The sequence below is a fragment of the Minwuia thermotolerans genome (assembly GCF_002924445.1).
In the GTDB taxonomy this organism is placed as follows: Bacteria; Pseudomonadota; Alphaproteobacteria; order Minwuiales; family Minwuiaceae; genus Minwuia; species Minwuia thermotolerans.
Window position 1 is genome coordinate 1 of sequence record NZ_PIGG01000034.1, and the last position, 111,264, is coordinate 111,264.

Genomic DNA, 111,264 nt, shown 5'->3' on the forward strand with positions numbered 1-111,264 from the left:
TTCGACATCGAGAACCCCGCATCCATCCCCGCGCGGCTGAACCGCTGCTGATCTCCGCCGACCCGGCGGTCCGCCCGCAGACCCAGGCGGCGATGCTGGAACAGCTTCGCGCCCACGGCCTCGCCCACATGGCCGAGACCCGGCGCACCGATGCGCTCTACGGCTTCGAGGCCGAAGACGCGCTCGACGGCGGCGACGCCCAGGACACGCCCCTCGATGAGGACGAGCCGGAAACGGCCGAACCGGCCGCCGAAGTCGAAGACGCCGCCCGGCCCGAGGCGGCAGCGCACGGCGACGCGGCGAGCCCGGCACAGGGCGGCGAGGCATCCGACGAGGTCGAGGCCGCTGCGGTTCCCCGGGTCACGGGTGATCCGGACCTCGACCGTGTCCATCGCATGCTCCGAAGCACGCCCTTTGCGCGCGCCGCGGAAGACCCGGACCGCCTGAGCGAGATCACCGCTCAGGAAGAGCGGATCGTCGGATCCTTCACCACCGTGCAGATCGAGGACCGTCTGCGGCGTCTGACGCTCCACACGCGCCGTTGGAACAGAAAATTCGTTTGGGACTCGAAAGAAAGGGATATTCCAGCGAAATTATCGACGCCGTTGTGGAAGGGATAGGCACAATTCACGAATTGGATCGGAATACAGCCGTCATTGTCACTCTTGAGGCGGCGGTGGAGGCGGCCCTTATTGCTGCGGAAGGCCTTTCACTTTGATTGCTTGGTACCCAGCCATTGCCCCCAGCTTTCATCCCGTTCCGCCCGTTCGAGTTCGCCAAAATCAATGCCGGGGTCTTTGAGGCCATAGCCGAGGATTTCCGAATGACGCAGTATCTTTCTGGCAGTTTGTCGAGGCCCGAAAACGGTCTGAACAGTTTCCTTCTCAATTCCTTCCCGGAGAGCATCCTCCTGGACGGGTTCCTTCAATCCTGATTCACCAGCCAGCCGCGTTCGATGGTTTCTGACTCGCTCATGCTCGGTGCTAAACTCGAGAGTAGCGCGTTCGAACAGCTTATTGCTGAGATATTCAATCATTTCCGCATCATCCGCGATCTTCGCAAGAATGAAGCTCTCCGATCTCGGAAATCTGGTGCGGTGAAGTGATTTTCTGAGTACCCGGCAGTAGTAGGACAAATAGTCAGCGCCAGGTGCCAGATCCATGCAGGCGTAGCGAAGCCATGAATCCACCAGTGCACGCGCCAAGTCGTGAAGATCGGCGTTGGCGCTCAACCATGCGCCACTTCCCGCATCGACCGTGACACGTGGCTCATAGAACGGCAGTGGTTGCAGAAACTCAAAAGTGAAGTTGGGCCGACCCTTGCGGCTTTCCGGGTAGATTCTGACATAGCGGCTGCGTTCGGCGTCGACGTAACACTGGTAGATGCAATCCTCAAAATGGATGAGGGCCGTCCCATAGGGTATTCGGTGGCTTCGCTGCCATTCTCCCACCCGTCGGCACATATCGTCGAATTCGGGAATATAGACTCCCTGGAAATCCCGGAACGATCCCGGCTCGATGGCGAAGCCGCGGTAGAGCTTGACGTGATGCACGATGCCGTCGCCGTCGAGGCGCCAGTGCGTCTTGCCGACCCGCTTGAACCCCTTCGAATCCACCGCGTCGGCGAAACCGAGTTCCGCGATCCGCTCCCAGACCGGTTTTTCCTTTTCCGCGCCCATGGCCGCAGCATGCCAGCCGCCGTCCGTTCCGGCAATGTTCGGCGCCGTCAGATCTTGTCGAGCCGCCGGGTGATGGCCTCGACATCATGGAAGTCCGCCAGGATCGCCGGGTGTTCCTCGGCCATGCGGGCGAAGTAGCGCCCGAGCGGATCGGCGGCCTTGCGCATCAGGCCGCGCAGGTCGTCGCGCTCGAACAGCAGGTTGCAGGCCGCCACCATCGCCCGGTCCGGATCGACGTCGCCGGCGACCGCGGGCTGCAGCCAGCGCGCCATGATGCCGGGCACGTCGACGTCCGCCTTGCCCAGCGCCTCCAGCCCCACGGCGGCGCGGTCCGCGCCCTCGCCGACCGTCCGCAGGCGAAGCGCCTCGACCGCCACGGCCCGGTCCACCGCCATGCCGGTGCCGCGCCGGACCAGCAGGCCGAGCTCGCCCATCCAGGCCTCGTGCTCGGGATAGACCGCCGGGCATTTGGTCACGAGATCCTGAAGGAAGCTGTGCCAGTAGACGCCGCGCCGGAGATCCTCGTCCAGCAGGGCCCAGTGACGGCTGTCGACGCCGGTCACGCCGGTCAGCGCGCCGCTCGCCTCCAGCCGGGGCTGGTCGTAGCCGGCCGGCGGCAGGGGCTCGCCGAGCATCGGCCCGCAGGCCGCCAGCCACGCCATCGCCGCCGCAGCGAGCGCCGCCCGTCCCGCGCCGCTCAAGCCCCGGACTCCGCGCCGCGCGTCTTCAGTATGTGGAGGCATTCCAGGGTCATGATGGTCTCGTCGGCCTGGTTCAGCGTGTCGTGGCGCATGCGGACCGTACCCCTGTCGGGCCGGGAACGCGAGGGGATGAGCTCGATCACCTCGCAGGCGACCCGGATGGTGTCGCCCGGCTTCAGCGGCTTCAGCCAGCGCAGGCCGTCGATCCCGGCGCCGCCCAGCGCCACGGGCTGGACGAGCTGCAGCCGGAAGAACAGCGCGAAGCTGAGGTTCAGCGTCTGGAAGCCGCTGCCGATTACCCCGCCGAAGGGGCCGTCCCCGGCCTCGTCGACATTGATATGGAAGGTCTGCGTGTCGAAGGCGCGGGCGAACTGCAGGATCTGTCCCTCCGTCACGGTCACGCTGTCGGTCACGAAGCGGTCGCCCACCCGGTAGTCGTCGAAATATCTGATCTGTCGGGTCAAGATTCCGCCTGCCGCTGCCCCCGTCGCGGGGCCATGCTATAGATTCTTCGACGCCGGATCACAGGGGAAAGGACGCGACACCATGGCCGACAGCACGCCGTTCGAACTGCAGCACTGCCTGCTCGACGAATCCGAGATCCTGCCCATGCTGGAGGGCCGGCGGCGGAAGGCCGGCGGCCGTGTCATGGACCCGAAGGCGCAGGTGGTCGCCGATTTCTCGAATTCGGTGCGCGTGCCGCCGGAGGCCGTGCCGCTGCCGGATCTGCGCAAGCAGTTGCTGACCCTTGTCGGCCTGCTGGACGTGCCGGCGCCGGAACTCCACCAGATCCGCGATATCCGCGCGCCGGGCGGCGACGGCGAGATCGCCGCGCGGGTCTACCGCCCCTCCGCCGGCGCGGAGAAGCTGCCGGTGCTGGCCTTCTTCCACGGCGGCGGCTGGGTCCAGGGCGACCTGGACAGTCACCACGGTCTCTGCGCGCGCCTCGCGCTCTGGTCCGGCGCAATGGTCGTTTCCTTCGACTACCGACTGGCGCCGGAGCACCCGTTCCCCGCTGGCGTCGAGGACTGCCTGGCCGCCTATCGCTGGCTGCGCGGCAACGCCGGGGACCTGGGCGGCGATCCGGCGCGGGTCGCCGTGGGCGGCGATTCGGCCGGCGGCAACCTGTCGATCGTGGTCAGCCAGCAGGCCGCGAAGTCGGGCGAGACGCCGCCGGACTTCCAGCTTCTGATCTACCCGGCGACCGACTTCGCCATGGACACGGCCTCCCACGCCGAGTTCGAGCAGGGCGCGATCATCCCGCGCGACCGCATCCTCTGGTACATGAAGCAGTATCTTGCCGACGAACGGGCGAAGGCCGACACCCGCGCCTCGCCGATCCGCATGGCCGACCTGCAAGGGCAGCCACCGGCGCTGGTCCAGACCGCCGGGTTCGATCCGCTCCGCGACGAGGCGAAGGCCTATGCCGACCGGCTGGCGGCGGCGGGGGTCGACGTCACCTACCACGAATATCCCGGCCAGATTCACGGCTTCATGATGCTGGCGAAGGCTATTCCGCAGGGCCTCGCGGCCACGCGCGAGGCGGCGGACTACATGCGCCGCCAGTGGTCGCTGTGAATTGCTGAAACCGGCGCGCGCCCGGTTCAGCGGCGGCTTTCGAGATAGCGCCGCGCCGGTCCGAACAGCGCCATTCGCGCCGCTTCCTCGGGGCTTGCCCACAGTGCTTCGGCGATCTCGACCGGATCGATGACCAGCGCCGGCCGGGCCTCCAGCTCGATCTCGTGTACCTCGACGACGTCGCGGCGGAACCCGTAGCGCAGCACCTCGCGCCCGGCCATCCGCAGACGCTCTTCCGCGACGGTCACGCCGGTCTCCTCGGCCAGTTCCCGCGCCGCGGCCCGGACATAGGTCTCGCCGGCCTGGCGGCGGCCGCCTGGCAGCGTGTGGTAGCGGTTGTAGGAATTGCGGACCAGCAGGATGTGGCCATCGCACCAGACCGCCGCCATGGCGCCGTCCAGCGGCGGGAAGGGCAGGAGACGCAGCCCCGCCCGGGCGGCCCAGGCGAAGCGGTAGGCGGTGCGCAACGCGCGTATCCTGACCCTGTCCGTACCGGCCGCATCCTGACGGTCCATCGGGCTACGCCGGTCCGGCCGGCAGCGGCAGGCGCGCCGTGGCCATCAGTCCGCCGCGGGCGCGGTTGGCGATGGTCAGGTCGCCGCCCAGCCGCCGGAAGACGTCGCGCGCCAGGGCCAGGCCCAGGCCCGTGCCGCCGGTGTCGCGGCTGCGCGAGGTCTCCACGCGGTAGAAGGGCTGGAAGACCTTCTCCAGCTCCGCCTCCGGCAGGCCCGGTCCGTCGTCGGCCACGGTCAGCACGGCGTCGTGGTCGGTATGCCAGATGCGGATTTCGGCATTGCCGCCATAGCGGACTGCGTTGTCGATCAGGTTGCCGACGGCGCGCTTCAGGGCCACGGGTCGGCCGTTCACGGCCAGGCGCGCAGGTCCTTCGAAGCGGACGTCGTCATCGCGCCAGTCTTCGGCCATGTCGCGCACCAGAGAAACCAGATCCAGCCGCACGACCGGCTCGTTGGCCTGGTCGCCGCGCACGAAGCCCAGCGCCGCGTCGACCATCATCTGCATGTCGTCGATATCGCGTTCGGCCTTGCGCTGCTGTTCGGCATCGTCGATGAACTCGGCCCGCAGCCGAAGCCGCGTCAGCATGGTCTTCAGGTCGTGACTCAGCGCCGCCAGCATCAGCGTGCGGTCGTCGACCAGGCGCTTGATGCGCTGCTGCATGGTGTTGAAGGCGCGCGCGGTCTTCTTGAGTTCGCGCGAGCCGCGCTCGGGCAGCGGCGTCGCGTCGACGTCCAGGCCGAGGCGGTCGGCGGCGGCGGCCAGGCTGCGCAGGGGCCGCGTCGCGCGGTGCGCCGCCCAGACCGAAAAGAACCCGATGACAAGCATCATGCAGAGCACCCAGAAGGCGCTGCGCAGGGCCCAGCGGAGCGAGGTGAGATCGGTCGCCAGCGTGGCGTGCAGCCACTGGCCGTCGGCCAGCGTGGTGGCGACGATCAGCTTCCTGCGGCTTGGGAACAGATCGGGGTCGTCGGAACGCGGCCGGCGACCGAACAGCGGCCGGTCCCATTCGCCGACCCTGGACATCATCATCGGCCGGTCGCCGAGACCGCTGAGCAGGTCGCGCGCATGCCGCATGGCGTGGCGGTCTTCCATCAGTTCCTCGTCCGGCGGCGGCGGGCCGTCCTTCAGTTCGATGCGCATGGTCGGTCCCGACGCGGCGCGGATCAGCGCCGGCCGTTCCGCCGCCGGCAGCCGGTCGAGCAGCCGGACGACGTTGTCGATGCGCCGCGCCGCCGAATTGGCGAACAGGTGCGTCGCCGCGTCGGCGCGGTCCTTGACGTACCAGCCCACAGAGAGCCCCAGGGCCAGCAGCATCAGCAGCATCAGGATCATGGCCAGACGCGCGGCGATGCCGCCCTCGCGGAATGGCCTCAGCATGGGCTGACGTCCGCAGCGAAGTAGTAGCCGCCATGGCGCACGGTCTTGATCAGGCGCGGCGTCTTCGGATCCTCGCCCAGCTTGCGGCGCAGCCGGCTGAGCGCGACGTCGACCGAACGGTCCAGCGGTCCCAGCACCCGCCCGGAGGTCAGATCGGCGAGCTGGTCGCGGCTGAGAATCTGCTGCGGCCGTTCGACGAAGGCCTCCAGCAGGTCGAACTCGCCCGAGGTCAGGGTGACCAGCGTCCCCTCCTCGTCACGCAGCTCCCGGGTTCGGAGGTCGATCTGCCAGCTCTCGAAACGCAGCTTGCGCGCGCGCGTGCCGTCGTCCGTCCGGTCCGGCGCATCCCCGCCCCGGCGGAGCACGGCGCGTATGCGCGCCAGCAGTTCGCGCGGGTTGAACGGCTTCGGCAGGTAGTCGTCGGCGCCGATCTCCAGGCCCACGATGCGGTCCGCTTCCTCGCCCAGCGCGGTCAGCATCAGGATGGGAATGCCCGACTCCTGGCGCAGGCGGCGGCAGATGGCGAGGCCGTCCTCGCCGGGCATCATCAGGTCCAGCACCAGCAGGTCGAACCGGCCGCCGGCGAGATGGCGATCCATCTCCCGTCCGTCGGCGGCGGTGTCGACGCGGAAGTCGTGGCGGCTCAGAAACTTCGCCAGCAGATCACGGATCTCCCGGTCGTCGTCGACGATGAGGATATGTGGCTTGCGCTGCATGGCCCCGATTTATAACGCCCGAGCGGCGGCGGCGCGGCTTTTTCGTAACCGAAGGTAACGGCGGCGGCCCCGGTTACCGGCGGTTACACACCGTTGCTCCCGGCGGGTCGCGGACGGGGGCGCGGGACCGTAGATCGGGATTGTCGACCGTATCCGGGCAACGCCCGACAGAGGAGAGCACCGATGAAGACCCGCATGAAGATCCTGCTGATCAGCGCCGCTTCCGCGATTGGCGTCGCGGCCGGCGCCGCCGGCATCGCCGCCGCCACCTCGGACGGCGCCTTCAGCCATGCCGGCTGGGGCAAGCACCGCGGCGCCGAACTGGTCTGCAGCCAGGGCGAGGAGCGGCTGGAAGACGTGGTCGCCTTCGCCCGTTTCCGCCTCGACATCCGCGACGACCAGATGACCGAATGGACCGCCTTCGCCGAGGCGGTGCGCACCGGCGGGGACGAACTGCTGACGACCTGCGAGCGGCTCGATGCCCTGCATGAAGGCGATGCGCCGGCCCGGCTGGCCGAGGTGGAGATGCTGATGGAGAAGGCGCTGGGCGCGACGCGCCGCATCCGGGGCGCCTTCGATCCGCTCTACGCCGCTCTGGACGAGGAGCAGCGCGCCACCGTCGAGCGCCTGACCCGCCATCGTCACGGCCGCCACCACGGCTACGGCGGCGGCGAGACGGAAGAGAAGAAGGGCTGATCCGGCACCGGCGGACCGGTCCTTACCGGCTCTGCTTTCCGGTCTATAGTGCCCGCTCTGCGCGACCGGAAGGCGGGGTCTTTCTTTTGCTGGGCGTACTCTGCGGCATACATCGCGAAGGCAGGATCATCGAGGCCGCCGCCGCCGCGGCAGGCGCGCCGGCCATGGTGCGCTGTTCCGGCGCCCGTGCCGCCAACGCCGCACGCGGCGCGCGCGAACTGGTGGAAGCCGGGGCCACGCGCCTGTTGAGTTTCGGTGTCGCCGGCGGCCTGGCCGACGATGCGCGGCCCGGCGACCTGCTGACGCCGGAGCGGGTGCTGGACCTGCGCGACGGCGACTGGGCGGCGGACGCCGAATGGCTCGCCGCGGTGCGGGCCGCCTGGCCGGAAGGCCGCCGGGACGCGGTGCTCGGGATCGATATGGCCGCGACCACCGTCGGCCAGAAGGCCTTTCTGGGCGCAGCCTTTCCGGCCGCCGTGGCCGTGGACATGGAAAGCCATCACCTGGCGCGGGCGGCCGCGGAGGCCGGCCTGCCGTTCCTGTGCGTCCGCGCCGTCGCCGATGACCGCCGCTCGCCGCTGCCGCGTGCGGCCATGGCCGGCGTCGGGCCGGCGGGCGACGAACGCCCGCACCGGGTGCTGCTGTCGCTGCTCTACCGGCCGCACGAGGTCAGGGCGCTGATCCGGCTGGCGCGGGCCAGCGGGCGCGCCTTCAGCACCCTAGGCCGCGTCGGACGCGCCGGTCCGTGCCTTGGTGTCGGGGGCGCCTGACGTCGCCTTCTCGACCACGCGGTCGAAGACGAACTCGGCCGGGCGCTGGTTCTCCAGGCTGATCTCCGGCGCCATGGGACCGTCGGTACGGATGCCCTTCAGCGCCACAATCAGGCCCTTCAGCGGATTGCGCACCATGTCCTGCACGGCGGTGGCCTCATAGCCGCAATGGACCATGCAGTCGGCGCATTTCTCGTAGTTGCCGGTGCCGTAGGTCTCCCACTCGGTCTCCTCCATCAGTTCCCTGAAGGTGGCGACATAGCCCTCGTTCAGCAGGTAGCACGGCCTCTGCCAGCCGAAGACGTTGCGCGTCGGGTTGCCCCAGGGCGTGCAGCGGTATTCCTGATTGCCGGCCAGGAAGTCGAGGAACAAGGGCGACTGGCTGAAGGGGTACTTCACGCCCTTCGCCTTCGCCTTGGCGAAGATCTCGCGGAAGAAGGTCTTGGTCCGCTGGCGGGTGAAGAAGTGCTCCTGGTCCGGCGCGCGCTCATAGGCGTAGCCCGGCGAAACGGTGATGCCCTCGACGCCCAGTTCGCGGGCGAAGTCGAACAGCGCCACGGCGTCGTCGGCCTTGGCGTTGTCGAACAGCGTGGTGTTGATGTTGACGCGGAAGCCCTTCGACTTGACCAGCCGGATGGCTTCCACGGTCTTCTCGAACACGCCGTCCTTGTCGACCGCGCGGTCGTGATGCTCGCCCAGTCCGTCCAGGTGGACGGAGAAGGTCAGGTAGGGCGAGGGCTCGAACAGGTGGAGTTTCTTCTCCAGCAGCAGGGCGTTGGTGCAGAGATAGACAAACTTCTTCCGCTTCACGAGCTCGGCGACGACCTCGCCCATCTCCTTGTGGATCAGCGGCTCGCCGCCGGCGATGGAGACCATGGGCGCGCCGCATTCCTCGGCGGCGCCGACGCACTCGTCGACCGACAGGCGGCGGTTCAGGATGTGGTCCGGATAGTCGATCTTGCCGCAGCCGGGGCAGGCGAGGTTGCAGCGGAACAGCGGCTCCAGCATCAGCACGAGCGGGTAGCGCTCGGTGCCTGTCAGCCGCTGCTTCAGGATATAGGCTCCGACGCGGAGCTGCTGGCGCAAGGGAACACCCAAATCCGTCTCCCACTGAGGTTCGAATGGTTCGAATGTGCTGCCGCATCGATACACGACAGGTTGTGCAGCCGCAACATGACGCGGTGGCGCTGTCGAACAACCAACTGTTACTGTGACATTTCAGAGCGCCCGGTCACGCGGATGAGCGCCGGCAGGAAAATCAGCGTGGCGAACAGGATGGCGATGATGGCGATGGTCAGCAGCCGCCCCATGGAGGCCATGCCGAGATGCGGCGCCAGCGCCAGCCCGCCGAAACTGGCCAGCGTGGTCAGCGAGCTGAACAGCACCGCCCGGGGCGTCGACGATCGCATCAGCCTGTCGGGATCCTCCAGCCGCCGCCGGCGCAGCACCAGATGGATGGAGCTGGCGACGCCCAGCCCGAAGAGCAGCGGCAGGACGATGACGTTGGCGAAATTCAGCGCCTCGCCCAGCAGCACCGCCGCGCCCAGGGTCATGACCGCGGCCAGGAGCAGCGGCGCCAGGGTAAGGAGGATGTCGAGGGGTCTGCGCAGCACCATCCCGATCAGCAGGGTGACGAGAACGGCGGCCACAACGGTCGCCGTGCGGAAGCTGTCCAGCACCGCTTCGCCGGCGGCGGTGACGATCGCGGGCGTGCCGGTCGCCTGCGGCAGCACGGTCTGGGCGCTCTCCGCGAAGGCCCGCAGTTCGCTGTTCGAGTCGATCGGGTCGGCGGGAAAGATCTGCACCCGATAGCGGCCATCGTCGGTCACCCAGTACTGGCGGAAATCGGCCGGGACGTCGTCCGCCGTCACCGGTCCGGCGTCGAAAGCGGTGCGGATGTCGGCCAGCCAGTGCGGCAGAAGGCCCGTGACCCGGGTCTCGAACGCAGCCAGACCGGCGGCGTCCATGGCCTGCAGTGCCACCGCCAGCCGCCGCGCGGCATCGTTCAGCGCCTCGCTGTCAGGGGCTGCGGACACAGCCGCGTCGAAATCGTCGACTGCCTGCCGCCGCTCCGCGTCCGTTGGCGGCGGTGCGGGTGTCGCCGTGAGCACGGGGAACAGGAACAGGGCGGCGTTCTGCAGGGCCGCCAGCTTTTCCGGCTGGTTGTCGGGAATGACTCGGCCCAGGTGCAGCACGCGGCCGATGCCGGGCCGCTCGGCGAGCGCCTCGGCGGCGCGTGCGGCCGCCTCGGGTCCGGCTGTCAGGCCCTCGAGCGCGTAGCCGCCGCCATCGTCGTCCCGCGCCAGTTCGAAGAAGGTCGCGACGGATTCCGAATCCGGGTCCTTCAGCAGCAGGGGATTGAAGTCGAAGTCGGAGAACGGCGTCAGGATGGCGCCGCCCAGGCCGAGCACCGCGCCCAGCGCCACGACCGGCCGCGCCAGCCGCCCCGTGCGGCGGTCGGGCTTCGCTGGCGGGCGCGGTTCGGCTTCGCGGGGGCGGGCGCCCAGCGTCAGCAGGGCGGGCAGCAGCGTCAGGTTGAGCGCGACGGCGATGACCATGCTGCCGCCGGCGATGACGCCGAGCTCCGCCAGACCCCGATAGGGCGTCGGCAGGAAGCTGAGAAAGCCGATGGCGGCCGCCAGGGCGCTCAGCACCAGCGAGGCGCCGACGCTGCGCCCGGCGTCGCGCACCGCCGCCACGCCGCGCCCGGATTCCCGCGCCCTTAGTGTGAAGTGGATTGAGAAATCCACCGCCAGCCCGATGAACAGGACCGCGAAGGCGACCGACAGCAGATTGAGCTGGCCGACGGTGAGGGTGGCGAATCCCAGGCTGAGCGAGAGGCCGGCGGCGAGCACGGCGATGGCGGCCAGGACGTCGCGGACGCCGCGCAGACCGAGGAACAGCAGCACCAGAATTCCGCTGGCCGAGAGCGCCCCGGCCCAGGCGCCGCCCAGCTTGACGCTGTCCAGTTCCTCGGTGTCCAGCGCGGCGTCGCCGGTCAGACGGAATCCGATCGCATCCGGATAGCCGGCGAAATGCGCGCGCAGATCTTCGATCGCCGCCCGGGCCGGCGAGAGCGTGGCGAAATCCTGCACCGGCTTGGCGATGACGATCTGGCGGCCGTCCAGCCCCCCCTGGCCCTCGACGGCGAGTTGCCGCCGCCAGGAGAGCATCGCCGGCGCGTCCGGGTCGCCCTCGGCCATGGCGGCGATGGTGGCGACCAGATCGGTGAGCTGGACCGCCTGGACGCTTTCCGGGTCGGCCTGTTCCAGCGCCAGATCCAGCATGTCCAGCAGTCCGACGAGATCCGGCCGCTCGGCCAGCACCGCCAGCAGGCCCTGGGCCGCGGCGAGGCGGTCGAGAAAGTCCTGCAATTGCTCCGCTTCCATGTGGAGCAGGCCGTTGCGCCTCAGGAAGGGATCCATGGCCGGGGCGCGGACATGGCTGAACAGCCTCTCCTGTGCGCGCATGTGCGTCATGACGCCGGCGGCTGCGATCTCCGCCTGCTCCGGCGTCGGCGCGTCGATCACGACGACCAGCTGGTCGCCATGCCAGGGGAAGGCGTCGCGGTATTCGATGGCGGCCTGGCGAAACGGCGTCTCCGCCGAAATCATGTCGAAATTGTCTGTATTGATGCCCAGATGTCGGACCGAAACGACAAGGGACAGGGCCGACAGCAGGACGGCCGTCAGGATCACCAGCAGCGGCCGCCGGGCCGAGAATCGGGCGATCCCGGCGGCGAAAACCGCGATGTGGTCGTTCTGGCGTGCCATGCGCTCCTGTCCGTCCCGCCTGCCGCCGGCATCACTTGGCCGACGGCGCGTATGATGCTCTAACCGAGACGGTCGCGACCGTCGAGACGGGGAACCATGAACGCAATCGACAAGTCCATCCGGCTTCTGGCCGCACTGCTTCTCGCGGTCACCCTGACCGCGCCGTTCCAGGCCGCCCGCGCCGCCGGCGAGCGGGAGGCCATCGAGCGTCTGAACGACACCCTTCAGGCCGCCATGCGCGGTGGCGGCGAACTTGGTTTCCAGGGCCGCTTCGACCTGCTGGAGCCGGTGCTGGGGGAGGTCTTCGACTTCCGGCTGATGACGCGGATCGGGCTGCAGCGCTACTGGGACGGCATCGCCGAGGCCGACCGCGCGGCGATCATCGACGCCTTCCGGCGCATGTCCGTCGCCACCTACGCCAGCCGCTTCGACGGGTCCGGCGGCATCAGCTTCAGCATCGGCGAGACCCGCGAGGGTCCTCAGAACCTGGTGCTGGTGCCGACCGTGATCGAACGCGCCGCCGAGGACCCGGTCAGTCTCACCTATGTCATGCGCGACAGCGGCGCCGGTCCGGCGGTGATCGACGTGCTGGCACAGGACAAGTTCAGCGAACTGGCGCGCCAGCGTGCGGAGATGTCGTCGGTCTTCGGCCGTTCCGGCGCGGCCGGCCTGATCGAGACCCTGAACGCCAAGACCGCCGAACTGGCCGGCTGACGGTGGCCGACGGGGAGGGGGCATGCTGACGCTGCTGGCCTTCCTCGGCCGTTACGCCACCCTGGTCCTCGCCTTCGGCGTCTTCCTCGGTTTCGCCTTTCCGGGCCTCGCCGCGCTGGTGCGCCCCTGGCTGGCGCTATTCATCATCGGGCCGCTGGTCATCGCGCTGATGCGCATCGACTGGGGGGAGATGCTGGGCTACATGCGCCGCCTGCCGCTGGTGGCGGTGCTGTGCGTCTGGATGCTCATCGTCTCGCCGCTGGCCGTCTTCCTGATCCTCGACGGCACCGCCGTGGCGCCGGGGGTGCTGGCCGGCATCGTGCTGATGGCCGCGGCCCCGCCCATCGTCTCGGCGGCGGCGATCGCGATGTTTCTCGGCCTCGACGGAGCGATCATCGTCGTCGCCACGGTGGCCGCCATGTGGCTGACGCCGCTGGTGCTGCCGCCCATGGCGCTGAACCTGCTGGACCTGCATCTCGATATCTCGCTCGGACTTTTCATGCTGCGCCTGGCAGGCCTGGTCGCGCTGGCCTTCGTGGCCGCCTGGATCGGCCGCTGGCTGCTGGGGCCGGAGCGGCTGTCGCGCGCCAGCGTCCATCTGGACGGGGCGGCGGTGCTGTCGATGCTTCTGTTCGTCGTCGGCGTCTTCGACGGCGTCACCGAGATGGCGCTGGCCCAGCCGCGCCACGTCATCCTCGCCTGCCTGCTGGCCTATCTGTTCAACATCGGCCTGCAGGTCGCCGGCGCGGCGGCGTTCTGGCGCCTGGGCCGGCGCACGGCGCTGTCGATCGGGCTGATGAGCGGCAACTGCAACATGGGGCTGGTGCTGGTCACGCTCTCCGACAAGGCCGATCCCGACACGGCGATGTTTTTCGCCGTCGGTCAGCTTCCCATGTACACCCTGCCGGCGCTGCTGACGCCGCTCTACCGGCGACTGCTGAAGACCGAGACACGGGAGGCAAGGACATGAGCCGCACCATCCTCATCACCGGCGCGGGCCGGGGCATCGGCCGGGCGCTGGCGGAACACTATCTGGACAAGGGCGAGACGGTGCTGGCGACCGCGCGCGACACCGGCGATCTCGCCGACCTGGTCGAACGCGGCGCCGAGGCCTTCGAACTGGAGGTCACCGACCAGAACCAGATCGACCGGCTGGCGGCGGACCTCGGCGACCGGCCGATCGACGTGCTGATCAACAATGCCGGCGTGATCGGCGGCAAGGGGCCGCAGACGCTGAGCAACCTCAATCAGGACGACTGGGCCGAGACCATGCGGATCAACGTCTTCGCGCCGTTCCGCATCACCGAGGCGCTGGTCGGCAACATCACTGCGAGCGCGGGGAAGACCGTCGCCATCATCTCCAGCCGCATGGGCTCGATCGATCAGAACGCCTCGTCGGAGAAGATCGTCTACCGCACCTCGAAGGCGGCGGTGAATCAGGTCGCCAAGGCGCTGCACAACGGCCTGCACAGTCAGGGCGTCAAGGTCGTGCCGCTGCATCCGGGCTGGGTCGCCACCGACATGGGCGGGCCCGGCGCGGCGGTGACGCCCGAGGACAGCGCCCGCGGTCTCGCCGGCGTCATCGACAACCTGCGCCAGGACCAGTCCGGGCGCTTCTGGGACTACCAGGGTCAGGAACTGCCCTGGTAGTCCCGAAGGCTCAGGACTTGATGGTCGGGATGGTGAAGTCCGGACCGATCTTGACGCCGCCCGGCCAGCGCGAGGTCACCGTCTTGATCTTGGTGTAGAACCGGACGCCCTCCGGTCCATGCTGGTTGGTGTCGCCGAAGGCCGAGTTCTTCCAGCCGCCGAAGGTGTGGAAGCTGAGCGGCACCGGGATCGGCACGTTGACGCCGACCATGCCCACCTGGACCTTGCGTGCGAACTCGCGCGCCGCGTCGCCATTGTGGGTGAAGATGGAGACGCCGTTGCCGAACTCGTGGTCGGACGGCAGCTTGACCGCTTCCTCGAAGTCGTGGGCCCGGACCACCGACAGGACGGGACCGAAGATCTCCTCCTTGTAGATGCGCATGTCGGGTTTCACGCGGTCGAACAGGCAGCCGCCCATGAAGTAGCCGTTCTCGTAGCCCTGCATCCGGAAGTCGCGGCCGTCGACGACCAGTTCCGCGCCTTCCTCGACACCCAGGTCGACATAGGACTTCACCTTGGCCAGGTGCTCGGCGGTGACCAGCGGGCCGAAATGCGCGTCCGGATCGCTGGAGGGGCCGACCTTCAGGCTCTCCACCTTCGGCCTCAGGCTCTCGATCAGGCGGTCGGCGGTGTCCTCGCCCACCGGAACGGCCACCGAGATCGCCATGCAGCGTTCGCCGGCGGAGCCGTAGGCCGAGCCGATCAGCGCGTCGGAGGCCTGCTCCATGTCCGCGTCTGGCATGACGATCATGTGGTTCTTCGCCCCGCCCATGGCCTGGCAGCGCTTGCCGGCGGCGGCGGAGCGGGAATAGATGTACTGCGCGATCGGCGTCGAGCCGACGAAGCTCACCGCCTGGATGCGCGGGTCGTCGAGGATGGCGTCGACCGCCACCTTGTCGCCGTTGACCACGTTCATCACGCCGGCCGGCGCGCCCGCTTCCATCATCAGTTCCGCCAGCCGCATGGGACAGCTCGGATCCTTCTCCGAAGGCTTCAGGATGAAGGTGTTTCCGCAGGCGATGGCGATGGAATACATCCACATCGGCACCATGGCCGGGAAGTTGAACGGCGTGATGCCGGCGACCACGCCCAGCGGCTGGCGCATGGAATAGAGGTCGATGCCGGTGCCGACCGCGTCGGAATACTCGCCCTTCAGCAGATGCGGAATGCCGCAGGCGAACTCGACCACTTCCAGGCCGCGCTGCACCGAGCCCTTCGCGTCGGGCACGGTCTTGCCATGCTCCTGGGAGACGAGCTCGGCCAGCTCGTCCATGTTCTTCTCGATCAGCTCCTTGTAGCGGAACATCACCCGCGCGCGCTGCATCGGCGACGTGGCCGCCCATGCGGGGAAGGCGGCCTGGGCGGTGGCCACGGCCTTCTCCATCTCCGCGGTCGAGGCCAGTGCGACCTCCTTGGTCTGCTCGCCCAGGGTCGGATTGTAGACGGGATAGGTATTGCCCGACGCGCCGGCGACGTGTTCGCCGCCGATGAAATGACCGATCTGCTTCATGGTTTCTCTCCCCGCAAAAGCCATGTCTTCCGTTGCGGCGGACTGTAGGCCCAAAGGCGCGGGAGCGGCAAGCCGGAGCGGAGCCGCTTGAAGCCCGGCGGGGAGCACGCATCTATCGGGTACGGCGTGCGCCCGGCGTCAAGGGAAGGCAGGTTTCTCCATGCGTCCATCCAACCTCCTGGCGGCTGTGGCGGGACTTGTCCTGCTCATGGGCTGCGCCCGGGTGCTCGATACCCAGGTCACCTCGATCAGCGATCTGCCCGAAGGCCGCGCTGCCGGCGCGACCGTGGCCGTCATCGGCGCCAGCGAGGACATTGCCCGCTCCCTGATCTTCCGGCGCGCGAAGGATCGTATGGCCGCGGAGTTCCGCGAGCGGGGCTTTGTCGTCGTCCCCAACGCCGCCGAGCCGCGCTATGTCGCCGCGGTCGACTACCGGATGGGCGAGGGCGAGACCACGATCCGCGAGCTGTCCCAGCCGGTCTTCGGCATCGTCGGCTATACCCGCATCTCCTCCGGGGGCAAGGTCCGCCTTGCCCCGGTTCACGGCATCATCGGATACGAATGGGTGCCGATCAGCGTGACGACCTATGGCAGCGCGCTGATGGTATACATCCACGACACTGCGCGGGAGGAGGACGAGGCCCGCGTATATGAGGGCCGGGTCACGGCCCGCGGCTCCTGCGGGAGGCTCGATGTCGTCCTCGATGACATGATCACGGCCCTGTTCGAGAAGTTTCCCGACCGGTCCGGCCGCGTCCGCGTGAAGAGCGAGCTGGATTGCGACTGAGGCTGCGGGGCGTCCGGCGGAAGGTCGAAGCCGCCTTCTGGCCTGGCAGGATGCTTGATGGCATAGCCTTCCACTCAGGCTGTCACCCCCGCCCAGTGCGGGGGTCCGGAGCGGCTTCGCCGCCAGCCCCTGACCGGATGCCCGCACGGGGGCGGGCATGACGCAGAGGAGGACAGCGGCTGATCGGGCGGACCGGGCCCCATCGATCCGCCCGATAGCTCTCAAGCACTTCCGGGTCGGGCTCGAAGCCGATGCCGGGCCGGTCGGGGACGGCGATCATGCCCTGCTCGGGCAGCGGGATCGCCGGGTCGGGATAGGCTTCCGGCCTGATCCAGAAATGCTCGAACAGGCCGGCGCTCCGTTTCGCCGCCATCACCTGCGCGGTCGCCCAGTAGCCGGGCCCGAAATAGGGCGAGTGCGGCATGACCGTCCTGCCGAGCGCCGCTGCTGCGTCGCAGATGTCCGCCATCTCGGTGATGCCTCCGACCTTGATCACGCTCGGCTGCACGTAGTCGATCTTCGGCAGGGTGCGGCGGAACTCGACCAGGGTGCAGGCGTTTTCGCCGCTGGCAATGGAGACGCCGAAGGCCAACTGCAGCGCGCCCAGCGTCTCGGCGTCGTCGGGCGGGAAGACCGGCTCCTCGACCCAGTAGAGGCCGAGGCGGCGCATTTCCGGCATCAGCGCCCGCGCCTCCTCGAGCGTCCAGTTGCAGTTGACGTCGGTCGTCACCTTCACGCCTGGCCGGGCGGCGTCGACGCCGGCCTCGATGCAGGGCAGTGCGATCTCGTGCAGCTTCACCGTTTCGTAGCCGCGGCCGACGGTCTCCGCCGTGTATTCGCGCACCTGGCCCGGGTCGCCGTAGCGGACCAGGCTGGCATAGGCGGGGATCGTCTCGCGCACTCGTCCGCCGAGCAGCGTGGCCAGGGACACACCCTTCTCCTTCGCCGCAATGTCCCAGAGCGCGATGTCGACCGCGGAAATGGCGAAAATGGTGATGCCATAACGGCCGTGCAGGTGCAGACGCCGCTGCAGGGTGCGGTTGAAGGCCGGGATGTCGCCGATTTCCGCGCCGATGACCAGCGGCAGGACCATGTCGCGCAACGCCGCGATGGTCGCCCCGGCGCAATGATAGGCGAAGCCGTCGCCCCAGCCGACCACGCCGTCCTCGGTGGTCAGCTTCAGCAGCGCCACGTCCAGATGCGTCCACTGCTGCGGCATCAGGCCTGTGCCGGCGCTGCCGTCGGTGAAGGGGATCTTCAGCGGGATGATCTCGGCGTCGCGGATCTTCATGGCAGTCCTCCTTCGCCGCGGATGATCGCCGTGAAGCGTTCGATCTCCGCGTCCAGCGGTCCCTCGTTGGAGAATTCGATCACTCCCGAGCCGCCGGGGCCCGGCGCGGCGGCGCGGGCGAGGCGGCGTTCGATCTCTGCTTCCGTTTCGCGGCCGCGTTCCAGCAGGCGCTGGCGCAGCTTGTCGGCCGGCGCGGTGACGTGGATCGCGGTGACCGCGCCGAACTTCCGCCGCGCATCGCCGATCACGCCGCGGGAGACGTTGGCGATCACCGTCCGGCCCGCCATCAGCTCACCCGAGAAATCCGGCAGGCCGTAGCGCAGTCCGTGCGCGTCCCACCAGAGCGGGAAGTCGCCGGCGGCGCGGCGTTCCTCGAAGGCTGTCTCGGAGATCTCGTTGTGATCTTCGCCGCCGGCCTCGGCGGGGCGGGTGATGTAACGGCGCAGGAACAGATATCCGGAGTCGCCGGCCAGCGCCTCTTTCGCGCCGTCCAGCAGGCTGTCCTTGCCGACGCCCGACGGGCCGGCGACCAGCACCAGACGTCCGGTCATGGCTTCGTCTTCCGTTTCTCGCCCTCGTCGCGGATCAGCGCCAGCGTCCGGTAGAGACCGTGGACCATCTTGGTGTAGGGCAGGGCGAGGAACAGCGCCAGCACCGCGCCGAGATGCAGGATCAGCAGGGCCGGCATGGCCGGTGTCTGGCGGAGCGCGTAGAGCGCGAGGCCCGTGAGCCCGGTCAGGAAGAGCAGCACGGTGAAGGCGCTCTCGCCGCCTGCGCCCCGGCTGACGCCGAGTGCGGGGTCGGCGCGGCGCTTCAGCCAGAGCAGGCCGCCGGCTCCGATCACCAGCAGGATCCCGCCCGGCACGCCGAACAGCTTCGGCAGGCTGACCAGGTCATAGGGTGCGGGAGCGCCGAAACCGTAATGCAGCACCGTGCCGGCGGCGGTCGCGGCGAAGCAGAGCAGGAAACCCCAGAGCGTCGCCTGGTGGAAGTGGCGGCGCGCCTGGCTGAAACGGTCGCCGTCCTCGAAATTGCAGCCTTCCGCCGCGCCGCCCTTCAGGTTGGTGAGCGTCATGGCATGGTGCAGCCCGTGCGCCGGGGCCGCGCCGAGATCCCGGGTCGCGCGCCAGTAGCGGGCGCCGCCCACCGCCATGGCGAGCAGCGCGAACAGGAAGACCGGCGCGAAGACCGCGACCATGGCGCCGTGGGGGATGAGGGCGTAGAAGCCGCCGCCACTGCCCGACACCGCGCCGGCGAGCCAGAACATCGCCGCCACCGCCAGAACGAGGAGCACCGCGAGCCCCGCGCCGCGGTCGCGGAAGGCGCGCGCCAGGAAGCCCGGCCAGGCGTAGTCGGCCCAGCTCTGCTGGCGCACATCGGCCAGGGCGCGCGGCAGGTTCAGGGCGAATTCGTGCGGCGGCGCGTACTGGCAGGCATGGTAGCAGCCGCGGCAGTTGTGGCAGAGGTTCGCCAGGTGATCGAGGTCGCCGTCGGCGAAGGCGCGCCGCCGGGTCATGGCCGGGAAGACGGCGCAATAGCCCTCGCAGTAGCGGCAGGCGTTGCAGATCTCCAGCGCGCGCCGCGCCTCGGCCCGCGCCGCGTCGCTGCCCGGTATCGCGTCAGTTGCGGACATGCTTCGCCGCCTCCTCGCCCGCGATGCGCCCGAAGACGGTGCCGATGGTCATGCCGATGCCCGCCAGATAGCCCTCCCCCAGGATGTTGCCCGCCATCACCTCGCCGGCGGCCCAGACATTGGCCGCCGCGCCGCCGCCGGCCGTCTGCATGCGCGCGCGGTCGTCCACCTTCAGCCCCAGATAGGTGAAGGTGACGCCGGGCCGGAGCGGCCAGGCATGGAAGGGCGGCTCGGCGATGGGCCGGGCCCAATTGGTCTTGGGCGGCTCAAGCCCTTCGGTCGCCAGCCCGTCCAGCTCCGTCGGCATGAAGGCGCGGCCGCCGCGGCAGGCGGCGTTGAAGTCCGCCACCGTCGCTTCCAGCCGCGCTGCGTCGAGTTCCAGCTTGCCGGCCATTTCGGCGATGGATCCGGCCTCGATCGGCGGATAGACCGAGGGCATGAACAGCTCCCGGCTCTTCCGGTCGATGATGGCGTAGGCCACCTGGCCGGGCTGCGCCGCCACCAGCCGCCCCCAGATGGCGTAGCGTTTCGGCCAGACGTCCTCGCCCTCGTCGTGGAAGCGCTCGGCGTCGCGGTTCACGACGATGGAGAAGGGCACGCAGTCGAGGCGGGTGACAATGCCGCCGTCGAACTTCGGCGCCCGGCCGTCGATGGCGACGGCGTGACACTGGGTCGGGTCGCCCACGGGTTCCGCGCCCTGGTCCAGCAGATCGGCCAGCACCACGCCGCGGTTGTAGGGCGTGCCGCGGATCAGGAAGTTCTCCGCCGCCGGCCCCCAGGCGCGGGTCAGCCAGTCGATGTCGCCCTGGAAACCGCCCGAGGCGGCGATCAGCGTCTTCGACTTCACCCGATGCGTTTCGCCGCCGGCGCGGATCTCGGCCCCGGCGAAGAAGCCGTCCTCCAGATCCAGATGGACGGCCTCGGCGTCGTAGACCGCGGTCACGCCCAGCGCCTCCGCCGTGCGGTAATAGGCGTTGAGCAGCGCCTTGCCGCCGCCCAGGAAGAAGGCGTTGGTGCGGCTGAGCGACAGCGTGCCGGACAGCGAGGGCTGAAAGCGGACGCCGTGGTCCTGCATCCAGGTCAGGCAGGCTTCCGAGGCGCGGATGGTCATGCGCGCCAGGTCCTCGTCCGTGCGGCCCTTGGTGACCCTGAGCAGGTCGTCGAAATACTCGTCTTCGGAATAGGCGCCGGTGAGCGGCCCCAGCGGGCCTTCATGCATGCAGCGGAAATTGCGGGTGTGGCGGCTGTTGCCGCCGCGCCAGTCTCGCGGCGCGCTCTCCACGATCAGGACCTTCGCGCCGCGTTCCGCAGCGGTGATGGCGGCGCACAGCGCGGCATTGCCGCCGCCCGCCACCAGCACGTCCCAGTCCGTCTCCGCCCACCCCGCCTGCATGGCGGCGGAGTGTGCCCTCGCGCAACGGCATGCGACAAGGGCAAAGGTCGGCCGGCAGTTTGAAAAGCCCCCTCCCGGCCCGCTTGCGCGGGTCCACCCTCCCCCTTGGCCAAGGGGGAGGGCCGGGGCGGGGGATCGTTCCAACTTTCGATCGAGCAGACCGCCACGGGGAACAGAAGTCGTCCGGCGGCCCTTTTCGAACGCCCACCGCTGACGCATATTGGCCCCCATGGCGACCTCCCTCGGACAGATCGACAGTTCCTTCCAGCGCGCGCTGCAGGAGGCGGAGGCCCCCGTCTGGCTGCCGGAGCGGCCGGAACGGCCCGAGAAGAGCGAGGGCGGGCGGCGGCTGCAGATCGCCTCGGACTACGAGCCCGCTGGCGACCAGCCCCAGGCCATCGCCGAGCTCGTCGCCGGCGCCCGCAACGGCGACCGCGACCAGGTGCTGCTGGGCGTCACCGGTTCGGGCAAGACCTTCTCCGTCGCTCATGTCATCCAGGAGGTGCAGCGGCCGGCGCTGGTGCTCGCGCCCAACAAGACCCTGGCGGCGCAGCTCTACGGCGAGATGAAGTCGTTCTTCCCCGAGAACGCGGTGGAGTATTTCGTCAGCTATTACGACTACTACCAGCCGGAGGCCTATGTCCCGCGCACGGACACCTATATCGAGAAGGACGCCTCCATCAACGAGCAGATCGACCGCATGCGCCACGCCGCGACGCGGGCGCTGCTGGAGCGCGACGATGTCATCGTCGTGGCCTCGGTCTCCTGCATCTACGGCATCGGCTCGGTCGAGACCTATTCCGACATGACCATGACGCTGAAGCGGGGCCAGCGCATCGACCAGCGCGCCCTGCTGCAGCGGCTGGTCGAACTGCAGTACCGGCGCAACGACGCCGCTTTCCAGCGCGGCGCCTTCCGGGTGCGCGGCGACACGGTCGAGGTCCATCCCAGCCATCTGGAGGACCGGGCCTGGCGGTTCAGCCTGTTCGGCGACGAGATCGAGGAGATCGTCGAGTTCGATCCGCTGACGGGTTCGAAATCGCAGGCCCTCGACGACATCAAGCTCTACGCCAACAGCCACTACGTCACGCCCCGGCCGACGCTGCAGCAGGCGGCCAAACACATCCAGGCGGAGCTGAAGGTGCGGCTGGAGCAGCTCCACGGCGAAGGCAAGCTGCTGGAGGCGCAGCGCCTGGAGCAGCGCACCATGTTCGACCTGGAGATGATGCAGGCCACCGGCTCCTGTCCCGGCATCGAGAACTATTCGCGCTATCTCACCGGCCGCCCGCCCGGGGCGCCGCCGCCGACGCTGTTCGAGTACCTGCCGGAGAACGCGCTGCTGATCGTCGACGAGAGCCACGTCACCGTGCCGCAGATCGGCGGCATGTTCCGCGGCGACTTCCGCCGCAAGTGGACGCTGTCGGAATTCGGCTTCCGCCTGCCGTCCTGCGTCGACAACCGGCCGCTGAAGTTCGACGAGTGGAACGCCATGCGCCCGCAGACGCTCTATGTCTCGGCGACGCCCGGCGCGTGGGAGCTGGAGCGCACCGAGGGCGTCATCGTCGAGCAGGTCATCCGCCCGACCGGCCTGGTCGACCCGCCGACCTTCGTCCGTCCCGTCGCCGACCAGGTCGACGACCTGATGGCGGAGGCCCGCGAATGCGCGGCCAAGGGCCAGCGCGTCCTCGTCACCACCCTGACCAAGAAGATGGCCGAGGATCTGACCGAGTATCTGCACGAGAACGGCGTGAAGGTGCGCTATCTCCACTCCGACATCGACACGCTGGAGCGGATCGAGATCATCCGCGACCTCCGCCTCGGCGTCTTCGACGTGCTGGTCGGCATCAACCTGCTGCGGGAGGGACTGGACATCCCCGAATGCGGCCTCGTCGCCATCCTGGATGCGGACAAGGAGGGTTTCCTGCGCTCCGAGACCTCGCTGGTGCAGACCATCGGCCGCGCGGCGCGCAATGTCGACGGCCGCGTCATCCTCTACGCCGACAAGATGACCAACAGCCTGACCCGGGCGCTGGACGAGACCGAGCGCCGCCGCAACAAGCAGATCGCCTACAACGAGAAGCACGGCATCACGCCGCAGTCGATCCGCAAGAACATCTCCGACGTGATGCAGAGCGTCTACGCCCGCGATTCCCTGACCGTGGAGATCGACGACGACACGCCGATCCTGACGGGCAAGGACCTGAAGGCGGTGATCGCCGACCTGGAGAAGCGCATGCGCGAAGCCGCCGCCGACCTGGAGTTCGAGGAGGCGGCGAAGCTGCGCGACCAGATCAAGCACCTGGAGGCCGCAGAGCTGGAGATCGCCGCCGACCCGATGGCGCGGCCGAAGGGGCTGGCGGAGGCCATGGCCTCCTACGCTCCCGGCGCGACGAAGGGCAAGGGCGGGGCAAAGGACGGCAAGTCGGGCCGCTACAGCCGCGGCCGCACGAAATCCGGCCGCCCCGGCGCCAGGCCCTCGGTCAAGAGCCGGAAGCGGTAGGTGATCCACCGCATCGATTGCGTCACCGCGCTGGAGCCGGGGGACGCCATGTCCCGCATCCGCGACTGCATCTCCCGCGTCGAGGGCCGCATCGCCGACCAGCGCCGCGCCGGGGGCAAGGGCGCGGCCTTCAGCTTCCACCTGCCCGACGACCGCTTCGAGGACCTGCTGGACGGCCTGCCGGAACTGGCCGTCTATGTCGAGCGCGCCGCCGGCCCCGAGCGCGTCCGCTTCCGCGAGATCCGCTGCCGACTGGCGCTGGTGTTCTCGGAAGGGTGAAGCGAGTCGCTAAACGACAGCATACACCGCTGGTCATGCCCGCCTGCGTGCGGGCATCCGGTTGCTCTGGCCGAGGCAAGGCGCGAACGCATCAGAACGCGCTCACGGCCAGCCCGGATCCCCGCACAAGGCGGGGATGACAATGAGTAGGCGGGCCTTTCCGGACTTGTGCGGATTCTCAGGCCGACGCAGCATCCACTGATGGCTCGGGACCGCCTCGTCTACATCCTCACCGACCACCGGAACGGGACGTTCTATGTCGGGATGACGAACGACCTCGTGCGGCGCATGGAACAGCACCGCGCCGGCACGGCGGGCAGCTTCAGCGAACGCTATGGCCTCCGGCACCTCGTCTGGTACGAGCGCCACGACGATCCGAACATGGCAATACGGCGGGAAAAGCGTATCAAGAGGTGGCCGCGGGCGTGGAAACTGAAGACAATAGAAGCTTCGAATCCCGACTGGCGCGACCTGGCCTATTCGCTTGGCGGCGCCGCGATCCATGATTGCCCACGGATACCGGATCCCCGCACAAGGCGGGGATGACGCGGTGTTTCCGCGGCCTCTTTTTCAAGACCGGAGTCCATGCGCCCCGCGAGTTCGCCACCGCACCTGATCACGCTGATCCTGCTGACCGCCACGGCGGTCTCGTCGCTGAACCTGTTCCTGCCGGCGCTGGCGCACATGGCCGAGGCGTTCGCGACCGACTACGCCACCATGAGCCTCGCGGTGGGCGGCTATCTGGCGGTCACCACGATCGTGCAGCTCGTCGCCGGCCCGCTTTCCGACCGGATCGGACGGCGGCCCGTGGTGCTCGGCGCGCTGGGCATCTTCGCCGCCGCCTCGGTGGGCTGCGCCCTGTCGGACGACATCGAGACCTTCCTCGCCTTCCGCATGCTGCAGGGCGCGGTGATCGCCTGCCTCGCGCTCTCCATGGCCAGCGTGCGCGACACCACCACGGCGCAGGACGCCGCGACCCGCATCAGCTACGTCACCATGGCGATGGCGCTGTCGCCGATGCTGGGGCCGGTGCTGGGCGGCGTGCTCGACACGGCCTTCGGCTGGCGCGCGAACTTCTGGTTCTACGCCGCCGCCGGCCTGGCGATGGCGGCGCTGGCCTTTGCCGACATGGGGGAAACCCACGTCAAAGGGGGGGAGAGTGTCCGGCACGGCTACGCCACGCTGCTCAGGATCCCGCGTTTCTGGGGTTTCCTGGCCTGCATGACCACGTCGACGGCGGGCTTCTACATCTTCATCGCCGGGGCGCCGCTGGTGGCCGCCGAAAGCTTCGGCATCTCCTCGGCCATGCTGGGCGTCCTCATCGGCTCCATCACGGCCGGCTTCATACTGGGCAGTTTCCTGTCCACCCGGCTGACGCGGCGGGTGGGGATCGTGCAGATGATGCTGGCCGGCCGGATCGTCGCCTTCGCCGGTCTGGGGCTGGGCGCCGCCATCCTGCTGGGCGGGCATCTCAGCCTCTGGACCTATTTCGGCGCGATGATCTTCGTCGGCATCGGCAACGGGCTGACCATGCCCAGCGCCCATTCCGGCATCATGTCCATCCGCCCCGACTTGGCCGGCACGGCCGCCGGCATGACCGGCGCGCTGACCGTGGCCGTCGGCGCCGCGCTCACCCTCATGACCGGCGTGCTGCTGACCCGGGCGGACGCGCCGCTGACACTCATGCTGATCATGCTGGGCGCGACGGGCGTCGGCCTGGTAGCGGCGCTGCTGCTCAAGCGGGAGCGGCCGGCGCGGTAAGCGGAACGGGCCGCCCGGATGAACCGGGCGGCGACGGTCGATTGCGCGCCTCTACTTCACGTGCTTGCGGAAGTCGGGCTTGCGCTTCTCGTTCAGCGCCGTGACGCCCTCCTTGGACTCCTCGGTGCCGTAGTAGAGGCGCAGCGCCTGGAAGGCGAGGCCGCCGATGCCCTTGATGTTCTCGGAATCGGCGTTGAAGGAGGTCTTGGCCAGAGCGATCGCGGTCGGGCTCTTCTCGTTGATCTCGTCGCACCACCGGCGGACTTCCGCATCCAGCTCTGCGGCCGGCACGACCTTGTTGACCAGACCCATGTCGCAGGCCTCCTGCGCCGAGTAGCGGCGGCAGAGATACCAGATCTCGCGCGCCTTCTTCTCGCCCACGCACCGCGCCAGCAGGGCGGTGCCGTAGCCCGGATCGACCGAGCCCATCTTCGGACCGACCTGGCCGAAGATCGCCGTGTCGGCGGCGAGCGTCAGGTCGCAGAGCGTCGCCAGCACGTTACCGCCGCCGATGGCGTAGCCGCGCACCTTGGCGATCACCGGCTTGGGCATATCGCGGATGGCGGCGTGAAGCTGCTCGACCGGCATGCCGACCGTGCCGCGGTTGCCGCCCTGGTACTGGCCGTCATGGTTCTTCTGGTCGCCGCCGGTGCAGAAGGCCTTCTCGCCCGCGCCGGTCAGCACGATGGAGCCGATGTCCTTGTCGTAGCCGGCGTCGTAGAGGGCCTCGATCAGCTCCACCACCGTGCGGTAGCGGAAGGCGTTGTAGACCTCGGGGCGGTTGATGGTGATGGTCGCGGTGTGGTTCTCGACCTCGTAGATGATGTCCTGGAATTCCATGTGCGGAGTCCTTCCCTTGTTCGTGCCGCCAGTCGGGGGCGGGTGTCCCGGGGCTTGATCCCGGGACCCGGTCCTATGGATTCGCCGGGCCGCCGGAGCAAGACCGGGGCGGCGGCGAAAAATCTACCCGTTCATCGTCAGGCCGCCGGAGACGCTGATCACCTGGCCGGTGATGAAGGCGGCGTCGTCCGACAGCAGGAAGCAGACCATGCCCGGATAGTCCTCCGGCTGACCCAGGCGGCGCAGCGGGATCGAACGCTCCAGCGCCGTCTTGATCTTGCCCTCCGGGTCGAAGCCGGCGAACAGCGGCGTCTCGGTCGGGCCGGGGCAGACGGTGTTGCAGGTGATGCCCTGGCGCGCGTGCTCGCGGGCCAGCGTCTTCATGAAGGCGATGACCCCGCCCTTGCAGTAGGAATAGACGCCCTCGCCCGTCGAGCCGACCCGGCCGGCGTCCGAGGCCAGCGAGACGATACGGCCCCGGCCGCGCTCCGCCATCTTCGACAGCACCGCGTGGGTGACGTTGACGGGGCCGAACAGGTTGATGTCGACGATCTTCTTCCACAGTGCCGGGTCGGATTTCAGGAAGGGCACCATCCTGTCCCAGCCGGCGTTGTTCACCAGCCCGTCGACAGGCGCCATCTCCCGCTCGACCCGGTCGACGGCGGCGACGACCGCGTCGTGGTCAGCGATGTCGAGGGCGAAGCCCCTGGCGCCGTTGCCGATTTCCTTCGCCACCGCCTCGGCGCCGTCGCCGTTGAGGTCGAAGATGGCGACATGTGCGCCCTCCTCGGCCAGACGGGCGCTGATGGCGCGGCCGATGCCGCTGGCGCCCCCGGTGACGATGATGGTGTTGTCCTTCAGTCCGCGCACGGTGCAGTCCTCCCCAGTTCGCTTTGCGTTTGCCGGATTTTGTACGCTAGCTTATCAATTCGCGGAACCATGAACAGGGGAGGAGATCATGGCGGGATTGCTAGAGGGACGCGCGGTGCTGGTCACCGGCGCAGCCGGCGGCATCGGACAGGCGGCGGCGGTGCTGTTCGCCAATGAGGGCGCGCAGGTGCTGGCCGCCGACCTCAACGCCGACGGACTGAAGGAAACGGCCGAACTGTCGGGCGGCAAGGTCCGCACGACCACGGCCAACGTCGCCAGCGAGGAGGAAGCCGACGGCCTGATCCGGCAGACCATCGACGCCTTCGGCAAGATCGACGGCGCCTTCAACAACGCCGGCATCGAAGGCGACTGGGGGCGTACGGACGAAAGCACGCTGGACAACTTCAACCGCGTCGTCGGCGTCAACCAGACCGGCGTCTACCTGTGCATGCGCGCCGAGATCCGGGCCATGCTGAAGGCCGGGAAGCCGGGCGCCATCGTCAACACGGCCTCCATCGCCGGCATCGCCGGTTCGATGTACATGCCGGCCTATATCGCCTCCAAGCATGGCGTGGTGGGCCTGACCAAGGCCGCGGCCATGGAATATGCGCGCAAGGGCATCCGCGTGAACGCCGTCTGCCCGGGTCCGATCAAGACCCGCATGCTGGACACGCTGACCGGCCATCATCCGCGCGCGCTGGAGGCGATGAGCGATTCGACTTCGATGAAGCGGCTGGGCGAGCCGAAGGAGATCGCGGAAGCGGCGCTGTGGCTGCTGTCCGACCGTTCGTCCTATGTCACGGGCGTCGCCCTGCCTGTCGACGGCGGCATGGTCGCCGGCCCGTAACGCAACCTGGACGGCCCCGGACGGGTTCCGGGGCCGCTTCAGCTTTCGAAGCCTACCAGCAGGCCGTTGGTGTCGGCGGGCTCGGTCTGGATCGAGCCGCCGGGATCCAGCCGGTAGGGCATGCCGCGGTCGTCCAGAACCTTCGCCGTGGCCGCCGTGTCGGCGACGCGGAAGGTCGCCGCGGCCATGAACGGCGGCGGCGGGAATTCGTCGTCGGCGACGGCCGGGTACATCAGCGACAGGTGATCGGGCGTGACGAAGATGATCGCCGTGTCCCCGGTATGCACCGTCAGCGTGTCGTCGGTCAGCACCGTGCAGCCCGGTCCCAGCAGCTTCTGCCAGGTGGCCGCCAGGGCCGCCGGGTTCTCTGCCACGGCGACCAGCGAGGCGATCGAGAGGACGCCGTTGGGATGTTCAAGCCATTCGGGCCTGCGCACGATCTCCGGCGTGTCGTGGTGGCAGATGAAACCGTTGATCACCGGCGCCGCGCCGTCGGGCAGCAGGATCAGCCGGAAGCGGGGCTCGACCTCGCCCTCGGGCAGCTCCAGCGGGCGTCGCAGGTCGACCGGCCCCCTGATGTCATAGCCCGAGGCCTTCAGCGCGCCGGCGGTCTCGTCGGCGTCGCGCACCGCGAAGGCGACCCGGTCCAGCCCCTCGCCGTTGCGCGCCATGCGCTCGCGCAGGCCGCGGTCCGGCAGGTCGGGGTCGATGATGCCCATCAGTTCCACGTAGTCAGACGGAAACATGATGCAGTAATTGCCCGTAGCCATGTCGCGGTGCCGCCCGCGCGGCGTCAGGGTGAATCCGAGCCTGCCCCAGGTCTCACGCGCGCCCTCCAGATCCTCGACCGCGATGACCAGATGATCGATGCCGGTGATGCCGTGCAGCATGGCGTTTCTCCCTCGCGCGTCAGTCGCCTTCGAACTCGCAGAGCGTCATCACGCTCAGCCCCATCTCGTGCAGCTTCGCCTTGCCGCCCAGATCGGGCAGATCGACGATGAAGCAGCAGCCGACGACCGTGCCGCCGGCCTTGCGGACCAGATTCACCGCACCGGCGGCGGTGCCGCCGGTGGCCAGCAGATCGTCGACGATCAGGATGTTCTCGCCTTCGCGGATGGCGTCGGTGTGAATTTCGATCGTGTCGGTGCCGTATTCCAGCTCGTAGTGTTCGGCGATGGTGTCCCAGGGCAGCTTGCCCTTCTTGCACACCGGCACGAAGCCGACCGAGAGCTGATGCGCCACCGCGCCGCCCAGCACGAAGCCGCGGGCCTCGATGCCGGCGACCTTGTCGATGCGCACGCCCGCATAGGGCTGCACCAGGCGGTCGATGGCGGTGCGGAAGCCGCGCGCATTCGCCCACAGCGTGGTCACGTCGCGGAACATGATGCCCGGCTTCGGATAGTCGGGGATCGTCCGGATCAGGTCCCGGATATCGTCCAGCGCCATCAACGCAGCACCCGTCCGGCGACCGCGTCCAGGTTGGCGATCACATCGGGCTCCCGCGATTCCGGCGCGGTGATCATGGCCACTTCCAGCGCCCGGTCGCAGCCGGCGGCGCAGACTGCCCGGCGGCCCGCAAGCTTCGGCGCCGTCGCGGCCACGAGCTTCTGCGCCTTCTCGGCGTTGTCGTGCAGCACCTTCAGCACCGCCTCGACGTCGACATGGGCGTGGTCGTCGTGCCAGCAGTCGAAGTCGGTGACCATGGCGACGGTCGCGTAGCAGATCTCCGCTTCCCGGGCGAGCTTGGCTTCGGGCATGTTGGTCATGCCGATGACCGAGCAGCCCCAGTCGCGGTAAAGGAAACTTTCCGCCCTGGTGGAGAACTGCGGCCCCTCCATGGTGAGGTAGGTGCCGCCGCGCACATGGAAGATGTCGCTTTCCGTCGCCGCGGCCTCCAGCGCGTCCCCCAGGCGGGGGCAGACGGGATCGGCCATGGAGACGTGGGCGACCATGCCGTTGCCGAAGAAGCTCTTCTCGCGGGCGAAGGTGCGGTCGATGAACTGGTCGACGATGACGAAGCAGCCCGGCGGCAGTTCCTCGCGGAAGGAGCCGCAGGCCGATACCGAGATGATATCGGTGCAGCCGGCGCGCTTCAGCGCGTCGATGTTGGCGCGGTAGTTGATGCCGCTCGGACCCAGGCGGTGGCCGCGTCCGTGGCGCGGCAGAAAGACAAGCTGCGTCTCGCCCAGCCGCCCGAAGAGCAACTCGTCGGACGGCTGTCCGAAGGGACTTTCGATCCGCCGCCACTCGGTGTCGGTCAGCCCTGCCATCCCGTAGAGACCGCTGCCCCCGATCACCCCCACGATTGCCTCGTCCTGGCTCAAGTCACCCTCCAGCAAATGATCCGCGCGGATACTAGCGCATCATCCGCCGGGGTACACCGACCAGCCGCTCATAGGCCAGCGACAGGATGCCCACCGCGACGGTGTAGAGCAGGATGCGGGGCAGGATGGCGAGGATCAGGTCGAGAAACTTCTGGTCGCCCGCACGCTCCGTGGCCAGGACCGCCGCGGGCAGATCAAAGACGGCCGTCAGCGCTGCCGCGGGCAGGCTGGCCAGGATGAAGGCGCAGACCAGGCGCGCGCCGTTGCCGCGCGTGGCCGCCGCCGATTCGGCGAAGCTCATGGCGCCGCCGATGGCGAGCGCCGGCAGCACCAGAAAGAAGCGCGCCACCAGGAAGCCGAGGATGACGGCGATGCAGAGCCAGTTCACGGCCGGGGCCCCCCAGGCCGCCAGCAGACCCCACGGGTCGTAGCCGGCCTGGACCAGCCACAGGATCGGGCCGCCCAGCAGGGGCCCGTAGATCGCGGTGACCGCCAGGCCGGTGACATAGCCCAGCCCATAGAGCACCGCAGCCGCCTTGAGATAGGCCCACTCGGCGCGGCCCAGCCGGTAGACCACGCGCGCGGACGGGTTGTCGGCGCCCATCAGCACCATGCGGTGCCAGGCGGTGATGACGGGCACGACCGCGATCATGCTGACGATGGTGAACAACAGGCCGGCGAGGCCCGGACCCGCGTAGGGGCTCAGTTCGATGGCCCCATAGGCCGCCGCGACGGAAACCGCGAAGGGCCGCCACATCAGCATGATGAAGATGTCGGCGTGACGCAGCAGGATCGTCCAGGAGCGCCCGGCGAGTTCGAGGACGCCGACGCGCGCCGCCGGTCCCTCGTCACCCGCTGGCGGCGCTGCCGCCGGTCCGCCGTCGGGGGGCCTCAGCCGGAACCCGGAAGCGCGCCTGCCGTCGGCTTTTCTCTCGCTGGCCATGGGTTGACGCTAACTCAAAAAAAAGGCCGCGGCGAACGCCACGGCCTTCTTTCCGGACGGAAGCCGGTGCGCTGCGTCAGTGCAGGCGGCCCCAGATCTGGCGCTTGGCGAGGTAGAGCAGCACGGACAGCACGATCAGGAACAGCATGACCTTCCAGCCGAGCTGCTTGCGCTCCTCCATCTTGGGCTCGGCGGCCCAGGCGAGGAAGGCGGTGACGTCGTGGGCCATCTGCTCCGTGGTCGCCTCGGTGCCGTCGGCGTATTCCACCAGCCCCTCGGCCAGCGGCGGGGGCATGGCGATGCAGCCGCCGGAGAAGTAGGGGTTGTAGTAGTTGGTGGCGGAGCAGCCGTGCTCCTCCCCGGCGGTCTCGCTCTCGCCATAGCCGGTGAGCAGCGAATAGAGGTAGTTGTCACCGTTCGGCCGGGCCTTGCTCATCAGCGAGAGGTCGGGCGGTGCGACGCCGCCATTGGCTGCGGCGGCGGCCTTGTCGTTCGGGAACGGCTCCGGGAAATAATCGAAGTCCTTGCCCGGCCGTTCGAACATGTCGCCGGCGTCGTTCGGCCCGTCGGTGATGGTGTACTCGGCGGCGATCGCCTTCACCTGGGGCTCGGAGAAGCCGATGGCTTGCAGGTTGCGGAAGGCCACGAAGCGCAGGCCGTGACAGGACGCGCAGACCTGCTGGTAGACCTGCAGACCCCGCTGCACCGAGGGCCGGTCATAGGTGCCGAAGGGACCGGAATGGGACCACTCGACATCCTTGGGATGCTTGGCTTCCCCGGCGGCCTGGGCCGCACCGGTGCCGAGGCCGACGGCGAGCAGCGCGGCCGCCAGCGTTTTCACAACAGGATGAGCCATGGTCACGCTTTCTCCTTCGGCGCGGCTGTGGCATCCGCCGACGCGGTCTTGCCGGATCCGAGAACCGCCTCGGCGATCGAGGTCGGCAGCGGCTTCGGCCGTTCGAACCAGCCGAGAACCGGCATGATGATCAGGAAATGGATGAAGTAGTACGCGGTGGCCAGCTGGCCGACGACCAGCATGGTGCCTTCGGGCGGCTGGCTGCCTGCATAACCGAGCACGATGCAGTCCAGGACGAAGATCCAGAAGAACAGCTTGTACTGCGGCCGGAAGGCGGCCGAACGCACCTTGGAGCGATCCAGCCAGGGCAGCACGAACAGCACCGCGATGGCCGCGAACATGGCGATCACGCCCATCAGCTTGTCGGGAATGGCGCGCAGGATGGCGTAGAACGGCAGGAAGTACCATTCGGGCACGATGTGCGCCGGCGTCGAGAGCCGGTCGGCCGGGATGTAGTTGTCCGGATGGCCCAGATAGTTCGGCGCGAAGAAGATGAAGAAGGCGAACAGCAGGCCGAACAGCGCGAAGCCCAGGGCGTCCTTCACCGTGAAGTAGGGGTGGAAGGAGATGTAGTCCGCCGGCCCCTTGATCTCGATGCCCAGCGGGTTGGTCGAGCTCTTCTGGTGCAGGGCGACCAGGTGCAGGAAGACCAGGCCGAAGATCACGAAGGGCAGCAGGTAGTGCAGGCTGAAGAAGCGCTGGAGCGTCGCGTTGTCGACCGCGAAGCCGCCCCACAGCCAGCTCACGATCGGCTCGCCGACCACGGGCAGGGCGCTGAACAGGTTGGTGATCACGGTCGCGCCCCAGAAGGACATCTGGCCCCAGGGCAGCACGTAGCCCATGAACGCGGTCGCCATCATCACCAGCAGGATGACCACGCCGATGAACCAGATCATCTCGCGGGGCGCCTTGTAGGAGCCGTAGTAGAGGCCGCGGAAGATGTGGAGGTAGACGGCGATGAAGAACATCGAGGCGCCGTTGGCGTGCATGTAGCGCAGCAGCCAGCCGAAGTTCACGTCGCGCATGATGTGTTCGACGGAGCTGAAGGCGAGGTCGACATGCGGGGTGTAGTGCATGGCCAGCACGATGCCGGACAGGATCTGCACCACCAGCACGACGCCCAGGATGGAGCCGAACTGATAGGCGACGTTCAGGTTCCGCGGATAGGGATGCTCGATGAAGGCATGATGCATCATCGTGAAGACCGGCAGGCGGTCGTCCACCCACTTGATCACCGAGTTGTTGGTCTGGAAGGACATCTTCTGGAACCTCAGCCGATCAGGATCTGTGTGTCGGAGACGAACTGGTACGGCGGCACCAGAAGGTTCAGCGGCGCCGGTCCCTTGCGGATGCGGCCCGACGTGTCGTAGTGCGACCCGTGGCAGGGGCAGAACCAGCCGCTGTACTCACCCTGATCGGACTTCGGGATGCAGCCCAGATGGGTGCAGGCCGCCAGCACGACCAGCCATTCCGCATGGCCGTCCTTGACGCGCTCGTCGTCCGTCTGCGGATCGGGCAGTTCGCCCAGATCGACCGCACGCGCCGCCGCGACCTCTTCCTCGGTGCGGCGGCGGATGAAGACAGGCTTCTTCTGCCAGGTGATGGTCACGGTCTGGCCCGGCTCGATGGCCGACAGGTCAACCTCTGTGGTCGACAGCGCCAGAACGTCGGCCGACGGATTCATCTGGTCGACGAACGGCCACACCATCGCCGCGGCGCCGACGCCGCCGAACGCGGCGGCAGAGATGATCAGGAAATCGCGACGGCCACCTTCGCCCTCGCCATGGGATCCTGCGCTCATGGGCTCCAACCCCTCCGAATTCAATTAGACTGGCGCATCTCACCCGCGTCGATTCGCGACCCCCGCGCCAGTAACGCGCCTAACAATCAGGTTTGTGTCGCCAAGTCCAGTTGGCGGCGCATATTGCGACAGTGAGACGCATCGGTCTTGCAGAACCTTTCGGGCGCTTTCAAAGGCGTGGAAACAAAGGGAGATTCCGAGGTGCGTCTGGCGCTGTTCCAACCCGACATCCCGCAAAATCTCGGTGCGGCCGTCCGTCTGGCCGCCTGTCTCGGCCTCGGACTGGACGTGATCCGGCCGACCGCCTTCCCGCTCGGCGCGCGGGAACTGCGCCGCGCGGCGATGGATTACGCCGCCCTGATCGATCCCGTGCTGCATGATTCGTGGGACTCGTTTCTCGCCGTCCGGCCGGCGGGACGGCTGGTATTGCTGACCACGGCCGCCGAGACCGACGTCGACGATTTCGCCTTCGCCGCCGACGACACGCTGCTGCTGGGGCGGGAAAGCGCCGGGGCCCCCGCCGCGGTGCACGCGGCGGCCGACGCCAGGTTGCGGATCGCCATGGCCCCGGGAGCACGGTCGCTGAACGTGGTCACCGCCGCCGCCTTCGCGCTCGGCGCGGCCGGGCGGCGGCTGCGCGGTTGACGGGCGGCGCTCCGCTGCCGCATTGAATTCGGCGCAATCACCGCGGAAGGGAGCGGCCATGAGCGACGAGGAGCGCAAGCGCGCGGCGAGAAGCTGGTTCGAGGACCTGAGGGACCGCATCTGCGCGGCATTCGAGGCCATCGAGCTCGAGCACGAGGGGCCGCTTTCCGACCGCGCGCCGGGCCGCTTCGAGCGCACCGCCTGGGACCGGGAGGGCGGCGGCGGCGGCGTCATGTCGGTGATGCGCGGCCGGGTCTTCGAGAAGGTCGGTGTCAACGTCTCCACGGTGGAGGGCCGGTTCTCGGAAGACTTCGTCGGCCAGATCCAGGGCGCGAAGGAATCGGGCGGGCATTTCTGGGCCTCGGGCATTTCGCTGGTCGCGCACATGCAGTCGCCGCTGGTGCCGGCGGTGCACATGAACACGCGCCACATCCGCACCTCGCTCGGCTGGTTCGGCGGCGGCGCCGACCTGACGCCGATGTTTCCCGACCGCGCCGACACGGACGATTTCCACGGCGCGCTGCGCGCCGCCTGCGACGCCCACGATCCGGACTACTATCCCCGCTTCAGCAAGTGGTGCGACGAGTATTTCTTCCTCAAGCACCGCAACGAATCCCGGGGCGTGGGCGGCATCTTCTACGATCATCTTGACAGCGGCGACTGGGAGCGGGACTTCGCCTTCACCCGCGATGTCGGCCAGGCCTTCCTGGACATCTATCCGAAGCTGGTGCGCCGCCACGCCCACCGCGAATGGACGCCCGAGCAGCGCGAGCATCAGCTGATTCGCCGCGGCCGCTACGTGGAGTTCAACCTGATCTACGACCGGGGTACGACCTTCGGCCTCAAGACCGGCGGCAACACCGAGGCGATCCTGATGTCGCTGCCGCCCGAGGTGAAATGGCCGTGAGTTCTACGCATCGGTGCGCTTGTCGAAATGGGCGTAGTAGCGCGAGCCGACGCGGTCCATCTCGACGGTGACGAAGACGTCGATGGTGCCGAACTGGTCGTCGATCACCGCGCCGTCGCCGATCACGCCGCCGAGCCGGAGATAGGCCTTGATCAGCGGCGGCATGGCCTTCCAGACGCGGCGCGCGTCGATCGCGTCCTTGTCGACCATGTCCATGTCCACATAGCGCTCGTCGAGGGCGCGCACCGACCGCTCGGGCGGCGCGCCGTGGAAGTGGTGCAGATAGGAGAGCGCCTCGGCATGGGCCTTCGGATCGCGGCCGTGGAAGCTGGCGCAGCCGAACAGGGTGGTCAGCCGGTGTTCGGCCAGATAGGCCGCGATGCCGCGCCAGAGCAGCTGGATCGTGGCCTTGGAACGATGGCTGGCGGCGACGCAGGAGCGGCCCAGTTCCAGCAGGTTCTCGACAGGCTGCTCCATCAACGGCGTCAGGTCGTATTCATCGGCCGAATAGAAGCCGCCATTGCGCTTGGCGACCGAGCCGCGCAGCAGGCGGTAGGCGCCGACCAGCTGATCCTGGTCGGCCAGGCTGCGGTCCATGACGATCAGGTGGTCGCAGATGTCGTCATAGCGGTCCATGTCGAGCCTGAGCCGACGCGCCACGGGGTCGGGGCGGGCGCCCATCTCGTCATAGAAGACGGCGTAGCGCAGCGCCTGGGCGGCGCGGATCGCCTCCCTGTGGCGGGTGATGTAGACCTCCAGGCTGCCGGCGGAGCAGACCGGCCCGGAATCGGGCAGGCTCCAGCGCGGCCGCGTGTTCGACTGCCGCTGCGGCGGCATCTGCACGACGGTCGTGGGCGTGGTCGCCTCGGCGGCGGCCTCTCCGGCGAGCAGTCGGGCCCGTTTGTTCGCCCGGCGCTCCTTCAGCTTGGTCGCCGCGATCTTCGGAAAGAAGATGACATTGCGAATGATCCGCCGCGGCCGCTTCTGGCTTTTCGGACGTATCGATCTGGCCCGCCGCCACGCGTGCGGCAGTTTTCTCATTGCGCTCATCTGAGGTGTCTGGACCCGGTCAGCCCTTCTTGTCCTGGGACTCGACGGAATCCTTCGTGTCCTGCATCACTGTCTGCGGCGTCTTCGTCTCCGCGGTCTTGCCGAACGGGCACGCGGTTACAGCGGCAGGCGCCATCCCGGCCGCAAGGGCCAGGGCGAGAACCAGAGAACGCATGGCTTCACCTCATGTTTGCCGGAGGTCAGGGTACCCCCCCGCCGAAAGTCGGTCAATCGAGTACGGCCCGGCGCCGGGTTGAGCACGGCCGGTGATCCGCTAGATTGCGCGGCGGTCGGACATGGAGCCCGCAATGCCCCGAATCGCCCTGATTCTGGCCCTTCTGGGCCTTGTTCCCTTCGTTGGCGGCGCTGTCGCCAACCATGTGGCCGAAGGCGGCTATCTTGGCTGGGCGCGCTATTCGATGCCGGTCTATGCGGCGGTGATCCTTTCGTTTCTCGGCGGTGCCCAGTGGGGCTTCGCGCTGGCTCCGGGCGGCGACCATTCCTGGCGGAGCTTCCGCCTGATCGCGGCCATGGTTCCGCCCGTCGCGGCCTGGCTGGTGCTCCTGCTGCCGCAGATCACGCCGCAGCTCCGCTATCTGATCCTGGCCGGATGTCTCGTGCTGTGGGCCGTGATCGATCACCTGTTCGCGCGCCAGGGCTGGGGGCCGGACTGGTATCCGCGTCTGCGCTGGCCGGTCACCGCCGCGGCGGCGCTTTCGCTTGTCGCCGGCAGTCAGTTCTGAAGCGACCGGTACTCGGCGGCCAGTTCGGCATAGTGCGGGGCGCCGCGCGCCATCAGCTTGCGGTCGCCGTCGGTGATTTCCCGCAGGCACTTGGCCGGCCAGCCGGCCCAGAGTTCGCCCTTGCGGACGATCTTGTTCGGCGTGACGAAGGCGCCGGCGGCGACCATGCCGCCCGATTCCACGACGCAGCCGTCAAGGATGATGGAGTTCATGCCGACGAAGGACCGGTCCTGCAGTTCGCAGCCGTGCAGCATCACCTTGTGGCCGACCAGGACGTCGTCGCCGATGACGGTCGGGCTGCCGCCGCCATTGACGTGGACCACCGTGCCGTCCTGCAGATTGGTGCGCTGGCCGATGCGGATATGGTTCACGTCCCCGCGCAGGACGCAGTTGAACCAGATGCTGGACCGCGCGCCGATCTTCACGTCGCCGATGACCTGGCTGCCCGGGGCCAGGAAGACGTCGTCGGCAATTTCGGGCCAGGTGCCGCGATAGGGGTGGCAAGCGCCCTTTTCCATCTGTATCGCCTTTCATGCTAAACGCGCGCCTGCTCTAACCCGGCGCGGGCCGTCCCGCCAAGTCCGAGGATCGAAGCCATGCACTATCTCTATCTTCTGGGGGCGATCATGGGCGAGGTCGTGGGAACCAGCGCGCTGAAGGCGACCGAGGGCTTCACGCGTCTGTGGCCGTCGCTGATCGTGGTCGCGGGCTATGGCGTGGCCTTCTTTCTGCTCTCGCTTTCGGTCGAACGGTTCCCGATCGGCGTGCTCTACGCCGTCTGGTCCGGGCTCGGCATCGTCCTGATCGCCGTGGCCGGATTCGTGCTCTACGGCGACCGGCTCGACCCGCCGGCCATCGCCGGCATGGCGCTGATCCTCTCCGGGGTGGTCGTGATCCAGCTGTTCTCCGAGACCGTCAGGCACTGAGGCGGGTCATGACGGCGCGGCCGAAACGAACCCTGGCCCATCCGCTCTCCGGGGCCGATCCATCGACGCTGATCCGGGCGCTCACGGCCAATGGCGGCGTCGACCGCGCAAGCCTGTTGCGGCTGGCGGGCATCGCGGGCTCGGTCGCCGGGCGGCTGCCGTTCTCGGCGCTGGAAAGAGTCTACGCCGGTCTCGCCGCGCCGAAGCGCCTCGATCCGCCGCCGGTCTTCATCGTCGGCCACTGGCGCAGCGGGACGACGCACCTCTACAACATCATGGCCAAGGGGGATTTCGCCTATGTCCCGCCGATCGCCACCGGCCTGCCCTGGGACCTGCTGCTGATCGGCGGGCTGTTCCGGCCGCTGCTGGAGAAGGCCCTGCCGAAGGGGCGCGCCATCGACAACGTGGCGGTGACGCCGGATTCGCCGCAGGAGGACGAGATCGCGCTCGCCTCCATGACCACGCTGTCCTTCTACCATGCGCTCTATTTCCCGCGCCGCTTCGAGGACCACCTGAATGCGGGTCTTTTCTTCGAGGGCGTCGAAGAGGAAAGGGTCGCGGCGTGGGAGCGGCGCGTGCGCCACCTCTACGCCAAACTCGTCCTGGCGCAGAAGGGGCGGCGGCTGTTGATCAAGAACCCGGTCTACACCGGGCGGGTGGCGCAGCTTTCGCGCATGTTTCCGGGCGCGAAGTTCATCAACATGGTCCGCGATCCCTACGACATCTTCGTTTCCATGCGGAACTTCTACGCCAGGCTGCTGCCCGAGCTGGCGTTGCAGGACCATGCCCATGTCGACATCGACCGCACGGTGCTGACGGTCTTCCCGGAACTGATGCGCCGCCTGCGCGCCGACCGCGCCGGTCTCGATGCGGGCAATTACGTCGAACTCCGCTACGAGGAACTCGACGCCGATCCGATCGACACGGTGCGCCGGGCCTATGCCGGGCTGGGCCTGCAAGGTTTCGAAACATCGATTGATGACTTCCGCCGCTATCTCGATGGTATCCGGTCCTATCGCAAGAACGAATTCAGGATGCCGCCGGAGGTGATCGAACTGGTGAACAGCCACTGGGCCGATGAGATCGAGGCGCTCGGCTACGAGGTGCGGGTGCCGTGAGGTGGCTCGGTATTGCGCTCGCCCTGATCGCCATGCCGGCGCACGCCGACGTGTTTGACTGCCGTCATGTCAATGTCGTGGACAACGAAACAGGGCAGAAGTTGGCTGGCATCGAAGACCTTGTCCACCATCCGCCCAGCAACACCCTGATCCTGTCGGTGCATGACCGATGGGGCGATCAGGACGACGATCCAGAGGCATTGATGGGCTTGTTCGGCGTGAGGGTTTCGTCGCTGGAAGCCTCCGCCCCGGCGGAGGCTTGGCGGCTGGGCAGAGAACAACCCGAACCCATGCGTCCACACGGCATCGCGCTGGCCGAGCGTCCGGACGGAGAATACCGGTTGCTGGTTATCGACCATCGCTATCTTCAGGAAGAGGAAAGGAACGGCGCGCCTGGCACCGTCATTCGTGAGTTCGCTGTTTCCACTGACGGGGCTCTCTCGCCGCTTAGAAGTTTTGGCCACCCGAAATTGTGTCCGGCAAACGACCTCGATTGGTATGGCGGCGACAAGGCGCTCGTCACTCTGGATCGGGCGAACTGTGGTGGCTTCCGGCGGTTTCTCGAGCTAGCGCGCGGTCAGGAACGTGGGCGGTTGGTCGAGGTCGATCTGAACAAGAGAATCATTACGGAACGCCTTTCGGGACTGGCATTTCCGAACGGGATCATGTTGGACAAGCAGTTTGATCGACGACAGTTTTTCCTCACCGAAACGCGCGCATCTCGCGTTTCGGTTTTTCGCTCGGATATCCATAAAGAGATTCGGGGCGAGCAGGACCTGTGGCTAACTCAGACCGCCATGTTGGCTGGTTCACCGGACAATATCTCGTCTACGCCAGACGCCACTGCGCTCGTGGCGTTGCACCCGGACGTTTTCGACTTCGGCCTCTACTCGATGCGTATTTGGGGCTACGACAGTTCAGGTACTCGGCTGATCGAATTGCACGGTCTCGACCCGCAACCAGGTATTCGCGTGATCCTTGACGATCCGGACGGCGAGATCATTTCCGGCGCAACATCGGTCATCCAGGTCGGAAGGCACTATTTCGCCGGCTCAGCTTTCGATGAGGGCCTCGCGGTCTGCGAGGAGAAATGACCGGCATCGACCTCGTCACCGGCGGCGCAGGTTTCATCGGCCGGCATCTGGTCGCGGCGCTGCAGGCGCGGGGGCGGCGGGTCCGGGTGCTGGATACCGCACCGTTCGCGGAGGAAGTGACCGGTGTGGAACATGTCCGGGCCTCCATTCTCGACGCCGCGGCGGTGGCCGAGGCGGTGGCGGGCGCGGAGCGGGTCTTCCATGTCGCCGGCGACCCGTCGCTCTGGGCCAGGGGGTCGGGCGACTTCGACCGCGCCAACCGCAGTGGCGCGGAAACGGTCATCGACGCGGCCATCGAGGCCGGGGCCAGCCGGATCGTGCTGACGTCGACGCACGCCATCGACGTGAAGGATGGCGCTTCGGCGGCGGCGATGCCGGGCCCCTATACCCGCGCCAAGTACCGCGCCGAACGGTTCGCGCTGCAACGGATCGCCGAGGGCGCGCCGATCGTCGCCGTCGCGCCCACCATGCCGCTCGGTCCCGGCGACGCCAACCTCACGCCGCCGACGCGCATGCTGCTGGAGTTCCTGCAGGGCCGGAACCCGGCCTTCCTCGATTTCGAGGTCAACCTGATCGACGTGCGCGAGGCCGCGGAAGGTCACGTGCTGGCCGCCGAGCGGGGCGAGACCGGCGTCCGCTATGTGCTGGGCCGCTACAATCTGATGCTTTCGGAGATGCTGCGCATCGTGGAGCGGCTGAGCGGTCGTCCGATGCCGACGCGGACGATTCCCTACGGGCTCGCCTGGATCTCGGCGGCGGCGATGGAGGCGGCGGCGCGCGTCACGGGGAAACCGCCGCGAGCCTCACTGGAGGGAGTCCGGCTGGCGCGCCGGCTGAAGCCCGTGGCCGAGGCTCCGGCGGCGGCGCTGGGTCTGGCCGCATGGCCGCTCGAGGCGATGCTCGCCGACGCGATCGGCTGGCTGGAACGCGAAGGATACTGGCGGCGCGATGGCTGAACCGGAAATGGTCATTTTCGACTGCGACGGCGTGCTGGTTGATTCGGAGCCGCCGGCGAACCGCGTGCTGGCCCGGTATCTGAAGCGTCACGGCCTCGACATGACGCTCGACCAGGTGATGTCGACCTTTGTCGGCCTGTCGCTCGGGAGCTGCGCCGAGATCGCCCTGCGCGACCACGGCGTCCGCCTGCCCGACAGCTTCGTGCCCGATATCCGCCGCCTCACCGCCGAGGTGCTGGCCCGCGAGGTGAAGCCCATCGCCGGCGTGCGGGCGGCTGTCACGGCCATCGCCCGTCCCGCCTGCGTCGCCTCCTCGGGCGAGATATCGAAGATGCGCCTCACCCTCGGGACGACCGGTCTGCTGGACCTGTTCGAGGGACGGCTCTACTCCGCCACCATGGTCGCCCGCGGCAAGCCGGCGCCGGACCTGTTCCTGCACGCCGCCGCAGCCATGGGCGCCGACCCGGCCCGTTGTGCGGTGGTAGAGGACAGCCCCTTCGGCATCCAGGCGGCGCGGGCCGCCGGCATGCTGGCCATCGGCTTTACCGGCGGCGGTCACCGCGACCATGCCCGCGACGCCGGCCTGCTCCGCGACGCAGGCGCGGCGGCGGTGATCGAGCGCATGGCCGCCTTGCCGGACGCGCTTCGTTTCGGATAGGCTTGCCAAAATAACTGAACGCCGGTCATTTGCCGGGGGAGGCACGCCATGAACGATCAGAGCCCGCAGCCATCGCCGGGGATGTTCAATCCCTTCTCGCCCGAGTTCCTGCGCAATCCCTATCCGTCCTTCCACATGCTGCGGTCGACGCAGCCGACGATGAAGACGCCGATGGGCTTCTGGGTCGCCACCCGCTACGAGGACGTCGCCTCGATCCTGAAGGACCGCCGTTTCGGCAAGGGCTTCGAGCAGCGCACCATCCAGCGCTATGGCGAGGAGGTGTTCAGGCATCCCGCCTACGCCTCCATGCGCCACTGGATGCTGGTGCAGGATCCGCCGGACCACACGCGGCTCAGGGGACTGGTCTCCAAGGCGTTCACGGCGAAGCGGATCGAGGGACTCCGGCCGCAGATCCGGACGCTGGTCGACGAGCTGCTCGACCGGGTCGAGGGCAAGGGAGCGATGGATTTCATCCGCCAGTTCGCCTACCCGCTGCCGCTCAACGTCATCTGCGACATGCTGGGAATCGTCCGGGAGGACCGCGACCGCTTCGAGTTCGGCGGCAAGGCGACGGGGCGGCTGATCGACCCGACGCCGATGTCCGAGGAGGAACTGCAGGCGGCCAATGACAGCTTCACCCAGTGGGAGGCCTATTTTCGGGAGATGTTCGGCGAACGCAGGAAGAATCCGAAGGACGATCTGACGACCGTGCTGGTCCAGGCCGAGGAAGACGGGGACCGGCTGAGCGAGAAGGAGCTGGTCGGCAACATGATCCTGCTCTTCGGCGCGGGCCACGAGACCACCGTCAATCTGCTCGGCAACGGCATGCTGGCGCTGCTCTCCGACCGCGAACAGTTCGAGCGGCTGAAGGCCGAGCCGGACCTGGTGCCGGGCGCGGTCGACGAGATGCTGCGATACGATTCCTCGGTGCAGATGACCGGGCGCTGCGCCATGGAGGACGTCGAGGTCGGCGGCGTGACCATCCCGCAGGGCGACCATGTGCTCTGCCTGCTGGGCGCGGCCAACCGCGACCCCGATCGCTTCGAGGACCCGGACAGCTTCCGCATCGACCGCAAGGACGTGCGGCCCATGTCCTTCGGCGGCGGTATCCACCATTGCATCGGCGCGCAGCTCGCACGGGTGGAGGCGGATGTCGCCTTCCGCACGATCCTGGAGCGGCTGCCGGACCTGCGGCTCGATCTGGACGGCGAGCCGGACTGGCGGCCGACCTTCACCCTGCGCGGCCTGATGAGCCTGCCCGTAAAGTGGTGAATGCAGGTTGGCGTGCGAGGGATGGTATGGCTGGCTCGCGCGCCTTCTGAATCCTGGAGACGGCGGGCTGGCCGGCCCGGCCATACCCGGCCCGCCTGCGCTACACCGTCAGAACCGCTTCCATGACCCGGACGACATGGCCGCCGATGCGCGGGCCGCTGTCCGGCCCGTCGGTGGCGGCCACGATGCGGGCGTCGCGGCCCATCTCCACGCCCTGCTCGGCGATATAGCTGACAGGCCCCGCGCCCAGCGCGGCGGAGCGGGCGATCAGCGCGGCGAGGCAGCCATTGGCCGAGCCGGTCGCCGCATCCTCAGGCACGCCTTCCGCCGGGGCGAAGGCGCGCAGCTTCACGTCGACGCCCGGGTTCGTCGCGCCCACCGACCAGACGGCCAGCCCTGTGATGCCGGTCCGTTTCGACAGCTCCGCGATCGCGGTCATGTCGGGCTTCAGCACCGCAACTGACTCCGGCGAAGGCAGGCGAACGAACATCCAGGCGATACCCGTGTTGGCGGCCTCGACCGGCGGGTCGGCGAGATCCCCTTCGGCGCAGCCCAGAGCGGCCGCGACCTCTGCGGCACCCAGATCGATGTCGATGAAGGTTGGGGCGACCTGGGTCATGGTGAAGACGGGCAGGCCGCCCCGCGCCGCGACCGCGACGGGAATGACGCCGGCGTGGCATTCCTGGCGCAGGATCCCGGGCAGTGGCCCGAGGCCCGCCTGACGCATGCTTTCGTGCACGCAGAAGGCCGCGGAAATCGTCGGATGGCCGGCGAAGGGCAGTTCGCTGCGCGGCGTGAAGATGCGCGCGCGGTAGTCCGCGTCGTCCCGCGTCGGCGGCAGCAGGAAGACCGTCTCCGAGAGGTTCATCTCCGCGGCGATCTGCTGCATCCGTTCGGCCGGAATCCCTTCGGCGTCGAACACGACGGCGCAAGGGTTCCCCCGGTAGACGCGGTCGGCGAACGCGTCCACCTGCCAGAGGCGTCTGGTTTCCATCGATCCCCCCGGATCAGAGCTTGACGGTCATTCCGCCGTCGACGAACAGCATGTGCCCGGTGACATATGATGCAGCGTCCGAGGAAAGGAAGATCGCAGCGCCGGCGATCTCGTCGGGCCGGCCCCAGCGGCCCACCGGCGTGCGCTCCTCCACCATCTGCGTGAAGGCCGCATCCGCCATCAGGGGCTTGTTGAACTCGGTGCCGAAATAGCCGGGCGCGATGCCGTTGACGCAGATCCCCTTGTCGGCCAGTTCCACCGCCAGCGACTTCGTCAGGCCGGTGACGGCGTGCTTGGTGGCGACATAGGAGCTGATGTTGGGCCGCGCGATTCGGCTCATCACCGAGCCGATGTTGATGATGCGGCCCCGGCCCTGCGCCGCCATGTGCCGGGCCGACTCCCGGGCGAGAACGTAGAGCGAGACGAGATTGGTCTCGATGACCGCGCGGTAGTCGTCCGTCGTGCTCTCGGACAGCGGGGCGCGGCTGATGAAACCGGCATTGTTGATCAGGATGTCCAGCCGGCGGCGGTCGGCGACGACGGATTCGACCGTCGCCTTGCACGCCGCCTCGTCGGTGACGTCGAGGATGCGGTGGTCGGCGTTGCCGCCCTTCAGCCCGATCGCCTCGACCGTTTCCAGCAGCGGCCCCTCGGAGCGTGCGGCGACGACCACCGTGGCGCCGGCCGAAGCGAGACCCAGCGCCATGGCCCGGCCGAGGCCCTTGCTGCCGCCGGTCACAAGGGCGATGCGGCCATCGAGGCGAAGCTGGTTGAACATGATCCCCCTCCCTTGGCGCCGCCGACGGCGTCAGCGCCGCCAGTTGCCGTCCGGTCCCAGGAACCAGGTTCCCGCCGGCGCCTTCTTCATGATTTCCTTGGCGTAGACCTTTCCGACATCGTCGACGCTCACACCCTGCTTCTGGGCCGCGTCGGCGTAGATCTTAAGCCGTTCGGCGTTGACCCGTGCCACAAAGGGTTCGGCGCTTTGTTCCCGCGCCTCCAGCAGACCATCATAACGCTCGCCAACCGCGCCGGAACTGCGCATCTGGTCCAGCGATTGGGCAAGGGCGCCGCCGCCAAGCGCGAACAGCACCACCAGGGCCAGCAGAATGGATCGGACCATCAGAATATCTCCGGATTCTTCTTGATGTCTTCCTGCGCCTGCTCTTCCAGCCGCACCCTGACATCGGCGTCAAGCTTGATGTTGAGATTGATGGTGATGGGCTCTTTCGGCGCCTGCACGGCGACGGTTGGCGTGCAGGCGGCGAGGGCGGCGCCGAACAGCATCGAGGCGGCGATGGCCGAGGCCCCCCGGACCTGGTCTTTCTCGATCATTTTCTTGTTCCGATTCATCCTGACTACATCTTGGCGCTGGCAGAGATTACTGCAAGGTGCGCACGCCGGTCTGAATGACGCCTGAACTGGCGCGGTACACAGTCAGGATGGTTTCCGCCAGGCGGTCCGCGTTGCCCTCGACGTTGATGTTGAAGACGAAGGGATGGGCGTCGAGCAGATCCGGATTGCGCCCTTCCAGCCGAACTTCGATCCGCGCCTCGCCCTCGGGCGCCTTGTCGATGCGGATATCCAGCCTGGTGTAGCGGAAGTTTTCCAGCGCTTTCAGCATCAGGTCGACCTGTTCACCGCCGCGGTCGCCGAGCACCTGCCGCGCGCGGTCGGTGCTGATGCGCAAGACTCCGTTCGTCCCGCCCGAGAGCCGTGCGTCGTTGATCGCGACCTGCTCGCCCCCGATGATGGTGACAGGCACGACCCCCGAGAGTTCCCCGTCCATGCTGACGCCGCCCAGGCCGAGAAGCTGGGTCAGTTCGGCCAGACTGATGGCGTCAAGCCCGAGACGCAGGTCCGCATCCCTGGGCGGTGCGGTGACCGAGAATGGCTCGAAGGCGAAGCGGCCTTCCAGCATCTCGCCGCTCAGCGTGCTGAAGTGCAGCTTGGCGCCTTCAGGCCCGCTGTCGATGTCGAAGGCGGCAATGATGTCGGTCAGCGGGACGCCGGCCTCCAGCCGGCCGATCCTGAGTGTCTGGGTCTGCGGCGTGCGCAGCGGCGACAGGGAGGCGAGGGCGACCGTGCCGTTGACGCCGGACACTTCCGCCTCCGCCGTCAGCAGCGACACGTCGCTCAGGCGCACCGTGGCCCGGCCGCCACCGCCATCGGACAGCGGCAGAACGAAGTCGCCCGCTACGGTCCCGTCGGCGGTGACCGCGTCCGCTTCCAGGGCGGTGAATTTCTGCAGGAACGACATCGCCGTCCCGGCATGGGTCGGCCCCAGGGATATCCGCGCGATCCCGCCGTCCAGGGCGATCTCGGCCTTCAGTTCCGGGCCGGACAGGCTGCGCGCCTCGCCGGTCACCGCGGGGGCCGACATCGGGCCGGTCAGCCGCCCGCTCAGGGCCAGCGGCGGCGCACCCGCCAGCAGCGCCGGGTCGATCGCGACGCCGTCGACGGCGAAGCGCTGGTCCAGCCGCGCGCCGGCCAGGTTGACAAGGCCGGCCAGGGAGAGGCCGTCCAGCCGCGCCATCCCCTCGGCCTCGGCCGTCGCCGCGGCGATGTCGGTGTCCAGACGGTCGAGCCCGCTGGCGAGGTCGGTCCGGAGCGAGGCGCGTATTCCCGTCAGGCGGATCGGGCCGGGGGTTTCCCCCGTTCGGATCGCAAGGGTGTCGAGGTCCAGATTGGCGGTGGCGACGCCCGGCGCGGGATTGCAGGCCGACAGCGTGCATGGCCCCAGCCGCAGCTCTGCGCTGTTGACCCGGGCCGTAACCGGGCCGGGTATCCGAACGCCGCCCCGTGCGCTCACCCCCTCCGTGCGCAGCGTGCCGCGCCGCAGCCGGATAGCGGTTCCTTCCGGGTCGCCGCTGACCGTGAACGGCGACTGCAGGCGCAGGCCGTCGACGGCGACGCCCCCGGCGTCGAGACCGGCCAGCCCCGTGTCGAGCCGGCCTTCCAGGGCAAGCGTCCCGCCGGCTCCGACCGTGCCCTCGGCGGCAATTGTGGCGTCGAGAACGCCGATTCCCGCGATGTCCCGCAGCGCGGCGTCCAGATTCAGCGACAGTTCGCCGTCCTCCGCGCCGCCGCCGCGATAGTCGAGCTTCAGCGCCGCCGGACCCGAGACGGCGGGCAGGTTCGGGTGAAGCCCTGCGATCCGCCCCGCATCCTTCAGGGCCGCATCGATACGGAGTTCGGCATGTTGCCGGTCGAGCGACCATGGGGCGCTCAGTGTGGCGCTTCCGTCGAGCCCGAGTTCCGGCGCGTTCGCATCCAGCTGCGCATCGATGCCTTCGGGTCGCGACTTGATGGTCAGTTCCAGGTTTTCGGGCCTGACGAGGGTGCGGGCATCGCCCTGTATCAGGATCAGTTCGCTGACGCTTGCGGTCAGGCGCTGTCCGCTCTCGCCTGTCGCCTCGCTGGCGATCCGGCCTTCCGCCCGGAAGGCCGGGTGGGTGAGTTCGAACCCGCTACCGATTTCGAGCACGCCGCCGCCGGTCAGCGCGATCGTGCCTGGCAATGCCAGCCGCACCCGGCGTTCCTCCGGGCCGCCTGTCGCCACCAGTCCTTCTACCGCGAAGGCGGGCAGGGCAATCCGGCCGAGCAGCGGGCCGCTCGCCACAGTCTGGGCCATCGGCGTGCAGCGGTCGATGGCGCAGGGGCCGAGCATGACGGACGCCCGGTCGATCGCGACGGAAAACGGGCCGGGCCATGGCGCGCCGTCGGCGGTTTCGATGCCCCCGGCGCTGATGATGACGTCGGAGAGACCGAGATCCGTTCCGTCCTCCACCCCCTCGGCGTCGACGCGCGCCTCCGCCTCGATGTTGGCGATGGTAACGCCGCCGAACGCGACACGATCCGCCGCCGCTTCCAGACGGCCGTCCAGTACCAGCCGGTCCGTCAGCGTCAGACCGCCGGTGTAGTCCAGTTCCCGCAGGTGCTGTCCGCCGATGGTCAGATTCCGCGCGGCGAGGCTGAGCCCTCGGGCGGAGATGCCGTCGGGCGACCAGGCGAGCCGCTCGAAGCCGGCGTCTGCAGATGCAGCGGAACGGAGCAGCAGCCGGCCCCCGGCTTCCACAGACAGGGGCGTTTCACCGGCGATGAGGCGTTCCGGGCGGTGCAGGCGCAGCCGGAAACCTTCGCTCAGGGTCAGCGTGACGTCGGGGCCCAGAAGCGCAACCGTGGAGGGGCTTGCCACGGCGTCGGGCAGCAGCGTTTCGTTGAGCCCGCTGGCCAGGATGTCGGCGGTCCCGAATTCGGTCTCGGCGCCCGTGGCGGAGAAGTCGGTGCCGGCGTCGAGAACCGCGCGCAGGCTCTCGAAATGACGGCCGTCCCCCACCAGGTCCGCGTCCAGCCGGGTCTCCAGAATGCCACTGGCGGCCGCAGTCTCGCCGGGCCCCTCCAGGGGCAGGCGGCCCCGAAAGGTCAGATGCAGGTCGGCCGTCCCCGACTGCAGGCCCGTCTCGGGTACGGCCTCGCCCAGCCGGGCGGCGTTCGTCAGGCGCAGGCGAAGATCGATCGCCGTGTCCCCATCGCCCGGAGGCAGCGCGCCGTCGCCGCTGGCGGCGAGGTCCAGACCCAGATCCGGGACCGCGCCCTGAAGCGTGACCTCGAATCGCTCCTCACCGAGGGCGACATCGAACGAGACTCCCTCGGCATCGAGAGGCCGGGCCTCACCCTCCCGCTTCAGACGCAGCCGGGCCAGTTCGCCGCTGATTCGCGTCGCGCCCTCCGGCGTCACCGCTGTCTCGATGCGTCCCTCTGCCTCCAGCCGCGGATGAGAAAGGCTGAAGGGGGTATTCAGGATCGGTGGCGCGCCGGGCGGGAGGTCGATCGTGCCGGGGAGGTCCACATGCGCGACTCCTTCCGCCGTATCGATATCGACCGAAAGATCGCTGAGCGCGATTTCCGGCCGCGGGCCCGGACCGGCCGCGGCTTCTTCCGTGCCGGCGCCGGCCAGGAACTCCGCCAGCGGGCCGAGGTCCAGCGCGCCGTCGCGCCAGGCGACCGAAAGGTCCACGCCTTCCGCGGCGACACGCCGGACCGCGCCTGCGGACAGGTCGTAGCGGATCTCGATGCGGCGCGCCGAGGCGCTGTCTCCCAGGCGCGCGTTGCGGACTTCCGCGCCTTCGAAGTCCAGGCGGGTCACGTCCAGCGCCGCTTCTTCGATGCCCCGGCCGGCGAGGTAGTATTCGGCGGCGCGCTCGGCCAGCCAGGTGCGCGCAAGCACGATCGCGGCCAACAGGATCAGAATCCCGGCCGTCGCGCCGATCGCCAGTCGCTTGCCGCGGATGCTCACGAATCGCTCCGCTCAGGTGGTACTGGCATCCATATTGTCGCGCGGGCGCCCCTTTGCGAGCCGCTCGTGCCGGTGCGTCGTTGTCAGATGGTTTCGTCGACGGCGAGACCCTTGAGACGGGACAGTCGCTCCAGTCGCTTCAGGACCTCTTCGGCCGGGAACTGCTTCAGGACTTCGCCCGTTTCCGGGTCGACGGCCTTGTAGACGAAGCCGCCGCCTTCATCGAGCACGTCGATCTCGAGACTGGCGTTGGGCGGGTAGTCGGCCATCATGGCCTTGCCGACGATGCGGGCCGCGCCCTGGCGGTCCACGCGGGGCTCTTCTTCCCGCGTGCGGCGCTGTTCCAGCATCTCGGCGGTGTCCCGCCGGACTTCGGAATCCCTGGGCCGCGCCTCGGTCGCTTTTTCGACCTTCCGCGTCGCCTTCGTCGGTTCAACGCCGATGACTTGACCGGTCGTTGCGTCGGATATCATGGCCATCCCCCGATGGTCAGACCCCTTGCGCTGCGGACCCGTCTTCGCCGGCTTGTCCCGGTCGTTCCGTCCTCAGCGCGGGGGCCGCGGCGGGGATATGGAGCCTCGCGGCCCCATATCCCCTGTGAGCGGGCCCTTAGAAGAGACCCAGGATCGTCTGCGGCGCCTGGTTGGCGATGGACAGCGCCTGCACGCCCAGCTGCTGCTTGATCTGCAGCGACTGGAGCCTTGCGCTCTCCTTGGCCAGGTCCGCGTCCACCAGGTTGCCGACGCCCTGCGTCAGGGTGTCCTGCAACTGGCTGACGAAGTCCTTGTGGATCTCCAGGCTCTTCGCGTCCGTGCCCAGCGAGGCGAGACGCGAGTTCGCCGTGTCGATCGCGGCATCCACGGCCGAACGGGCGGCCGCGGCGTTGGTGGCGGTCGTCAGGTCGACGGAGGCGATGCTGAGGCCGGTATTGGCCGACAGCTGCTGGGCCGAAACGGTGATGGACGAACCTTCATCGTTGGCCAGCACCGAGATGCTGGAGATGGAACCGTCGATCAGGTTCACGCCATCGAACTCGGCGTTGCTGACGATGGTGCCGATCTGGTCGCGCAGCGCGGTGAAGTCGGCGGCCAGGGCGTTACGGCTGGACGTGTCGAGGCTGGCGTCGGTCGCGGCGACGGCCTTCTCCTTCATCTCGATGAGAAGGTCGGAGATCGACTGGCCGGCCGCGATCGCGGTATCGGCAGCCGAGACGCCGCGGTCGAGGCTGTTCTTGACCGCATCGAAGCCGGAGATGGTGGCGCGGATGTTCTGGGCGATGGCGTAGGTGGAGCCATCGTCCTTCGGTCCGGCGACCTTCAGGCCGGTGTTGATGCGCGACTGAACCTGGGCCAGCTCCTTGTTGGTGCTGTTGAGGTTCTGCAGGGCGACCATCGCACCCGTATTGGTGTTGACGGAAATTGCCATTGGTAGTCTCCATTCTGGAAGTTGGCGGTTCAACAACGGGCGTTTTGCCCGCGCCGCTTCTTCCGCAATGGATGGGCCAGTTTTTCCGGATATCTAAATTGTTGAAAAGGCGGAAGAAATTTCCGTGGAGCGATTCTGCCCGGCAATTCTTGCCGGCAGATTCTGCCGGGAGTAGGCAAATAGTTCCGGCAGAAATTGCCCAGTCGCGCCCAATTGTTCAATCAATAAATCAAGAATTCGTCTTGACTAGAGTAAAATGGTGAATGACCGATTAACCAAGGAAAGTAAATTGTGGTTCATTGTGGTCGGAAAAGGCCGCAAAGGGATATGGAGCGGTGTGCTCCATATCCCCCTGCGCGGGCCCTAGAACAGGCCCAGGATGGACTGAGGCGCCTGGTTGGCGATGGACAGGGCCTGCGTGCCCAGCTGCTGCTTGATCTGCAGCGACTGGAGGCGGGCGCTCTCCTTGGCCAGGTCCGCGTCCACCAGGTTGCCGAGACCCTGCGTGAGGGTATCCTGCAGCTGGCCGACGAAGTCCTTGTGGATTTCCAGGCTCTTCGCGTCCGTGCCGAGAGAGGCAAGACGTGCGTTGGCGGTCTCGATCGCCGCATTGACGGCGGAACGGGCGGCGGCCGCGTTGGTCGCCGTGCTGAGGTCGACGGAAGCGACGCTCAGGCCGGTGTTCGCCGAAAGCTGCTGGGCCGAAACGGTGATGGACGAACCTTCATCGTTGGCCAGCACCGCGATGCTGGAGATGGAGCCGTCAATCAGGTTGATGCCGTCGAACTCGGCGTTGCTGACGATGGTGCCGATCTGATCGCGGAGCGCGGCGAAATCCGCGTCCAGAGCATTTCGGCTGGCCGTGTCAAGGCTGGCGTCGGTCGCGGCGACGGACTTCTCCTTCATTTCGATGAGAAGGTCCGAAATCGACTGACCGGCCGCGATCGCGGTATCGGTCGCCGAGACGCCACGGTCCAGGCTGTTCTTGACTGCATCGATGCCGGAGATCTCGGACCGGATGTTCTGGGCGATGGCGAATGTGGAGCCATCGTCCTTCGGTCCGGCGATCTTGAGGCCGGTATTGATGCGCGACTGAACCTCGGCCAGCTCCCGGTTGGTGCTGTTGAGGTTCTGAAGGGCGACCATCGCCCCAGCGTTGGTGTTCACTGACAACATTTGATTGCTCCGTTCTGGATTGGGTTTTCGGTTAGCCGGCCTTTTGCCCGCTGCAACCCGGTTCGCAACCCTCGGGCCAGAATTTCCATCTTCGTGAATATCAATAAAATCAAATAGTTGAGTTGGTATACATAAAATACCAGACAAATTCTGCCGATCAGGATTTGCCGGGTCGGGCCCCGGGCGGCAAGTCCTGCCGGGCCGGCGGCGGCCGCTGCGACTGTGACCGCGGTCCCTCGTCCGGAATGCCTGCGGGCGCTAGGCTGGCCCGATCGGCGGCTCAATGAGGTGAAAAGGTGCGTAACGCTGTTCTCTGTCGTCTCGTCGTCCTTGTCGCGGTCCTTGTGACCGGCGGAGGCGCGGCCCGATCCCTGGAACTCGGACCGCTGCACCCGGAAGCCGAGACGGTGCTCGCGCGGCTGGCGGATACCGATGCATTCGCCGGGGCGGCGATCGTCGAGCGGCCGGCAAAGGGTCTGCCCGGCGTCCGGGCGCTGACGGTGGGCGAACCCAACGGCGAGGACGTTTCGGCCCAATTGCTGGTGCGGGGCCGTGCGCTGATCGGCTTGCGTCTGGAGGTGCCGCTGCTGCCTTCCGCCGATCCGGGTCTCTATGCCTTCGCCGATCTGGCCCCGCTGCTGGAGCCGGCCCTGGCGGGGCTGGCGCACGACGAGGACGTGGCCGGCCGCGAGGCAGTCAAGCGCTGGGCCGGGGAGATCGGCCTGGAAAGCTGGATGCGGCCGCGCTACGGCGCCTATCGCCTGGAGCGCCGGGTTGGCGGCACCCTTTTCGTCTTCGAGGGCGTGCCGCTCGAACGGTTCTGGATCTCGGCCAGCCGGGCGCCGGAGACGCTGCACCCGGTGCTGGACGACCTGCAGCCCCATGTGCCGGCGGCCGAGCGCGCCGCCGCGGCCCCCGCCCTGACCGCGGTGGAGCGCGGCGAATATGGCGAGGCGCGGCGTCTGGCCGGGCCCCATGCCGAGGCGGGGGCGGGCTGGGCCCTGCTGGTGATGGCCGATTATGGCGAGCCGATCGGGCCCGGCCGGGCCATGTCCAGCGCCATCAACAACATGCTGGAAAAGTCCGCCGACACCGGTTTCGCGCCGGCCCAGTACGTTTTGGGTCAGCCGGAATCGAATTTCGCCGAGCGCCGGCTGACCGAGGCGGCGAAAGCCGGCTACGGGCCCGCGCTGGCCCTGAAGGCGCGCCGTTTCTACCGCGGCGGCCGGGCGGAGGATCCGGCGGCCCGCTGCGACGAACTGGTGGCGCTGCAGGGCAACGCCATGGCCCAGCTTCGCACCGTCTACCGCTACGCCGAAGGCGGCGGCGCGGCGGACACGGCCTATTTCTGGGGGCGGGTCACGCTGGAAACCTTCGGCGAGGCTGCAAGCTTCACCGTCGAACGCTACATCCTGCATACGCTGGACGTGCTGTCGGATCGGCTGGCGCCGGCGGTCATGGCGAAACTGGACGCCGACGCGGCGGACTGGTCGCCGAAATCCTTCGACGAACTGAAACCGAAATACGAAGCGCTCGGCTGCCTCGAGTGAGGCGGAGTCAGAGCCCCTCGAACAGCGCCGTCGAGAGATAGCGTTCGGCGAAGGACGGCAGGATGGCGACGATCGTCTTGCCGGCCATGGTCTTCCGCTCACCGACCTCCAGCGCCGCGGCGACCGCCGCGCCCGACGAAATGCCGACGGGAATGCCTTCCAGCCGCGCAAGGCGGCGCGCGGTCTCGAAGGCTGTCTCGTTGCCGATGGTCAGCACCTCGTCGACCACGGAGCGGTCGAGATTGTCGGGCACGAAGCCCGCGCCGATGCCCTGGATCTTGTGCGGTCCCGGATTGCCGCCCGACAGCACGGGGCTGTCCTCGGGCTCGACGGCGACGATGTGGACGCCGGGCCTGCGCTGCTTCAGCACCCGGCCGATACCGGTGATGGTGCCGCCGGTGCCGACGCCGGCGATGATGACGTCGACCTTGCCGGCCGTGTCGGCCCAGATTTCCTCGGCCGTGGTGGCGACATGGATCGCCGGGTTCGCGGGATTGGCGAACTGCTGCGGCATCACGGCGCCGGCGTTATCCGCCATCAGTTCGTTGGCGCGCGCGATGGCGCCGTTCATGCCCTTCTCCGGCGGAGTCAGTTCCAGCTCCGCGCCCAGCAGCTTCAGCATCCGCCGCCGTTCGATCGACATGCTTTCCGGCATCACCAGGATCAGCCGGTAGCCCTTGGCGGCGGCGACGAAGGCCAGGGCGATGCCGGTATTGCCCGACGTCGGCTCGATGATGGTCGCGCCCGGTTTCAGATCGCCGGTTTCCTCCAGCGCCTCGATCATGGAGACGCCGATGCGGTCCTTGACCGAGGAGAGCGGATTGAAGAATTCCAGCTTGGCCAGGATCGCGGCGCCCTCGGCCAGGTTCTCGCCGATGCGGTTGAGGCGCACCAGCGGCGTGGAGCCGATGGTCTCGACGATTGAATCATAGATGCGGCCGCGCGGCGGCGTGAAGCGTTCGAAGTCGGTCATGGCGTTCTGTCCCCCTCCCCAGGGGTCGGCGTTGCCGCCGTCAGATGGTGAAATCGCGCGTGTTGCTGGCGGCCTTGGGCACCTTGGCGGACTCGGCGCGGCGGCAGAGATCCTCCAGTGTGATCTCCGAAAGCCGGTCGACGATCTCCAGCTGGATCTCGTTCCACAGCGGCCGGACCACCTTGTGGCCCAGGTCGGAGCCCGTATCCTCCTCCGGCTCGTCGTCGCTGGAGATGACGCGGACGATGTCGGCCACGGTAATGCGCCGGCGCTCCCGGGCCAGGGTGTAGCCGCCGCGGGGGCCGCGCACGCCCTTCAGGATGCCGGCGCGCACGAGCTGCTGCATCGCCTGCTCCAGATAGCGCGGCGGAATCTTCTGTCGCGCCGTGATGTCCTTGGACTGCACCGGGTCGGGCCGAGCGTTGTAGGCGACGTCGAGCACGGCATCGAGTGCGAACATGGTCTTCTTCGGCAGGCGGAGGATGTCGGTCATGGCCGGCCCACCCCCGTCGAGCCGAAGCCGCCGCCGCCACGGGCGGTCTCCTCGAGCGCTTCGACTTCCCGCCAGGCGCAGCGGCTGACCGGGGCGACCACCATCTGGGCGATGCGGTCGCCGCGGCGGATCTCGAAGGGTTCCGCCGAGAGGTTCACCAGGATCACGGAGACCTCGCCACGATAGTCGGCGTCCACCGTGCCGGGGCTGTTCAGCACCGTCACGCCGTGACGGGCCGCGAGGCCGGATCGCGGGCGCACCTGCGCCTCGTGGCCGGGCGGCAGGGCGATGGCGATACCCGTCGGCACCATCGCCCGGCGCCAGGGCGCCAGTATCAGCGGCGCGTCGATCGCCGCGCGGAGATCCATGCCCGCCGCCCCGGCGCTCTCATAGGCGGGCAGGGGCAGATCGGCGGCGTGCGCCAGCCGGCGGATGGGGATGGCGTCCAGGTTCATGGCGTGCTTCCGAAGAAGCGGGCGATGCGGTCGGCCAGGCGCTCGGCGACGGCGGTCTTGGCCATGGGCGGCCAGCTTTCGGGCTCTCCCGCGCCGATCAGCGTGATCGAGTTCCGGTCGCCGCCGAAGGTGCCGGTGTCGGGACTGACGTCATTGGCGACGATCCAGTCGCAGCCCTTCTTCTGGCGCTTGGTCTCGGCGTATTCGATGACGTTCTGCGTTTCGGCCGCGAAACCGACCACCAGGCGCGGCCGCTGGCTGGCGTGGCCGGCCAGCCCGGCAAGGATGTCGGGATTTTCCGCAAAACTGAGCTCCGGCGCACCGCCGCCTTCCCGCTTCTTCAGCTTCTGTCCCGCGGCTTCGACCCGCCAGTCGGCCACTGCCGCGGCGCAGATGGCGATATCGGCGGGCAGGGCCGCCTCGCAGGCGTCGCGCATCTCGACCGCGGTCTCCACCCGCACGGTCTCGACCCCCGGCGGATCGGGCAGGCCGGTCGGGCCGCTGACCAGGGTGACCGACGCCCCCAGCCGGCGAAGCGCGCCCGCGATGGCGTGGCCCTGCTTGCCCGAGGACCGGTTGGCGATGTAGCGGACCGGATCGATCGGCTCGTGGGTCGGGCCGCTGGTCACCACCGCCTTCAGTCCCGCCAGCGGGCCGCCGGCGAAGTGCCGCTCCAGCGCCGCGACGATGTCCAGCGGCTCCGCCATGCGGCCGGGTCCGAACTCGCCGCAGGCCATCGCGCCCTCCGTCGGGTCGACGACGATCGCGCCGTCGTCGCGGAGCTGCGCCAGGTTGCGGCGGGTCGCCGGATGCTGCCACATGCGCACGTTCATCGCCGGTGCGATCATCACCGGCTTGTCGGTCGCCAGCAGCAGCGTCGTCGCCAGATCGTCGGCCAGGCCAGCGGCCATGCGCGCCATCAGATTCGCCGTGGCCGGCGCGACCAGCACGATATCGGCCTGCCGGGACAGCTGGATGTGCCCCATCTCCGCCTCGTCGGTCAGGTCGAACAGCTCGGTGTAGACCTTCTCCTCGGCCAGTGCCGAAAGGGCGAGCGGAGTCACGAACTCGGCGCCCGAACGGGTCAGCACCGGGCGCACCGCCGCGCCGCGCTCCCTCAGGCGCCGGATCAGGTCCGGTATCTTCACGGCCGCGATCCCGCCGCCGACGATCAGCAGCACACGCCGCGCCGACAGGGTCCCGGTCACATCCGCAGCAAGCATGGGCTAACCCGAAATCTACGTCTCCAACCTGTACATAACCTAGTCCGCCGCAAGCGCCACGGCAATCTCGGAATCCGCCGCCGCGCCATGCACTTGCCCCCCGCCGGCTTCGAGGGGCAGGGCGGTCTCGCGTTGACAGTCGGGGGCATCGGCCTACAATCGCGTCTCGGTTGCGGGGGTCCGGCGAATCCGGGGGGACTCCGTACCAGGGGATCATGGAGCTCGGGGCCGGTTTCAGACCGGCCGGAGCGAATGAGGGGGACGGTCATGGCGAACACCAATCGCCCGTTGTCGCCGCATCTGCAAGTCTATGACATGCTTCAGATCACGGCCCTGATGTCGATCCTGCATCGCATCACGGGCGTGTTCCTTGGGCTGGGCATGCTGCTTGTGATCTGGTGGCTGGTCGCGCTGGCCAGCGGGCCGGAATATTACACCTACGTGCTGGGCGTGGCGGGCAGCTGGATCGGCCGCCTGGTGCTGTTCGGCTTCACGGCCGCGCTGTTCTATCACCTCTGCAATGGCATCCGGCATCTCTTCTGGGACGCCGGCCGGGGGTTCGAGATTCCGGCGGTCTACCGTTCGGGCTGGACGGTGGTGATCGCCTCGCTGGTGCTCACCGTACTGGCCTGGGTGGCGGCCTACGCCTACGGAGGTTGACGCCATGAAGCGTTCCGCACTCAACACGCCACTGAAGAATGCGCGCGGCCTCGGCTCGGCCAAGGACGGCACCGAGCACTGGTGGATGCAGCGGGTCACGGCGATCGCGCTGATTCCGCTGGTCTTCGCCTTCGTCGTGCTGATGATCCGGCTCGCCGGCGCCGACTACCTCACCGCCGCCGGCATTGTCGGCAATCCACTGGTCACCGGCGTTCTGCTGCTGCTCATCGTCGCCGTGTTCTGGCATCTCAAGCTGGGGGTCCAGGTCGTCATCGAGGACTATGTCCACGGCCCGGCCTCGCGGCTGTTCATGATGTTCGCGAACACGTTCGGATGCTGGATCGGCGCGCTGATCTGCATTCTGGCCGTCCTCACGATCGCCTTTGGAGGGTGAACCCGATGTCCGAAGCCTATCCGTACACGGAGCACAAGTTCGACGTCGTGGTGGTGGGCGCCGGCGGCGCCGGCCTGCGCGCGGCCATGGGCTGCGCCGAAGCCGGTCTGAACACCGCCTGCGTCACCAAGGTGTTTCCGACCCGCTCCCACACCGTCGCCGCACAGGGCGGCATCTCCGCCTCGCTCGGCAACATGGGCCCTGACAACTGGCGCTGGCACATGTACGACACCGTCAAGGGTTCCGACTGGCTCGGCGACCAGGACGCGATCGAATACATGGTGCGCGACGCGGTCAACGCGGTGCTGGAACTGGAGCATTTCGGCGTGCCCTTCAGCCGCACCGACGAGGGCAAGATCTACCAGCGCGCCTTCGGCGGCATGACGACCAATTTCGGCGAGGGCCCGGCGGCGCAGCGCACCTGCGCGGCGGCCGACCGCACCGGCCACGCCATGCTGCACACCCTCTATGGCCAGTCGCTGAAGAACGACACGCATTTCTTCATCGAGTACTTCGCCATCGACCTGATCATGGACGAGGATGGCGCCTGTCAGGGCGTGCTCGCCTGGAACCTGCAGGAGGGGACGCTGCACGTCTTCCGCGCGCAGATGACCATCCTGGCGACCGGCGGCTATGGCCGCGCCTATTTCTCGGCGACCTCGGCCCATACCTGCACCGGCGACGGCGGCGGCATGGTGCTGCGCGCGGGCCTGCCCTTGCAGGATCTCGAGTTCGTGCAGTTCCATCCCACCGGCATCTACGGGGCAGGCTGCCTGATCACCGAGGGCGTGCGCGGCGAGGGCGGCTACCTGGTGAACTCCGAGGGCGAGCGCTTCATGGAGCGCTATGCGCCGTCGGCCAAGGATCTGGCCAGCCGCGACGTGGTCAGCCGCTCCATGACCATGGAGATCCGCGAGGGCCGCGGCGTGGGCAAGGACAAGGATCACATCTACCTGCACCTGGACCACCTGGACCCCGACATCATCGCCGAGCGCCTGCCGGGCATCTCCGAATCGGCCCGCATCTTCGCCGGCGTGGACGTCAACAAGGAGCCGATCCCGGTGCTGCCGACCGTGCACTACAACATGGGCGGCATCCAGACGAACTACCGCGGCGAGGTGCTGACGCTGCGCGACGGCGATCCCGACGCGGTGGTGCCCGGCCTGATGGCTGCAGGCGAAGCCGCCTGCGTTTCCGTCCATGGCGCCAACCGTCTGGGCTCCAATTCACTGATCGACCTGGTGGTGTTCGGGCGCGCCTGTTCGAATCGCTGCGCCGAGATCCTGGAGGCGGGCCGCTCCCTGCCGGAGACAAACAAGGCCTCCGTCGACAAGGCGCTGGCGCGGCTCGACAAGGTCCGCAACGCCAGTGGCGGCACGCCGACGGCGGCGATCCGGGACCGGATGCAGCGCGTCATGCAGGACAATTGCGCGGTGTTCCGCACCTCCGAGGTGCTCTCCGAGGGCAAGCAGAAGATCGACGAGGTCTACCGCGAAATGCCCGACCTGAAGGTCACGGACCGTTCGATGGTCTGGAACTCGGACCTGGTCGAGAGCCTGGAGCTCGACAACCTGATCCGCCAGGCGGTGGTCACCATGCATTCGGCGGAGAACCGCAAGGAAAGCCGCGGCGCCCACGCCCACGAGGACTTCCCGGACCGCGACGACGCCAACTGGATGAAGCACACGCTGGCCTGGATCAACGAATCCGGCGAAGTGACCATCGACTACCGGCCGGTGCATACCTACACGCTGTCCAACGAGATCGAGTACATCGAGCCGAAAGCGCGCGTCTACTGACGCCGCGCAGCCCAAGAGGACGAAGCAATGGTTGAATTCAATCTGCCGGCGAACTCCCGCATCAAGTCCGGTAGTGGCAAGAGCTGGCCCAAGGCCGGCGACGGCGCCAATACCCGGACCTTCAAGATCTACCGCTACGATCCGGACTCGGGCGAGAATCCGCGCGTGGACACCTATGAGGTGGACATGGACGACTGCGGGCCGATGGTTCTCGATGCGCTGATCAAGATCAAGAACGAGGTCGATCCGACGCTGACCTTCCGCCGCTCCTGCCGCGAGGGCATCTGCGGCTCCTGCTCGATGAACATCGACGGCACCAACACGCTGGCCTGCACCAAGGGCGTCGACGAGGTGAAGGGCGACGTCAAGATCTATCCGCTGCCTCATCTGGAAGTGGTCAAGGATCTGGTCGGCGACCTGACCCATATCTACGCCCAGTACGCCTCGATCGAGCCCTGGATGCAGACCAAGTCGCCGGCCCCGCCGGACCGGGAGCGCCTGCAGGCGCGCGAGGACCGTTCCAAGATCGACGGCCTATATGAGTGCATCCTGTGCTTCTGCTGTCAGACCTCCTGCCCCAGCTACTGGTGGAACGGCGAGCGCTACATGGGTCCGGCGGTCCTGCTGCAGGCCTATCGCTGGGTCATCGACAGCCGTGACGAGGCGACGGGCGACCGGCTCGACAAGCTGGAGGATCCCTTCAAGCTCTATCGCTGCCACACCATCATGAACTGCGCGAAGACCTGCCCGAAGGGCCTGAACCCGGGCAAGGCGATCGCCGAGCTGAAGAAGATGATGGTCGAGCGCAAGCTCTGATTCATCGCGCCGCTTGAGCTTATCGAGGGCCGCGCCCGATCCGGGGCAGCGGCCCTCTTTGCTTTCCGGAGGACGTCATGACACGGTTTGACACCCGACTGACCGACCTGCTGGGGATCGAACTGCCGCTGATCCAGGCGCCGATGGCGGGCGCCAACGGCGCCGAGATGGCCGCTGCGGTCTCCGCCGCCGGGGGGCTGGGTTCGCTGCCCTGCGCCATGCTGGACGGCGACAGGATGCGCGCGGAAGCGGGTGTGATCCGGCAGCGTACCGACCGGCCGTTCAACATGAATTTCTTCTGCCATGCGCCCCGCCCGCCGGACCCGGCGGCGCAGGACCGCTGGCGCCGGCGGCTTGCCGCCTATTACGAGGAGCATGGGCTGGATCCGGGCCGGGCGGCCGCCGCGCCGCTGCGCGAGCCCTTCGACGACCGGGCCTGCGAGGTCGTCGAGGAGGTCCGGCCCGGCGTGGTCAGCTTCCATTTCGGCCTGCCCTCGGGGGACCTGCTGGAGCGGGTCCGGGCCGCCGGCGCGAAGATCATCGCCTCCGCGACCTCCGTGGCGGAGGCGCGCTGGCTCGAGGCGCGGGGCTGCGACGCCATCATCGCCCAGGGCTATGAGGCCGGCGGCCATCGCGGGATATTTCTGGGCGACGACATAGCCAGCCAGGCCGGCACGATGGCCCTGGTGCCCCAGATTGCGGACGCGGTCGCGGCGCCGGTGATCGCCGCCGGCGGCATTGCCGACGGCCGCGGCGTGGCGGCGGCGCTGGTGCTCGGCGCCGCCGGGGTTCAGGTGGGCACGGCCTTCCTGTTCACGCCCGAGGCGACGATCTCCGATCTGCACCGTCAGGCGCTCGCGGAGGCCGTCGACGATTCGACGGCGCTGACCAATGTCTTCTCGGGGCGGCCGGCGCGCGGCATCGTCAACCGGGTGATGCGGGAGGTCGGCCCGATGGCCGCCGAGGCGCCGCCGTTTCCCACGGCGGGCGAGGCGCTGGCGCCGCTCAAGCAGGCGGCCGAGGCCCAGGGACGGGCCGACTTCTCTTCGCTCTGGTCGGGGCAGGCGGCCGGACTGGCGCGGCCGACCGGCGCGGGAGAACTGACGCGCCGGCTGATCGCGGATGCTCTGGCGCGTCTCTCGGCGGTCAGTTGACCTTCCGGCGGCTCTGGTCGAGCAGCCAGGCCGTCAGCGCCGCGCCATGGGCCGCAGATGCGAAGCGGATCGCGGAGCCCCCGCCACGGTGGGCCAGGACCTCGCCCTCGACGCGGCGCAGCAGCATGCCGACGCTGATGTAGATGCGGTCGCCGACTTCGGCGGGCAGGGGCGGCTCCACGAACACGCCGCCATTCGAGATGTCGATGGTGCGGCAGCGGCTGATCGTGCCGTCCGCCGTCTCGATCTCGATCTCGACGGAAACCTCGAAGCGCTCATGCTGCCGGCGAAGCTGCGGCGGCGGCGCAAACAGCATGTTGAACTGACGTACGCGGCGCGCGAGATCGGACATCATGCCCATCGGGGGAACACCCTTGTTACTCTGACCGGCGCAGGATGGATCGGCGGGGCTTAAGGCCCGGTTAAGGCGGAGTGGTGTCAGGTGATTACACTGTCGACGGCAGTCGCCTCAGGCGCCGCCGCCATGGGCGCGCTCGACCATCCAGTGGGCCAGCGCCCGGCCTTCTTCCCCGGCCAGGAAGGCGAGGCCCGTGCCCTCCGGACGCTGACCGACAATCCGCGCCGTCACGGCTTCCGCGCCCTGGCCCGGGTCGACCCTGACTCGCCGACCGCGGTCACCGGTCAGGTTCGGCGTGACCAGCATGCCGCCCTCTGAGACATTGCGGGCAATGCAGGCGCCATTGGCGCAGTCATTCTCGCCGGTCACGCGCACGGGCAGGTTGATTGTCACTCTTTGCGACGCTCGCCGGTCCTGTGACGCAATTTGTTTGCGTCCCAGGCCCAGAAGTCTTGCGATGTGTTCGATTCCCCTCATGGCCAACGGCAGTCGCAAGCGCGATGCCACTCACACGGGTGCCCGTCCGCGGGCGGTCAGTCCTGTGGCGGGCGCCGTGGCGCCGTGAGATTCAGGCCCGCGCTGTCGGGCGGGAGGTGACGCGCCGCCACCAGGCGGAGAGGTTCTCCAGTTCGTCGGGCACGCGGATGCCGACGGCCTTGCCCAGCAGGATGCCGCACTGGAGCGAGATATCGGCGACCGTGTAGTCGCCGGTAGCCAGGAATTCGCGGCCTTCCATGTGAGCGTCGAACATCCGCAGACGGTCGAAGACCTTCGCCTTGCAGGCCTCGCCCCAGGCGGGCACCTGCTCGAGGCGGTCCTTCCAGAACTCGTGGGTGTTCTGGAAGCACTGGGCGGTCGGGATTGCGACCTCCAGCTCGGCGCGGCGGTTCCACATCTCGACCTGCGCCTTTTCCAGCGCGTCGCGGCCGAACATCGGCGGATCCGGGTTCAGTTCCTCGAAATAGCGGCAGATGGCCATGGATTCGGTCAGGATCGTGCCGTCGTCGAGCACCAGCGCCGGCATCTTTCCCAGCGGGTTGATCTTCAGGTAGTCGGGCGCCTCGTTCTCGTGGCTCATCATGTCGACCGCCTGCATCGGCACCTCCAGGCCCTTCTCGGCCAGATAGATGCGCACCCGCCGCGGATTGGAGCCGGCGTTCAGATCGTAGAGTTTCATGGAAATCCCCCCTCGCTGTCCCGTCTCCGGACCAGATAGCGCGGGCGACGGTCCTGTCGAATCCCGCTCAGTCGGTATTGAGCAGCACGCGCTTGAGCGTCTTGATCTCCTCGAGCGCGCGGCCGGTGCCCATGGCGACGCAGCTCAGCGGCTCGTCGGCGATGGAGACGGGCAGGCCGGTGGCGTGACGCAGGACATAGTCCAGATTGCCCAGCAGCGCGCCGCCGCCGGTCAGCACGATGCCCTTGTCGACGATATCGGCGGCGAGTTCCGGCGCGGTATGCTCCAGCGCGACCTTGCAGGCTTCGATGATGGCGCCGACCGGCTCGGCCAGGCTTTCGGCGATCTGGCGCTGGCTGATCACCAGTTCCTTCGGCACGCCGTTCATCAGGTCGCGGCCCTTGATCTCCAGCGTCATGCCGTCGCCCTCGTCGGGCGGGCAGGCGGAGCCGATCTCCTTCTTCACCTGTTCGGCGGAGCTTTCGCCCACCAGCAGGTTATGGTTGCGGCGGATATAGGCGATGATCGCCTCGTCCATCTTGTCGCCGCCGACGCGGACGGAGCGGGAATAGACGATGCCGCCCAGCGAGAGCACGGCGACCTCGGTGGTGCCGCCGCCGATGTCGACGACCATGGAGCCCGTGGGTTCCGTGACCGGCAGGTTGGCGCCGATCGCGGCGGCCATCGGTTCCTCGATCAGGAAGACCTGGCGCGCACCGGCGCTTTCGGCCGATTCCATGATCGCGCGGCGCTCGACCTCCGTGGAGCCGGAGGGCACGCAGATGATGACCCGGGGGCTGGCGAAGCTGCGCCGGTTGTGCACCTTGCGGATGAAGTGCTTGATCATGTCTTCGGCGACGTCGAAGTCCGCGATGACGCCGTCACGCAGCGGGCGGATCGCCTCGATGTTGCCGGGCGTGCGCCCGAGCATCAGCTTGGCCTCGTCGCCGACCGCCAGAACGTGTTTCTTGCCCCGGTGATTGGTAATCGCCACCACCGACGGCTCGTTGAGGACGATGCCGCGGCCCTTGACGTAGACCAGCGTATTGGCCGTCCCGAGATCGATTGCCATGTCGGCGGACAGCCAGCCTAGAAGCCTGGAAAACATTGAACGTGAACGGACCCCTGATTTCAAACGCCCGGACGGAAATAACGCGGTTGTCGATGTCCGGAGGTGCGCCGTTGGTTGTGGCGCAAGAATCGCCATGGCGCAACAGCTTCGTTGGCGGGAAGCGCCGCTGCATCCGCCATCGCGGCGCAGCGGAAGGGCTCAGCAGTCCTCCACCTTGACGCGGTGTTCGTGCACGGTATCGCCGCTGCGCGACAGATCCAGATCCTCGAACAATGCGCCCAGCAGCGGTCCGATCAGATGGTCCATGTCGCCGCAGCGCCCCTCTGTCCGGGCGCGGCCCCGGTAGACGATCTCGGGCGGTGCGGCCCCCGAACCGGCGCGGTAGATGCTCACCTCGACATGGGCCGGATAGGCGGTCTCCTCGTAGGTCTCGATGCGGTAGCCGTACAGGACGTCTTCGTAGAAGGTCACGAACTGGCCGTTGACTCGCTCGATCCGCTCTTCCGTACGGTATTCGGGAACCTCGAATTCGACGATCTCCGTGCGGGGCTCGCCGACATCATGGTCCAGCGTCGCGAACAGCGTCGCCTCGGTGCGCGGCGCCAGGCGGTAGCCCGCGGCGCGGAGCCTGCTTTCCAGTTGGGCACTGTAGTCCTTCGACGCCCCGTCAGCGTTCTCCGACGGGACGACCGCCACGCTTTCCACAGCCGACGGCGTCAGCGCTGCGGCGTTCGAGCCGGTCACCGTGACCTGCTGAGAAGGCGTGCACGCCGCCGCCAGGGCCACAAGGCCGGCGGCGGCCAGATGTTGCGCGAAGAGTCCCATAAAACATATATGGTAACGCTCCTGCGCCACGTCACCTGTTTTCGCGATCACGATTACGGGGCTCAGACGCCGCGGCAGAGGTCCAGGAAACGCCGCTCCATGTCCCGGTCTTCCCGGAAGATGCCGGTGAAGCGGGTGGTGATGCAGGAAACGCCAGGCTTCTTGACGCCGCGCGTGGTCATGCACTGATGGGCGGCGTCGATCAGGATGGCGACGCCCCTGGGCTGCAGCACCTTTTCCAGCGTGGCGGCGATCTGCGCGGTCATGGTCTCCTGCGTCTGCAGCCGCTTGGCGTAGATGTCGATCACGCGGGCCAGCTTGGAGATGCCGACGACGCGGCCTGCCGGGAAATAGGCGACATGCGCCTTGCCGATGATCGGCACCATGTGGTGCTCGCAATGGGTCTCCAGGCGGACGTCGCGCAGCATGACGATGTCGTCATAGCCCTCGACCTCCTCGAAGGTGCGGCCCAGCACCTCTTCCGGATCCTCGTCATAGCCGGCGAAGAATTCCTCATAGGCGCGCACGACGCGTCCGGGCGTGTCGCGCAGACCCTCGCGGTCCGGCGTGTCTCCGGCCCATTCTATCAGGGTCCGCACTGCGGCCTCGGCCTCCTCCCGGCTCGGGCGGCTCTTGCCAGTGGCCGGGTCGTACTCGCGGCCCCGGGTATCTTCTCGGGGTCCGTTCACCAAAACGTCCATCGCGTCGCGGCTCCTTGTCTCAACTCGCGCGCAGCGTTCTACGCAACCTGCCATCGGCCGGTTCATTTGACCTTATGCGCCTGGATTAATCAAATGGCGCACCCGCGCCGGCGTGACAACCACGGGCCTCCCCGCCCTTGAATGCGCCGTCATTCCAACTACAACGGCCCTTCACCTGACGGAGGACGCTGTACATGACGCTGCAGATATACAACACGCTGACCCGAAGGAAAGAGGCCTTCCGGCCCGCTGATCCGGAACGGGTAACGGTGTATGTCTGCGGACCCACCGTCTACAACCATCCGCATATCGGCAATGCGCGGCCTGCAGTGGTCTTCGACGTGCTGCACCGCCTGCTGAAACGGCTCTATCCGGGCGTTGTCTTCGCCAGTAATATCACCGACGTCGAGGACAAGATCATCGACGCCGCACGCCGCGAAGGCGTTCCGATCGAGACCATCACGCGGCGCTATGCCGAAGCCTATCGCGACGACGTCCGGGCGCTGGGGGTTCTGGATCCCGATGTCGTGCCGCGTGTGACCGAGACGATCCCGGAGATCGTCGACATGATCGCCCGTCTGGTCGAAAGCGGCCACGCCTATGAGGCCGAGGGCCACGTGCTGTTCAACGTCACATCCTTCGACCAGTACGGCGCGTTGTCCAATCGGAGCCGCGACGAAATGGTCGCGGGCGCCCGCGTGGAGGTGGCGCCCTACAAGAAGGATCCGGCGGATTTCGTGTTGTGGAAGCCCTCCGACGATACACAGCCGGGCTGGGACAGTCCCTGGGGCCGGGGCCGGCCGGGCTGGCACATCGAATGCTCGGCGATGATCGAGAAGCATCTGGGCCGCACCATCGACATTCACGCCGGCGGACAGGATCTGATCTTCCCCCACCACGAGAACGAAATGGCGCAGTCGACCTGCGCCCACGGCGGAGAGGTCTTCGCGCGCTACTGGATGCACAACGGCATGCTGCGCATCGAGGGCCAGAAGATGTCGAAGTCGGTGGGCAACGTGCTGCTGATCCACGACCTTCTGTCCCGGGAGCCGGCGGAGGCGGTGCGTCTGCTGCTGCTGTCCGGCCACTACCGCCATCCGCTGGACTTCTCGCAGGCCGGGCTGGACCAGGCGCGAAAGAATCTGGACCGGATCTACGGCCTGCTGCGCGGCGTGCGCGCGGCCGATCCCGACAGCGGCCACCCGGACGTCGCCGCGGTGCTCGCGGCGCTGATGGACGACCTCAACACGCCCAAGGCGCTGGCCGAGATCTTCCGCATCGCGCGCGCCGTCGAACAGGGCGAAACGGGGGCGGAAGTCCTGCGCGACGCCTGCTGGCTGCTCGGCATCGGCCAGCAATCGGCGGAGGCCTGGCGTCAGTCCGCGGCAAGCGCCGCGCCGCAGGTCGACCCGGCCGTGGTCGAGAGCCTCATCGCCGAGCGCCAGGCCGCGCGGAAGGCGAAGGATTTCGCCCGCGCGGACGCGATCCGCGATGAACTGACCGGCATGGGCGTGGTTCTCGAGGATGGCCCCGAAGGCACGACGTGGCGAATGGCGGGGTGAGGACGTCAGGCAGTTGTTGACGGATTATATGTAAGGCAATACCTTACAGAAGTGATCGAGAGCTTCCGGCATCGCGGACTGCGCGACTACTGGCGGAAGGGGCGTGCGGGCCGACTGGATGGCCGGTGGCTCCGCGAGCTGGACCGCATTCTTGCGGCGCTGGAGGCGGCAGAGCGGCCGGAGGATCTGAACTACCCCGGCGCCTTCTTTCACGCGCTGAAAGGCGTTGACCGCTATGCAGTTCGGGTGACGGGCAACTTCCGCGTGACGTTCGCCTGGCGCGGAGAGGCGGCTGTCGACGTCGATCTGGAGGACTATCATTGACTGCCCATCATTCGATCAGAGCTGTGCATCCGGGCGAGGTGCTGCGGGAGGACGTGCTGCCGGCCGTGAAGTTGAGCAAGGCCGCCATCGCTCGCGCTCTCGGGATATCGCGCCAACACCTCTATGACATTCTGAACGAGCGGCAACCGGTCAGCGCGGAGATGGCCGTGCGCTTCGGAAAGCTGCTGGGCAACGGCCCGCGGCTCTGGATCAATCTCCAGCGCAATTATGACCTCGCCGTCGCGGAATCGCGCGTGGACGTCTCCGGCATACCGACGCTGGAAGCCGAGACCGATTAGGCCGCGCGGCGGCGCCGGCGCTCGCCGCGGGCGCGGCGGCCTTCCGTCTCCGAAGGCGCCGCGTTCGGGTCGCGGTTCGCCTTCAGCCAGGTGCGGCAGTCCGGATCGTGGCCCATCAGCACATTGGCCGCCCGAACGGCGTTCATGTCCTCGTCATGCAGCGGATTCATGATCGCCGAGGTCATGCCGGCGGCCATCGCCATGGACAGGAAGTGGCCGTTCATCACCCGCCGGTTGGGCAGGCCGAAGCTGATGTTGGAGGCGCCGCAGGTCGTGTTCACCTTCAGCTCCTCGCGCAGGCGGCGGACCAGGGTGAAGACCTGCCGGCCGGCGTCGTTCATGGCGCCGACGGGCATCACCAGCGGGTCGACGACCACGTCCTCGTGGCCGATACCATGATCGGCGGCGCGCTCGACGATCTTCTTCGCCACTGCGAAACGCACATCCGGGTCGGTGGAGATGCCGCTCTCGTCGTTGGAGATCGCCACCACGGCCGCGCCGTGCTTCTTCACCAGGGGCAGGACCAGTTCCAGGTTCTCGTCCTCGCCGGTCACCGAGTTGACCAGCGCCTTGCCGCGATAGACGGCGAGCCCGGCTTCCAGCGCCGCGATGATCGAGGAATCGATCGACAGCGGCAGATCGGTGAGCGACTGCACGAGTTCGATCGTCTCGGCCAGGATGCGCGGCTCGTCGGCCAGCGGGATGCCGGCATTGACGTCCAGCATGGTGGCGCCGGCGGCGACCTGGGCCAGCGCGTCGGTCTGGACGCGGCTGTAGTCGCCGACCTTCATCTCGGCGGCCAGCAGCTTGCGGCCGGTCGGATTGATCCGCTCCCCGATCACGCAGAAGGGCTGGTCGAAACCGATGACGATCTCGCGGGTGGCCGAGGAGAGAACGGTGCGCGTCATTTGCGGGCTTCAAGCTGGATGGGTTGCGTGTCGGCGAAGGCTTCGACGCCGTTGACCCAGGAGCCGCGCTCGAAGAGCCACTGGGAGGATTTCTTCAGGCCGCCGAAGGGGAAGACGTGCATCTGCCGGATCGGTCCGGCGGGATCGCCGGCCCAGTAGCTTTCCAGCGGCTGCACCACCGATTCCGGCGAATGGCCGGTGGCCAGCGCGGTGACGGCGCCGGCGCGCTTCTTCAGGAAGCCCAGGGATTCGCCCACGCCGCAGGCGGCGGCGTATTTCAGCAAGGTCGCGATCTTCGCCGGGCCCGAGACGCCGATATGGATCGGCAGCCGGTTGCCGGCGGCAGAGACGCGCTCCGCCCAGGCGATGAAGCGCCGGGCGTCGAAGCCGAACTGGGTGACCAGATAGAGCTCGGCGTCGGTCTCGGCGGCGAACGCGTTCTTCTCCCGGAGTGCGGCGTCCAGCGCCTCGGGCGCGATATCGGGGCTGCCCTCCGGGTGGCCGGCGACGCCGATACGGGTGAAGCCGAGGCGGTCGAACCAGCCGCTCCGCAGCAGTTCGATCGAGGCGGCGATCGGACCGGCCTGCCGTTCCGGGCTGCCGGCGACCGCCAGAGCCTCGGTCACGCCCGCCTCACCGGCCAGCGCCTGGATGCGCGCCTCGAAGGCCGCCCAGGACGTGAAGCGCCGCGCCGCCAGATGCGGCACGGCCACATAGCCGTAGTCCTGCAGCGACCGCGCCGCGCGGATCAGGCGGGCGCTGTCGTCGGTGCCGAGATCGGTCAGGTAGACGCGGGTGTTGACCGGGAAAAGACCGGCGAGGTCCACCTTTTCGAGCACCTGTGTCGGTGTCGCCTCGATGGAAGCGCCGATGCGCGGGCTGCCGCCCAGCCGGAACATCTCAGTCATGGGCCTTGCCTCCATTGGCGACGAGTTCGTGGATGCGATCGGGGGTGTAGAGCGCTTCGAGCGCGGCTGCGGCCTCGGCCGCCAGTGTCTCGGGGTCGCCCTCGACGGCCTCCGGCGCGCCGCGGCGCCATTCCGCCAGATAGGCGTCCTGGTCCTTCGCGCCGAGCTTCATCGCGGTGCGGTCGATGGCCTTGATGAATCGTTCGGGCAGCTCGACGGCCGCGCGCTGGCGGCCCGCCTTGACGATGACCTGGGCGGGGATGTCCCGCCAGTAGACGATGACTTTCTGTGCCATCTTTCCGTCCTCTTGCCCTGAGGCCGAATATGATGATTCGAAGGGACGGAATGTGGCTCCGGCGCGACCAGAACGAGTCGCTCTTGCGATAAAAGCGACATCGTCGTGTCTTTGTAACCTGTTGATAATAAAAGAAATGTCGCGCCGGAGACGGCGCATGTCGCATTTGGGTCACGACCGGGAGGTCGCGATCGGACGCATGCCGGCGAGGGCGCGACGCGGCGCGCTGTCCCATGCGGGGCGGAGAAGGGGCTGTCGGTGGCTGGCCGGACGCCGGCCCGGCGCGCCGTCAGACGTTGCGGTCGATGAACGCCTGCAGGTCGCCCAGGCCGGTCTCGCGGCGCTCGAAGGCGAGGCCGAGCCGGTCGGCGGCGGCGCGGGCCTGCGCCGTCAGATCCGGATCGTCGGTCTGCGCCAGGTAGACCAGTTTCTCGTAGTTGCCGAAATACTGGTCACGGAGTTCGGGATGCCGGTCCAGGCCCAGCGGCTTGATCACCAGGGTCTCGAACTGACGGGTCAGGAAGTCGGTCAGGTAGAAGGCCGTGTACTCTTCCTCGGCCAGCGCCTCGAAGGCGGCGTTGCCGGAATAGAAGGCGTAGCAATGGGGGCCGGGAATGCGCTCGACCCCCAGCTCCTCACAGACCTTGTCCAGCCGTCCGCCGGTGCCGCAATCGGCGTAGCCGACAAGGACGTCGCCATAGGTCTCGCGCGCCTGCAGCACCGCCTCGCGGACGGCCCCGGGGATCTTGTCGGGCGTGTTGTGCAGGGTCGCGGGAAGGCATTTCAGCGCCAGATGGCCGAGCCCGCCCCGGCCGATCATGCCGCCGATCTCCCGCGCCAGCGCGCCGCAGGCAATAATGAGGGTTCTTTCCTGGGCGGCGTCGCTGAGATCCGCGCGCAACCGTCCCGATGCCGTGTCTGGCATGTCTCACTCCCATGAACGCAACAATACCGGTCGAAAGGGGGAATGGGCACCATACCACCCTGGCCGGCCGAAGTCACATGACCCGGCGCGGCCGCGCCGGGCGAATTGCTATCCGGCTATCCGGCAGCGGCCTGGTTGTGCCGCCGCGCGATGAGGTCCTTGGCGGTCTCCACCGCCACCGCCGCGTCGCGGCAATAGGCGTCGGCGCCGATCGCCTCGGCGAACTCCTCGTTCAGCGGCGCGCCGCCGACGAGGACGATGTAGTCGTCGCGGATCGATTTCTCGCTCAGCGTGTCGATCACCACCTTCATGTAGGGCATGGTGGTCGTCAGCAGGGCCGACATGCCGAGGATGTCCGGCTTGTGCTCCTCCAGCGCCTCCAGGTAGTTCTCGACCGGGTTGTTGATGCCGATGTCGATGACCTCGAAGCCCGCGCCTTCCAGCATCATGCCGACCAGGTTCTTGCCGATGTCGTGGATGTCGCCCTTGACGGTGCCGATGACGACCTTGCCCATCTTCGGCGCGCCGGTCTCCACCAGCAGCGGCCGCAGGATCGTCATGCCCGCCTTCATGGCGTTGGCCGACAGCAGCACTTCCGGCACGAACAGGATGCCGTCGCGGAAGTCGATGCCGACGATGCGCATGCCCTCGACCAAAGCCTTGGTGAGGATGTCGTAGGGCGTCCAGCCGCGCTCCAGCAGGATGCGGACGCCTTCCTCGATCTCCTCCTTCAGGCCGTCATAGAGGTCGTCCATCATCTGCTGGACGAGGTCGTCGTCCTCCAATTCCGAAAGGACAATGTCTTCGTCGTCGTCGGCCATGACTTCATCCCCCGGATCGGTCGGATACGCGAACGGGCAGGCGTCCCGTTATCGGGACGTCGCGGCTCCCTTATGACAGCAAGCCGCCGCAGCGGGATTATTCATGTGCGACCTCGGCGCATCGCTTTGCGACGCCGTTGCAGCCGGCGGGCGGGGCCTGTCGCGCCCGCGTCCTTCGCGTGCCGCAGCCGGGACAGTGGGCCGCCGGGCGCGGGCGTATCTGGATCGTGCATATTGCCATCTGGAGCAGAGCGATGGACGCGGACACCGATCAGGAACAGGGGCGGCGCAAGGGCCGCCGCGGCGGCGGATCGGACGCCCGCCGCGACCGCCGGAAGGGCGGCGGCATGGAAAGCCAGCGTTTCATCACCCGCAAGCTGAAGCCCTATGAACTGCTGTCCGAGGAAGGCCTGGCGCTGATCGAGCGCAACGCCGACATCGTGCTCCGGGAGATCGGCATCGAGTTCCGCGGCGATCCGGAGGCGCTGGCCATCTGGCGCGACGCCGGCGCCGACGTCGACGGCGAGCGCGTGCGTTTTCCCGAAGGGCTCTGCCGGTCGCTGATCGGCACGGCCCCGGCGACATTCGTCCAGCACGCCCGCAATCCGGAGCGCTCGGTCGAGATCGGCGGCGACAGCACCGTCTTCGCCCCCGTCTACGGCCCGCCCTTCGTCCGCGATCTGGAAGGCAAGCGGCGTTACGCCACCATCGAGGATTTCCGCAACTTCGTCCGTTTGGCGTACATGGCCCCGGCCATGCACCATTCCGGCGGCACGGTCTGCGAACCCGTCGACGTACCGGTGAACAAGCGGCATCTGGACATGATCGACGCCCATGTCCGCTTCTCCGACAAGCCCTTCATGGGTTCGGTCACCCATCCCGACCGCGCCGCGGATTCGGTTGCCATGGCGAAGATCGTCTTCGGCGAGGACTTCGTCGACCGGAACTGCGTGCTGATCAACCTGATCAACGCCAACTCGCCGATGGTGTTCGACGAGACCATGCTGGGCGCGCTGAAGACCTATGCCCGGGCGGGGCAGGCCTGCATCGTCACGCCCTTCATCCTGGCCGGTGCTATGGCGCCCGTGACCGCCGCCGGCGTGCTGACCCAGACCCTGGCGGAGGCGATGGCCGGCATGGCCTTCGCACAGCTCTGCCGGCCCGGCGCGCCGGTGGTCTTCGGCAGCTTCGCCAGCTCGATCTCCATGCAGTCGGGGGCGCCGACCTTCGGCACGCCGGAGCCGGCGCTGGTGCTCTATGGCGCGACGCAGCTCGCGCGCAGGCTGGGCGTGCCCTTCCGTTCCGGCGGCGGTCTCTGCGGCTCCAAGACGCCCGACGCCCAGGCGGCCTATGAAAGCCTGGCGACGCTCAATCCGACCCTGATGGCCGGCGTGAACTTCGTCCTTCACGCCGCCGGCTGGCTGGAGGGCGGGCTGGTCTCGTCCTTCGAGAAGTTCGTCATGGACTGCGATCAGCTCGCCATGCTGCAGCGTTTCGCCGAGGGCGTGGACCTGAGCGAGAACGGCCAGGCCATGGACGCCATCCGGGAGGTCGGCCCCGGCAGCCACTATCTGGGCTGCGCCCATACCCAGGCGAATTTCGAGACCGCCTTCTACCGTTCGCCGCTGACCGACAACAATTCCTACGAACAGTGGGAGGCGGAAGGCGCGCGGCGGATCGAGGAGCGCGCCAACGACCTGGTGCGCAAATGGCTGGCCGACTACCAGCAGCCGGCGCTGGACCAGGGCGTGGGCGAGGCGCTCGACGACTATATCCGCCGCAAGAAGGATTCCATGCCCGACGCCTTCACCTGAAAGGGCAACGCCGAACGGGCGCCCCACCGGCGGGTCGAACGGCTGTTCGACGCAGAGATGCGGCGCGCCTTCGGATTCGGCGGCGGCGGGCACGGAACATGATCACCCGCACAAGGCGGGGGCGATATTCGGACTCTCAGTCCCGTTCGCCGTGGCGGCCCTGACCGCCGGCGAAGCGCGCCGCGCCCGCCAGCGCCTCGGCCCGCTTGGCGGCCTCGGCCAGGCGCTTCTCGTTGGCGAAGGCGTCCGCGAGACCGAAGTCGTACTGCTGCAGGGCCGACAGCCGGTCGGAGTGCATGGCGAGCTGCGGAAACTTCGCCAGCCGTTCCGCCATCGCGACCGCCGCGGCGCGGGCCTCGCCCTTCGCCACGACCTGGGTGACCAGGCCCCATTCCAGCGCCTTGGCCGCGTCCACGGGCTCGCCCGTCAGCAGCATGTGCAGCGCCCGGCCCTGGCCGACGATCCGCGGCAGGCGGACGGTGGTGCCGTCGCTCATCGGCACGCCGAAGCGGCGGCAGAAGACGCCGAAGACCGCCGTCTCGTCGGCGATGCGGATGTCGCAGCGCAGCGCGACGCCGAGGCCGCCGGCGACCGCATGGCCCTCGACGGCGGCGATCAGGGGTTTGGAGAGCACGGCGGCGTTCGGCCCTTCCGGGTCGCCGGCCCAGGCGACGTAGTCCGGCGCCATGGCCTTCAGGTCCGCCCCGGCGCAGAAGGCGCCGCCCGCACCGGTCAGCACACCGGCGCGCTGTTCGCCGTCGGCGTCGAACTCGGCCAGCGCCCGGCCCAGCGCCCGGGCCGTCGGATCGTCCAGGGCGTTGCGCGCCTGCGGCCGGTTGATGGTGAAGACCGTGACAGGCCCCTCGCGCTCGACCAGCAATCCTGCGTCCATGACTTTGCCTCTCCCGCCTTCTCGCCTACCGTGCCGGTAGCATAGCGCGGGAAGCGAGAGCCATGGCGATACGGATGTACGATCTCTGCGGGGCGGAGCCCCAACGGCGCTTCAGCCCCTTCTGCTGGCGGGCGCGGCTCGCCCTGGCGCACAAGGGCCTGGAGGTCGAGACCATCCCCTGGCGCTTCACCGAGAAGGAGGCGATCGCCGCCCACGGCTCGAAGACCGTGCCGGTGATCCTGGACGGCGGGAAGGCGGTCTCCGATTCCTGGGCCATCGCGGAGTATCTCGAAGACGAATACCCGGACCGCCCGGCGCTGTTCCCCAACGGCCGCGGCGAGGCGCGCTTCGTCAAGGCGTGGTCGGAGGCGGTTCTGAGCGCCGGCATCATCACGCTCGTCGTCCATGACATCTACCAGCATCTCGATCCGGTGGATCTGGACTACTTCCGGACCTCGCGCGAGAAGCGCTTCGGCAGGACACTGGAGGAGGTGCAGGCGGGCCGCGAGGACAGGGTGAAGGGCTTCCGCCAGTCGCTGACGCCGCTCAGGCTGACGCTGCAGGCCCAGCCCTGGGTCGCGGGCGCGCAGCCCGGCTTCGCCGATCACATGTGTGTCGCGCCCCTCCTCTGGGCGCGCGCGATCTCCGAATTCCCGCTGCTGGAAGCGGACGATCCGCTGAACGACTGGCGGAACCGCATGCTGGATCTGTATGACGGCCTGGCCCGCAGCGCGCCGGGCTACGATTGACGGAAAGGACCGAACGATCATGGACAAGGGACCGACGCTTTACGCCGGGGGGCTGGTTTTCGACGGGCTGGAGGCGCCACAGGCGGGCCTCGGGGTGCTGGTCGACAAGGGCCGCATCGAGGCCGTGAAGCCTGTGGCGGCGTTCGAAGGCTTCGCGGGCCGGCGCGTCGACACTTCTGGCGCGACGCTGATGCCCGGGCTGATGGATTGCCACATCCACATCTGCTACGGGGCCGAGGGCAATCCGGGCGACGCGGCGGAGAAGCTGACGCTCTCGGCGCTGACCCTGAAGGCGATGGACAACGCCAGGAAGATCCTGGAAGGCGGCGTCGTCGCGGTGCGCGACTGCGGCGGCAAGGACTATGTCGACCTGGACGTGCGCGACGCTCTGAACGCCGGCCGCTTCCCCGGCCCGGTGATGCGCGCCTCGGGCAAGATGATCTGCATGACGGGCGGCCACGGCAACAAGAACGGCATCGTCGCCGACGGCTGCGACGAGGTGATCAAGGCGGTGCGGACCAACGTTCACAAGGGCGTCGACGTCATCAAGATCATGGCCACGGGCGGGGTGATGACGCCCGGCGTGAATCCCGAGGACGCGCACTACTCGGCCGAGGAGATGGCCGCCGGGATATCGGAGGCGAAGCGTTTCGACAAGCGCACGGCCAGCCACGCCCAGGGCGCAGAAGGCATCCTCAACGCCGTGCGCGGCGGCATTCATTCCATCGAGCACGGCATCTTCATGAACGAGGAGTGCATCCGCGAGATGATCGAGCGCGGGGTCTTCCTGGTGCCGACGCTGGCGGCGGTGAAGAACATCATCGCCAACCGCGACCGGGGCATCCCGGCCTGGGCGGTGGAGAAATCGGAGCGGGTCTACGACATCCACATCGCCGCCTTCCGGGCCTATCAGGCCGCCGGCGGCAAGGTCGCCATGGGCACCGACGCGGGCACGCCCTTCAATCAGCACGGTGAGAACGCCCAGGAGCTGGCGCACATGGTCGAGGCCGGCATGTCCACGCTGGACGCGCTGATCGCCGGCACGTCCAATGCCGCGGAACTGATCGAACCGGGCGAGCGCGGCCGCGTGGCCGAGGGGCTGGTCGCGGACCTGCTGCTGGTGCGCGGCAACCCGGCCGAGGACATCGCCATGGCCGCCGAGCGCGCCAACCACCTGATGGTGATCAAGGACGGTCGGCCCTTCGCCGACCGCCGCGGGGGCGCCGAACTGGCCCAGGCGGCGGAGTAGACCGGGACAGGCGATCCCCCGCCCGGCCGCACCTGCCGGTCCGGCCATCCTCCCCCTTTGAACGCAAGGGGGAGGGGCCGGGGAGGGGGATCGGCTAACCCTGCGCGGTCAGGTCCTGCTCGGGGTTGGCGCCGACCTGATGGATGGAGAGGTCCGCGCCGCGGAACTCCTCCTCCTCGCCGAGTCGGATACCGATGGTGACCTTCAGCAGGCCGTAGACCGCGAAACCCGCCACGCAGGCGAAGGCCGCGCCGATCAGCGAACCGACGAGCTGGGACATGAAGGTCACGCCGCCCATGCCGCCCAGCGCCTCGAGGCCGAAGATGCCGCAGGCGATGCCGCCCCAGAGGCCGCAGAGGCCGTGCAGCGGCCAGACGCCGAGCACGTCGTCGATCTTCCAGCGGTTGTGGCAGAGCTGGAAGAAGACCACGAAGATGACGCCGGCCACCGCGCCCACGGCGAACGAGCCCACCGGGTGCATGACGTTGGAGCCGGCGCAGACCGCCACCAGGCCGGCCAGGGCGCCGTTGTGGACGAAGCCGGGGTCGTTGCGCCCGGCCAGCAGGGCCGCGAGGATGCCCCCGCCCATGGCCAGCAGCGAGTTCATGGCGACCAGGCCATTGATGCCTTCGACCGACTGCGCGCTCATGACGTTGAAGCCGAACCAGCCGATGCAGAGCAGCCAGGTGCCCAGCGCCAGGAACGGGATGCTCGACGGCGGGATGCCCGCGGGGCTGCCGTCGCGGCGGTAGCGGCCGCGGCGCACGCCCAGCATGACCACAGCCCCCAGCGCGATCCAGCCGCCCATGGCGTGGACCACGATGGAGCCGGCGAAATCGTTGAAGGCGGCGCCGAAGCTCTCGGTCATCCAGTCCTGGAAGCCGAAATTGCCGTTCCACACCAGGCCCTCGAAGAAGGGATAGACCACGCCCACGACGATCGCGGTGGCCATCGCCTGGGGCCAGAACTTCGCCCGCTCGGCGATGCCGCCGGAGATGATCGCCGGGATGGCGGCCGCGAAGGTCAGCAGGAAGAAGAACTTGACCAGGCCGAAGCCCGACAGCCCGAAATCATGACCTTCCACCACTTCGGCGCCGGACAGCACCGTGGCGCTGACCAGGAAGCCCGTGCCGTAGGCGACCATGTAGCCGACGAGAAAATAGGCGACCATCGACACCGCGAAGTCGACGATGATCTTCACCAGCGCGTTGACCTGGTTCTTGTGCCGGACCGTGCCGACCTCCAGGAACGCGAAACCCGCGTGCATCGCAAACACCAGGATCGCGCCCATGAGCACGAAAAATACGTCCAGTCCGGAGACCACGTTCTCCATCTTCTGATCCCTCCCGCATGGGATGGCCGGGCGGAGGGTCCGCCGCCATCTGCAACCGCCGCGGAAATACTCAATCTGCATGCCAGTTAGGCAACGCGGATTTCTGCCTATGTTTCAGGGACTTGGGCGTGGGTTCGGATTCGCGCCCGAATAAGTGATCAAGAAACAGTCAAATTGCCGCTGGAGAGGTCAGTGGCTGATCAAAAAATGGGCCCGGCGGGATTGCCGCCGGGCCGGGTAGTGACGGTCTCTGGGGAGAGAGGCGAGACCGTGGGTTGCCTGTTGTGCGGTGCCGGTCAGATCCTCTGGGAGCCGGCGCCGAACTCGGGATAGGCCTCCATGCCGAGCTCCGCCCGGTCGAGGCCCATGTCCTCGTCTTCCTCGTCGGCGCGGACGCCGATGGTCGCCTTGAGGGCGAACCAGACGATGGCGCTGGCGATCGAGACGAAGAGGCCGATGGCGATGATGCCGACGATCTGGCCGCCGAAGCTGGCGTCGGAATTGGACACCGGCACGACCAGCGTGCCCCAGATGCCGCAGACCAGGTGGGCCGGGATGGCGCCGACCACGTCGTCGATCTTCAGCTTGTCGAGCAGCGGCACCGCGAGCACCACCAGCACGCCGCCAACGCCGCCGATCAGGATCGAGCCGCCCAGCGTGGGCGCCAGCGGTTCGGCGGTGATCGAAACCAGACCGCCGATCGCGCCGTTGAGCGCCATGGTCAGGTCGACCTTCTTGAAGACCACCTGGCTGGCGAGCATCGCCGCGATGACGCCGCCGGCCGCCGCCGCATTGGTATTGGCGAAGATGTCGGCGATGGCCACTGCATCGGCCGCGGAGCCCAGGGCGAGCTGCGAGCCGCCGTTGAAGCCGAACCAGCCGAGCCACAGGATGAAGGTGCCCAGCGTGGCGAGCGGCATCGACGAACCCGGCATCGGGTTGACGCGGCCGTCGGCGCCGTACTTGCCCCTGCGCGCGCCGATGATGATCGCGCCCATCAGGGCCGCCCAGCCGCCGGTGGAGTGCACCAGCGTCGAACCGGCGAAGTCGGAGAAACCGAACTCGGCGTCCAGCCAGCCCGCGCCCCATTCCCAGGAGCCCTGGATCGGGTAGATGACGGCGGTCAGGAAGACGACGAAGATCAGGAACGGCCAGAGCTTCACGCGCTCGGCGACCGTGCCGGAGACGATCGAGGCCGCGGTGGCGACGAACACCATCTGGAAGAACCAGTCGGAGGTCGCGGCGTAGCCGGGGGCGTCCTCGGTCGGGAAGGCGTCGGCCAGGGCCGCCGTGTCATCGGGCGACCAGAACAGGCTGAAGGAACCGATGTAGCCGCCCGCGTCGATGCCGTACATCAGGTCATAGCCGATCAGGTAGTACATGATGCCGGCGATCGAATAGAGCGAGATGTTCTTGACGCAGATGGTGGCGACGTTCTTCGAGCGCACCATGCCACTTTCCAGCATGGCGAAGCCGGCGGCCATGAACATGACCAGGAAGCCGCACATCAGGAATGACAGGGTGTTGAAGACGAAGGCCGTCTCCCCCGACACCTGCGCGAAGGCGGGGGCCGCGGCCCCCAGGGCGAGCGCGGCCGCGACCGGTCCGCCCACCAGGATACGTTTCGATAGATTCATTCTGAATGGTCCCTCCGGTTTCAGAGCGCGTCGGCGTCGGTTTCGCCGGTGCGGATGCGCATCGCACTGACGACATCGATGACGAAGATCTTGCCGTCGCCGATCTGGCCGGTCTCCGCCGCCTGGCGGATGGTCTCGACCGTGCGCTCGGCCATGTCGGCCTTGACCACGATCTCGATCTTCACCTTGGGCAGGAAGCTGACCGCGTACTCGGCGCCGCGGTAGATTTCGGTATGGCCCTTCTGGCGGCCATATCCCTTGACCTCGGTGGCCGTCAGCCCGTCGATCCCGAGCTGCGTGAGCGCTTCTCGGACCTCGTCAAGCTTGAACGGCTTGATGATGGCCATGATGAGTTTCATGCGCCTTCCCCTTGCGTTGTGAACTGGGTCCCGCTGGACCCGTAATGCGCAGGGGATTACAAGCGCCGTGCCGGAATTCGATTATCGAGAAATTTCATGATGTTGACCGTAGAATTCGGCTCAGGACCGTGTCTGCCGATCAATCATATTGCCTAAAATTTATGCAAAACAGCCTTGATGCATAAAAATCAGGCAAAAGCGATTGCGCGCTCGATGCCCCGCGCGGCGCGCAGCAGACGCCCTTCCCGATTCGGGCCTGCGGTCGCCATCAGGCCCACGGGCAGGCCCTCGCTGAAGCCGCAGGGCAGGCTGATGGCGCAGAGACCCAGAAAATTGATGCGCCGGGTGTTGAAGGACGACAGCAGCGCCTGGCGGGCGTGCTCCTCCTCGCTCTCCATCACCGCGGCAATCGAGGGCGCTATGGCCGGCGTCGTCGCCTGCAGGACCGCGTCGAAGCCTGCCGTCTCCCGCATCCAGGCGCGCTGCAGTTCGCCGAAGCGGTGGCGCAGGATGATCGCGTCCGATGCGCGGGCGGAGCGGCCGGCGGCGATGCGTTCGCGGATCGGCCGGTAGAGCTTGTCGGGATTGGCGTCGATGGTGTCGCCCCAGATGGCCCAGCCCTCCAGGCTGATCGGGTTGCCATGCTGCAGCACCACCTCGTCGTGCGCCTCGAAGGAATCGAGACGGCGTTCGGTCACCTCGGCCCCGGCGGCGCGCAGGCGCTCGACCGCCGCTTCGACCGCCGCGGCGACGCCGGGCTGGATCTCGTTGTCGTCATGGCCGCGCGCCCAGAGCAGGCGCAGGCCCTGCGCCGAGGCGCCCGCCAGATCGGCGGCCGGGCGGCCCGACAGGATGGCGTGGATCGCATTGGCGTCGGCGACATCCTTCGTCAGCGGCCCCACCGTGTCGAGCGACGGCGCAAGCGGGATCGAGCCTTCCAGCGAAACCGCGCCCCAGGTGGACTTCAGGCCGACGATCCCGTTAAAGGCCGCCGGTATGCGCACCGAGCCGCCTGTGTCCGATCCGATGCCGGCCGGGGCGAGACCCGCGGCGACGGAAACGCCGGCGCCGGCGGAACTGCCGCCGGGCACGCGTGGGTCGCCTTTCGGACTGTGGGCGTTGGCCGGGGTGCCGCTCCAGGGATTCACGCCGAGACCCGAATAGGCCAGGTCGGGCAGGTTGGTCTTGCCGAGGCAGACCAGCCCCGCGGTCACCGCGCGGGCCAGCGGTTCGGCGTCGCGGTCCGGCACCCGGCCCCGGAACAGGGCGGATGCGCCTTCGGTCGGGTGGCCTGCGGTGTCGAACAGGTCCTTCCAGCCGATGGGCACCCCGTCCAGCGGCGACCGCAGCAGTCCCGCGGCGGCGCGGCGGCGCGCGGCCATGGCTTCGGCCAGCGCGCGCTCCTGCGTCAGGCTGACGAAGATGCTGTGGCCGGGATCGTATTCGGCGATGCGGTCCAGGAAGTGCTCGGTCAGCATCAGCGGGTCGATGTCGCCCCCGGCGACCCCCCGGCCAAGTTCCAGCGCCGTCATCGCGTGATAGTCGCGGCTCATGCGTGCTTCCCCCCTCGCGTTTCGGCGGCGCATCTTAGGGCAACGGCGCCACGGCGCCAGAGGCGGTCTTTGCCAAGCGCCCGCTTTTGCCGTATTCAGCGCGCCGGTGCGGTCGGATGTTCCGCCGCCCGGAAGGAGCGAGGATCATGAGCGAGAACGCGGAGAAGAAGATCAGGATCGGCATACTCGGCGCCAGCGGCTACACCGGCGGCGATCTGGTGCGCCTGCTGGTCCGACATCCCTTCGCGGAGATCGCCTTCATGACCGCCGACCGCCATGCCGGCAAGTCCATGGATACGGTCTTCCCGCACCTGTTCGGCCAGGAACTGCCGCCGCTGATTTCCGTCGACGAGATCGAGTGGGGGCTGGTCGATGTCGATGTCGTCTTCTGCTGCCTGCCCCACGGCACGACGCAGGAGATCGTCAGGCAGATCCTGACGGAGAACGAGACGATCCGCGTGATCGACCTCTCGGCGGACTTCCGGCTCGACGACACCGATGTCTACGCCGAATGGTACGGCCACGAACACTACGCGACCGACATCCAGCCGATGGCGGTCTACGGCCTGCCGGAATACTACCGCGAACGGGTGGCGAAGAGCCGCCTGGTCGCCAATCCGGGCTGCTATCCCACCGCGGCTCTGCTCGGCCTGCTGCCGCTGGTGGAGCAGGGCCTGATCGACACCACGGACGTCATCATCGACGCCAAGTCGGGTGTGACAGGCGCCGGGCGCGGGCTGAAGGAGAACCTGCTGTTCGGCGAGGTGGCCGAGGGCATCCATCCCTATTCGGTGGCCAGCCACCGCCACGCGCCGGAGATCGAGCAGGAGATCGCCAAGCACGCCCACGGCGCGGAGACGCACGTCAATTTCACACCGCATCTGATGCCGATGAACCGGGGCGAGCTCTGCACGTGCTATGTCCGGATGACCGGCGGCGCGACGGTGGCCGACCTGCGCCGGACCTTCGAGGCGCGCTTCGCGGGCGAGCCCTTCGTCTCCATCGTGCCGGAAGGGGTGACGCCTGCAACACGGCACGTGCGCGGTTCCAACTACTGCCTGGTCGGGCTCTACCAGGACCGGATCCCGAACCGCGCCATCGTGGTCGCGGTGATCGACAATCTGGTCAAGGGCTCCTCGGGCGAGGCGATCCAGAACATGAACCTGATGTTCGGCCTCTCGGAGCTGACCGGCCTGGAGCAGGCGCCGCTGTTTCCGTAAGTGGGGGTATTCTGATGGGTGAGCCGAAGCGGCATCACTATATCCCAGTATTCTACTTGAAACGTTGGTGTTCTGCCGACGGCATGCTCTGCGAATTCAGTAAACCCTATGGGCAAAGGGTAAATCCTCAGCGAAAACACCCGTCTGCGACCGGATACTCCCAAGAATTATATACAATACGAGAGTATAATTCGGAATTTGCGCAGCAGATTGAAAGTAAATTTTTTAGGAAGGTGGACAGTCTGGCTGCTGATGCACTGCTCGAGATGGAAAATAGGGGAAACGAAGCCCGGTGGAATTCTGGAATGAGATCTGCTTGGTCTAGGTTTTTGATTTCATTGTTGATGAGATGTCCCGAAGATTTAGAGCTATTTAGGGAAAGTTGGCAGCAATCATTATTTGAAAATAATGAGGAATTTGAAAAAAAATATAAAAATCATAGAAAAGTTGGAGATCCAGAAACATTTTCAGAATTTATTCATTCAAGATCCATTGGGGAGGCAGAATTTGATCTTTTTAACTCATATATACAACTAATAGATCATAAGAATCTTGGAGAAAAAATGAATGAAATGGTATGGAAGGTAATTGACTTAAAATACTCTAGCAAAACTTTATTTACTTCAGATCGCCCTGTGATTCGTACAAATGGGCTTGCTCGAGAGGGTGGTCATATTATATTACCGATTGGCCCGAGAAGGCTCTTCTTGGCGTCACCCTTGTTAAAAACAGTAGAAAAAATAGAAAGTATAAAACATTCTCTCCTCGCTAGGGAGTTGAATAGTCAAGTTGTGACGAGTGCCGTAAAATATGTCTACGATACGACTGATCGTTCTTTGCCATTTATTCAAAAATCTATGTTAACAGTACATCAAAATCGTCTGATGGAGTCTGTCTTGCGATCATGATTGGCGGCAATTCTATTGTACGCGCCCATCACGCCGCCTTCGGCAGGTCGAAGCCCCTGAACGGCGTCGCGATGCGCCGGATGTCCTGGATCAGACCGGGATCGAACATCGGCGAATCGTCGCCCATCTCCGACTGGATGGAGACCACGTCGGCCATGCCGCCGAAACGCTTCTCGATGGCCCCGGCGATGTTCGCCCAGGTGCCGCGGGCGCAGAACAGGTCGACCACGTCGTCGGGCACTTCCTTCGCCATCTCGTCCCAGCGCTGTTGCACCGACAGGCGGTGCAGCTTCTCGCCGAGGTCCAGCAGGTCGTGCTGCTCGAAGACCGGCCAGTAGGTCCGGGTGGAGCCGTAGAAGGCGACGCGGTAGCGGACCCATTCGTACATCTTCTGGGTCTTTTCCTCATCCGGACCGGTGGCGATGAAACCCCCGCCGGAGATCTCGAAGTTCCCCCGCGCGCGGCCGCCGGCGCGCTCGAAGCCGGTCCCGATCTCCTTCGAGATGACGTTCTCGTAGTATTTGCGGGTGCAGAAGCCGTGCAGGCGCGCGCCGTCGCAGACCTCGCCGGCGACGCGCAGCATGGCCGGGCCGACGGCGGCGATGGTCACCGGCGCGCCGACATGGCCCATGGGCGGCGGCGTGAAGTTGGGCGTCATCAGGGTGAAGGAATAGTGCTTGCCGATATAGGCGAGGTCCTTGCCGCCCCCGGCCCAGCACTGCCAGATGGCGCGGAGCGACTGGACGTATTCCTTCAGTCGGGGCGCCGGCGCCGACCAGGGCACGGAGAAGCGGCGCTCGTTGTGGCCCTTCACCTGGCTGCCGAGGCCGAGGATGAAACGCCCGCCGGATTCCTCCTGCAGGTCCCAGCCCATCTCGGCGACGACCATGGGGCTGCGCGGGAAGGCGATCGCGACGCCGGTCACCAGGTCCATCTTCCGGGTCACGGTCGCGGCGACCGCCAGCGGCAGGAACGGATCGCGGTTGGTCTCCGTCGTGACCACCCCGTCATAGCCCAGTTCCTCGGCCTTGCGCGCGGCCGCGGCCGCCTGGCCGAGCGACATGCGCGGCATGGTGTAATAGACCTTCATCGCGTTCCTCCCCCGTATCGGCCGGCGTCATGCGCCGGCTTCGGCCCGGATGATAGGTGGGGGGCCGGGAGGCGGCAATGATCGGCGCGCCGCGGCGCGGGGGACGCTCTCGCCATATCCGCTTCGAGGGGTCCAACATCCTGAAATGCGGTGAATTTCGGGCCCGGTTGCCTTTCGCCTTCACAAAGGGCGATAGTGCCCCACTTGGGGAGTGAGCAACGACAGAAGCGCGGAATACCGATGTGGATCATCCTGCCGATCAAGAACCTTGATCAGGCCAAGCAGCGCCTGTCCGGCGCCCTGACGCCGGCGGAACGCCGCCGCCTGTTCGAGACCATGCTGGAGGACGTCCTGTCCGAGGCCCGCAAGGTCGCCGCGGCCGATGGCGTACTGATCGTCAGCCGGGAGCCGAAGGCGCGCGAGCTGGCCGACCGCCATGGCGCGGAGCTGCTGGTGGAGCCGCAGAACGAGGGCCAGTCGACGGCCGTGCAGCGCGGCGTCCTGTGGGCCATGGCGCGGGAGAGCCGGGGCGTCATCACCCTGCCCGGCGATGCGCCGGGGCTGCGCGCCGGCGAGATCGACGAGCTGGTGCTGCTGAACGGCCATGACGCGCGTTCGGTGACGCTTTCGCCCAGCCACGACCGGCGCGGCACCAACTGCATCGTGGCGACGCCGCCCGACATCATTCCCTTCCATTTCGGCCATGACAGCTTCAAACCCCATTGCGAGGAGGCCGAGAAGGCGGGCGTGACGGCGAAGATTCGGCCGCTGCCGGGCATCGGGCTGGATATCGATACGCCCGAGGACGTGCTGAAGTTCCTCGAAATGGCGCCGCAGACCCGCACGCTCCACTTTCTGCAGGAAAGCGGCATCGCCGAACGGCTCCGGGCCGACCGCGACAAGGACCAGACCGCATGAATGGCGTGATCGAGGGGGCGCTGGCCGGCCGCCGGCCGGACGAACGGGAGGCCCGCGCGCTGCTGGATGCGGCGCCGGAGGACATGCTGGCCGCCGCCGCCGAGCTGCGCGACCGCGGCCATGGCGACACGGTGACCTATTCGCGCAAGGTCTTCATCCCGCTAACCCATCTCTGCCGCGACGTCTGCCACTACTGCACCTTCGCCGAGCCGCCCCGGAAGGGCGAGGCGGCCTTCCTGTCGCCCGAACAGGTTCTCGAGATCGCCGCCAAGGGCGCGGCGGCCGGCTGCGCCGAGGCGCTGTTCACGCTCGGCGACAAGCCCGAACTGCGTTACCGCGCCGCGCGCGAGGCGCTGGAGCGGCTGGGCTACGCGACGACGCTCGACTACCTGGCCGCGATGGCCGATCTGGTTTTCGACGAGACCGGCCTGCTGCCGCATCTCAATCCCGGCCTGATGAGCCTGGAGGAACTGAAGCGCCTGCGCGAGGTCTCGGTTTCCATGGGGATCATGCTGGAGAGCGATTCGGAGAAGCTGCTGGAGCGCGGCCAGCCGCATTTCGGCTCCCCCGACAAGATTCCGGCGCGGCGGATCGAGTGCATGGACGCCGCCGGCGAGGCCGCCGTGCCGTTCACCTCCGGCATCCTGATCGGCATTGGGGAGAGCCGCGTCGACCGCATATCCTCGCTGCTCCGCCTGCGCGAGCTGGACGACCGTCACGGCCACATCCAGGAGATCATCGTCCAGAACTTCCGCGCCAAGCCGGACACCAAGATGAAGCATGCGCCGGAGCCGGGTCTGGACGAACTGCTCTGGACCATCGCCGCGGCGCGGCTGATCTTCGGACCGGCCATGCACATTCAGGCGCCGCCCAATCTCAGCCCCGGCGTGCTGCCGCAGCTTGTCGGCGCCGGCATCGACGACTGGGGCGGGGTGAGCCCCGTCACCCCCGACTTCGTCAATCCGGAAGCGCCCTGGCCGCATCTGGAGAAGCTGGCCGAGGAGACGGAGAAGGCCGGCAAGCAACTGGTTCAGCGACTGCCGGTCTATGCCGAATACGCGCTGAAGCCGGAGCGCTGGCTGGACAAGCGCTTCGTCAAGCCGGTGCTGGACCGCATCGACGGTCAGGGACTGGTGCGCGCGGATTCCTGGTCGCCCGGCGACCACGACGCCGTGCCCGAATTGCCGGCGGTCCAGCCGTCGGACCGGCTCGCGCCGGTCCTGGACCGGGCGATGGCCGGCAAGGTCCCGTCGGAAGCGGAGATCGTGCGCCTTTTCCAGGCGCGCGGCGCGGATTTCCTGGCGGTGACCCGGGCGGCGGACGAACTGCGCCGCGACGTCAGCGGTGATAGCGTTTCCTACGTCGTCACCCGCAACATCAACTACACGAACGTCTGCTACTTCAAATGCCAGTTCTGCGCGTTCTCCAAGGGCAAGCTGTCGGAGAACCTGCGCGGGCGGCCCTATGACATCGGCCTCGACGAGATCGACCGCCGCGTCCGGGAGGCCTGGGAGCGCGGCGCGACCGAAGTCTGCATGCAGGGCGGCATCCACCCCGACTATACCGGCGAGACCTATCTGGAGATCGCCCGCGCGGTGAAGCGCGCCGCGCCGGAGATGCACGTCCACGCCTTTTCGCCGCTGGAGGTCCACCAGGGCGCCGCCACGCTCGGCGTGCCGCTGGCCGAGTTCGTCCGGTCGCTCAAGGAAGCCGGCCTCGGCACCCTGCCGGGCACGGCGGCCGAGGTGCTGGACGACGAGGTCCGCGAAGTGCTCTGCCCCGACAAGCTCCGTACCGAACAGTGGCTGGACGTGATGCGCGCCGCCCATGGCGCCGGGTTCCGCACCACGGCCACGATCATGTTCGGCCATGTGGACCGCTACCCCAACTGGGCGCGCCACCTGCTGGCGCTGAGGGATCTGCAGGCGGAGACCGGCGGCTTCACCGAGTTCGTGCCGCTGCCCTTCGTGCACATGGAAGCGCCGATCTACCTCAAGGGCCGGGCCCGGCGGGGGCCGACCTTCCGCGAGGCGGTGCTGATGCACGCGATTCCGCGGCTCGTCTTCCACGGCCTGATCGGCAACATCCAGACGAGCTGGGTCAAGATGGGGCCGGAAGGCGTGAAGACCTGTCTCAACGCCGGCGCCAACGATCTGGGCGGCACGCTGATGAACGAGACCATCACCCGCGCCGCCGGCGCCACCTATGGCGAGGAAATGCCGCCCGAGGCGATGGAGACGCTGATCCGCGCCGCCGGCCGCACGCCCAGGCAGCGCACGACGACATATGCGGACGCGCCCGAGGCGCAGGTCCGGCGCTCCTTCGGCGCCCGGCCGCTGGCCGATGTGGTCAACACGCCCGCCGCCCGCTACGAGCGCGGCCGCCGCCCCCAGAAGCTGATCCGGCCTGGCCTGGCCTAGGCGCCCGGCGCTGCCGACCCCGGACCCTATGGCCCGGGATCGCCAGAGGGTTCGATCGACGCGGTTGCGTTATCCGGCGGGCCGCATCTGTCCGGTATGCCGGTTTATCTCGAGGCGGCGCACCAGCGAGTCGTCCCGGGTGACGATCTCCGCGGTGATGGTGTCCTCGTCGGTCTCCTCGACCGTGCCCAGCTTCAGGTTGGGATTCCCCTGCCATTCGATGTGATGCCCCAGGATATGGCGCACTTCATCCACCGTCAGGTCCTGACGAAGCGCCGCCATGCCGGCGGCGCCCATCATGCCGGAACCCATCATGCCCGAGCCCTGACCACCCATCATGCCATGACCGCCCATCATGCCTTGGCCCTGCATCATGCCGCGGCCCTGCATCATGCCGTGGCCCTGCATCATGCCCTGGCCGCCCATCGGACAGGGGCCCTGCATCATGCCGGGGTTCATGCCCTGACTCATCATGCCGGGGTTCATGCCCTGACCCATCATGCCGGGACCACCGCGTCCGGGCCAGTCGCCCCTCTCATGGGCGCTGGCCGCTGCGGATACGGTAAACGCGACCGCCGCGGCGATCGCCGTCACGAACGTCGATTTCGTCGTCATTGTGCTGCTCCCTTGCCGGTTCGCACTCCAGCAGATGAAAGCACGCGTAGCGACTTCAAGACTTGACTCAAGTCAACCGCCGGTCGCGGTGCCGCCGGCGTCACCGCTCCCGGAAGGCCTCGTCGGCGGTGCCGATCACCCGGTCGGTGAGGAAGGAAAGGACGGAGCGGCTGCCGGTCTTCATCTCCGCGTCCACCTCCATGCCGGGGCGGACCTCGTTGACGCCCGGGGCCGCGCCCAGATGCGTCCTGTCGGTGCGGATCTCGACGTTGAAGAAGACCTGTCCGGTGTCCTGGTCCCGGTTGGCGTCCCGGGCGACGCGCTCGACCGTGCCTTCCAGCGTGCCGTACTTGATGAAGTCGTAGGCGCGGACCTTCACCACCGCCGGCTGTCCCGGTTCAATGGCGCCGATGTCGCGGTTCGCCACGCGGGCCTCGATGACCAGGTTGTCCGCCTCCGGGACGATGGAGGCGAGGGGCTCGTTCGGCCGCACCGCCTGGCCGGGATTGTTGACCGCCAGGTTCTGGACGTAGCCGTCGACGGGGCTGCGGATGACCGTGCGGTCCAGGCGCGTCTCGGCCTGGTCGAGCGCCGCGGCGGTGCGGTCGCGCGCGCCGCGGGCCTCGGCCAGGTCGGCAAGCACGTTGCCGCGCCCGGTCTCGTCGATCTCGCGCCGGCGGGATCGCGCCGCTGACAGCGCCGACTGCGCCGATTCCAGCGACTCCCGGGTCTCCTGCAGGTCGCCGAGCGTCTCGTTCAGCTGCCGCTGGATGGACTGGAAGCGCAGGAACGGGAAATGGCCCTTGTCGGTGAGCTTCTGCAAGGAGGCGACCTGATCCTCCAGCACCCGCGCGCTTTCGGTCAGGGTGCCGATGCGCACGCGCAGCGTGTTGATCTCCGACTGGCGCTGCTCGATCTCCCGGTCGGCGCTTTCGCGCTGGGACTGCAGCGCATCGCGCCGGGCCTCGAACAGCCGCGAGTGGGTGGCCACCAGGTCCGGCCGCTCGGCCATCACCTCGTCGCTGAAGCTTATGGCGGCGTCGCCGCCGGCCTCGGCCTCCAGCCGCGCGAGTTCGGCTTCGAGGGTCAGCAGGTCGCCCCGCAGACGGCGCTCCTCGGCGCGGAGCAGGCTTTCGTCCAGGATCATCAGGGCCTGGCCTTCGACCACCAGATCGCCATCGCGGACCAGGATCTCGGCGACGGCCCCGCCCTCAGGGTGGTTGACCACCTTCACGCGGCCGCCGGGCCGCACCTCGCCGGGCGCGACGACGGCCTGATCGACCTGCGCCAGCGTCGCCCAGAGGATGATCGCCACGAAGAAGCCCGCGACGACCATGACCAGCACCGTGGCGAGCGGCGAGTGCCGGCTTTCGCTGATCGCCTGCGCTTCGGGCAGGAATTCGGTGTACTGGGGCCCTTTGGACCGGTCTTGACTGGACATGGCGCGCTCAGGCGTCCCCGGACTGGCCGGCGGCGGGCTGGCCGCCCTGGCCGCCCTGGCCGGGCATGGCGGCGTCGCGCATGCGCGAGCGGGCGAAGGCGATGACCTCCTGCGGCGGGCCGATGCGCTCGACCCGTCCCTCCAGCACCAGCGCCACCTTGTCGGCGATGGCCATAGGCGCCATGCGGTGGGAAATCAGGATGATGGTGCGGCCGCGCCGGGCGCGGTTGACGGCGCGGATCAGCCGCTCCTCGGAGCCCGGATCGAGTGCGCTGGTGGCCTCGTCGAAGATCAGGATCTTCGGATTGCGGATCAGCGCGCGCGCCACGGCGAGAAGCTGGCGCTGACCGGACGACAGGCCGCCGCCGCGCTCGCTCAGCACCGTGTCGTAGCCCTTGGGCAGGCGCTGGATGAACTCGTGCGCGCCGACGAACTTGGCGACCGATTCGACGCGCGCGGGATCCTTGTCGTCGATGCCCATGGCGATGTTCTCGCGCACCGTGCCTGCAAAAAGCTGGACGTCCTGGGGCACGACGCCGATCTGGCGGCGCAGCGTGGCCGGCGACAGGTGCGAGATGTCGGTGTCGTCGATCAGAACCCGGCCGTGATCGGGCTGGTAGAGGCCCTGGATCAGCTTGGACAGCGTCGTCTTGCCCTGGCCCGAGGGGCCGATGATGCCGAAGACCTGGCCGGCGCCGATCTCCAGCGTGACATTGTCGAGCACGAAGGGCAGGTCGTCGGCATAGCGGTAGGAGACGTTCTCGAAGGCGATCTTGCCCTCGAAGGGGGAACCGGGGCTGAGTTCGCCGGGCTCGGCCTCCGGCTCCTCCGACATGATGTCGTCGATGCGTTCGAAGGCCGAGCGGACCTCCTGCACCTGGTGCCAGGCGCCGACGACCTGGCGCATGGGTGCCACCGCCCGCGTCGCCAGGATGTTGGTGGCGATCAGCGCGCCGATCGACATGTCGCCCGACATGATCAGCAGGGCGCCGATGACGATGACGACCAGGCTGAGGATCTGCTGCAGGTTCTGGCCGATGGCGGATAGCACGCCGGCGAGGCTGTTGGAGCGGTAGCCGGTCCAGGCCGAGAGGCCGAGACGGTGATCCCAGCGCCGCTCGATCTCCGATTCCAGACCCAGCGACTTCACGGTCAGCGCGTTGGCCATGGTCTCGTGCAGGGCCGACGCCTTGGCCGCCTGGCCGAGGAAGTTCTGCTCGGTCAGTTTCTTCTGGCGGCCGTGGGTGGCCACCGACAGCGCGACGAAGATCGGGATCGCCACCGCGACGACCAGCGCGATCAGGGGCTCGATCAGCAGCAGCGCCGCGAGGAAGACCACGACGAACAGAAGGTCGACGATCACCAGCGGCATCTGGCCGGTGAAGAAGCTGCGGATGGTGTCGAGCTGGCGCATCCGCTCCGAGATGACGCCGGAGGCGGTGTTCTCGAAATGCTTGTAGGGCAGGCGCAGCAGGTGATGGACCAGTTCGCCGCCGATCAGGCTCTCCACCCGCGCGCCGGTGTGGCTGGAGACATAGACCCGCACGATCCGCAGGATCAGATCGAAGAGGTAGATCACCACCATGCCGATGGTCAGCGAGAACAGGGTCGACTGCGCCCCGCCGCCGGAACCGACGACCTTGTTGAACACGGTCATGATGAACAGCGGCGCGGCCAGCGCGAACAGGTTGATCAGCAAGGACGCGACGCCGAGTTCCAGCAGCACGCCGCGCATCTTGCGCACGACATGGCCGCGCCAGTCGCGCTGGCGCTTGACGCCGGTCTGGGGCGCCTTGACGACCAGCGCCCGACGGCCAAGGGCGGCGACGCCGCCGGCGTCCAGGACCTCCGTCTGTTCGCGCACCGGATCGTAGACGAGGTAGCCCGACCCCTCGCGCCGCACCACGGAGCGGGAGGCCGAAGGATCCTTCGCGTCCAGGATCACGAAGGGCGCCTGCAGGCGCCGCAGCGCGCCGGCGTCGAAGGCCTGTTCGGTGACCGGGAATCCAAGCCGCTCGGCGGCGAGGCGGAAGCCGTCCAGCGTCATGGGGCTGCCCGCGCCGGGCGCGGCGGCCTGGATGTCGGCCGCGCCGATCGGCCGGCCCAGATCCCGGGTGATGCGGATCAGCAGCCGGCGCAGAGCGTCGATACGCGGCCGGCCGGTCGCTGCCGCCGGCGGCGGCGGCGTATCGGCGGCGTCTCCGGCGGGCGGGTTCTCAGAGGCCGGCGCGGCCTGCGCACGGCGCTGTGGCTCGGGCCGCCGCCAGGCTTCCTCCGACAGGTCGGCGACCGGGCGCGCGCCCGGCTTGCTGGCGACGACATGCAGATGCGCGCCGGCGGTGCGCCGGCGGTGCTCGGCCGCTTCCTCCGGCGTGGCCGGCCGCTTCGTCGGCGTGATGCGGCCGATCCTCGACCAGCCGTCGCCGGTGCTGTCGCCATCCTCGGCCATTCAGCCCTTCGCCATCTTCTTCTGCACCAGCTTCGCCGGCCGCCGCTGCTCTGCTACCTGAAACAGCGAGAAGGTCCGGTTGACGTAATTGGTGACGCTGTTGATGCCGGTCATGTAGCGCGTCAGCGTCTCCGTCTTCTCGGCTTCGACCATGCGGATCGGCCGGCGCGGGTCGTCGGTCTCGAAGCGCAGGTAGAACCACGGCTCGCCCCGGCGCAGCACCAGATCCTTCGACGGCTCCCACCATTCGAAGGCCCACATCATCGGCCGCGGCCAGATGTGGATCGGCAGCCGTCCGCCGATCATCGTGCCGGGCAGGGGGGCGGGGCGGTAGTGGCTGAAGGCCGGCATCTGGTTCATCCAGCAGATGTCGTCGGCGACGAAGATGTAGGGCGTGATGAACTGGATGATCGGGCGGTTGGGATGACGCCATTCCTTGCGCGCCATCACCGCCACCATCTGGCGCAGGTGCTTGGAACGGATGGAGCTCTTGTCGCCGGCGAGGTTGACGAGCTGCGGCTGGCCGTTGTCGTCCATCTTGAAGCGGAGCTGGACGTCGATCGGGCACGGCACCTCGTAGAGACGGGATTCGTAGTCCAGCACCGCCGGGCACATGGCCGCCGACTTGGCGTGCTGGGCGGGCGGGTCGTTGCGGCGGAACTGGCGCGGCGCTTCCCAGATGAAGCCGGCCTTGTCGGTGTCGAGGATGTAGCCGACCTCCAGGACACGGCGTTCCGGGGCGACACGCTGTCCTTCGCCGGTTTCCTCGCCGCCCTTCAGATACGCGAACATGTCCATGGCCTTGCCGATTCCTGCGCCGGGGTGAACCCGATCCTAAGGCAATCTCCGTGCCATCGCACCCCCGGTTTCGCCATCGGGACGGCCGCGCCTGGGGCGCAGCAGGCCGGTCAGGCGGCGCCAGTTGCGGCGGGCCAGAACCGGCCAGGATGCGGCCAGCGCCGCCTCCCGCCGCAGCCGCTCCAGCGCCGAAGGTTCGGGCCGGTCCACGAAGACGGCGCGGTGGTCCGCGATCACCCGCGCCAGCGTCGGACCCCGGACCCGTTCGGGTTCGAAGCCGGCGCGGCCGGCGGGCGCGATATCGCCGCCCAGCGCGCCCAGCAGCGCCAGGTAGGCGGTGACGGGACGGCGCATGCCGCCTGCGTCGACCCGGTGGTGCATCCCGGTCCAGTCGAGGTCGCCGGCCCGGCGCAGCATCAGCAGGCCGTCGATCACCGACTTGATGGCATCCGCGGTGAACAGGTCTCCGGCCGCGTGGGCCGCGGCGATCAGGAAGCGGTGTTCCGGGGCCGGAACACGCAGACCGGCGGCCCCGGTGCCGCAGCTCTGCGCCATGATGTCGTCGACGGGGAGAACCCTCTCGAACGGATGCGCAGCGGCCTGGATATGGAGATCGATATTCGCGCCGTCCTCGCCGATCAGCGGCTGGAAGCTGGCCTCGCTGACGAATCCCCACGGGCTGCGGGTCGGCGTTTCGGCGAAGGCGAAGCCCCGGCCGGTCAGCAATTCCAGGGCGGCGCCCAGGTCCGAGGGACGGATAAGGAGGTCCGCGTCCGACACCGCCCGCTCGTCCGGCGAGGGATAGAGACAATGCGCCGAGGCAAGGCCTTTCAGGGCGACATTCGGGATGTCCGCTTCCGCCAGCGCCGCCGCCCATTTCTCCCCCTGAAGACGGCGGAAACGATTGAGCAGGCGCGCTTGCCGCACCTCGCCGGCGGGCAGCATGTCTTCGGCGCCGGGGATCACGGCCGCCGCCGTCGCGGCCGAGATCAGCGCCGCCAGGGCCGTCAGGCGCGCCGCATCGTCCGGCCCGGGCTGCACGGGCAGGCCCGCGACCGCGCCCCAGAGGGGATCGGGGGATTCGCCTTTCGGCAGACCGTCTGTATCGTTTCGGGACAGCGCGATAAGAATTGTTTCCTGTTCTGCATCCCTGCACCGCGGGAAACCATCCGCCTGGCCCCCCGACAGGTCAACGGTCTTCGTGGCGTTGGCGGCTGTCGCCCGGGGCCTCGGACCGGTCGTTCATGCCATAGTCGCGCAGGACCTGCGCCACGCGCAGCCGGTAGCCGGCGAAGACGCCGCCGCGTCCCTTCGCCTGCGCCCGGCGGTGAGCCTCCAGGTTGCGCCAGCGTATCACCGCTTCCTCGTCGCGGAAGAAGGAGAGCGAGAGGATCCGGCCGGGATCGTTCAGGCTCTGGAACCGCTCCACCGAGATGAAGCCGTCGATCTTCTCCAGTTCGGGCCGGATCGCCGCGGCGATGTCGAGATACGCCTCGCGCTGGCCCTCTGCCGGTTCGACCTCGAAGATCACCGCGATCATCGGGCCACTCCCGATCCGTGGGGCGCGGACCCGAGCTTCGGGAACGTCCGGTGCTGACGCAGCAGAATGCGATGGCGCATGGAAGAGGCGGTCATGGATGGTGCTCCCCGTTATTTTTCTCACCGCGCCGTTTCGGCGATCCGGCGATGGCTGTGCTCGGCCCGGATCGCCGTCGGACCTGTGCGAATTCGGCACGTGGACCCGTCCGGGCGGTGCGGAATGTGACAGCCACCCGGCCACATGGGGTTCTCGGGCAGGCGATTATACATTATTTGGTAGGGACGTGGACTTATGGGCAGTGTTCGAGGCGCGCCCGTTTCTTGCATGCAGGAACTCCCATGAAACGCATCTCCCAGATACTGAGCGTCGGCGCGGCTCTCGCCCTCGCCGCTCCCGCCGTCCAGGCCCAGGTGGCCGCGGAACCGACGCGGGCCGATGCGCTGGCCGGCGCGCTCGCCGGCAGCGAGGAAGGCGTCCGGGCGATGGAGCGTTATCTGGATTCGGCGGGCGCGGCACAGGTTTCCGCCGACCGCGCCGCCGGCCTGATCCGGGAACTGCGCCGTTCGGGGCTGGCCGACGACCCCCAGGTCCTGCAGCAGGCGGCGGACCGCATTTCCAGCGCCGCCAGCCGTTCCTTCGTCTCGGCGCGCATCTACAAGACCCGGGTCACCTCGACCTTCCGCATGGACGAGAAGCGCATCGGCTTCGATTTCGGTCCGCCCGACGCGGAAACCAGGGACGGTTTCCAGAAGGTCGACACCAGGAGCGAGATGGTGAAAGGGCCGAACCCGTCGGCCATGCGCCGGCCTGAGGGTGAATCGCTGCTGCGCGACGGTATCCGCAATCTGCGTCAGGTGAAGCTGCCGGTCGCCAACGGCAAGTACCGCGTCATGATCGCCACCGACGACATCGGTGTGCCGGAAGCGACCGCCAACCCCTATGGGTCGGCCATGAAGGTGAATGGCGAACGCGTCCGCGTGGCCGCGCAGACGCCGAAGAACTGGGTCAACGAAACCTATCTCGCCGAGCCTCAGAGCTATCTGGCCGAGGACGGCGCCGCCGCCGCGGACGAGGTCGCGAAGCGCGGCAACGCCCAGGGGCCGACCACCGGCGGCATGGTGGTCATCGAGACGGAGGTCGAGAACGGCGAACTTCAGCTCGTCTTCGACCTGATCGAAGGCCAGGAAACCTATCTGACCGGCGTGATCCTGGAGCCGGCGGGCGAGGAGAGCGTCTTCGCGCCCTCGGCCGAGGCCCGCCAGGTGCTGTTCACCCGGCCTGAGGACATCCTTGTCGCCACCGAACGCGTCGAGACCGCGCGTCAGGAACTGGTTTCCGAGATCGTGGCCGAGGCGGGGCCGGAGCAGGTCGCGCGGCTGCTCGACCTGCCCGAGCCGGTGTTCGAACCGGTCAACGACGTCAGCCCGAACTGAAGCCGCGCCGCAGCGAGGAGGGCATGATGCGTCGGGCGTGGCAGATCGGTTTCGGATTCTGCCTGTGCGCCGTCGTCGCCCTGCCCGGCATGGCCGTCGCCCAGGGGGCCGCCGACGGCAAGTCCGAGAAGCAGGTCAAGCCGCAGATCGTCCAGAATCCGATCATTCCGGGTCAGGTCGATCCGGAGCCCCCCTTCACCACCGCCAAGCAGGACGCCGTGCTCAACCGGCGCAGGCCGGAATACGAGCCGATCGGCATGCTGGCGGGCGGTATCCTGCGGGACGTGAAATATCTGGGCCGGGGCCAGATTCTGGAGAGCTTCCTGCTGTTCCCCAGCATCGAAACCGAGGTCGCCTTCGACAGCAACATCTTCGCCGAAGCCAACGACAAGACCGCAGACTTCATCGGCACCGTCCGGCCGGAGCTGGAACTGCACTCGGACTGGGACAACCATGAATTCTTCGTCCGCGGCTTCGGCGAGTTCGCCCGCTACGCCTCCAACAGCCGTGAGAGCTTCGCCCGCTACGGCGCGGAGCTCGGCACGCGCCTGGACGTGACGGAGTTCCTGTTCCTGAAATTCGGCGCGGGCTGGCAGCGCAAGACCGCGGCGCGCAGCGACATCGAGACCGACACGGGCGGCGACGAACCGACCGTCTTCCACGAAGCCTTCGCTTCCGGCCAGGCGCGCTACAAGCGCGACAAGTTCCTCGTCGACGCCAATACCTCGATCACCGCGCGGGATTTCAGGGACAACACCGCCGCCGGCGTGACCGTCGACAACGACCAGAACGACAACTGGATCTGGGAGAACTCGCTCCGGCTGGGCTGGGAGGAATGGCGCGGCACGACGATCTTCCTCGAACCCTTCTTCAATCTGGCCCGCAATTTCCGGCAGTTCGACAATGCCGGGCTGGAGCGGGGCTTCTATTCGACCGGCGTGAATGTCGGGTTCACCTACGACGCTTCCGCCGTGACCTTCCTCGAAGGCGCCCTGGGCATCGGCTATGGCATTCCGCACGATCGCAATGCCGACAGCTTCCCGTTCCTGTCCGGAAAGCTGGATCTGGTCTGGAACCCGCATGATTCCTGGACCTTCACCGCCGGGTGGAACCGCCGGCTTGCGCAGACCAACGCCTTCAGCATCATCAACAACGTCAACGTCCCCGACGTCGCCGCGCTGACGGACACGCTCAGCCTCGGCGCTCAGCTGGAGGTGACCTACGAGATACTCGCCAGCGCCGGCATCGACCTGGCTCTCGCCGATACGTTGGAGAACGGCACCTCCGACACCGGCGTCGACACCGAACTTGCGCTGCTCTGGCTGATGAACGAGTACATGCGCATGCGCGGGTTCTGGAATTACTCGCTGCTCAGCTCGAATGACGCCAACCGTGAATTCTCCAAGCATGTCGTTGGCGTCACGCTGACCATGCACTACTGAGCGGCTTGCCGATTCAGCCCACCATGGAGAGAGTGTAACGATGAATCGTGGCGGATTGAGATTGGCCCTCGGTCTTGCGGCGCTGGGAATTGCGGCGACGCTGGCCCAGGGCTGTGCGGAGCGGCGCTACGGCGTTGCGCCCCAGCCGGCGGCTCCGCGCGCGCCCGTCGCCCAGCCGCAGGCCGCCGCGCAGCCGCAACCGGTTCCGCCGCCGCCTGCGGCCATCGTCCAGCCCGCCCCGCAGCCGCAGGCGGCCGCGCCTCGGCCCGCGCCAACGCCGCCGCCGGAACCGCAGCAGCAGCAGGCGGCGCCTCGGCCCGTCTCGCCGCCGCAGCAGCAACAACAGGCCGCCGCCGGTCCTCAGACCGCCCCGCCGGCCTCCGATGAGGCGAATCTGATCACCAGCCCGGTACCGCCGCGGGACGCCGAGCCCGAGCGCACGGCGGACGGCAAGCTGCGCGTGCGCGCCTCCAACGCCACCGACGACAGCGCCGCCGTGCCCCTGGTGAACATCGACGAGGTGCCCGACGAGGTCGCCCGGAAACTGGAGGAGTACCGCCTCGGCCCCGGCGACCGGCTGTCGATCAAGGTCTTCGGCCAGGAGGAGATATCGGGCGAGTTCGAGGTCAGCGCGGCGGGCGAGCTGTCCTATCCGCTGATCGGCCAGATCACCGCGGAGAACATGACCCCGGGCGAATTCAACCGCGTGCTGACGGGGGCGTTGGAGGAGTTCTTCGTCAGCCCGCAGGTCACCGTGGAAGTCACCAACTACCGCCCGTTCTTCATTCTGGGGCAGGTGGGCAGTCCGGGTTCCTACAAGTACCAGCCGGGCCTGAACGCCCGCATGGCGATCGCGGTGGGCGGCGGCTACACCCGCCGCGCCAGGGAGGAACCGATCACGATCTTCCGGACGAACAATGCCGGCGAACTGATCAAGTTCGAGGCCGATCAGGACGCCATCATCCTGCCCGGCGACACGATCGAAGTGCATCGACGGTTGTTCTGATGCCGGCTCGCCCCGCGGCTCGCGGAGTTTGGCACATCGCTTGCTTCCTACCATTGTGCGGCCGCATTTGTCGGCCATATCGGGTATCCCGGCGGTGCGGCCTCTCTAGATGTCGCCTGGCAGGAGAGCCGGAAACGCAAATCGCTTCGCCACTTGAGGGCACATGATCGCTTGTAGAGTAGATAGTCTCCGGCAAATGGCTGACATGGCTGACGGAATCCCTGCGGATAGCGGATTCGGGCGCGCCGGCGGCTTTCCGGCGCGTGAGGCCGGATGAACCATGGCGAACGTGAGCTATCTGGATTCGGCGAGGCCTGACGAGATGAGCGACGCGCCGTCCTTCGTCGACGCCGGCCGCGGCGACAGCCCGATGGTGAATTTCCGCCAGGTCTTCACCATCCTGTGGCGGCGCAAGTGGATCATCGCGGCCATCGTCATCATGGGCATGCTGATGGCGTTCTACTGGCTGCAGAGCCAGACGCCCCTCTACTCGGCGGCCAGCGAAGTGGTCATCGGTATCCGCGACGAACAGGTCACCGGCATCCAGGGTGTCGTCCAGGGCGAGACCCAGGACTTCTATTTCAACGAGACCCAGGCGGCGATCATCGCCTCCTCTCAGGTGGCCGAAACCGTCGCTGCGCGCCTGGACCTGTTCGAGAACCCGGATCGTCTGTATTGGGACGCGGGCGGTTCGGTCACGGCCGGGTTCTCGCTCAAGGCCACGATCAAGAGCATTCTTCCCGATCCCGTGGTGGAGGGCGTCCGCGGCGTGCTGAACAAGTTCCGCGGCGGCAGCCAGACCGACGAGAACACCTCGGTGCTGGCGAGCATGACGCCCGAGGAACTGGCCGAGTTCGAGCGCGAGCACGTCAAGAGGACGCTGCTCGACGGTCTCTCCGTGGATCCGTCGGAGCGCGCGCGCACCATCGCCATCCGTTTCATCTCGGACCGCCCGGCTTTCGCGGCCGAGGTCGCCAACGCCTTCGCCCAGGCCTATGTCGAAAGCACCCGGACGGAGAAGTCCGACGCCACGTCACGCGCCTCCGATTTCCTGCGCGACGAGGTCGAACTGCTGAAGATCCAGTACCAGCAGTCCGAGCAGGCGCTGGAGCAATTCAGCCGCGAGACCGGCTATGTCAGCCAGGGCGATCGTCTTTCGCTGATCGAGGAGCAGGTCGCAGAATTCAACCGCCAGCTTGTCGAGGCGCGGCAGGAACTCGCCGAGGCTGAGGCCCGCAACCAGCAGGTGCAGCGCCTGCTGGAAGAGGAAGGCGGCATCGAGACCGTCGCCTCCGTGCTGGATTCGCCGCTGATCGGGCGCCTGCGGGAGCAGGAGGCCGAAGTGGTCCGAGAGATCGCGGAACTCCGCACGCAGCTCCGCGACCGCCATCCGCGCCTGCTGCTGAAGCGGGCCGAACTGGAGGATCTGCAGAACAAGATCCGCGGCGAGATCAACAAGATCGTCATCGGTCAGAACAACAATCTGGAACTGTCGCGGGTGCGCGTGCGCAATCTGGAGCAGGAGGTCGCCATTCTCCAGGCCCAGGTCCAGCGCCAGTCGGACGCCGAGGTGACGCTGCAGGCGCTGCGGTCGGAGCGCGACGCCAACAAGCAGCTCTACGAAACGGTGCTCGGCCGCTTCAACGAGATCAACCTGCAGGAGCGTTCGCCGCAACAGGCCAACGCCCGCATCATCACGCCGGCGTCGACGCCGCTGTTCCCGAGCTTCCCGCGCAAGTCGCTCACCCTGGCGGCGGCGCTGGTCGGCTCGGCCATGCTGGCGGTGATGGTGGTGTTCCTGATCGAATACATGGACTCCGGCTTCCGCTCGCTGCAGCAGCTCCAGCAGTCGATCTACGTGCCGGCGCTGGGCATCGTCCCGCGGCTGTCGGTCATGGAGGCGCGGCGCTACACGCCCGAGGAATTCGTGCTGGACCAGCCGAACTCGCTCTACGCCGAAGCCATAAGGACGATACGAACATCGCTGATGCTGTCCAGCATCGACCGGCCGCCGAAATCGGTGATGTTCACCTCGTCGGTCCCCGCCGAAGGCAAGACCTCGACCGCCGTCTCCGTGGCCCGCGCCGCGGCCAAGGCGGGCCAGCGCACCATCCTGGTGGACTGCGACCTGCGCAAGCCTTCGGTCCACGAATCGCTGCGCGTGCCCAACGGCCAGGGCGTGGTCGAGATCCTCACCGGCGCGGCTGACCTGAACGACGCCATCGAGATCGACCTGAAATCGGGCCTGCACTACATCACCGCCGGCGCAAAGGCCCCGAATCCGCCGGACGCGCTTGGCTCCGCGGCCATGCGTCAGCTCATCGGCGAACTCGAGAACCGCTACGACCTCGTGATCCTCGACACGCCGCCGGTCCTGCCGGTATCAGACTCGCTGGTCCTGCTGCGCAATGTCGACAAGACCGTCTTCCTGGTGCGCTGGGGCTCCACCCGCCGGGAGGCGGTGCTTGCCGGCATCCGCCAGGTGCAGGAAGCCAATGGCGACCTCGCCGGCGTGGCGATGACCCGCGTCGACATCCGCCGCCACCAGAAGTACAATTACAGCGACAGCTATTTCTACTATCGCGGCTACGGCAAGTATTATGGGGCCTGAGGCCACCGATCCATCCTACGATCCCGCGACGCCGCACGTCCCGGCATGAGCGGTCCCGGCCGCCGGCGCCGTTCCACCACGCGGGCGCTGGCCATCGGCTCTTCGGCAGGCGGCCTCGTCATCCTTTCTGCAGGACTGCTGCTTGTCGGCCTGTCGGTGCCGAAACTGCTGAACGCCGTCGCCGCATCCACCGGGGAGACGGTGATCGACCGCCTGCAGGAAAGTCAGCCGGTCGGCGCGCAGGGATTGACGCGCGCGCGTGAAAGCCTGGTCTCGGCGGCGCGGATCCTGCCGTCGGACTATACCGCGCCCCGCGACCTGGCCCTGATCGAGCTGATTGCGGCCCAGCGCGCCGCGCCCGACGATCCTGCGCGCATGGGCTATCTGGAAGCCTCCATCGAGGCGGCGCGGCAGTCACTGATGAACAACCCGGCCCAGCCCTATGTCTGGCTGCGCCTCTCGCAGGCGGAACTGCTGGCCAGGGGCGTGGGCGTGGAGGCGGCGCTGGCCTTCACCATGTCGCTGGAGACCGGCCCGCAGGTCATCGACCTGATGCGGCCGCGGGTGATCCTCGGGCTGGCGCTCTGGCCCGTGCTGGATGACCAGCAGCAGGAGCGCGTGCTGGCGCAGATCCGCGGCCTGGCGCGCTACAACGCCCGCATCCTGGCGGAAACGGTGCTCGACCGGGCGGGCCTGCCGCAGGTGCGCCGCGCCCTGGCCGACGAGCCGGAGCTGATGGCGCAGTTCCTGCGCTGGTATCTGCAGCGGCGCACGCCGGGGCTCCGCCCGCCGGGCCTGCCCTGACCCCCGCCGTTCCCGACCGTTTCTAGAGCCGGTTGTGCCGCCCGCCGCCGGTGGGGAAGGCCTGGGCGTAACCGACGCCCAGCAGCATGGCGAAAAGCGCCGCCACGGCCGGGATCTGCACGCTGAAGTCGACCAGGGCGTGCAGGCCGACCAGAGCCGCCGCCGCGAGGCCGATGGCGGGATAGATCGCGTCCTGTCGGCGCACCCTGATGCCGCGGATGCACGCGCCCGCGATCCAGGCGTAGATTCCGAGCAGCAGCAGAAGCGCTGGCGCGCCGGCGTCGGCGGCGAATTCCAGATAGCTGTTGTGCGCCTTGCTGATGGCGTAGACGCCGCCGAACTCGGCGTTCTTGTAGCCGTGGAAATAGCTTTCGAAGGCGCCGCCGCCATGGCCCGTCAGGGGCTGGTCCGCGATGGCGCTGAGGGTGCGCTGGAACAGCCAGGGCCGGCCGCTGAGTTCCTGGCCGTCGGCGTCGACCTTGCGCTCGAAGGTACCGCCGCCAGCGGCCAGCAGCACGACGACGACGCTGGCCACGGCCGCCGCCAGCAGGACCGGCGCGCCCGGCAGGCGTCCCCGGCGGTAGAACCAGCCCCAGCCCAGCGCCGCCATGCCGACGCCGCAGGCGACCAGCCCGGCCCGCGAGCGCGTCAGCACCAGCGCGATCACGAGGATCAGCACCGCGAAGGCGCAGAGCCAGACCTCGGGGCTGATCCGCGCCGGGCGGCGGATCACGGGGCGCGGCTCTGCGCTCATGCCGCCGCCGGCGGCGCGCAGTCCGCGCATCACCATGCCCAGCCCGGCCACGGCGGCCAGGGCGGCGAAGGTGGCGAAGCTGTTGCGGTTGACGAAGGTGGAGGTCAGCGAATCCTCGTAGGCCCACTTCTTCAGCCCGACGATGGTCTCGCCGCCGGCGATCTCCGCCGCCAGTCCGTAGAGGGCGTAGAGTGTGCCGATGCCGACCGCGGCGAAGACGTAGATCGCGGCGTTGTCCGGTTCCCGCCCGGTCTGGGCGGCGACCCAGAAGATGCCGCCATAGGCCAGCAGCCGCATGGCCGACGTGGCGGCGTCGGACGGGGAGACGGCAATGGCGCCATCGATGGTCTCCAGCTCCAGGGCGGCGGCCGTCGGCGCCCAGAGCGGGTGCCACAGGAATTCCGGCCCGCCGGTCTGAGCCAGCAGCCAGCCGACGAGCAGCAGCCAGCCCACCGCAGGCACGATGGCGGCCGTGCCCGACAGGCGGAACAGCGTCGGCCGGAAGGTTGCCGCCAGTCCCCAGAGACAGACCAGGCCGCCGCTGGCGAAGGACAGCAGCGACCAGCTCACCGGCCGGTTGCTGCCCAGCGGGAGCGGCGCCGCGGCGAGAACCACGATCAGCGCGAAAACGAGCAAGCGTTCGAAATAGAACAGCATGGCGGCCGGCGGAGGCTCAGGCCCGCCGCGGGGCGGCAATGGCGCGGTCAGTAGGCATTCTTGTGCACGAACCCCACGAAGATCGTCCGAATCAGGATGCGGATATCCAACCATAGCGACCAGTTGTCGATGTAGTAGAGATCGTACTGCACGCGCCGTTCCATCTTTTCCGGAGTGTCGGTCTCGCCGCGCAGGCCGTGGATCTGCGCCCAGCCGGTGATGCCGGGCTTGACCTTGTGGCGGCCGAGATACTGGTCGATGAGCTGGGCGTACTCCTCGTTGTGGGCGACGGCGTGGGGGCGGGGACCCACCAGGGACATCTCGCCCCGGAGCACGTTGAAGAGCTGCGGCAGTTCATCGAGGCTGGTCCGGCGCAGGAAGGCGCCGAGGCGGGTGATGCGGGGATCGCCCCGGGTCGCCTGCGCGCCGCCCCTGGCGTCACCCATGTCGGTGCGCATGGTGCGGAACTTGAAGACCGTGAAGACGTTGTTGTTGAAGCCGTAGCGCTGCTGGCGGAAGATCGCGGGACCGGGGCTGTCGAGCCGCACCGCCAGCGCGATCAGCGCGAGCAGCGGCGAGATGGCGGCGATGATCAGCGCCGACAATATCCGGTCCTCCAGCCCCTTGACGACATAGTTCCAGCCCGAGAGCGGCGGCTCCTGCACCACCGTCATGGGCAGGCCGCCCAGATGGCGCACGCGCCGCTCCATCAGGCGATAGCCCAGCGGCTCCGGCGCGAGCGTGACGTCTACGGGCGCCTCGCGCAGCCGGGTCAGCACCTCGGCGATCTGCTCCTCGTCGTCCCACGGCAGGGCGACCATGACCTCCTGGACCTGATTGCCGCGCAGGAAGAGCAGCAGATCGTTGAGGTCGCCGCGCACCGGCGTGCCCAGAACGTCCCGGCGGCCGGCATTGGGCCGGACGGTGAAAACCGCAACGATCTCCACGCCGAGCTCCGATTTCTGCTCGGCGACATAGCGCAGCAGCCGCTCCGCCTGCGCGCCGGCGCCGACCACGACGGCGTTGCGCTGCATCACGCCCGACTGCTTCCAGGATTCGATCCGGCGCGCCATGCCGAGCCGGAAGACCACGATGGCGACGAAGCCGAGGCCCAGCCAGATGCCGACCCAGATGCGCGAATAGTCCGCAGATGTCTTGGAGAAGAAGCCGATGGCCAGCAGCAGCAGCGAGACCGCCGTCCAGCCGCCGATGATGCGGCCGAGCTGACCGCCCACCGTCTCCACGACGCCGAAACGGTAGAGACCGGCGACCTGGAAGGCATTGGCCGTCAGCGCCAGGGCGACGCCGATGGCGGCGACATAGGCCACGGGCATCGTCAGCGTGTCATGGCGCAGGACGTAGGCCAGCCAGCCGGCGATCAGCACGATGAGAAGGTCGCCGATGCGGGCGATGCCGATCAGCACCGGTGGAGACGAGGCGATCATGCGCACCCGGCGATTCGCTCTCGTCGTCACGGTCGTCACGATCCTTTCCGCTTCAGAGGCCGGGGCAAGCGTGGCGCACTATAGGGTCGGCGCCGATGATCAGGAAGCGCCCATGCCCGCCTCGCGGGTCACGCCGGCCTGCTCCATCCAGGCGTCGCCTTCGCTTTCCATGCTCCGCCGGGTCGCGTCGTCGATGCGCTCCTTCATCGCCAGGCGGCCGACCAGCGCGGAGACTTCGCCGGCGGTTGCGGCGATGTAGTACCACTTGTAGGCGCGGGCGAAATCCGGCCCGCCGAACATGCCCTCCTCATAGGCCTGCGCCAGCTTCACCGCCATCCGGGTGTTGCGCTGGGCGGCCCTGGAATACCACTGCAGCGCCAGTTCGTAGCTCTGCTCCAGATCCCTGCCCTCGGCATAGGCGAGCGCGAGGTCGATCATGGCGCCGGCATGGCCCATGTCGGCGGCGCGTTTCAGGTACTCCAGACCCTTCTCGGTGTTCTTTTCCACGCCGACGCCATCGCGGTAGATGACCGAGGCGTTGTAGTAGGCCAGCGGAAATTCCTGCTGCGCCGCGAGGTCGAAATACTTCAGCGCCGTGGCGAAATCCTGCGGCACGCCGACGCCGTCGCGGTAGAGCTCGCCCAGCAGGTTCTGACCGCGGTCGATGCCGGCTTCCGCGCCGATCAGGGCCCACCGCACGGCCTCGGCATGGTTTTCGGCCACGCGCCCCTGACCGCCGTCTTCCACCGACCGGCCCTCGCCGCTGCGGTAGATGGCAGCCAGCGGCACCGAAGCCCCGACCACGCCCAGATTGTAGGCCTGTTTGTAGAGCGCCTCCGCCCGGGGGACGCTCTTGATCACGCCCACGCCCTGGCGGTAGTGCCAGGCGAGGCGGTTGATCGCCTGCTTGTGTCCCTGCTCGGCGGCCTTCTCCAGCCAGAAGGCGGATTCGATCTTGTCGGGCTTGACGCCCTTGCCCTGCCAGAGCGCTATCGCGACCTGGAACTGGGCGCCCATGTCGCCGCGCCGCGCCTGGTCCAGGGTTTCCTTGTAGATCTGCGCCAGCGCCTCCGCGGTCAGTTGCTCCTTGTCCTGCTCCTGCGCATGGGCAAGGGGAGCAAGGCAGGCGAATACCGCGGCGAATGCCGCGCCAAGCCAGCGTCTGGTCATTCTCACGCCTCCATCCGCTCCTTCCGGGCCGCCGGATTCACGAATTGCGAAAAGATTTTCAAATTCGCGACCGATCTATATGAATCGACGGTCCGAAGCTCCGGGTTGAAAGCAGGCTTGCAAGCCCCATGCTACCGTGGATGAAGAAGAGCCGCGCAGAGCAACAGGCAACCGCCGCAACGGTGGCCTGCGCCCCCGATGGCGAACGCATCTACGCCATCGGCGACGTGCACGGACGCGCGGATCTGCTGCTCGAACTGGTGGAGATGATCCGGGCCGACATGGACCAGGGCGAGGTCGGGCGACACACCGTCGTCTTTCTGGGGGACTATCTCGACCGCGGTTCGGGCAATGCCGAGGTGCTCGACATCCTCTGTGCCGATCCCTTCGACGGCGGCGCGCGCATGGTTTCCCTGATCGGCAATCACGAGGCGGTGCTGCTGCAGTTTCTGGAGGACGCCGAGATCGGCCGCGACTGGCTCCGCTTCGGCGGCGACGCCACGCTGGCCTCCTATGGCATCCGCATCCGCCGGAGCGAGCCCGGCATCGACGAACTGCTGCGGGCCCAGGCGGCGCTGGCCGACAACATGCCGGCCGAGCATCTGGCGTTCCTGCGGGGCCTGAAGCTGAGCTATCGGGCCGGCGACTACCTGTTCGTGCATGCCGGGATACGCCCCGGCGTGCCGCTGGCCCGCCAGGACGGCAACGATCTGATCTGGATCCGCAACGCCTTCCTGCAGAGCGACGACGATTTCGGCTGCGTGGTCGTCCACGGCCATACGCCCAACCTGGAAGTCGAGAGCCGCCACAACCGGATCGGCATCGACACCGGCGCCTATTTCAGCGGGCGGCTGACGGCGGCGGTTCTGGAGGGTGAGGAGCGGCGCTTCCTGTCGACCTGAACCCGGGCCTGACGGCGGTACGGCTCTTGCTGTAGATTGGGCGACGGCGACCATTTCCACGGCAAGGGCGCAAGGCTTGGCGATCAGCGACATCCAGGGACGGGCGGGCGAGCGCGGCGGCCAGCATCTGCCGTTCTTCGAACTCGCGCTGCCGCCGCTGATCGCGCTCGGCTTCTTCTATGCGGCCTTCTACAACGCCCTGCCCGAAGGGCTGCTGACGCCGCTGGCGGCGCTGATCTTCGGCGGCCTCGCCGGGTTGTCGTTCATCAGCGTGGCGGCGCGGCCGTCATCCTGGCGCTGGCGGCTGCTGTTTCTGGTGAGCAGCCTGCCGGTCATCTGGCTGGTGTCGCATCTGATCCTGCAGCACCGTATCGATTTCCCCCAGATGCTCCGCTATCTCGGGCCGTTCTATCTCGGCATTCTCGCCTTCGGGCACTACGACAAGTTCCCGCTGCGGCTGATCGCCTGGCTGGCCTGCGGGGCCATTTTCTGGGTGATGATCTGGTCGGCGACGCAGCCCTTCTACCTGCATTCCAACGAGGCCGTCTTCGACGATCCGGTGCCGGGCTGGTGGGCGGCCCTGGTCGGCAATGGCCGCCTCGCGCCCTACCACGGTGGTCCGGAGAATCCCCATTCCAGCGGCTACATGACCCTGGCCTTCATGCTGGTGGTCCACCAGGCATGGTACTGGGGGCATCTGTCGACGAAGGTCATGGCGGCCTTCGTCGGTATGGCGATGCTCTACATCGTGGGCTGCTTCTCCACCCAGGTGCTGGTGGCGGCAGTGTCCTATTTCGGCTGCTACGGCATGTTCTCGCAGCGCATTCCGCGGCCGGTCAAGGCGGTGGTGCTGGTCGCCGGCGTGCTGCTGCTGGCGCTGATCGCGATCGAGAACGAGGAGCGCAAGGCCGCGGTCCGCAACGACACGAACATCAAGCTGGAGGAACTGGGGTCCGGCCGTCTCGGCACCTGGATCGAGCGTCTCGACATCATCTCGGGCCGTGACAGCGCGGAAGTCTGGCTCGGCACCGGCATCGGCTCCGACAACATGTCGTCGGTCATCTGGCGGCTGAAGGAGACGACTTCCCACAACACCTACCTGACCATGATCATCGAGAACGGGATCCTGGGCTTCTTCGCCTATTTCGGCGCGCTGATCATGATGATGCTGGCATTGAACCGGCACGGAATCTGTCTGTTCACGCCCGTCTTCGTCACCGCGCTGATCGGCAACGGCCTGTCGCTGAGGCCCATGCCCTTCGAGATGTTCTTTCTCGCCGTGGTCATTTGCATCGCCGGTCTGGCCGCGCAATATCGTCGCCGCCAGTTCGAGGCCGACCGTCACCGGATGGCCGCGCGGCTGGCCTTGTAAGCATGGGGGGCGGTGCGGCCCCGGGGGAGGAACGACGTGAACGCGATCAACGCCGAGCAGATCGAATACTGGAACGGGCCGAACGGCGCCAAATGGGTGCGCAACCAGGCGCGCATGGACGCGACCCTGGCGCCCTTCAGCAATCACGTGCTGGCGGCGGCCCGCCCGGGGGCGGGCGAGACGGTGCTCGACATCGGCTGCGGCTGCGGCGGCACGGCCATCGACATCGCGGCGACGGGCGCAAGGGTGATCGGTGTCGATGTCTCCCGGCCCATGCTGGAACACGCCCGTACCCGGCCGGGCGCCGCGGCGGTCGATTTCGTCGAGGCCGATGCGGCGGCCCATGATTTCGGCGACGCCGCCTTCGACCTCGTCTTCTCGCGCTTCGGCGTGATGTTCTTCCGCGACGCCGATGCCGCCTTCGCCAATATCGGCCGCGCGACGAAACCGGGCGGACGGCTGGCGCTGGCCTGCTGGCGCGCGCTGTCCGAGAACCCGTGGATGCTGAAGCCGGTCATCGTCGCCAAGGCGTTCATCGAACTGCCGCCACGCCCCGGACCGGAGGAGCCGGGCCCGATGTCCTTCGCCGATCCCGACCGGGTGAAGCGCATCCTGACGGCCGGCGGTTTCACCGACATCGAACTGGAGCCCGTCGACCGAATGCTGCGCCTGGGCGTCGACGCCGACGAGGCGGTTGTCTCAGCGCTGGAGATCGGTCCCGTGGGTGGCGCGGCGCGCGAAGCCGGACCCGAGGCGGTCGAGCGCATGAAGCCGGCGCTGCGCGCCATGCTGGCGGAACATCAGACCGACGAGGGCGTGAAGCTGCCCGGCGCGATCTGGTGCATCACCGCTCGCAAGGGCTGAGCCGGCCGGACACCGCGCCCGGACGGCGCTACTCCGCCAGTGTGTTGCACCTTCCGGCGACGCGGGTCTGGCGCATCAGCCGGCGGTAACGGTCGGCGTCATAGCCGACGCCCCGGTGCAGCAGGCAGCGGTTGTCCCAGATCACCAGGTCGCCCGGCCACCAGCGCAGGGTGTAGACGTGCTCCGGCCGCGTCGCGCGCGCCAGCAGGTCGTCCAGCAGGTCGCGGCTCCGCGCGTCCTCCCAGCCTTCGATGGTCTTTGCATGGGAGCCGACATAATAGTTCCTCCGCCCCGTCCGCGGGTTGGCGCGCACCAGCCGCTGGCGGACCGGCGGCAGACTGGCGGCGTGGGAGGGCGTGACCGCGTCCGGGCCGACCCTGGAGCGGGAAAAGACGTAGTCGTGGATCGTCACCAGCGGGTCGATCTCGTCGCGCTCCGCCTCGGAGAGGCGGTCATAGGCCGCGCGGGCGCTGACATAGAGCGTCTCGCCGCCCTCCTCGGGCACCTCGTGGACCGACATGATGGAGACGAAGGACGGCACTTCGCGAAACGAGGAGTCGCTGTGCCACATGTTGTTGCCGGTCAGGAACCGGACATGCCTGTGGTCGTTGCCCATCTGCCGACCTTCGGCGTCGATGTTGCCGATGGTGCCGAAATATTCCCGGCGGCCGGTCTGGCCGAGGATCACGTGGTTCGGCTCCGGCTCGCCCAGCAGGCCGGTAAAGGCGAGTTGCGCCCCGTCGTCGAGACCCTGATCGGGGAAGATCAGCAGCGAATGCTCGTCGATCGCTTCGCGGATTGCCTCGACCGTCTCCGGCGCCAGCGGCGGAGTCAGGTCGACGCCGGTGATCCGCGCGCCGAAATCGTCGTGCAGGGGTTCGGTTTCGAACTCGGTCATGATGCATTTTCTCCCGCAGCGATTTCACCATGATCGGCGGCAGGGGCCAAGGGCCAGCGTCGCCGCGCCGCCTCGACCTTGTTCGCCGGGGACGGGGCGGGCAAGATCGACGAAATCAAGGGGAGGCAAGACAATGACCGTCATCCGCATCCAGTTCACGCTGTTCTCGGCGTTCTATTCGCCGCTGATCTCCACCTTCACGGGCGGCTTCCTGCAGGAGGAAGGGCTGGAGCCGGACTGGTCGGTGGCGAAGCCGGGCGTCTCGGCGATCGAGGCGCTGGAGCGCGGCGAGGCGGACGTCATCCAGTCGGCGCTCAGCCAGGGCTTCGGGCCGCTGCAGAAAGGCGAGACGCCGAGCGCGGTCCACTTCGCCCAGGTCAACGAGATGGATGGCTTCTTCATCACCGGGCGCGAGGCCGATCCGGACTTCGACTGGAAGAAGCTGGAGGGGGCGGAGGTCGTCATGTTCGGCGGCGGCCAGCCGCAGGTGATGTTCAAATACGCCTGCCACCGCGCCGGCATCGACTTCGACAGGATCAAGGCGATCACCCCCGGCGGCGCCGATGCCATCGACCGCGCCTACCGGGAAGGGCAGGGCCAGTACGTGCAGCAGCAGGGTCCCTATCCGCAGCAACTCGAGGCCGACGGCGTCGGCCGCGTCGTCGCGCAGGTCGGCCCGAAGGTCGGCCGCTGCGGCTTTTCCAGCTTGGCGGCGAAGCGCGAATGGCTCGAGACCGACATGGCGCGCGCCTTCATGCGGGCCTATGCGAAGACGCGGCGCTATATGAACGAGGCCTCGGCCGCGGAGATCGCGCGCGCCGAGAAGCCGCATTTCCCGGACATTACCGAGGCGGCGCTGACCGATTGTATCGCAGCCTACCAGCGGCTCGGCTGCTGGACGCCGCATGTGGAGATCACGCGGGACGCCTTCGAGGCGACCCTGGACATCTATCAGCAGTCGGGCGGACTGACCGAACGCTTTGCCTACGAGCAGGTCTGCGCGGAGCCGCCGGCGATCGGGTAGTGGAGTAGAGTTCATGTTGATGGAAGACGTGCTGAAGCATCCCGCGACGGTGCTGAGCAAGGCACAGCGGGAACAGTTCTTCGAGGACGGCTGCGCCGTGATCGAGGGCGCGGTCGACGCCGCCCGGCTGAAGCGTCT

The 111,264-nt window shown here is 67.9% G+C and carries 112 protein-coding genes (1 of these 112 only partly in view); 48 read left to right on the plus strand and 64 right to left on the minus strand.

Annotation, left to right across the window (positions count from 1 at the left end; genetic code table 11):
- The first annotated feature begins 128 nt into the window (after positions 1–128).
- The gene (locus CWC60_RS23260) at positions 129–620 is read left to right on the plus strand and encodes a hypothetical protein (protein WP_125182767.1); all 492 of its coding nucleotides are present in this window, start codon (positions 129–131) and stop codon (positions 618–620) included.
- 89 nt (positions 621–709) lie between these two features.
- On the opposite strand, the gene CWC60_RS10695 is transcribed toward CWC60_RS23260, so the two are convergent.
- The 3 genes from CWC60_RS10695 to CWC60_RS10705 are packed head-to-tail and all read right to left on the minus strand — an operon-like array spanning position 710 to position 2,843.
- Complete coding sequence (locus CWC60_RS10695) at positions 710–1,678, minus strand: hypothetical protein (protein ID WP_109793995.1); 969 nt, start codon at positions 1,676–1,678, stop codon at positions 710–712.
- Positions 1,679–1,725: 47 nt separating this feature from the next.
- Positions 1,726–2,379 carry a hypothetical protein gene (locus tag CWC60_RS10700; RefSeq protein WP_109796377.1) on the minus strand — a complete coding sequence of 218 codons (654 nt, stop codon included), beginning with the start codon at positions 2,377–2,379 and terminating at the stop codon, positions 1,726–1,728.
- On the minus strand, positions 2,376–2,843 hold the full coding sequence (locus tag CWC60_RS10705; protein ID WP_206419886.1) for a MaoC/PaaZ C-terminal domain-containing protein: 468 nt from the start codon (positions 2,841–2,843) through the stop codon (positions 2,376–2,378). Before CWC60_RS10705 ends, CWC60_RS10700 begins: the two co-directional genes overlap by 4 nt.
- A gap of 82 nt (positions 2,844–2,925) precedes the next feature.
- Here CWC60_RS10705 and CWC60_RS10710 point away from each other — a divergent pair, with 82 nt between their 5' ends.
- A complete protein-coding gene (locus tag CWC60_RS10710; RefSeq protein WP_109793997.1) occupies positions 2,926–3,957 on the plus strand; it encodes an alpha/beta hydrolase in 1,032 nt (343 codons plus the stop codon).
- A 26-nt stretch (positions 3,958–3,983) separates the two neighbouring features.
- Here the strand turns inward: CWC60_RS10710 and CWC60_RS10715 are convergent, their stop codons facing one another.
- Genes CWC60_RS10715 through CWC60_RS10725 form a run of 3 tightly spaced genes read right to left on the minus strand, consistent with a single transcriptional unit; the run spans position 3,984 to position 6,566 of the window.
- Entirely contained in the window at positions 3,984–4,424 is a 441-nt protein-coding gene (locus CWC60_RS10715) for an NUDIX hydrolase (protein WP_164516485.1), read from the minus strand.
- Positions 4,425–4,476: 52 nt separating this feature from the next.
- Entirely contained in the window at positions 4,477–5,850 is a 1,374-nt protein-coding gene (locus CWC60_RS23905) for an ATP-binding protein (protein ID WP_206419887.1), read from the minus strand.
- The gene (locus tag CWC60_RS10725) at positions 5,844–6,566 is read right to left on the minus strand and encodes a response regulator (RefSeq protein ID WP_109793999.1); all 723 of its coding nucleotides are present in this window, start codon (positions 6,564–6,566) and stop codon (positions 5,844–5,846) included. Before CWC60_RS10725 ends, CWC60_RS23905 begins: the two co-directional genes overlap by 7 nt.
- 183 nt (positions 6,567–6,749) lie before the next feature.
- Between CWC60_RS10725 and CWC60_RS23265 the strand changes: the two genes are divergently transcribed.
- Together CWC60_RS23265 and CWC60_RS10740 are read left to right on the plus strand one after the other, a co-directional pair.
- Positions 6,750–7,262, plus strand: coding sequence for a Spy/CpxP family protein refolding chaperone (locus CWC60_RS23265; protein WP_125182768.1), 513 nt, complete (start codon positions 6,750–6,752; stop codon positions 7,260–7,262).
- An 86-nt stretch (positions 7,263–7,348) separates the two neighbouring features.
- The gene (locus CWC60_RS10740) at positions 7,349–8,032 is read left to right on the plus strand and encodes a phosphorylase family protein (protein WP_109794001.1); all 684 of its coding nucleotides are present in this window, start codon (positions 7,349–7,351) and stop codon (positions 8,030–8,032) included.
- Here the strand turns inward: CWC60_RS10740 and hpnH are convergent.
- Positions 7,982–9,130: an adenosyl-hopene transferase HpnH gene (gene hpnH, locus CWC60_RS10745; protein WP_109794002.1), complete on the minus strand. Its 1,149-nt coding sequence runs from the start codon at positions 9,128–9,130 to the stop codon at positions 7,982–7,984. The genes CWC60_RS10740 and hpnH overlap by 51 nt on opposite strands.
- Positions 9,131–9,237: 107 nt before the next feature.
- Entirely contained in the window at positions 9,238–11,805 is a 2,568-nt protein-coding gene (locus tag CWC60_RS10750; RefSeq protein ID WP_109794003.1) for an MMPL family transporter, read from the minus strand.
- Between the two features lie 96 nt (positions 11,806–11,901).
- On the opposite strand from CWC60_RS10750, the gene CWC60_RS10755 reads away from it, so the two are divergent.
- Genes CWC60_RS10755 through CWC60_RS10765 form a run of 3 tightly spaced genes read left to right on the plus strand, consistent with a single transcriptional unit; the run spans position 11,902 to position 14,169 of the window.
- Complete coding sequence (locus tag CWC60_RS10755) at positions 11,902–12,519, plus strand: ABC transporter substrate-binding protein (RefSeq protein WP_109794004.1); 618 nt, start codon at positions 11,902–11,904, stop codon at positions 12,517–12,519.
- A 22-nt stretch (positions 12,520–12,541) separates the two neighbouring features.
- The gene (locus CWC60_RS10760; RefSeq protein WP_109794005.1) at positions 12,542–13,489 is read left to right on the plus strand and encodes a hypothetical protein; all 948 of its coding nucleotides are present in this window, start codon (positions 12,542–12,544) and stop codon (positions 13,487–13,489) included.
- Positions 13,486–14,169: an SDR family oxidoreductase gene (locus tag CWC60_RS10765; RefSeq protein ID WP_109794006.1), complete on the plus strand. Its 684-nt coding sequence runs from the start codon at positions 13,486–13,488 to the stop codon at positions 14,167–14,169. The genes CWC60_RS10760 and CWC60_RS10765 overlap by 4 nt, the downstream gene beginning before the upstream one ends.
- A 10-nt stretch (positions 14,170–14,179) precedes the next feature.
- On the opposite strand, the gene CWC60_RS10770 is transcribed toward CWC60_RS10765, so the two are convergent.
- Positions 14,180–15,679: a CoA-acylating methylmalonate-semialdehyde dehydrogenase gene (locus CWC60_RS10770; protein ID WP_109794007.1), complete on the minus strand. Its 1,500-nt coding sequence runs from the start codon at positions 15,677–15,679 to the stop codon at positions 14,180–14,182.
- Positions 15,680–15,839: 160 nt separating this feature from the next.
- On the opposite strand from CWC60_RS10770, the gene CWC60_RS10775 reads away from it, so the two are divergent.
- Positions 15,840–16,466, plus strand: coding sequence for a DUF4136 domain-containing protein (locus tag CWC60_RS10775; RefSeq protein ID WP_109794008.1), 627 nt, complete (start codon positions 15,840–15,842; stop codon positions 16,464–16,466).
- Between the two features lie 82 nt (positions 16,467–16,548).
- Here the strand turns inward: CWC60_RS10775 and CWC60_RS10780 are convergent, their stop codons facing one another.
- From CWC60_RS10780 to tcuA, 4 genes are read right to left on the minus strand one after another with little or no spacing between them, the layout of a single operon-like run.
- A complete protein-coding gene (locus tag CWC60_RS10780; RefSeq protein ID WP_109794009.1) occupies positions 16,549–17,757 on the minus strand; it encodes a mandelate racemase/muconate lactonizing enzyme family protein in 1,209 nt (402 codons plus the stop codon).
- Positions 17,754–18,308: a phosphonate metabolism protein/1,5-bisphosphokinase (PRPP-forming) PhnN gene (gene phnN, locus CWC60_RS10785; RefSeq protein ID WP_109794010.1), complete on the minus strand. Its 555-nt coding sequence runs from the start codon at positions 18,306–18,308 to the stop codon at positions 17,754–17,756. The genes CWC60_RS10780 and phnN overlap by 4 nt, the downstream gene beginning before the upstream one ends.
- A complete protein-coding gene (gene tcuB, locus CWC60_RS10790; RefSeq protein WP_109794011.1) occupies positions 18,305–19,390 on the minus strand; it encodes a tricarballylate utilization 4Fe-4S protein TcuB in 1,086 nt (361 codons plus the stop codon). The genes phnN and tcuB overlap by 4 nt, the downstream gene beginning before the upstream one ends.
- Entirely contained in the window at positions 19,377–20,783 is a 1,407-nt protein-coding gene (gene tcuA / locus CWC60_RS10795) for an FAD-dependent tricarballylate dehydrogenase TcuA (RefSeq protein WP_109794012.1), read from the minus strand. Before tcuA ends, tcuB begins: the two co-directional genes overlap by 14 nt.
- Positions 20,784–21,012: 229 nt before the next feature.
- Here tcuA and uvrB point away from each other — a divergent pair, with 229 nt between their 5' ends.
- The 4 genes from uvrB (at position 21,013) to CWC60_RS10815 (ending at position 25,323) form a co-directional block, all read left to right on the plus strand.
- Complete coding sequence (uvrB, locus tag CWC60_RS10800) at positions 21,013–23,283, plus strand: excinuclease ABC subunit UvrB (protein ID WP_109794013.1); 2,271 nt, start codon at positions 21,013–21,015, stop codon at positions 23,281–23,283.
- A complete protein-coding gene (locus CWC60_RS10805; RefSeq protein ID WP_109794014.1) occupies positions 23,284–23,562 on the plus strand; it encodes a DUF4349 domain-containing protein in 279 nt (92 codons plus the stop codon). It begins immediately after the preceding gene.
- Between the two features lie 201 nt (positions 23,563–23,763).
- Positions 23,764–24,108, plus strand: coding sequence for a GIY-YIG nuclease family protein (locus CWC60_RS10810; RefSeq protein ID WP_109794015.1), 345 nt, complete (start codon positions 23,764–23,766; stop codon positions 24,106–24,108).
- A 39-nt stretch (positions 24,109–24,147) separates the two neighbouring features.
- The gene (locus CWC60_RS10815; RefSeq protein ID WP_109794016.1) at positions 24,148–25,323 is read left to right on the plus strand and encodes an MFS transporter; all 1,176 of its coding nucleotides are present in this window, start codon (positions 24,148–24,150) and stop codon (positions 25,321–25,323) included.
- A gap of 51 nt (positions 25,324–25,374) precedes the next feature.
- On the opposite strand, the gene CWC60_RS10820 is transcribed toward CWC60_RS10815, so the two are convergent.
- Both CWC60_RS10820 and CWC60_RS10825 read right to left on the minus strand, forming a co-directional pair.
- Positions 25,375–26,163 carry an enoyl-CoA hydratase-related protein gene (locus tag CWC60_RS10820; RefSeq protein ID WP_109794017.1) on the minus strand — a complete coding sequence of 263 codons (789 nt, stop codon included), beginning with the start codon at positions 26,161–26,163 and terminating at the stop codon, positions 25,375–25,377.
- A gap of 123 nt (positions 26,164–26,286) precedes the next feature.
- On the minus strand, positions 26,287–27,033 hold the full coding sequence (locus tag CWC60_RS10825; protein WP_109794018.1) for an SDR family oxidoreductase: 747 nt from the start codon (positions 27,031–27,033) through the stop codon (positions 26,287–26,289).
- An 88-nt stretch (positions 27,034–27,121) separates the two neighbouring features.
- On the opposite strand from CWC60_RS10825, the gene CWC60_RS10830 reads away from it, so the two are divergent.
- A complete protein-coding gene (locus tag CWC60_RS10830) occupies positions 27,122–27,880 on the plus strand; it encodes a glucose 1-dehydrogenase (protein WP_109794019.1) in 759 nt (252 codons plus the stop codon).
- 38 nt (positions 27,881–27,918) lie between these two features.
- Here CWC60_RS10830 and CWC60_RS10835 read toward each other — a convergent pair whose 3' ends face one another.
- The 7 genes from CWC60_RS10835 to petA form a co-directional block, all read right to left on the minus strand.
- On the minus strand, positions 27,919–28,770 hold the full coding sequence (locus CWC60_RS10835) for a VOC family protein (protein ID WP_109794020.1): 852 nt from the start codon (positions 28,768–28,770) through the stop codon (positions 27,919–27,921).
- 19 nt (positions 28,771–28,789) lie between these two features.
- Entirely contained in the window at positions 28,790–29,326 is a 537-nt protein-coding gene (locus CWC60_RS10840; protein ID WP_109794179.1) for an adenine phosphoribosyltransferase, read from the minus strand.
- The gene (locus CWC60_RS10845) at positions 29,326–30,204 is read right to left on the minus strand and encodes an S-methyl-5'-thioadenosine phosphorylase (RefSeq protein WP_241147925.1); all 879 of its coding nucleotides are present in this window, start codon (positions 30,202–30,204) and stop codon (positions 29,326–29,328) included. Before CWC60_RS10845 ends, CWC60_RS10840 begins: the two co-directional genes overlap by 1 nt.
- Positions 30,205–30,235: 31 nt before the next feature.
- On the minus strand, positions 30,236–31,147 hold the full coding sequence (locus CWC60_RS10850) for a hypothetical protein (RefSeq protein WP_109794021.1): 912 nt from the start codon (positions 31,145–31,147) through the stop codon (positions 30,236–30,238).
- A gap of 76 nt (positions 31,148–31,223) precedes the next feature.
- Positions 31,224–32,003, minus strand: coding sequence for a cytochrome c1 (locus CWC60_RS10855; protein ID WP_109794022.1), 780 nt, complete (start codon positions 32,001–32,003; stop codon positions 31,224–31,226).
- A 2-nt stretch (positions 32,004–32,005) separates the two neighbouring features.
- On the minus strand, positions 32,006–33,262 hold the full coding sequence (locus tag CWC60_RS10860; protein WP_109794023.1) for a cytochrome b: 1,257 nt from the start codon (positions 33,260–33,262) through the stop codon (positions 32,006–32,008).
- An 11-nt stretch (positions 33,263–33,273) separates the two neighbouring features.
- Positions 33,274–33,804: a ubiquinol-cytochrome c reductase iron-sulfur subunit gene (gene petA, locus CWC60_RS10865; RefSeq protein WP_109794024.1), complete on the minus strand. Its 531-nt coding sequence runs from the start codon at positions 33,802–33,804 to the stop codon at positions 33,274–33,276.
- Between the two features lie 201 nt (positions 33,805–34,005).
- Here petA and CWC60_RS10870 point away from each other — a divergent pair, with 201 nt between their 5' ends.
- Together CWC60_RS10870 and hemF are read left to right on the plus strand one after the other, a co-directional pair.
- Positions 34,006–34,449: a tRNA (cytidine(34)-2'-O)-methyltransferase gene (locus CWC60_RS10870; RefSeq protein WP_109794181.1), complete on the plus strand. Its 444-nt coding sequence runs from the start codon at positions 34,006–34,008 to the stop codon at positions 34,447–34,449.
- Positions 34,450–34,507: 58 nt separating this feature from the next.
- Positions 34,508–35,356, plus strand: a complete 849-nt coding sequence (hemF, locus tag CWC60_RS10875; RefSeq protein WP_109794025.1) for an oxygen-dependent coproporphyrinogen oxidase — start codon at positions 34,508–34,510, stop codon at positions 35,354–35,356.
- Positions 35,357–35,359: 3 nt separating this feature from the next.
- Here the strand turns inward: hemF and CWC60_RS10880 are convergent, their stop codons facing one another.
- Both CWC60_RS10880 and CWC60_RS23610 read right to left on the minus strand, forming a co-directional pair.
- A complete protein-coding gene (locus CWC60_RS10880; RefSeq protein ID WP_206419888.1) occupies positions 35,360–36,406 on the minus strand; it encodes a GNAT family N-acetyltransferase in 1,047 nt (348 codons plus the stop codon).
- Positions 36,407–36,425: 19 nt separating this feature from the next.
- Positions 36,426–36,581, minus strand: coding sequence for a hypothetical protein (locus CWC60_RS23610; RefSeq protein ID WP_164516486.1), 156 nt, complete (start codon positions 36,579–36,581; stop codon positions 36,426–36,428).
- A 133-nt stretch (positions 36,582–36,714) separates the two neighbouring features.
- Here CWC60_RS23610 and CWC60_RS10885 point away from each other — a divergent pair, with 133 nt between their 5' ends.
- Positions 36,715–37,149: a DUF3429 domain-containing protein gene (locus CWC60_RS10885; RefSeq protein WP_164516487.1), complete on the plus strand. Its 435-nt coding sequence runs from the start codon at positions 36,715–36,717 to the stop codon at positions 37,147–37,149.
- Here CWC60_RS10885 and CWC60_RS10890 read toward each other — a convergent pair.
- Positions 37,140–37,667, minus strand: a complete 528-nt coding sequence (locus CWC60_RS10890) for a gamma carbonic anhydrase family protein (RefSeq protein WP_109794027.1) — start codon at positions 37,665–37,667, stop codon at positions 37,140–37,142. The two genes, CWC60_RS10885 and CWC60_RS10890, sit on opposite strands and share 10 nt — an antisense overlap.
- Positions 37,668–37,745: 78 nt before the next feature.
- Here CWC60_RS10890 and CWC60_RS10895 point away from each other — a divergent pair, with 78 nt between their 5' ends.
- The 6 genes from CWC60_RS10895 to CWC60_RS10920 are packed head-to-tail and all read left to right on the plus strand — an operon-like array spanning position 37,746 to position 43,173.
- Positions 37,746–38,075, plus strand: a complete 330-nt coding sequence (locus tag CWC60_RS10895) for a DMT family transporter (RefSeq protein ID WP_109794028.1) — start codon at positions 37,746–37,748, stop codon at positions 38,073–38,075.
- A gap of 8 nt (positions 38,076–38,083) precedes the next feature.
- Complete coding sequence (locus CWC60_RS10900; protein WP_109794029.1) at positions 38,084–39,193, plus strand: sulfotransferase family protein; 1,110 nt, start codon at positions 38,084–38,086, stop codon at positions 39,191–39,193.
- The gene (locus tag CWC60_RS10905; RefSeq protein WP_109794030.1) at positions 39,190–40,287 is read left to right on the plus strand and encodes a hypothetical protein; all 1,098 of its coding nucleotides are present in this window, start codon (positions 39,190–39,192) and stop codon (positions 40,285–40,287) included. The genes CWC60_RS10900 and CWC60_RS10905 overlap by 4 nt, the downstream gene beginning before the upstream one ends.
- Positions 40,284–41,243, plus strand: a complete 960-nt coding sequence (locus CWC60_RS10910; protein WP_109794031.1) for an NAD-dependent epimerase/dehydratase family protein — start codon at positions 40,284–40,286, stop codon at positions 41,241–41,243. The genes CWC60_RS10905 and CWC60_RS10910 overlap by 4 nt, the downstream gene beginning before the upstream one ends.
- Positions 41,236–41,901 (plus strand): HAD family hydrolase, encoded by a 666-nt coding sequence (locus tag CWC60_RS10915; RefSeq protein ID WP_109794032.1) that lies wholly within the window; start codon positions 41,236–41,238, stop codon positions 41,899–41,901. The genes CWC60_RS10910 and CWC60_RS10915 overlap by 8 nt, the downstream gene beginning before the upstream one ends.
- A 48-nt stretch (positions 41,902–41,949) precedes the next feature.
- Complete coding sequence (locus tag CWC60_RS10920) at positions 41,950–43,173, plus strand: cytochrome P450 (protein WP_109794033.1); 1,224 nt, start codon at positions 41,950–41,952, stop codon at positions 43,171–43,173.
- A 100-nt stretch (positions 43,174–43,273) separates the two neighbouring features.
- Here CWC60_RS10920 and CWC60_RS10925 read toward each other — a convergent pair whose 3' ends face one another.
- From CWC60_RS10925 to CWC60_RS10960, 8 genes are all read right to left on the minus strand, one after another.
- The gene (locus tag CWC60_RS10925) at positions 43,274–44,167 is read right to left on the minus strand and encodes a PhzF family phenazine biosynthesis protein (RefSeq protein ID WP_109794034.1); all 894 of its coding nucleotides are present in this window, start codon (positions 44,165–44,167) and stop codon (positions 43,274–43,276) included.
- A 13-nt stretch (positions 44,168–44,180) separates the two neighbouring features.
- Positions 44,181–44,945 (minus strand): SDR family NAD(P)-dependent oxidoreductase, encoded by a 765-nt coding sequence (locus tag CWC60_RS10930; RefSeq protein ID WP_109794035.1) that lies wholly within the window; start codon positions 44,943–44,945, stop codon positions 44,181–44,183.
- Positions 44,946–44,975: 30 nt separating this feature from the next.
- Positions 44,976–45,290, minus strand: a complete 315-nt coding sequence (locus CWC60_RS10935) for a YdbL family probable chaperone protein (protein ID WP_109794036.1) — start codon at positions 45,288–45,290, stop codon at positions 44,976–44,978.
- Entirely contained in the window at positions 45,290–45,502 is a 213-nt protein-coding gene (locus CWC60_RS10940) for a YnbE family lipoprotein (protein ID WP_206419889.1), read from the minus strand. Before CWC60_RS10940 ends, CWC60_RS10935 begins: the two co-directional genes overlap by 1 nt.
- A 46-nt stretch (positions 45,503–45,548) precedes the next feature.
- Complete coding sequence (locus CWC60_RS10945; RefSeq protein WP_109794037.1) at positions 45,549–49,466, minus strand: intermembrane phospholipid transport protein YdbH family protein; 3,918 nt, start codon at positions 49,464–49,466, stop codon at positions 45,549–45,551.
- A gap of 83 nt (positions 49,467–49,549) precedes the next feature.
- Positions 49,550–49,939 (minus strand): flagellar protein FlaG, encoded by a 390-nt coding sequence (locus CWC60_RS10950; RefSeq protein ID WP_164516488.1) that lies wholly within the window; start codon positions 49,937–49,939, stop codon positions 49,550–49,552.
- Positions 49,940–50,075: 136 nt separating this feature from the next.
- Positions 50,076–50,891, minus strand: coding sequence for a flagellin (locus CWC60_RS10955; protein WP_109794039.1), 816 nt, complete (start codon positions 50,889–50,891; stop codon positions 50,076–50,078).
- Between the two features lie 363 nt (positions 50,892–51,254).
- Positions 51,255–52,067, minus strand: coding sequence for a flagellin (locus CWC60_RS10960; RefSeq protein ID WP_109794040.1), 813 nt, complete (start codon positions 52,065–52,067; stop codon positions 51,255–51,257).
- A 296-nt stretch (positions 52,068–52,363) separates the two neighbouring features.
- Here CWC60_RS10960 and CWC60_RS10965 point away from each other — a divergent pair, with 296 nt between their 5' ends.
- Entirely contained in the window at positions 52,364–53,617 is a 1,254-nt protein-coding gene (locus tag CWC60_RS10965) for a hypothetical protein (RefSeq protein WP_125182769.1), read from the plus strand.
- Between the two features lie 7 nt (positions 53,618–53,624).
- On the opposite strand, the gene cysK is transcribed toward CWC60_RS10965, so the two are convergent.
- The 4 genes from cysK to coaBC are packed head-to-tail and all read right to left on the minus strand — an operon-like array spanning position 53,625 to position 56,761.
- On the minus strand, positions 53,625–54,590 hold the full coding sequence (cysK, locus tag CWC60_RS10970) for a cysteine synthase A (RefSeq protein WP_109794042.1): 966 nt from the start codon (positions 54,588–54,590) through the stop codon (positions 53,625–53,627).
- A 40-nt stretch (positions 54,591–54,630) separates the two neighbouring features.
- Positions 54,631–55,074 (minus strand): RrF2 family transcriptional regulator, encoded by a 444-nt coding sequence (locus CWC60_RS10975; protein WP_109794184.1) that lies wholly within the window; start codon positions 55,072–55,074, stop codon positions 54,631–54,633.
- 5 nt (positions 55,075–55,079) lie between these two features.
- Positions 55,080–55,538, minus strand: a complete 459-nt coding sequence (gene dut, locus CWC60_RS10980) for a dUTP diphosphatase (RefSeq protein WP_109794043.1) — start codon at positions 55,536–55,538, stop codon at positions 55,080–55,082.
- Positions 55,535–56,761 carry a bifunctional phosphopantothenoylcysteine decarboxylase/phosphopantothenate--cysteine ligase CoaBC gene (coaBC, locus tag CWC60_RS10985; RefSeq protein WP_109794044.1) on the minus strand — a complete coding sequence of 409 codons (1,227 nt, stop codon included), beginning with the start codon at positions 56,759–56,761 and terminating at the stop codon, positions 55,535–55,537. Before coaBC ends, dut begins: the two co-directional genes overlap by 4 nt.
- A 267-nt stretch (positions 56,762–57,028) precedes the next feature.
- Between coaBC and sdhC the strand changes: the two genes are divergently transcribed.
- From sdhC to CWC60_RS11010, 5 genes are all read left to right on the plus strand, one after another.
- Positions 57,029–57,421, plus strand: a complete 393-nt coding sequence (gene sdhC, locus CWC60_RS10990; protein ID WP_109794045.1) for a succinate dehydrogenase, cytochrome b556 subunit — start codon at positions 57,029–57,031, stop codon at positions 57,419–57,421.
- A 4-nt stretch (positions 57,422–57,425) separates the two neighbouring features.
- Positions 57,426–57,815, plus strand: a complete 390-nt coding sequence (gene sdhD / locus CWC60_RS10995) for a succinate dehydrogenase, hydrophobic membrane anchor protein (protein WP_109794046.1) — start codon at positions 57,426–57,428, stop codon at positions 57,813–57,815.
- Positions 57,816–57,820: 5 nt separating this feature from the next.
- On the plus strand, positions 57,821–59,614 hold the full coding sequence (sdhA, locus tag CWC60_RS11000) for a succinate dehydrogenase flavoprotein subunit (RefSeq protein ID WP_109794047.1): 1,794 nt from the start codon (positions 57,821–57,823) through the stop codon (positions 59,612–59,614).
- Between the two features lie 27 nt (positions 59,615–59,641).
- Positions 59,642–60,430, plus strand: coding sequence for a succinate dehydrogenase iron-sulfur subunit (locus CWC60_RS11005; protein WP_109794048.1), 789 nt, complete (start codon positions 59,642–59,644; stop codon positions 60,428–60,430).
- Positions 60,431–60,507: 77 nt separating this feature from the next.
- Positions 60,508–61,584: an NAD(P)H-dependent flavin oxidoreductase gene (locus CWC60_RS11010; protein WP_109794049.1), complete on the plus strand. Its 1,077-nt coding sequence runs from the start codon at positions 60,508–60,510 to the stop codon at positions 61,582–61,584.
- Here the strand turns inward: CWC60_RS11010 and CWC60_RS11015 are convergent.
- The 6 genes from CWC60_RS11015 to folE form a co-directional block, all read right to left on the minus strand.
- Positions 61,577–61,936, minus strand: coding sequence for a PilZ domain-containing protein (locus CWC60_RS11015; protein WP_164516489.1), 360 nt, complete (start codon positions 61,934–61,936; stop codon positions 61,577–61,579). The two genes, CWC60_RS11010 and CWC60_RS11015, sit on opposite strands and share 8 nt — an antisense overlap.
- A 117-nt stretch (positions 61,937–62,053) precedes the next feature.
- On the minus strand, positions 62,054–62,419 hold the full coding sequence (locus CWC60_RS11020) for a PilZ domain-containing protein (RefSeq protein ID WP_109794051.1): 366 nt from the start codon (positions 62,417–62,419) through the stop codon (positions 62,054–62,056).
- A gap of 91 nt (positions 62,420–62,510) precedes the next feature.
- Positions 62,511–63,119 carry a glutathione S-transferase family protein gene (locus CWC60_RS11025; RefSeq protein WP_109794052.1) on the minus strand — a complete coding sequence of 203 codons (609 nt, stop codon included), beginning with the start codon at positions 63,117–63,119 and terminating at the stop codon, positions 62,511–62,513.
- A gap of 67 nt (positions 63,120–63,186) precedes the next feature.
- Positions 63,187–64,227, minus strand: coding sequence for a rod shape-determining protein (locus tag CWC60_RS11030; RefSeq protein WP_109794053.1), 1,041 nt, complete (start codon positions 64,225–64,227; stop codon positions 63,187–63,189).
- Between the two features lie 162 nt (positions 64,228–64,389).
- Entirely contained in the window at positions 64,390–65,016 is a 627-nt protein-coding gene (locus tag CWC60_RS11035; protein WP_109794054.1) for a hypothetical protein, read from the minus strand.
- Between the two features lie 62 nt (positions 65,017–65,078).
- The gene (gene folE / locus CWC60_RS11040) at positions 65,079–65,717 is read right to left on the minus strand and encodes a GTP cyclohydrolase I FolE (RefSeq protein WP_109794055.1); all 639 of its coding nucleotides are present in this window, start codon (positions 65,715–65,717) and stop codon (positions 65,079–65,081) included.
- Positions 65,718–65,911: 194 nt separating this feature from the next.
- Between folE and cysS the strand changes: the two genes are divergently transcribed.
- From cysS to CWC60_RS11055, 3 genes are read left to right on the plus strand one after another with little or no spacing between them, the layout of a single operon-like run.
- Positions 65,912–67,279: a cysteine--tRNA ligase gene (gene cysS, locus CWC60_RS11045; RefSeq protein WP_109794056.1), complete on the plus strand. Its 1,368-nt coding sequence runs from the start codon at positions 65,912–65,914 to the stop codon at positions 67,277–67,279.
- A 51-nt stretch (positions 67,280–67,330) separates the two neighbouring features.
- Entirely contained in the window at positions 67,331–67,603 is a 273-nt protein-coding gene (locus CWC60_RS11050) for a type II toxin-antitoxin system RelE/ParE family toxin (protein WP_109794057.1), read from the plus strand.
- A complete protein-coding gene (locus CWC60_RS11055; RefSeq protein WP_109794058.1) occupies positions 67,600–67,902 on the plus strand; it encodes a HigA family addiction module antitoxin in 303 nt (100 codons plus the stop codon). The genes CWC60_RS11050 and CWC60_RS11055 overlap by 4 nt, the downstream gene beginning before the upstream one ends.
- Here the strand turns inward: CWC60_RS11055 and CWC60_RS11060 are convergent.
- The 5 genes from CWC60_RS11060 to CWC60_RS11080 form a co-directional block, all read right to left on the minus strand.
- A complete protein-coding gene (locus tag CWC60_RS11060; RefSeq protein ID WP_109794059.1) occupies positions 67,899–68,810 on the minus strand; it encodes a methyltetrahydrofolate cobalamin methyltransferase in 912 nt (303 codons plus the stop codon). The genes CWC60_RS11055 and CWC60_RS11060 overlap by 4 nt on opposite strands.
- Positions 68,807–69,718 carry a methylenetetrahydrofolate reductase gene (locus CWC60_RS11065; RefSeq protein WP_109794060.1) on the minus strand — a complete coding sequence of 304 codons (912 nt, stop codon included), beginning with the start codon at positions 69,716–69,718 and terminating at the stop codon, positions 68,807–68,809. The genes CWC60_RS11060 and CWC60_RS11065 overlap by 4 nt, the downstream gene beginning before the upstream one ends.
- Positions 69,711–70,013, minus strand: coding sequence for a virulence factor (locus CWC60_RS11070; protein WP_109794061.1), 303 nt, complete (start codon positions 70,011–70,013; stop codon positions 69,711–69,713). The genes CWC60_RS11065 and CWC60_RS11070 overlap by 8 nt, the downstream gene beginning before the upstream one ends.
- 289 nt (positions 70,014–70,302) lie before the next feature.
- Positions 70,303–70,938 carry a DUF1638 domain-containing protein gene (locus CWC60_RS11075; RefSeq protein WP_109794062.1) on the minus strand — a complete coding sequence of 212 codons (636 nt, stop codon included), beginning with the start codon at positions 70,936–70,938 and terminating at the stop codon, positions 70,303–70,305.
- 116 nt (positions 70,939–71,054) lie between these two features.
- Positions 71,055–71,759 (minus strand): corrinoid protein, encoded by a 705-nt coding sequence (locus CWC60_RS11080; RefSeq protein WP_109794063.1) that lies wholly within the window; start codon positions 71,757–71,759, stop codon positions 71,055–71,057.
- Positions 71,760–72,013: 254 nt separating this feature from the next.
- Between CWC60_RS11080 and CWC60_RS11085 the strand changes: the two genes are divergently transcribed.
- Positions 72,014–73,573 (plus strand): trimethylamine methyltransferase family protein, encoded by a 1,560-nt coding sequence (locus CWC60_RS11085; protein WP_109794064.1) that lies wholly within the window; start codon positions 72,014–72,016, stop codon positions 73,571–73,573.
- 136 nt (positions 73,574–73,709) lie between these two features.
- On the opposite strand, the gene CWC60_RS11090 is transcribed toward CWC60_RS11085, so the two are convergent.
- Complete coding sequence (locus CWC60_RS11090) at positions 73,710–74,465, minus strand: crotonase/enoyl-CoA hydratase family protein (RefSeq protein WP_109794065.1); 756 nt, start codon at positions 74,463–74,465, stop codon at positions 73,710–73,712.
- Positions 74,466–74,527: 62 nt separating this feature from the next.
- Here CWC60_RS11090 and CWC60_RS11095 point away from each other — a divergent pair, with 62 nt between their 5' ends.
- Positions 74,528–75,214: a glutathione S-transferase family protein gene (locus tag CWC60_RS11095; RefSeq protein WP_109794066.1), complete on the plus strand. Its 687-nt coding sequence runs from the start codon at positions 74,528–74,530 to the stop codon at positions 75,212–75,214.
- A 19-nt stretch (positions 75,215–75,233) separates the two neighbouring features.
- Positions 75,234–76,463: a metal-dependent hydrolase family protein gene (locus CWC60_RS11100; protein WP_109794067.1), complete on the plus strand. Its 1,230-nt coding sequence runs from the start codon at positions 75,234–75,236 to the stop codon at positions 76,461–76,463.
- A 94-nt stretch (positions 76,464–76,557) separates the two neighbouring features.
- Here CWC60_RS11100 and CWC60_RS11105 read toward each other — a convergent pair whose 3' ends face one another.
- From CWC60_RS11105 to CWC60_RS11120, 4 genes are all read right to left on the minus strand, one after another.
- Positions 76,558–77,796, minus strand: coding sequence for an ammonium transporter (locus CWC60_RS11105; protein ID WP_109794068.1), 1,239 nt, complete (start codon positions 77,794–77,796; stop codon positions 76,558–76,560).
- A 296-nt stretch (positions 77,797–78,092) separates the two neighbouring features.
- Positions 78,093–79,433 carry an ammonium transporter gene (gene amt, locus CWC60_RS11110; protein ID WP_109794069.1) on the minus strand — a complete coding sequence of 447 codons (1,341 nt, stop codon included), beginning with the start codon at positions 79,431–79,433 and terminating at the stop codon, positions 78,093–78,095.
- A gap of 20 nt (positions 79,434–79,453) precedes the next feature.
- Entirely contained in the window at positions 79,454–79,792 is a 339-nt protein-coding gene (locus CWC60_RS11115) for a P-II family nitrogen regulator (protein WP_109794070.1), read from the minus strand.
- Between the two features lie 188 nt (positions 79,793–79,980).
- Positions 79,981–81,345, minus strand: a complete 1,365-nt coding sequence (locus CWC60_RS11120; protein WP_206419891.1) for an amidase — start codon at positions 81,343–81,345, stop codon at positions 79,981–79,983.
- A gap of 146 nt (positions 81,346–81,491) precedes the next feature.
- Between CWC60_RS11120 and argC the strand changes: the two genes are divergently transcribed.
- Both argC and CWC60_RS11130 read left to right on the plus strand, forming a co-directional pair.
- The gene (argC, locus tag CWC60_RS11125; protein ID WP_109794186.1) at positions 81,492–82,565 is read left to right on the plus strand and encodes an N-acetyl-gamma-glutamyl-phosphate reductase; all 1,074 of its coding nucleotides are present in this window, start codon (positions 81,492–81,494) and stop codon (positions 82,563–82,565) included.
- Between the two features lie 14 nt (positions 82,566–82,579).
- On the plus strand, positions 82,580–83,473 hold the full coding sequence (locus tag CWC60_RS11130) for a DUF4238 domain-containing protein (protein WP_109794071.1): 894 nt from the start codon (positions 82,580–82,582) through the stop codon (positions 83,471–83,473).
- A gap of 28 nt (positions 83,474–83,501) precedes the next feature.
- On the opposite strand, the gene CWC60_RS11135 is transcribed toward CWC60_RS11130, so the two are convergent.
- Positions 83,502–84,563 carry a TIGR03617 family F420-dependent LLM class oxidoreductase gene (locus CWC60_RS11135; protein ID WP_109794072.1) on the minus strand — a complete coding sequence of 354 codons (1,062 nt, stop codon included), beginning with the start codon at positions 84,561–84,563 and terminating at the stop codon, positions 83,502–83,504.
- Between the two features lie 240 nt (positions 84,564–84,803).
- Between CWC60_RS11135 and cofC the strand changes: the two genes are divergently transcribed.
- Both cofC and cofH read left to right on the plus strand, forming a co-directional pair.
- The gene (gene cofC, locus CWC60_RS11140) at positions 84,804–85,481 is read left to right on the plus strand and encodes a 2-phospho-L-lactate guanylyltransferase (RefSeq protein ID WP_109794073.1); all 678 of its coding nucleotides are present in this window, start codon (positions 84,804–84,806) and stop codon (positions 85,479–85,481) included.
- Positions 85,478–87,901: a 5-amino-6-(D-ribitylamino)uracil--L-tyrosine 4-hydroxyphenyl transferase CofH gene (gene cofH, locus CWC60_RS11145; protein ID WP_109794074.1), complete on the plus strand. Its 2,424-nt coding sequence runs from the start codon at positions 85,478–85,480 to the stop codon at positions 87,899–87,901. The genes cofC and cofH overlap by 4 nt, the downstream gene beginning before the upstream one ends.
- Positions 87,902–87,970: 69 nt before the next feature.
- Here the strand turns inward: cofH and CWC60_RS11150 are convergent, their stop codons facing one another.
- The 6 genes from CWC60_RS11150 to CWC60_RS11175 form a co-directional block, all read right to left on the minus strand.
- Positions 87,971–88,516: a hypothetical protein gene (locus CWC60_RS11150; RefSeq protein ID WP_109794075.1), complete on the minus strand. Its 546-nt coding sequence runs from the start codon at positions 88,514–88,516 to the stop codon at positions 87,971–87,973.
- Between the two features lie 100 nt (positions 88,517–88,616).
- On the minus strand, positions 88,617–89,957 hold the full coding sequence (locus tag CWC60_RS11155) for an HlyD family type I secretion periplasmic adaptor subunit (protein WP_109794076.1): 1,341 nt from the start codon (positions 89,955–89,957) through the stop codon (positions 88,617–88,619).
- 7 nt (positions 89,958–89,964) lie between these two features.
- A complete protein-coding gene (locus tag CWC60_RS11160; RefSeq protein WP_109794077.1) occupies positions 89,965–92,406 on the minus strand; it encodes a peptidase domain-containing ABC transporter in 2,442 nt (813 codons plus the stop codon).
- On the minus strand, positions 92,407–93,204 hold the full coding sequence (locus tag CWC60_RS11165) for a hypothetical protein (protein WP_206419892.1): 798 nt from the start codon (positions 93,202–93,204) through the stop codon (positions 92,407–92,409).
- A gap of 36 nt (positions 93,205–93,240) precedes the next feature.
- Positions 93,241–94,245, minus strand: a complete 1,005-nt coding sequence (locus CWC60_RS11170) for a nucleotidyltransferase family protein (RefSeq protein WP_109794078.1) — start codon at positions 94,243–94,245, stop codon at positions 93,241–93,243.
- A 148-nt stretch (positions 94,246–94,393) separates the two neighbouring features.
- Positions 94,394–94,744, minus strand: coding sequence for an antibiotic biosynthesis monooxygenase family protein (locus tag CWC60_RS11175; RefSeq protein WP_109794079.1), 351 nt, complete (start codon positions 94,742–94,744; stop codon positions 94,394–94,396).
- Between the two features lie 338 nt (positions 94,745–95,082).
- On the opposite strand from CWC60_RS11175, the gene CWC60_RS11180 reads away from it, so the two are divergent.
- The 5 genes from CWC60_RS11180 (at position 95,083) to CWC60_RS11200 (ending at position 102,040) form a co-directional block, all read left to right on the plus strand.
- Positions 95,083–96,177: a hypothetical protein gene (locus CWC60_RS11180; RefSeq protein ID WP_109794080.1), complete on the plus strand. Its 1,095-nt coding sequence runs from the start codon at positions 95,083–95,085 to the stop codon at positions 96,175–96,177.
- Between the two features lie 23 nt (positions 96,178–96,200).
- The gene (locus CWC60_RS11185) at positions 96,201–97,619 is read left to right on the plus strand and encodes an outer membrane beta-barrel protein (RefSeq protein ID WP_109794081.1); all 1,419 of its coding nucleotides are present in this window, start codon (positions 96,201–96,203) and stop codon (positions 97,617–97,619) included.
- Between the two features lie 61 nt (positions 97,620–97,680).
- Positions 97,681–98,625: a polysaccharide biosynthesis/export family protein gene (locus tag CWC60_RS11190; RefSeq protein ID WP_109794082.1), complete on the plus strand. Its 945-nt coding sequence runs from the start codon at positions 97,681–97,683 to the stop codon at positions 98,623–98,625.
- A 280-nt stretch (positions 98,626–98,905) separates the two neighbouring features.
- Positions 98,906–101,236 (plus strand): GumC family protein, encoded by a 2,331-nt coding sequence (locus CWC60_RS11195; RefSeq protein WP_109794083.1) that lies wholly within the window; start codon positions 98,906–98,908, stop codon positions 101,234–101,236.
- A 45-nt stretch (positions 101,237–101,281) separates the two neighbouring features.
- Positions 101,282–102,040, plus strand: a complete 759-nt coding sequence (locus CWC60_RS11200) for a hypothetical protein (protein WP_109794084.1) — start codon at positions 101,282–101,284, stop codon at positions 102,038–102,040.
- 22 nt (positions 102,041–102,062) lie between these two features.
- Here CWC60_RS11200 and CWC60_RS11205 read toward each other — a convergent pair whose 3' ends face one another.
- From CWC60_RS11205 to CWC60_RS11215, 3 genes are read right to left on the minus strand one after another with little or no spacing between them, the layout of a single operon-like run.
- Positions 102,063–103,451: an O-antigen ligase family protein gene (locus CWC60_RS11205; RefSeq protein WP_109794085.1), complete on the minus strand. Its 1,389-nt coding sequence runs from the start codon at positions 103,449–103,451 to the stop codon at positions 102,063–102,065.
- 47 nt (positions 103,452–103,498) lie between these two features.
- Positions 103,499–104,935: an undecaprenyl-phosphate glucose phosphotransferase gene (locus CWC60_RS11210; RefSeq protein WP_125182770.1), complete on the minus strand. Its 1,437-nt coding sequence runs from the start codon at positions 104,933–104,935 to the stop codon at positions 103,499–103,501.
- Between the two features lie 60 nt (positions 104,936–104,995).
- Positions 104,996–106,066 carry a tetratricopeptide repeat protein gene (locus tag CWC60_RS11215; RefSeq protein ID WP_109794087.1) on the minus strand — a complete coding sequence of 357 codons (1,071 nt, stop codon included), beginning with the start codon at positions 106,064–106,066 and terminating at the stop codon, positions 104,996–104,998.
- Between the two features lie 140 nt (positions 106,067–106,206).
- Here CWC60_RS11215 and CWC60_RS11220 point away from each other — a divergent pair, with 140 nt between their 5' ends.
- From CWC60_RS11220 to CWC60_RS11230, 3 genes are all read left to right on the plus strand, one after another.
- The gene (locus CWC60_RS11220) at positions 106,207–106,968 is read left to right on the plus strand and encodes a metallophosphoesterase family protein (protein ID WP_206419893.1); all 762 of its coding nucleotides are present in this window, start codon (positions 106,207–106,209) and stop codon (positions 106,966–106,968) included.
- Positions 106,969–107,044: 76 nt separating this feature from the next.
- Complete coding sequence (locus CWC60_RS11225; protein ID WP_109794089.1) at positions 107,045–108,340, plus strand: hypothetical protein; 1,296 nt, start codon at positions 107,045–107,047, stop codon at positions 108,338–108,340.
- Positions 108,341–108,376: 36 nt separating this feature from the next.
- Positions 108,377–109,204, plus strand: a complete 828-nt coding sequence (locus CWC60_RS11230; RefSeq protein ID WP_109794090.1) for a class I SAM-dependent methyltransferase — start codon at positions 108,377–108,379, stop codon at positions 109,202–109,204.
- A 28-nt stretch (positions 109,205–109,232) separates the two neighbouring features.
- Here the strand turns inward: CWC60_RS11230 and CWC60_RS11235 are convergent, their stop codons facing one another.
- Positions 109,233–110,102, minus strand: a complete 870-nt coding sequence (locus CWC60_RS11235) for a TauD/TfdA dioxygenase family protein (RefSeq protein WP_109794091.1) — start codon at positions 110,100–110,102, stop codon at positions 109,233–109,235.
- Positions 110,103–110,235: 133 nt separating this feature from the next.
- Between CWC60_RS11235 and CWC60_RS11240 the strand changes: the two genes are divergently transcribed.
- Entirely contained in the window at positions 110,236–111,126 is an 891-nt protein-coding gene (locus tag CWC60_RS11240; RefSeq protein ID WP_164516491.1) for an ABC transporter substrate-binding protein, read from the plus strand.
- A 13-nt stretch (positions 111,127–111,139) separates the two neighbouring features.
- Positions 111,140–111,264, plus strand: the beginning of a protein-coding gene (locus CWC60_RS11245) for a phytanoyl-CoA dioxygenase family protein (protein ID WP_109794093.1). It continues 766 nt past the right edge of the window; 125 of the gene's 891 nt are visible here — the first part of the coding sequence; its start codon is at positions 111,140–111,142; its stop codon lies beyond the right edge, outside the window.

Bases quoted from the DNA above. Each gene is read 5' to 3' on its own strand.
- CWC60_RS23260 (WP_125182767.1), top strand. From the start codon at position 129: ATGGCCGAGACCCGGCGCACCGATGCGCTCTACGGCTTCGAGGCCGAA.
- CWC60_RS10695 (WP_109793995.1), bottom strand. From the start codon at position 1,678: ATGGGCGCGGAAAAGGAAAAACCGGTCTGGGAGCGGATCGCGGAACTC.
- CWC60_RS10710 (WP_109793997.1), top strand. From the start codon at position 2,926: ATGGCCGACAGCACGCCGTTCGAACTGCAGCACTGCCTGCTCGACGAA.
- CWC60_RS23905 (WP_206419887.1), bottom strand. From the start codon at position 5,850: ATGCTGAGGCCATTCCGCGAGGGCGGCATCGCCGCGCGTCTGGCCATG.
- CWC60_RS10725 (WP_109793999.1), bottom strand. From the start codon at position 6,566: ATGCAGCGCAAGCCACATATCCTCATCGTCGACGACGACCGGGAGATC.
- CWC60_RS23265 (WP_125182768.1), top strand. From the start codon at position 6,750: ATGAAGACCCGCATGAAGATCCTGCTGATCAGCGCCGCTTCCGCGATT.
- CWC60_RS10750 (WP_109794003.1), bottom strand. From the start codon at position 11,805: ATGGCACGCCAGAACGACCACATCGCGGTTTTCGCCGCCGGGATCGCC.
- CWC60_RS10755 (WP_109794004.1), top strand. From the start codon at position 11,902: ATGAACGCAATCGACAAGTCCATCCGGCTTCTGGCCGCACTGCTTCTC.
- CWC60_RS10760 (WP_109794005.1), top strand. From the start codon at position 12,542: ATGCTGACGCTGCTGGCCTTCCTCGGCCGTTACGCCACCCTGGTCCTC.
- CWC60_RS10765 (WP_109794006.1), top strand. From the start codon at position 13,486: ATGAGCCGCACCATCCTCATCACCGGCGCGGGCCGGGGCATCGGCCGG.
- CWC60_RS10770 (WP_109794007.1), bottom strand. From the start codon at position 15,679: ATGAAGCAGATCGGTCATTTCATCGGCGGCGAACACGTCGCCGGCGCG.
- CWC60_RS10775 (WP_109794008.1), top strand. From the start codon at position 15,840: ATGCGTCCATCCAACCTCCTGGCGGCTGTGGCGGGACTTGTCCTGCTC.
- CWC60_RS10780 (WP_109794009.1), bottom strand. From the start codon at position 17,757: ATGAAGATCCGCGACGCCGAGATCATCCCGCTGAAGATCCCCTTCACC.
- phnN (WP_109794010.1), bottom strand. From the start codon at position 18,308: ATGACCGGACGTCTGGTGCTGGTCGCCGGCCCGTCGGGCGTCGGCAAG.
- tcuB (WP_109794011.1), bottom strand. From the start codon at position 19,390: ATGTCCGCAACTGACGCGATACCGGGCAGCGACGCGGCGCGGGCCGAG.
- tcuA (WP_109794012.1), bottom strand. From the start codon at position 20,783: ATGCAGGCGGGGTGGGCGGAGACGGACTGGGACGTGCTGGTGGCGGGC.
- uvrB (WP_109794013.1), top strand. From the start codon at position 21,013: ATGGCGACCTCCCTCGGACAGATCGACAGTTCCTTCCAGCGCGCGCTG.
- CWC60_RS10810 (WP_109794015.1), top strand. From the start codon at position 23,764: ATGGCTCGGGACCGCCTCGTCTACATCCTCACCGACCACCGGAACGGG.
- CWC60_RS10815 (WP_109794016.1), top strand. From the start codon at position 24,148: ATGCGCCCCGCGAGTTCGCCACCGCACCTGATCACGCTGATCCTGCTG.
- CWC60_RS10820 (WP_109794017.1), bottom strand. From the start codon at position 26,163: ATGGAATTCCAGGACATCATCTACGAGGTCGAGAACCACACCGCGACC.
- CWC60_RS10830 (WP_109794019.1), top strand. From the start codon at position 27,122: ATGGCGGGATTGCTAGAGGGACGCGCGGTGCTGGTCACCGGCGCAGCC.
- CWC60_RS10835 (WP_109794020.1), bottom strand. From the start codon at position 28,770: ATGCTGCACGGCATCACCGGCATCGATCATCTGGTCATCGCGGTCGAG.
- CWC60_RS10840 (WP_109794179.1), bottom strand. From the start codon at position 29,326: ATGGCGCTGGACGATATCCGGGACCTGATCCGGACGATCCCCGACTAT.
- CWC60_RS10850 (WP_109794021.1), bottom strand. From the start codon at position 31,147: ATGGCCAGCGAGAGAAAAGCCGACGGCAGGCGCGCTTCCGGGTTCCGG.
- CWC60_RS10855 (WP_109794022.1), bottom strand. From the start codon at position 32,003: ATGGCTCATCCTGTTGTGAAAACGCTGGCGGCCGCGCTGCTCGCCGTC.
- CWC60_RS10860 (WP_109794023.1), bottom strand. From the start codon at position 33,262: ATGTCCTTCCAGACCAACAACTCGGTGATCAAGTGGGTGGACGACCGC.
- petA (WP_109794024.1), bottom strand. From the start codon at position 33,804: ATGAGCGCAGGATCCCATGGCGAGGGCGAAGGTGGCCGTCGCGATTTC.
- hemF (WP_109794025.1), top strand. From the start codon at position 34,508: ATGAGCGACGAGGAGCGCAAGCGCGCGGCGAGAAGCTGGTTCGAGGAC.
- CWC60_RS10880 (WP_206419888.1), bottom strand. From the start codon at position 36,406: ATGAGCGCAATGAGAAAACTGCCGCACGCGTGGCGGCGGGCCAGATCG.
- CWC60_RS23610 (WP_164516486.1), bottom strand. From the start codon at position 36,581: ATGCGTTCTCTGGTTCTCGCCCTGGCCCTTGCGGCCGGGATGGCGCCT.
- CWC60_RS10885 (WP_164516487.1), top strand. From the start codon at position 36,715: ATGCCCCGAATCGCCCTGATTCTGGCCCTTCTGGGCCTTGTTCCCTTC.
- CWC60_RS10890 (WP_109794027.1), bottom strand. From the start codon at position 37,667: ATGGAAAAGGGCGCTTGCCACCCCTATCGCGGCACCTGGCCCGAAATT.
- CWC60_RS10895 (WP_109794028.1), top strand. From the start codon at position 37,746: ATGCACTATCTCTATCTTCTGGGGGCGATCATGGGCGAGGTCGTGGGA.
- CWC60_RS10900 (WP_109794029.1), top strand. From the start codon at position 38,084: ATGACGGCGCGGCCGAAACGAACCCTGGCCCATCCGCTCTCCGGGGCC.
- CWC60_RS10910 (WP_109794031.1), top strand. From the start codon at position 40,284: ATGACCGGCATCGACCTCGTCACCGGCGGCGCAGGTTTCATCGGCCGG.
- CWC60_RS10915 (WP_109794032.1), top strand. From the start codon at position 41,236: ATGGCTGAACCGGAAATGGTCATTTTCGACTGCGACGGCGTGCTGGTT.
- CWC60_RS10920 (WP_109794033.1), top strand. From the start codon at position 41,950: ATGAACGATCAGAGCCCGCAGCCATCGCCGGGGATGTTCAATCCCTTC.
- CWC60_RS10925 (WP_109794034.1), bottom strand. From the start codon at position 44,167: ATGGAAACCAGACGCCTCTGGCAGGTGGACGCGTTCGCCGACCGCGTC.
- CWC60_RS10930 (WP_109794035.1), bottom strand. From the start codon at position 44,945: ATGTTCAACCAGCTTCGCCTCGATGGCCGCATCGCCCTTGTGACCGGC.
- CWC60_RS10935 (WP_109794036.1), bottom strand. From the start codon at position 45,290: ATGGTCCGATCCATTCTGCTGGCCCTGGTGGTGCTGTTCGCGCTTGGC.
- CWC60_RS10940 (WP_206419889.1), bottom strand. From the start codon at position 45,502: ATGATCGAGAAAGACCAGGTCCGGGGGGCCTCGGCCATCGCCGCCTCG.
- CWC60_RS10950 (WP_164516488.1), bottom strand. From the start codon at position 49,939: ATGATATCCGACGCAACGACCGGTCAAGTCATCGGCGTTGAACCGACG.
- CWC60_RS10955 (WP_109794039.1), bottom strand. From the start codon at position 50,891: ATGGCAATTTCCGTCAACACCAATACGGGTGCGATGGTCGCCCTGCAG.
- CWC60_RS10960 (WP_109794040.1), bottom strand. From the start codon at position 52,067: ATGTTGTCAGTGAACACCAACGCTGGGGCGATGGTCGCCCTTCAGAAC.
- cysK (WP_109794042.1), bottom strand. From the start codon at position 54,590: ATGACCGACTTCGAACGCTTCACGCCGCCGCGCGGCCGCATCTATGAT.
- dut (WP_109794043.1), bottom strand. From the start codon at position 55,538: ATGAACCTGGACGCCATCCCCATCCGCCGGCTGGCGCACGCCGCCGAT.
- coaBC (WP_109794044.1), bottom strand. From the start codon at position 56,761: ATGCTTGCTGCGGATGTGACCGGGACCCTGTCGGCGCGGCGTGTGCTG.
- sdhC (WP_109794045.1), top strand. From the start codon at position 57,029: ATGGCGAACACCAATCGCCCGTTGTCGCCGCATCTGCAAGTCTATGAC.
- sdhD (WP_109794046.1), top strand. From the start codon at position 57,426: ATGAAGCGTTCCGCACTCAACACGCCACTGAAGAATGCGCGCGGCCTC.
- sdhA (WP_109794047.1), top strand. From the start codon at position 57,821: ATGTCCGAAGCCTATCCGTACACGGAGCACAAGTTCGACGTCGTGGTG.
- CWC60_RS11005 (WP_109794048.1), top strand. From the start codon at position 59,642: ATGGTTGAATTCAATCTGCCGGCGAACTCCCGCATCAAGTCCGGTAGT.
- CWC60_RS11010 (WP_109794049.1), top strand. From the start codon at position 60,508: ATGACACGGTTTGACACCCGACTGACCGACCTGCTGGGGATCGAACTG.
- CWC60_RS11015 (WP_164516489.1), bottom strand. From the start codon at position 61,936: ATGTCCGATCTCGCGCGCCGCGTACGTCAGTTCAACATGCTGTTTGCG.
- CWC60_RS11020 (WP_109794051.1), bottom strand. From the start codon at position 62,419: ATGAGGGGAATCGAACACATCGCAAGACTTCTGGGCCTGGGACGCAAA.
- CWC60_RS11025 (WP_109794052.1), bottom strand. From the start codon at position 63,119: ATGAAACTCTACGATCTGAACGCCGGCTCCAATCCGCGGCGGGTGCGC.
- CWC60_RS11030 (WP_109794053.1), bottom strand. From the start codon at position 64,227: ATGTTTTCCAGGCTTCTAGGCTGGCTGTCCGCCGACATGGCAATCGAT.
- CWC60_RS11035 (WP_109794054.1), bottom strand. From the start codon at position 65,016: ATGGGACTCTTCGCGCAACATCTGGCCGCCGCCGGCCTTGTGGCCCTG.
- folE (WP_109794055.1), bottom strand. From the start codon at position 65,717: ATGGACGTTTTGGTGAACGGACCCCGAGAAGATACCCGGGGCCGCGAG.
- cysS (WP_109794056.1), top strand. From the start codon at position 65,912: ATGACGCTGCAGATATACAACACGCTGACCCGAAGGAAAGAGGCCTTC.
- CWC60_RS11060 (WP_109794059.1), bottom strand. From the start codon at position 68,810: ATGACGCGCACCGTTCTCTCCTCGGCCACCCGCGAGATCGTCATCGGT.
- CWC60_RS11065 (WP_109794060.1), bottom strand. From the start codon at position 69,718: ATGACTGAGATGTTCCGGCTGGGCGGCAGCCCGCGCATCGGCGCTTCC.
- CWC60_RS11070 (WP_109794061.1), bottom strand. From the start codon at position 70,013: ATGGCACAGAAAGTCATCGTCTACTGGCGGGACATCCCCGCCCAGGTC.
- CWC60_RS11075 (WP_109794062.1), bottom strand. From the start codon at position 70,938: ATGCCAGACACGGCATCGGGACGGTTGCGCGCGGATCTCAGCGACGCC.
- CWC60_RS11080 (WP_109794063.1), bottom strand. From the start codon at position 71,759: ATGGCCGACGACGACGAAGACATTGTCCTTTCGGAATTGGAGGACGAC.
- CWC60_RS11085 (WP_109794064.1), top strand. From the start codon at position 72,014: ATGGACGCGGACACCGATCAGGAACAGGGGCGGCGCAAGGGCCGCCGC.
- CWC60_RS11090 (WP_109794065.1), bottom strand. From the start codon at position 74,465: ATGGACGCAGGATTGCTGGTCGAGCGCGAGGGGCCTGTCACGGTCTTC.
- CWC60_RS11095 (WP_109794066.1), top strand. From the start codon at position 74,528: ATGGCGATACGGATGTACGATCTCTGCGGGGCGGAGCCCCAACGGCGC.
- CWC60_RS11100 (WP_109794067.1), top strand. From the start codon at position 75,234: ATGGACAAGGGACCGACGCTTTACGCCGGGGGGCTGGTTTTCGACGGG.
- CWC60_RS11105 (WP_109794068.1), bottom strand. From the start codon at position 77,796: ATGGAGAACGTGGTCTCCGGACTGGACGTATTTTTCGTGCTCATGGGC.
- amt (WP_109794069.1), bottom strand. From the start codon at position 79,433: ATGAATCTATCGAAACGTATCCTGGTGGGCGGACCGGTCGCGGCCGCG.
- CWC60_RS11115 (WP_109794070.1), bottom strand. From the start codon at position 79,792: ATGAAACTCATCATGGCCATCATCAAGCCGTTCAAGCTTGACGAGGTC.
- CWC60_RS11120 (WP_206419891.1), bottom strand. From the start codon at position 81,345: ATGAGCCGCGACTATCACGCGATGACGGCGCTGGAACTTGGCCGGGGG.
- argC (WP_109794186.1), top strand. From the start codon at position 81,492: ATGAGCGAGAACGCGGAGAAGAAGATCAGGATCGGCATACTCGGCGCC.
- CWC60_RS11130 (WP_109794071.1), top strand. From the start codon at position 82,580: ATGGGTGAGCCGAAGCGGCATCACTATATCCCAGTATTCTACTTGAAA.
- CWC60_RS11135 (WP_109794072.1), bottom strand. From the start codon at position 84,563: ATGAAGGTCTATTACACCATGCCGCGCATGTCGCTCGGCCAGGCGGCC.
- cofC (WP_109794073.1), top strand. From the start codon at position 84,804: ATGTGGATCATCCTGCCGATCAAGAACCTTGATCAGGCCAAGCAGCGC.
- cofH (WP_109794074.1), top strand. From the start codon at position 85,478: ATGAATGGCGTGATCGAGGGGGCGCTGGCCGGCCGCCGGCCGGACGAA.
- CWC60_RS11150 (WP_109794075.1), bottom strand. From the start codon at position 88,516: ATGACGACGAAATCGACGTTCGTGACGGCGATCGCCGCGGCGGTCGCG.
- CWC60_RS11155 (WP_109794076.1), bottom strand. From the start codon at position 89,957: ATGTCCAGTCAAGACCGGTCCAAAGGGCCCCAGTACACCGAATTCCTG.
- CWC60_RS11160 (WP_109794077.1), bottom strand. From the start codon at position 92,406: ATGGCCGAGGATGGCGACAGCACCGGCGACGGCTGGTCGAGGATCGGC.
- CWC60_RS11165 (WP_206419892.1), bottom strand. From the start codon at position 93,204: ATGGACATGTTCGCGTATCTGAAGGGCGGCGAGGAAACCGGCGAAGGA.
- CWC60_RS11175 (WP_109794079.1), bottom strand. From the start codon at position 94,744: ATGATCGCGGTGATCTTCGAGGTCGAACCGGCAGAGGGCCAGCGCGAG.
- CWC60_RS11180 (WP_109794080.1), top strand. From the start codon at position 95,083: ATGAAACGCATCTCCCAGATACTGAGCGTCGGCGCGGCTCTCGCCCTC.
- CWC60_RS11185 (WP_109794081.1), top strand. From the start codon at position 96,201: ATGATGCGTCGGGCGTGGCAGATCGGTTTCGGATTCTGCCTGTGCGCC.
- CWC60_RS11195 (WP_109794083.1), top strand. From the start codon at position 98,906: ATGGCGAACGTGAGCTATCTGGATTCGGCGAGGCCTGACGAGATGAGC.
- CWC60_RS11200 (WP_109794084.1), top strand. From the start codon at position 101,282: ATGAGCGGTCCCGGCCGCCGGCGCCGTTCCACCACGCGGGCGCTGGCC.
- CWC60_RS11205 (WP_109794085.1), bottom strand. From the start codon at position 103,451: ATGCTGTTCTATTTCGAACGCTTGCTCGTTTTCGCGCTGATCGTGGTT.
- CWC60_RS11215 (WP_109794087.1), bottom strand. From the start codon at position 106,066: ATGACCAGACGCTGGCTTGGCGCGGCATTCGCCGCGGTATTCGCCTGC.
- CWC60_RS11220 (WP_206419893.1), top strand. From the start codon at position 106,207: ATGAAGAAGAGCCGCGCAGAGCAACAGGCAACCGCCGCAACGGTGGCC.
- CWC60_RS11235 (WP_109794091.1), bottom strand. From the start codon at position 110,102: ATGACCGAGTTCGAAACCGAACCCCTGCACGACGATTTCGGCGCGCGG.
- CWC60_RS11240 (WP_164516491.1), top strand. From the start codon at position 110,236: ATGACCGTCATCCGCATCCAGTTCACGCTGTTCTCGGCGTTCTATTCG.